Source organism: Haliscomenobacter sp. (genome assembly GCF_041740695.1).
GTDB lineage: Bacteria > Bacteroidota > Bacteroidia > Chitinophagales > Saprospiraceae > Haliscomenobacter.
In genome coordinates, this window is record NZ_JBGSLK010000135.1 from 1 (window position 1) to 112,055 (window position 112,055).

Annotated in this window: 84 protein-coding genes; 42 read left to right on the plus strand and 42 right to left on the minus strand. The window is 47.4% G+C overall.

All coding sequences use genetic code 11. The annotated features are described in order from the left end of the window. Positions 1–233: 233 nt before the first annotated feature. On the minus strand, positions 234–1,475 hold the full coding sequence (locus tag ACEW9O_RS27350) for a dipeptidase (RefSeq protein ID WP_373553413.1): 1,242 nt from the start codon (positions 1,473–1,475) through the stop codon (positions 234–236). Positions 1,476–1,643: 168 nt separating this feature from the next. On the opposite strand from ACEW9O_RS27350, the gene ACEW9O_RS27355 reads away from it, so the two are divergent. Then, positions 1,644–2,033, plus strand: a complete 390-nt coding sequence (locus ACEW9O_RS27355) for a hypothetical protein (protein ID WP_373553414.1) — start codon at positions 1,644–1,646, stop codon at positions 2,031–2,033. A 398-nt stretch (positions 2,034–2,431) separates the two neighbouring features. Here ACEW9O_RS27355 and ACEW9O_RS27360 read toward each other — a convergent pair whose 3' ends face one another. The 3 genes from ACEW9O_RS27360 to paaZ form a co-directional block, all read right to left on the minus strand. After that, complete coding sequence (locus tag ACEW9O_RS27360) at positions 2,432–4,501, minus strand: thiamine pyrophosphate-dependent enzyme (RefSeq protein WP_373553415.1); 2,070 nt, start codon at positions 4,499–4,501, stop codon at positions 2,432–2,434. A 124-nt stretch (positions 4,502–4,625) separates the two neighbouring features. Continuing rightward, complete coding sequence (locus ACEW9O_RS27365; protein ID WP_373553416.1) at positions 4,626–5,384, minus strand: enoyl-CoA hydratase/isomerase family protein; 759 nt, start codon at positions 5,382–5,384, stop codon at positions 4,626–4,628. A gap of 106 nt (positions 5,385–5,490) precedes the next feature. After that, positions 5,491–7,545 carry a phenylacetic acid degradation bifunctional protein PaaZ gene (gene paaZ / locus ACEW9O_RS27370; protein ID WP_373553417.1) on the minus strand — a complete coding sequence of 685 codons (2,055 nt, stop codon included), beginning with the start codon at positions 7,543–7,545 and terminating at the stop codon, positions 5,491–5,493. Positions 7,546–7,720: 175 nt separating this feature from the next. On the opposite strand from paaZ, the gene ACEW9O_RS27375 reads away from it, so the two are divergent. The 3 genes from ACEW9O_RS27375 (at position 7,721) to ACEW9O_RS27385 (ending at position 12,045) form a co-directional block, all read left to right on the plus strand. Beyond that, the gene (locus ACEW9O_RS27375) at positions 7,721–8,629 is read left to right on the plus strand and encodes an alpha/beta hydrolase (RefSeq protein WP_373553418.1); all 909 of its coding nucleotides are present in this window, start codon (positions 7,721–7,723) and stop codon (positions 8,627–8,629) included. 81 nt (positions 8,630–8,710) lie between these two features. Next, positions 8,711–10,777 (plus strand): prolyl oligopeptidase family serine peptidase, encoded by a 2,067-nt coding sequence (locus ACEW9O_RS27380; RefSeq protein ID WP_373553419.1) that lies wholly within the window; start codon positions 8,711–8,713, stop codon positions 10,775–10,777. Positions 10,778–11,001: 224 nt separating this feature from the next. After that, the gene (locus ACEW9O_RS27385; protein WP_373553420.1) at positions 11,002–12,045 is read left to right on the plus strand and encodes a PmoA family protein; all 1,044 of its coding nucleotides are present in this window, start codon (positions 11,002–11,004) and stop codon (positions 12,043–12,045) included. A 125-nt stretch (positions 12,046–12,170) separates the two neighbouring features. On the opposite strand, the gene ACEW9O_RS27390 is transcribed toward ACEW9O_RS27385, so the two are convergent. Continuing rightward, entirely contained in the window at positions 12,171–13,247 is a 1,077-nt protein-coding gene (locus tag ACEW9O_RS27390) for a trypsin-like peptidase domain-containing protein (RefSeq protein WP_373553421.1), read from the minus strand. 135 nt (positions 13,248–13,382) lie between these two features. Between ACEW9O_RS27390 and ACEW9O_RS27395 the strand changes: the two genes are divergently transcribed. The 3 genes from ACEW9O_RS27395 to ACEW9O_RS27405 all read left to right on the plus strand — a co-directional run bounded on the left by ACEW9O_RS27395 (position 13,383) and on the right by ACEW9O_RS27405 (position 19,286). After that, on the plus strand, positions 13,383–14,153 hold the full coding sequence (locus ACEW9O_RS27395; protein ID WP_373553422.1) for a TerC family protein: 771 nt from the start codon (positions 13,383–13,385) through the stop codon (positions 14,151–14,153). Between the two features lie 255 nt (positions 14,154–14,408). Continuing rightward, complete coding sequence (locus ACEW9O_RS27400; RefSeq protein WP_373553423.1) at positions 14,409–18,932, plus strand: T9SS type A sorting domain-containing protein; 4,524 nt, start codon at positions 14,409–14,411, stop codon at positions 18,930–18,932. Between the two features lie 228 nt (positions 18,933–19,160). Next, a complete protein-coding gene (locus ACEW9O_RS27405) occupies positions 19,161–19,286 on the plus strand; it encodes a hypothetical protein (protein WP_373553424.1) in 126 nt (41 codons plus the stop codon). 62 nt (positions 19,287–19,348) lie between these two features. Here the strand turns inward: ACEW9O_RS27405 and ACEW9O_RS27410 are convergent, their stop codons facing one another. Further along, a complete protein-coding gene (locus ACEW9O_RS27410) occupies positions 19,349–20,848 on the minus strand; it encodes a GH3 auxin-responsive promoter family protein (protein WP_373553425.1) in 1,500 nt (499 codons plus the stop codon). Positions 20,849–21,226: 378 nt separating this feature from the next. Here ACEW9O_RS27410 and ACEW9O_RS27415 point away from each other — a divergent pair, with 378 nt between their 5' ends. The 5 genes from ACEW9O_RS27415 to ACEW9O_RS27435 all read left to right on the plus strand — a co-directional run bounded on the left by ACEW9O_RS27415 (position 21,227) and on the right by ACEW9O_RS27435 (position 30,614). Beyond that, positions 21,227–25,555, plus strand: a complete 4,329-nt coding sequence (locus ACEW9O_RS27415; protein WP_373553426.1) for a PKD domain-containing protein — start codon at positions 21,227–21,229, stop codon at positions 25,553–25,555. 169 nt (positions 25,556–25,724) lie between these two features. Next, entirely contained in the window at positions 25,725–26,765 is a 1,041-nt protein-coding gene (locus tag ACEW9O_RS27420; RefSeq protein WP_373553427.1) for a hypothetical protein, read from the plus strand. 63 nt (positions 26,766–26,828) lie between these two features. Then, positions 26,829–27,383, plus strand: a complete 555-nt coding sequence (locus ACEW9O_RS27425; protein WP_373553428.1) for an outer membrane beta-barrel protein — start codon at positions 26,829–26,831, stop codon at positions 27,381–27,383. 41 nt (positions 27,384–27,424) lie between these two features. After that, entirely contained in the window at positions 27,425–28,255 is an 831-nt protein-coding gene (locus tag ACEW9O_RS27430) for a DUF4249 family protein (protein WP_373553494.1), read from the plus strand. 1 nt (position 28,256) lies between these two features. Continuing rightward, the gene (locus tag ACEW9O_RS27435; protein WP_373553429.1) at positions 28,257–30,614 is read left to right on the plus strand and encodes a TonB-dependent receptor domain-containing protein; all 2,358 of its coding nucleotides are present in this window, start codon (positions 28,257–28,259) and stop codon (positions 30,612–30,614) included. On the opposite strand, the gene ACEW9O_RS27440 is transcribed toward ACEW9O_RS27435, so the two are convergent. Continuing rightward, the gene (locus tag ACEW9O_RS27440; RefSeq protein ID WP_373553430.1) at positions 30,588–30,908 is read right to left on the minus strand and encodes a hypothetical protein; all 321 of its coding nucleotides are present in this window, start codon (positions 30,906–30,908) and stop codon (positions 30,588–30,590) included. The two genes, ACEW9O_RS27435 and ACEW9O_RS27440, sit on opposite strands and share 27 nt — an antisense overlap. 209 nt (positions 30,909–31,117) lie before the next feature. On the opposite strand from ACEW9O_RS27440, the gene ACEW9O_RS27445 reads away from it, so the two are divergent. Beyond that, on the plus strand, positions 31,118–32,659 hold the full coding sequence (locus ACEW9O_RS27445) for a GH3 auxin-responsive promoter family protein (protein WP_373553431.1): 1,542 nt from the start codon (positions 31,118–31,120) through the stop codon (positions 32,657–32,659). Positions 32,660–33,049: 390 nt separating this feature from the next. Here the strand turns inward: ACEW9O_RS27445 and ACEW9O_RS27450 are convergent, their stop codons facing one another. The 8 genes from ACEW9O_RS27450 to ACEW9O_RS27485 form a co-directional block, all read right to left on the minus strand. Continuing rightward, positions 33,050–33,349 carry a HigA family addiction module antitoxin gene (locus ACEW9O_RS27450; RefSeq protein WP_373553432.1) on the minus strand — a complete coding sequence of 100 codons (300 nt, stop codon included), beginning with the start codon at positions 33,347–33,349 and terminating at the stop codon, positions 33,050–33,052. A 9-nt stretch (positions 33,350–33,358) separates the two neighbouring features. Continuing rightward, entirely contained in the window at positions 33,359–33,640 is a 282-nt protein-coding gene (locus ACEW9O_RS27455; protein ID WP_353481149.1) for a type II toxin-antitoxin system RelE/ParE family toxin, read from the minus strand. Between the two features lie 166 nt (positions 33,641–33,806). Next, complete coding sequence (locus tag ACEW9O_RS27460) at positions 33,807–34,751, minus strand: hypothetical protein (RefSeq protein ID WP_373553433.1); 945 nt, start codon at positions 34,749–34,751, stop codon at positions 33,807–33,809. After that, a complete protein-coding gene (locus tag ACEW9O_RS27465; protein ID WP_373553434.1) occupies positions 34,748–35,893 on the minus strand; it encodes a hypothetical protein in 1,146 nt (381 codons plus the stop codon). Before ACEW9O_RS27465 ends, ACEW9O_RS27460 begins: the two co-directional genes overlap by 4 nt. After that, positions 35,803–36,672 (minus strand): hypothetical protein, encoded by an 870-nt coding sequence (locus ACEW9O_RS27470; protein ID WP_373553435.1) that lies wholly within the window; start codon positions 36,670–36,672, stop codon positions 35,803–35,805. The genes ACEW9O_RS27465 and ACEW9O_RS27470 overlap by 91 nt, the downstream gene beginning before the upstream one ends. 521 nt (positions 36,673–37,193) lie before the next feature. Further along, complete coding sequence (locus tag ACEW9O_RS27475) at positions 37,194–38,264, minus strand: endo-1,4-beta-xylanase (RefSeq protein WP_373553436.1); 1,071 nt, start codon at positions 38,262–38,264, stop codon at positions 37,194–37,196. A 223-nt stretch (positions 38,265–38,487) separates the two neighbouring features. After that, positions 38,488–40,443, minus strand: a complete 1,956-nt coding sequence (locus ACEW9O_RS27480) for a sialate O-acetylesterase (protein WP_373553437.1) — start codon at positions 40,441–40,443, stop codon at positions 38,488–38,490. Then, positions 40,409–41,458 carry a glycoside hydrolase family 43 protein gene (locus ACEW9O_RS27485; RefSeq protein WP_373553438.1) on the minus strand — a complete coding sequence of 350 codons (1,050 nt, stop codon included), beginning with the start codon at positions 41,456–41,458 and terminating at the stop codon, positions 40,409–40,411. Before ACEW9O_RS27485 ends, ACEW9O_RS27480 begins: the two co-directional genes overlap by 35 nt. Before the next feature lie 104 nt (positions 41,459–41,562). Between ACEW9O_RS27485 and ACEW9O_RS27490 the strand changes: the two genes are divergently transcribed. Then, positions 41,563–42,780, plus strand: a complete 1,218-nt coding sequence (locus ACEW9O_RS27490; RefSeq protein ID WP_373553439.1) for a VWA domain-containing protein — start codon at positions 41,563–41,565, stop codon at positions 42,778–42,780. A gap of 2 nt (positions 42,781–42,782) precedes the next feature. Here ACEW9O_RS27490 and ACEW9O_RS27495 read toward each other — a convergent pair whose 3' ends face one another. Then, positions 42,783–43,916: an adenylate/guanylate cyclase domain-containing protein gene (locus ACEW9O_RS27495; RefSeq protein ID WP_373553440.1), complete on the minus strand. Its 1,134-nt coding sequence runs from the start codon at positions 43,914–43,916 to the stop codon at positions 42,783–42,785. A gap of 280 nt (positions 43,917–44,196) precedes the next feature. Between ACEW9O_RS27495 and ACEW9O_RS27500 the strand changes: the two genes are divergently transcribed. Both ACEW9O_RS27500 and ACEW9O_RS27505 read left to right on the plus strand, forming a co-directional pair. Continuing rightward, a complete protein-coding gene (locus ACEW9O_RS27500) occupies positions 44,197–44,757 on the plus strand; it encodes a GNAT family N-acetyltransferase (RefSeq protein ID WP_373553441.1) in 561 nt (186 codons plus the stop codon). 179 nt (positions 44,758–44,936) lie between these two features. After that, a complete protein-coding gene (locus tag ACEW9O_RS27505) occupies positions 44,937–48,287 on the plus strand; it encodes a hypothetical protein (protein WP_373553442.1) in 3,351 nt (1,116 codons plus the stop codon). Positions 48,288–48,378: 91 nt separating this feature from the next. Here ACEW9O_RS27505 and ACEW9O_RS27510 read toward each other — a convergent pair whose 3' ends face one another. The 4 genes from ACEW9O_RS27510 to ACEW9O_RS27525 form a co-directional block, all read right to left on the minus strand. After that, a complete protein-coding gene (locus ACEW9O_RS27510; RefSeq protein WP_373553443.1) occupies positions 48,379–49,236 on the minus strand; it encodes a fumarylacetoacetate hydrolase family protein in 858 nt (285 codons plus the stop codon). A gap of 171 nt (positions 49,237–49,407) precedes the next feature. Then, positions 49,408–50,175 (minus strand): SDR family NAD(P)-dependent oxidoreductase, encoded by a 768-nt coding sequence (locus ACEW9O_RS27515; protein WP_373553444.1) that lies wholly within the window; start codon positions 50,173–50,175, stop codon positions 49,408–49,410. 128 nt (positions 50,176–50,303) lie between these two features. Then, positions 50,304–51,419, minus strand: a complete 1,116-nt coding sequence (locus ACEW9O_RS27520) for an AI-2E family transporter (protein ID WP_373553445.1) — start codon at positions 51,417–51,419, stop codon at positions 50,304–50,306. A gap of 95 nt (positions 51,420–51,514) precedes the next feature. Beyond that, a complete protein-coding gene (locus ACEW9O_RS27525; protein ID WP_373553446.1) occupies positions 51,515–51,844 on the minus strand; it encodes a hypothetical protein in 330 nt (109 codons plus the stop codon). A gap of 255 nt (positions 51,845–52,099) precedes the next feature. Between ACEW9O_RS27525 and ACEW9O_RS27530 the strand changes: the two genes are divergently transcribed. Beyond that, a complete protein-coding gene (locus ACEW9O_RS27530; protein ID WP_373553447.1) occupies positions 52,100–53,815 on the plus strand; it encodes a hypothetical protein in 1,716 nt (571 codons plus the stop codon). Then, positions 53,812–55,305: a malate dehydrogenase (quinone) gene (mqo, locus tag ACEW9O_RS27535; RefSeq protein WP_373553448.1), complete on the plus strand. Its 1,494-nt coding sequence runs from the start codon at positions 53,812–53,814 to the stop codon at positions 55,303–55,305. Before ACEW9O_RS27530 ends, mqo begins: the two co-directional genes overlap by 4 nt. Here the strand turns inward: mqo and ACEW9O_RS27540 are convergent. The 8 genes from ACEW9O_RS27540 to queG all read right to left on the minus strand — a co-directional run bounded on the left by ACEW9O_RS27540 (position 55,302) and on the right by queG (position 63,524). Continuing rightward, on the minus strand, positions 55,302–56,663 hold the full coding sequence (locus tag ACEW9O_RS27540; protein WP_373553495.1) for an APC family permease: 1,362 nt from the start codon (positions 56,661–56,663) through the stop codon (positions 55,302–55,304). The genes mqo and ACEW9O_RS27540 overlap by 4 nt on opposite strands. 286 nt (positions 56,664–56,949) lie before the next feature. Beyond that, positions 56,950–57,894 (minus strand): sodium:calcium antiporter, encoded by a 945-nt coding sequence (locus ACEW9O_RS27545; RefSeq protein WP_373553449.1) that lies wholly within the window; start codon positions 57,892–57,894, stop codon positions 56,950–56,952. Between the two features lie 154 nt (positions 57,895–58,048). Beyond that, a complete protein-coding gene (locus ACEW9O_RS27550) occupies positions 58,049–58,387 on the minus strand; it encodes an L-rhamnose mutarotase (RefSeq protein ID WP_373553450.1) in 339 nt (112 codons plus the stop codon). 106 nt (positions 58,388–58,493) lie between these two features. Next, positions 58,494–59,741, minus strand: coding sequence for an L-fucose:H+ symporter permease (gene fucP / locus ACEW9O_RS27555; RefSeq protein WP_373553451.1), 1,248 nt, complete (start codon positions 59,739–59,741; stop codon positions 58,494–58,496). A 113-nt stretch (positions 59,742–59,854) separates the two neighbouring features. Next, positions 59,855–60,628 carry an SDR family oxidoreductase gene (locus tag ACEW9O_RS27560; protein ID WP_373553452.1) on the minus strand — a complete coding sequence of 258 codons (774 nt, stop codon included), beginning with the start codon at positions 60,626–60,628 and terminating at the stop codon, positions 59,855–59,857. Between the two features lie 93 nt (positions 60,629–60,721). Then, complete coding sequence (locus tag ACEW9O_RS27565) at positions 60,722–61,549, minus strand: amidohydrolase (protein ID WP_373553453.1); 828 nt, start codon at positions 61,547–61,549, stop codon at positions 60,722–60,724. Between the two features lie 214 nt (positions 61,550–61,763). Beyond that, positions 61,764–62,495 carry an esterase family protein gene (locus ACEW9O_RS27570; RefSeq protein ID WP_373553454.1) on the minus strand — a complete coding sequence of 244 codons (732 nt, stop codon included), beginning with the start codon at positions 62,493–62,495 and terminating at the stop codon, positions 61,764–61,766. 81 nt (positions 62,496–62,576) lie between these two features. After that, complete coding sequence (gene queG / locus ACEW9O_RS27575) at positions 62,577–63,524, minus strand: tRNA epoxyqueuosine(34) reductase QueG (protein WP_373553455.1); 948 nt, start codon at positions 63,522–63,524, stop codon at positions 62,577–62,579. A gap of 241 nt (positions 63,525–63,765) precedes the next feature. On the opposite strand from queG, the gene ACEW9O_RS27580 reads away from it, so the two are divergent. From ACEW9O_RS27580 to ACEW9O_RS27600, 5 genes are all read left to right on the plus strand, one after another. Beyond that, on the plus strand, positions 63,766–63,867 hold the full coding sequence (locus ACEW9O_RS27580) for a 30S ribosomal protein THX (protein ID WP_373553456.1): 102 nt from the start codon (positions 63,766–63,768) through the stop codon (positions 63,865–63,867). Between the two features lie 265 nt (positions 63,868–64,132). Further along, positions 64,133–65,560, plus strand: coding sequence for a glycogen synthase (locus ACEW9O_RS27585; RefSeq protein WP_373553457.1), 1,428 nt, complete (start codon positions 64,133–64,135; stop codon positions 65,558–65,560). A 64-nt stretch (positions 65,561–65,624) separates the two neighbouring features. Then, positions 65,625–66,896: a glucose-1-phosphate adenylyltransferase gene (locus ACEW9O_RS27590; RefSeq protein ID WP_373553458.1), complete on the plus strand. Its 1,272-nt coding sequence runs from the start codon at positions 65,625–65,627 to the stop codon at positions 66,894–66,896. 157 nt (positions 66,897–67,053) lie between these two features. Continuing rightward, positions 67,054–68,169, plus strand: coding sequence for a Gfo/Idh/MocA family protein (locus tag ACEW9O_RS27595; protein ID WP_373553459.1), 1,116 nt, complete (start codon positions 67,054–67,056; stop codon positions 68,167–68,169). Positions 68,170–68,270: 101 nt separating this feature from the next. Beyond that, on the plus strand, positions 68,271–69,065 hold the full coding sequence (locus ACEW9O_RS27600; RefSeq protein WP_373553460.1) for a hypothetical protein: 795 nt from the start codon (positions 68,271–68,273) through the stop codon (positions 69,063–69,065). 28 nt (positions 69,066–69,093) lie between these two features. Here the strand turns inward: ACEW9O_RS27600 and ACEW9O_RS27605 are convergent, their stop codons facing one another. After that, complete coding sequence (locus ACEW9O_RS27605) at positions 69,094–69,597, minus strand: hypothetical protein (protein WP_373553461.1); 504 nt, start codon at positions 69,595–69,597, stop codon at positions 69,094–69,096. A 232-nt stretch (positions 69,598–69,829) separates the two neighbouring features. Here ACEW9O_RS27605 and ACEW9O_RS27610 point away from each other — a divergent pair, with 232 nt between their 5' ends. Then, positions 69,830–69,988: a hypothetical protein gene (locus ACEW9O_RS27610; RefSeq protein ID WP_373553462.1), complete on the plus strand. Its 159-nt coding sequence runs from the start codon at positions 69,830–69,832 to the stop codon at positions 69,986–69,988. A gap of 82 nt (positions 69,989–70,070) precedes the next feature. Here ACEW9O_RS27610 and ACEW9O_RS27615 read toward each other — a convergent pair whose 3' ends face one another. Both ACEW9O_RS27615 and ACEW9O_RS27620 read right to left on the minus strand, forming a co-directional pair. Then, positions 70,071–71,891 (minus strand): RagB/SusD family nutrient uptake outer membrane protein, encoded by a 1,821-nt coding sequence (locus ACEW9O_RS27615; protein WP_373553463.1) that lies wholly within the window; start codon positions 71,889–71,891, stop codon positions 70,071–70,073. Positions 71,892–71,909: 18 nt separating this feature from the next. After that, on the minus strand, positions 71,910–75,026 hold the full coding sequence (locus ACEW9O_RS27620) for a SusC/RagA family TonB-linked outer membrane protein (protein ID WP_373553464.1): 3,117 nt from the start codon (positions 75,024–75,026) through the stop codon (positions 71,910–71,912). Positions 75,027–75,481: 455 nt separating this feature from the next. Between ACEW9O_RS27620 and ACEW9O_RS27625 the strand changes: the two genes are divergently transcribed. The 8 genes from ACEW9O_RS27625 (at position 75,482) to ACEW9O_RS27660 (ending at position 88,297) form a co-directional block, all read left to right on the plus strand. Further along, positions 75,482–76,066 carry an RNA polymerase sigma factor gene (locus ACEW9O_RS27625; protein WP_373553465.1) on the plus strand — a complete coding sequence of 195 codons (585 nt, stop codon included), beginning with the start codon at positions 75,482–75,484 and terminating at the stop codon, positions 76,064–76,066. A gap of 100 nt (positions 76,067–76,166) precedes the next feature. Continuing rightward, entirely contained in the window at positions 76,167–77,174 is a 1,008-nt protein-coding gene (locus ACEW9O_RS27630) for a FecR family protein (RefSeq protein ID WP_373553466.1), read from the plus strand. Positions 77,175–77,246: 72 nt separating this feature from the next. After that, positions 77,247–80,771, plus strand: coding sequence for a TonB-dependent receptor (locus tag ACEW9O_RS27635; protein WP_373553467.1), 3,525 nt, complete (start codon positions 77,247–77,249; stop codon positions 80,769–80,771). 34 nt (positions 80,772–80,805) lie between these two features. After that, a complete protein-coding gene (locus ACEW9O_RS27640; protein WP_373553468.1) occupies positions 80,806–82,425 on the plus strand; it encodes a RagB/SusD family nutrient uptake outer membrane protein in 1,620 nt (539 codons plus the stop codon). A gap of 226 nt (positions 82,426–82,651) precedes the next feature. Next, complete coding sequence (locus ACEW9O_RS27645) at positions 82,652–84,457, plus strand: heparinase II/III family protein (protein WP_373553469.1); 1,806 nt, start codon at positions 82,652–82,654, stop codon at positions 84,455–84,457. Between the two features lie 72 nt (positions 84,458–84,529). Next, positions 84,530–85,399, plus strand: a complete 870-nt coding sequence (locus tag ACEW9O_RS27650) for a LamG domain-containing protein (RefSeq protein WP_373553470.1) — start codon at positions 84,530–84,532, stop codon at positions 85,397–85,399. Positions 85,400–85,559: 160 nt separating this feature from the next. Then, positions 85,560–87,485, plus strand: coding sequence for a heparinase II/III family protein (locus ACEW9O_RS27655; protein WP_373553471.1), 1,926 nt, complete (start codon positions 85,560–85,562; stop codon positions 87,483–87,485). A gap of 41 nt (positions 87,486–87,526) precedes the next feature. Next, positions 87,527–88,297 carry a hypothetical protein gene (locus ACEW9O_RS27660; RefSeq protein ID WP_373553472.1) on the plus strand — a complete coding sequence of 257 codons (771 nt, stop codon included), beginning with the start codon at positions 87,527–87,529 and terminating at the stop codon, positions 88,295–88,297. 187 nt (positions 88,298–88,484) lie between these two features. On the opposite strand, the gene ACEW9O_RS27665 is transcribed toward ACEW9O_RS27660, so the two are convergent. Both ACEW9O_RS27665 and ACEW9O_RS27670 read right to left on the minus strand, forming a co-directional pair. After that, complete coding sequence (locus ACEW9O_RS27665; RefSeq protein ID WP_373553473.1) at positions 88,485–90,617, minus strand: molybdopterin cofactor-binding domain-containing protein; 2,133 nt, start codon at positions 90,615–90,617, stop codon at positions 88,485–88,487. Continuing rightward, positions 90,614–91,078, minus strand: a complete 465-nt coding sequence (locus ACEW9O_RS27670) for a (2Fe-2S)-binding protein (RefSeq protein WP_373553474.1) — start codon at positions 91,076–91,078, stop codon at positions 90,614–90,616. Before ACEW9O_RS27670 ends, ACEW9O_RS27665 begins: the two co-directional genes overlap by 4 nt. Positions 91,079–91,330: 252 nt before the next feature. On the opposite strand from ACEW9O_RS27670, the gene ACEW9O_RS27675 reads away from it, so the two are divergent. Further along, positions 91,331–92,095, plus strand: a complete 765-nt coding sequence (locus ACEW9O_RS27675; RefSeq protein ID WP_373553475.1) for a glycosyltransferase family 2 protein — start codon at positions 91,331–91,333, stop codon at positions 92,093–92,095. 202 nt (positions 92,096–92,297) lie between these two features. On the opposite strand, the gene ACEW9O_RS27680 is transcribed toward ACEW9O_RS27675, so the two are convergent. Then, positions 92,298–92,645 (minus strand): hypothetical protein, encoded by a 348-nt coding sequence (locus tag ACEW9O_RS27680; RefSeq protein ID WP_373553476.1) that lies wholly within the window; start codon positions 92,643–92,645, stop codon positions 92,298–92,300. A gap of 295 nt (positions 92,646–92,940) precedes the next feature. On the opposite strand from ACEW9O_RS27680, the gene kynU reads away from it, so the two are divergent. The 7 genes from kynU to ACEW9O_RS27715 all read left to right on the plus strand — a co-directional run bounded on the left by kynU (position 92,941) and on the right by ACEW9O_RS27715 (position 101,351). Further along, positions 92,941–94,239: a kynureninase gene (gene kynU / locus ACEW9O_RS27685; protein ID WP_373553477.1), complete on the plus strand. Its 1,299-nt coding sequence runs from the start codon at positions 92,941–92,943 to the stop codon at positions 94,237–94,239. Positions 94,240–94,521: 282 nt separating this feature from the next. Then, complete coding sequence (locus ACEW9O_RS27690; protein ID WP_373553478.1) at positions 94,522–95,268, plus strand: DUF481 domain-containing protein; 747 nt, start codon at positions 94,522–94,524, stop codon at positions 95,266–95,268. Positions 95,269–95,283: 15 nt separating this feature from the next. Then, positions 95,284–95,718, plus strand: a complete 435-nt coding sequence (locus ACEW9O_RS27695; protein WP_373553479.1) for a DUF4440 domain-containing protein — start codon at positions 95,284–95,286, stop codon at positions 95,716–95,718. A gap of 239 nt (positions 95,719–95,957) precedes the next feature. Continuing rightward, on the plus strand, positions 95,958–96,890 hold the full coding sequence (locus tag ACEW9O_RS27700; protein ID WP_373553480.1) for an RraA family protein: 933 nt from the start codon (positions 95,958–95,960) through the stop codon (positions 96,888–96,890). Between the two features lie 156 nt (positions 96,891–97,046). Next, entirely contained in the window at positions 97,047–98,516 is a 1,470-nt protein-coding gene (locus tag ACEW9O_RS27705) for a mandelate racemase/muconate lactonizing enzyme family protein (protein ID WP_373553481.1), read from the plus strand. A 153-nt stretch (positions 98,517–98,669) separates the two neighbouring features. Further along, positions 98,670–99,749 (plus strand): bile acid:sodium symporter family protein, encoded by a 1,080-nt coding sequence (locus ACEW9O_RS27710; protein ID WP_373553482.1) that lies wholly within the window; start codon positions 98,670–98,672, stop codon positions 99,747–99,749. Positions 99,750–100,010: 261 nt separating this feature from the next. After that, positions 100,011–101,351, plus strand: coding sequence for an amidohydrolase family protein (locus tag ACEW9O_RS27715; protein ID WP_373553483.1), 1,341 nt, complete (start codon positions 100,011–100,013; stop codon positions 101,349–101,351). 122 nt (positions 101,352–101,473) lie between these two features. Here ACEW9O_RS27715 and ACEW9O_RS27720 read toward each other — a convergent pair whose 3' ends face one another. Both ACEW9O_RS27720 and ACEW9O_RS27725 read right to left on the minus strand, forming a co-directional pair. Continuing rightward, positions 101,474–102,772 carry a M16 family metallopeptidase gene (locus ACEW9O_RS27720; protein ID WP_373553484.1) on the minus strand — a complete coding sequence of 433 codons (1,299 nt, stop codon included), beginning with the start codon at positions 102,770–102,772 and terminating at the stop codon, positions 101,474–101,476. Between the two features lie 135 nt (positions 102,773–102,907). Beyond that, positions 102,908–103,174 carry a hypothetical protein gene (locus ACEW9O_RS27725; protein WP_373553485.1) on the minus strand — a complete coding sequence of 89 codons (267 nt, stop codon included), beginning with the start codon at positions 103,172–103,174 and terminating at the stop codon, positions 102,908–102,910. A gap of 189 nt (positions 103,175–103,363) precedes the next feature. Here ACEW9O_RS27725 and ACEW9O_RS27730 point away from each other — a divergent pair, with 189 nt between their 5' ends. Continuing rightward, on the plus strand, positions 103,364–104,728 hold the full coding sequence (locus ACEW9O_RS27730; protein ID WP_373553486.1) for a TrpB-like pyridoxal phosphate-dependent enzyme: 1,365 nt from the start codon (positions 103,364–103,366) through the stop codon (positions 104,726–104,728). Positions 104,729–104,931: 203 nt separating this feature from the next. Here the strand turns inward: ACEW9O_RS27730 and ACEW9O_RS27735 are convergent, their stop codons facing one another. Continuing rightward, positions 104,932–105,537 carry a chemotaxis protein CheB gene (locus ACEW9O_RS27735; RefSeq protein ID WP_373553487.1) on the minus strand — a complete coding sequence of 202 codons (606 nt, stop codon included), beginning with the start codon at positions 105,535–105,537 and terminating at the stop codon, positions 104,932–104,934. Then, positions 105,537–107,078 carry a circadian clock protein KaiC gene (gene kaiC / locus ACEW9O_RS27740; RefSeq protein WP_373553488.1) on the minus strand — a complete coding sequence of 514 codons (1,542 nt, stop codon included), beginning with the start codon at positions 107,076–107,078 and terminating at the stop codon, positions 105,537–105,539. The genes ACEW9O_RS27735 and kaiC overlap by 1 nt, the downstream gene beginning before the upstream one ends. Positions 107,079–107,343: 265 nt before the next feature. On the opposite strand from kaiC, the gene ACEW9O_RS27745 reads away from it, so the two are divergent. Beyond that, on the plus strand, positions 107,344–108,516 hold the full coding sequence (locus ACEW9O_RS27745; RefSeq protein WP_373553489.1) for an MFS transporter: 1,173 nt from the start codon (positions 107,344–107,346) through the stop codon (positions 108,514–108,516). A 32-nt stretch (positions 108,517–108,548) separates the two neighbouring features. Here the strand turns inward: ACEW9O_RS27745 and ACEW9O_RS27750 are convergent, their stop codons facing one another. The 4 genes from ACEW9O_RS27750 to ACEW9O_RS27765 all read right to left on the minus strand — a co-directional run bounded on the left by ACEW9O_RS27750 (position 108,549) and on the right by ACEW9O_RS27765 (position 111,813). Beyond that, positions 108,549–108,932 (minus strand): response regulator transcription factor, encoded by a 384-nt coding sequence (locus tag ACEW9O_RS27750; RefSeq protein WP_373553490.1) that lies wholly within the window; start codon positions 108,930–108,932, stop codon positions 108,549–108,551. 230 nt (positions 108,933–109,162) lie between these two features. Continuing rightward, positions 109,163–109,744: a dihydrofolate reductase family protein gene (locus ACEW9O_RS27755; RefSeq protein WP_373553491.1), complete on the minus strand. Its 582-nt coding sequence runs from the start codon at positions 109,742–109,744 to the stop codon at positions 109,163–109,165. Further along, positions 109,741–110,067 (minus strand): ArsR/SmtB family transcription factor, encoded by a 327-nt coding sequence (locus ACEW9O_RS27760; protein ID WP_373553492.1) that lies wholly within the window; start codon positions 110,065–110,067, stop codon positions 109,741–109,743. The genes ACEW9O_RS27755 and ACEW9O_RS27760 overlap by 4 nt, the downstream gene beginning before the upstream one ends. Positions 110,068–110,163: 96 nt before the next feature. Further along, complete coding sequence (locus ACEW9O_RS27765; RefSeq protein ID WP_373553493.1) at positions 110,164–111,813, minus strand: hypothetical protein; 1,650 nt, start codon at positions 111,811–111,813, stop codon at positions 110,164–110,166. Between the last annotated feature and the right edge of the window lie 242 nt (positions 111,814–112,055).

Below are 112,055 nucleotides of genomic sequence, written 5' to 3' on the forward strand. Positions count from 1 at the left end.
AAGGTTTAGGCTACCGCGAGCGACTTAGAGAAGAACATTGTCAAAATCGCTCGCGGTAGCCTAAACCTTCCTCAACCTCCCTAAACCTTAATTTCAATAACCCAAATTTGGGCTGGTCATTCCAAAGACAAAGTGCCTTGATTCGCGTCAAGGCACTTTGCATTTTTGCACTATGGAAATTGTAATAAAGGTCAAGCAATCTTTGGAACCCGGTTTCGGCCGGGTCTTTTTTATTAACTTTTACTCGCTGCTTTCTCCACGGCCTTCCATACGCGAAGCACGTTTTTGGAACAAATTTTAGCGATGTCTTCTTCGTTGTAGCCGCGTTTCAATAATTCAAAAATCAGATTGGGGTATTGTGATACGTCTTTGAGTCCGGTAGGTAGGGAGTCGCCTACGCCGTCAAAGTCAGAGCCGATACCAACATGGTCAATTCCGATCAGTTTCACCACGTGATCAATGTGATCGGCTACCGTTTTTACGTCAGCGTACAACTTGGGGTTCTTTTTACCAAACTCCTCAATGAGTGGTTTGGCAGCTGCGTCAGAATCCTTAAGGCCTGCTTTTTTCAGGATATCGTTGAGTTCATCGCGTTTTTTGTTGTTGTATTCCGGGATTTTGGAATCCAGAAAGGTGGAGCCAAAATTGATTTGGATGACGCCACCGTTTTTGGCCAAAGCCTTTAATTGATCATCACTCATGTTGCGCTGCCAGCCTGGAGTGAACTTGCGGCAGGAAGAGTGGGAGGCGATGACGGGGATCTTGCTCAGTTTGACCACGTCAAAAAAGGAACTATCCGAAATATGCGACACATCCACCATGATGCCTACCCGGTTCATTTCCTGTACCACTTTTTCGCCAAAAGGGCTTAGGCCGTTCCAGGTACCCGTCGTATCGTAAGAGGAATCACAAATCTGGTTGTCCTTGCCGTGGGTGAGGGTGATGTAGCGAATACCCCGGCGGTGGAAATAGGCCACATTGGCGAGGTCGTCCATCATGGGGGCGCCGTTCTCCATACCCATTGGCATTGAAATTAGACCCTGTTTAAAATTGGCTTCCACTTCAGCAGGTGAGAGGGCGATCTTAAACTTGTCGGGAATCTCGCGGGCAATGCCAGTGACCATATCGATCAGGGAGTCAGCGAGGAGCTTCGCCTTGCCATTGAGCTGGTAGGACGAAGGGATGTAAATCGACATGAAGGGGCAACTCAGGCCACCTTTTTTGGCGCGCACATAATCGAAGTCACCTTCCTTGGTTTCCACCGGAATCCCGATGTATTGGCGGGTCAACTGAAAATTGGTCACTTTGAGGCGGTAAGGCAAATCTACGTGTCCATCAATGATGATGTACTTGTGGGCCAATTGGTCGGCTAAAGCACGTGTGGCTTCATCCGATTGGTTTTTAAGGGCTACCTTGGGTGAACAACTCCAGCTCAGCACCAGTAGCAGGCATAGGTAGGGCAATTTTTTGAGCATGACTAAAAATTTTGAAAACAAAGTAGTTTGTGTGAAAATGACTTATTCAGTCTGTTTGAGTTGGAAATGTAGCTACTTTTTGGCGTTTTTACGTCAAAATCGCTGTGAGTTCTTTTATTTTACATGCAAGAAAATGCAACTGTTTAATCATAATCTAAAGTGTGAACCATGTTTGGAAAATTCCTACTCCCAATCCTATGTATTTTGGTTTTTGGTCTAAAAGGTTTTGCGCAAAGTCCGGTCAAAGCGAAACCGGTTTACTGTGACAACTTACCTAGCGCTTACGATGCCAAAGCCAAACCCAAGGCCCTTCCTGTGTTTAATACCAAAACCGGACTAGAATACCGAGTGCAGGTGGCTGTACTCAAAGATACCGACCCCCGCAATTACCATTTTCACAATAGTCTGGCCGCTCGTTATCAGCCCTGTGAGCAAGTGTGGATTGTAGAGTCTAAAAAGACCTTTAAGAGCAGAGCAGAGGCGGAGCGCCTGAAGGCAGAGTTGGAAAGGTTGGGGTACCCCGGGAGTTACATTACGACGATTGTGTCGTATGAGTAGGTAAAGCAGGTTCCAGGGTTCCTGAGTCCCAATCACCCAAAACATTTTTTACCGCAGAGTTTCGCTGAGTAAGCACGGAGTTTCGCAGAGTTTAGGACACCTTCGGTGGCTAAGATTACTCAGAGACGCCTTGAATAAACACTAATGCCAAACAATCAAATTCTAATCGTACTCGACCTCCGGCCACCGGAGGTGGCGAAACTTTTAAAAACTAATAAAACTCTGCGAAACTCCGTGCTTACTCTGCGAAACTCTGCGGTAAAAAAATCAATTAAGTCAAATTTCATGTTAACTTATTGAATAAGTGTGGGCCACTATTGTCGACTCAGGTCAATGATTGCTGCAAATACAATCAGCCCCAATTGCCAATAAAATGCTGGTTTGATCCTGCAAAATACTCAATACCCCAACACCTTCTCCATCTCCACAGCCACCTTCTCCGCCGATAACAACATCTCCCTTTCCAACACCTCACTCAGCGGGATCGCTGGAACGTTCGCAGCGCCAATCGTAACCACGGGCGCATCCAGGAACTTGAAGCAGTGCTGTTGAATCCGCGCAGCAATACTTTGAGCAAAGCTGCAATTCACTGGCTCTTCGGTAATCACCAACACTCGTCCATGTTTTTTAGCCCCAGTATAAATCGCTTCCTCATCCAGTGGAGCGATGCTCCGCAGGTCGAGGATTTCGATGCGGCCAGGGTAGCTTTTGGCGGCGTTCAAGGCCCAGTGTACCCCCATACCGTAGGTAACCACAAAGAGGGTATTGCTTGAGGCGCTGGCTTCCAGAGCCAGTCGGGCTTTGCCCAGAGGAACTATGTACTCAACATCCGGCTCAATGACCTTGGCCGCTTCGGTGCCTTTTACTTTGGACCAATACAAGCCCTTGTGTTCCAGTACGATTACCGGGTTGGGATCGTGGTAGGCCGCTTTCATCAGGCCCTTCATGTCGGCACCATTGCTGGGGTAGGCAATTTTGATGCCCCGGATGTTGCTCAGTACCGATTCGACACTGGAGCTGTGGTAGGGGCCACCGCTACCATATGCACCAACTGGAATTCGAATCACACAACTCACTGGCCATTTGCCATTAGAGAGGTAACAAGAGCGGCTGACTTCGGTGAACAATTGATTGAGCCCCGGCCAGATGTAATCGGCGAATTGCACTTCCACGATGGGTTTGAGCCCCAATGCCGACATCCCTACCGTACTACCTACAATGAAAGCTTCCTGAATGGGCGTATTGAACACGCGTTCTTTGCCAAATTTTTGGGCCAAGGTGGCCGCTTCGCGGAACACGCCACCCAAGCGCATGCCCACGTCCTGCCCGTACAGGAGGCACTCGGGGTATTTTTGCAGCAGTTCCTCTACGGCGTGCAGGGCGCAGTCCACCATGAGGCTTTCTTCGCCCTGGGCCGGTTGGCGTTGGCCTTTTTCAGCAGTAACGGGAGTGGGGGCAAAATCGTGCAAATACAATTCACCAGGTGCGGGATCTTCCGCTTCCTGGGCCGCTGCAAAATCAGCCCTGACTTGGGCCTGAGCTTGTTGATGGATGCTTTCCAGTTCATCCGCACTCGCCACACCCTCTTCGAGCAGGTGCTTCCAAAACAAGGGGAAAGGATCACGAGTAAGGTGGTAATCCATATCGTCGCGGTACCATTCCTTGCGCACGCCGGAGGTATGGTGACTCAAGAGCGGTACTTCCGCATGCACCAAAAAAGGCCGCCGTTCCTTGCGGATCGTATTGATGACCTCCCGTAGGGTTTCGTAACATTCAAAAAAATCGTTGCCGCCAATGCTGCGGGTTTCCAGGCCTTTAAATCCGGCCGCGTATTCAGCCGCACTTTGGGCTCGAACCTCGGCAGCGCTGGCGGAAATGTCCCAGCCATTGTCTTGCACCAGGTAGAGGATGGGCAGTTTTTTTAACACCGCCATTTGCATGGCTTCCGACACCTCGCCCTCGGTCATGGAGGCATCGCCGAGCGAGCACACGACGATGGGTTTATCAATGGGGTAATCCTTGGTCAAGGCGCGGGATTCCTTGTACCAAAAACCCAGTGCAACACCAGTAGCAGGAATGGCTTGCATCCCCGTGGCGGAGGATTGGTGTGGGATTTTGGGTTTGTCGGCGTCTCTCAAACTGGGGTGAGCATAATAGGTGCGCCCACCGGAAAAAGGGTCGTCGCGTTTGGCCAACAATTGCAACATCAGTTCATAAGGCCGCATCCCGATGCTCAACAACATGGCATCATCCCGATAATAAGGAAACAAATAATCTTGGGGCAACATTTGCATGCCCAGCGCCAATTGCACGGCTTCGTGCCCGCGTGAGGTAGCGTGGACGTATTTGGACACTAGCTTGAAGTTTTCTTCGTACAGGTCCGACATACTTTTGGCGGTAGCCATCAGTCGAAAGGCTTCAAGCAGGGTTTTGGACGGTATGGATAATTTGGTTTTAATAATGGTCATGGTTTAAGGGTATGGTTTAGAGAGGTTGAGGAAGGTTTAGGGAGGTTTAGGCTGCCGTAAGTGTCATTGTCAACATTGCTGCGGCAGCCTAAACCTCCCTAAACCTTCTCAACCTCCTCAACCATTATTTTTTAATTGCTCGTTTAGCATATTCAGTCAGCACCAATCTGCCACTAATGGCGGCCCGTTCTTCCAAAAATTGATCCCAATGACTGGTTCCTTCCCAAAAAATGGCTTTCAACTCGCGCATGGCTTCGGGGCTGGATTGGGCCAGGTTGAGCGCCAGGGCATGTACCCCTTGATCCAGTTCTGCGATGCTGGGGTAAACGTTGGCGAACAACCCACGTTCCATCGCCCAGTGGGCGGAGTACCATTCGGTGGCGTTGATGGCCATTTGGGAAAAAGCCGAGGTACCTATTTTGCGTTCTACCGCAGGCCCGACCACAAAAGGGCCAATGCCTACCGCCAGTTCGCTTAGTTTGACTGCCGCATCCTGAGTAGCCAGACAGTAGTCACAAGCTGCGGCAAGACCTACGCCACCGCCAACCGCTTTGCCCTGGATGCGACCAATCACCAGTTTGGGACTTTTGCGCAGGGCATTGATGACTTTGGCAAAGCCCGTGAAAAAGCGTTTCCCAGTGGCAAAATCTTCAATGGCAGCCAATTCATCAAAACTGGCTCCTGCACAAAAAGTACGGTCACCCGCACTTTTCAGGATGATGACTGTTGTAGCGGGATCCTGACTGGCTTGCTCAATGGTTTCACCCAGTATTTGCAGCAGGGGGCTGGGCATGGAATTATGAGCTGGGTGATGAAAACTGATGACCCCAATTCCGTTTTCGACATGATAGCCCACCTGGCCGGATTGAATCGTTGTTGACATACGTTTTTATGGTTGAGGAGGTTTAGGGAAGTTTAGAAGGTTGAGTGGGTGTGAAAGTGTCAGTGAGAAGTGTGAGCTTGCGGTAGCCTAAACCTTCTCAACTTTCTCAACCTTCCTCAACTTTTTTCCTGACCATGGTGAGAATGGTGGCAATGGCCACCGTCTCATTGGTTTGGTCAAATACTTCTACCAACCATTTAACGATTCCTTTGGGCACATCGTTCTCATCGCGCTGCTCCTGAGCGATTTTTTCTTTCACGGTCAAGCGCACCCCGATGGTCATGCCGGGGTAAACGGGCTTGGTGAAACGGCATTCTTCTAAGCCGTAGTTGAGCAAAACTGGCCCTTTACGCGGCTCCACAAACATCCCCGCTGCTTTGGAAAGAATCCAATAACCGTGGGCGACCCGGCGCTCAAAGGGAGTTCCCTCCAGGGCAGTTTCGTCCACATGGGCATAAAAATGATCCCCAGTCAGGTTGGCAAAATTGATGATGTCGCTCTCCGTGACGGTGTGTTTGTGGGTACTCAAGGTTTCGCCGATCAGTAGGTCTTCGAAGTATTTGCGGAAGGGGTGAATTTCGGCCTCGGGTTGAGCCCCGCCTACCTGGTATACTTCGGTGATTTGGCCCAGCATGGTTGGATGCCCCTGGATGGCAGTGCGTTGCAGGTAGTGTTTGATGCCCCGTAAACCGCCCAGTTCTTCGCCGCCACCCGCCCGACCCGGGCCACCGTGCGCCAACAAGGGCATTGGTGATCCATGCCCCGTGCTCTCTTTCGCGCTAGCCTCATTGAGGATCAGGATGCGCCCGTGATACGGTGCAGCCTCCATGACGTACTCTTGTGCAAAACGAGGATCGGCCGTGGCAATGGTACTGACCAATGAACCTTTTCCCAGATTGACCAATTCAATGGCCTCCGCCAAATCGTGGTAAGGCATTAAGGTACTCACGGGGCCAAAAGCTTCAATTTGGTGGGTATTGGTGTATTTCGAGGGTTGATCGTTGCGCAAGAGGATGGGGGCAAAAAAGGCCCCTTTGGCTTTATCTGCGCCGAGTACTTCAAACTGATCCAGGTTGCCGAAGGCTAAGGTGGAGTTTTGGAGCAGTTTTTCTACCTGCTGGCGGACTTCCTGCTGTTGGGTTTTGCTGACCAAGGCGCCCATACGTACCCCTTCCGTGCGTGGATCACCCAGGGTGGTTTGGGCCAGCATTTTGGACAAGGCATTTTGGACCGCTTCAATCCGGTCCCCAGGGACAAAAATGCGGCGAATGGCGGTACATTTTTGACCGGTTTTGGCCGTCATTTCGCGGCGAATTTCTTTGAGGAACAGGTCGAAATCGGGGCTGCCGGGTTCAACATCTGGCCCCAATACAATGGCATTGAGGCTATCGGACTCCATATTGAAAGGAACACTGTGCTGGATGATACTGGGTAAGGCCCGCAATTGTTGGCCAGTTGACGCCGAACCGGTGAAAGTGACAACGTCCTGTTCACACAAGTCATCAAGAATACCTACCCCGCTGCCACATACCAATTGCACTGCGCCTGCGGGTAAAATGCCAGAAGTAACGATGTCGCGCACCATAATTTCGCTGAGGTACGAAGTAACTTCAGAGGGTTTGACTACGGCGGGCATTCCTGCCAATAGATTAGCCGAGAGTTTTTCCAATAGGCCCCAGATGGGAAAATTGAAGGCGTTGATGTGGATGGCTACCCCATGTTTGGGCACCATGAGGTGGTGGCCGATAAAACTACCTTCTTTTGATAATTTAGCGGCTTCGCCATCCAGGTACCAGCGGGTATCGGGCAACTTGCGCCGCAGGCTGGCATAGGCAAACAGGGTGCTGATGCCCCCATCAATGTCAATCCAACTATCCGCCCGGGTGGCCCCGCTACGGTAACTTAGTGTATAGTACTTTTCTTTGTGTTCATTGAGGAATAAGGCCAGGGCTTTGAGCATCCGCCCGCGCTCCTGGAAGCTCATTTTGCGCAAGGCAGGTCCACCCACTTTGCGGGCGTAGTGGAGGATGGCACTGTAGTCCAATCCTTCACTCCCGCAAGTACTAATGAGTGTACCATCGATGGCATCGAATTGAGGGATACCCACTCCATCATGGGGCACCCAGGCTCCCTGTAAGTAATTGTGGAGCTTGGTAGACATGTTTTGGTTCTATTTGGTCAAGGACTGAGTAATACGAATGAATGTTCGTTTGCAAAGGTAGGAGATTTTTGGGATTCAGTACAATTAATTTATGTTTTGTCGTAAGCTTTCAGGCTGGAGGTTGTATTTTACCTTTAATTTCAGACAAACAATAAGCATTTAAACCACCTGCATCATGCTAAAGATCTTTCAAATTGGAATTTTGCTCAACTTAATCAGTGTTATGTCAAGCGCACAAACACCTACTGAAATTCCACTTTATCCCGGTCCGATTCCCAATTCCAAGCCCACTGCGGCGAAGGAACGTGTAGACAAGCGGCCCAATGGCACCCGTTTTATAATTGGCACTACTGAACCTACTCTGACAGTGTATATCCCCCAAAAGCCCAATGGGAAAGGGGTCGTGATTTGTCCCGGTGGTGGCTATTCGGGTACCGCTATTGATCATGAAGGTTTTGATGTTGCCAAAGCTTTTAATGCCATTGGCGTGGCTGCATTTGTGCTCAAATACCGCATGCCACTGGACACCTCCTGTATTGACAAAAGCATTGCGCCATTGCAGGATGCCCAGCAAGCCATTCGTTTGGTGCGCAAAAATGCCGCTAAATGGAAGGTGAATCCCCGTAAAGTGGGAATCATGGGTTTTTCGGCAGGCGGGCACCTCGCTGCAACGGCAGCGACCCATTTTTACGAAAATGCCGACCCTGCTGAAAAAGATACTACCAGTGTACGACCCGATTTTGCCGTTTTGATTTATCCGGTCATTAGTCTCAGTTACGAGTTGGCGCACGGGGGCTCGCGGGATAAATTATTGGGGGTAAAACATACCACTGCACAGCAATTTAAATTTTCCAATGAACTACAAGTAACTGCCCTCACGCCACCAAGCTTTTTGGTACATTCTGCGGATGATGGCGCAGTGAAAGTGGACAACAGCATCGCTTTTTACCAGGCGCTGAACAAATTCAAAATTCCGGTGGAAATGCACTTGTACCCCAAGGGCGGACATGGCTATGGCATGAACAATCCGACGACGACGGACAAATGGTTTGATCGACTGGGGAATTGGCTGAAGAGTTTGTAATTTGTTAATGAGTTGATGTGCTGATTGGCTAATGATGGCGCATCAACTCATTTTTTCCATTCAATATAAATCCGACTGACAATGAAAAAGAGCACCTTACCCATATTCATGTTGGCACTTAGTGCTGTTCTTTTCAATCAAACTTTTGCCCAAAAAGGTGCCAGTACCAGCTTCGAACAAGTGATTGCCCTGCGCAATGTGGGCACTCCGATTCTCTCTCCAGACGGTCAGCACATTCTCTACACCGTGACTAGTACAGATTGGAAAGAAAATGGCTACGACACCGAAATCTGGCTGGCGCGCAATGGGGAAGAGCCTTTTCAATTGACCCGCAGCGGCAAAAGCAGCAGCACTTCGGCCAAGTGGTCGCCCGATGGGAAATGGATTGCATTCAGCAGCAGCCGGAACGACAAAAACCAAATCTTCGTGATCCGCCCCAATGGTGGTGAAGCCCAACAAGTGAGTTTTGAAGAGGATGGGGTAGGCACTTTTGAATGGTCGCCGGATGGTAAACAATTTGCCCTGTTTAAACAAGACCCGGAAAGTAAGGAAGAAAAAAAACGCAAAGAGCGCTATGGCGGTTGGGCCGCCGATGATGCGGAATACCGCCTTTCGCACCTGTGGCTACTGGAATTTAAGCCAGATTTGCTCCCCGCACCCAACGAAATGCCTTGCTACGAGGAGAAAAAAGATTCTGGCCAAAAAAGTGATTGCATCAATTACCCCAAAGCAGTGCGCCTGACCGAAGGCCAGTTTACCATCAGCAATTTTGATTGGTCGCCAGATGGGAAAATGATCGCCTACACCCGGCAACCGAATCCCTTGATCAATTTTTCAATGTATTCCGACATTGAAGTGATGGAGGTGGCGAGTAAAAAGATTGTATTCAGTGTGAAAAATCCATCCGTGGACAATTTTGCCGCCTGGTCGCCAGATTCCAAAAAGATTCTGTACACCACTAATTTAGAGGATACTACGGCCTTTTATTACAAAAATGACCAAGTGCTGGTGGCCGATTTGCAAGGGGGGAAACCCAATCGGGTAGCCCAGTATTTTGATGAAGACATCAGTGCTTTGAGCTGGAATGCTGCGGGGGTATTTTTTACTGCTTATCAAGGCACCCAACGCTGGCTTTTTCGGCTTGATCCCCTCAGTGGGCAATACAAGGCCTTGATCAGTGGCAACGAGGTGTTGGGCGGCTACAGTTTTTCCAAAGATGGCAAAATGCTGGCTTATAGCACTTCCAGTGCTACCACCCTCAGTGAAATTTTCAAAACGCCTGTTTCCATCCTCAAGCCTGTACAAATTACCCAGATGAGCAAACAAATTGCGGGCTGGAAAACGGCGCTGAGTGAAGTGATCCGTTGGAAAAGTAAAGATGGGGCAGGGATAGAAGGGGTGCTCCACAAACCTCAAAACTACGATCCTGCTAAAAAATACCCCTTGCTGGTGATGATCCACGGTGGGCCAACTGGCATTGACCTGCCTCAGCCTGTACCGGGCAGTGTTTATCCGGTGCTGCAATGGCTGGAAAAAGGGGCCTTAGTACTGCGGGTAAACTACCGGGGTTCGGCGGGCTACGGCGAAAAATTCCGCTCGCTCAACGTGCGCAACCTGGGTGTGGGCGATATGTGGGACGTGATGTCGGGGGTAGATCACCTCATTGCCAAGGGTGTGGTGGACGAAAACCGCATGGGCTGTATGGGCTGGAGCCAGGGTGGCTACATTTCGGCATTCCTCACCACCAATACGGACCGCTTTAAGGCCATTTCAGTAGGGGCAGGTATTTCCAACTGGATGACTTACTACGTCAACACCGATATCCACCCCTTTACGCGCCAATACCTGCAAGCTACGCCCTGGAGCGACCCGGAAATTTACCAAAAAACCTCACCGATGACGAGCATCAAAAACGCCAAAACGCCAACGCTGATTCAGCACGGGGAGTTTGATCGGCGGGTGCCGATTGCGAATGCATATGAGTTATTGCAAGGTTTGCAGGACAATCAGGTGCCGGCAAAATTGGTAGTGTACAAAGGTTTCGGACATGGCATCAACAAGCCAAAGGAAAGGTTGGCGGCCATGTGGCACAATTGGGAGTGGTTCAATAAATATTTGTGGGGGGAGGATGTGGTGATGGGGGAGTAAAAGTGAAAAGTAAAAGTGAAAAGTGAAAAGTGTGCTACCGCAGCGACTTATGGAGCGTTGTAACTCAACGGCACTGCGGTGGCCCATTTTTTATTCTCTCTTCTGGCATTTATTTAAAAACTCCAACATACAGCACATCTACCTTTAGAACTTGCAAAGGCCTAAAATCTTTACCTTGCCGTACAGGTTTTAGCCATTACATACGTCTTTTTCAAAAACAAAACATGAAAAATAGTCTTGCCAAGTTGCTTTTTATCCTCTGCTGTCTAACGCCCATGACTCAAATCTCTGCTCAAAAAGTAAACGTCGTGTCCAAACCGGGCGAACGTAAAGTAGACATTTTGGTAGATGGAAAACCCTTTACTTCTTACATCTATCCCAGTGATTCGGTGCTCAAAAAGCCGGTGCTTTTCCCAGTATACACCCCTCAAGGTACGATGGTAACCCGTGGCTACCCCATGATGCCGCGCGCTGGTGAACGGGTGGATCACCCCCACCATGTTGGTATTTGGCTCAATTATGAAGCAGTCAATGGCAACGACTTTTGGAACAATTCCACGGCCATCAAAGACCGCTCAAAATACGGCACCATCAAACACAAGGAAATCCTCAAGACCAAAAGTGGCAAAGGTAAAGGCTCCCTGGCGGTGAGTGCCGACTGGTATTTGTCGGACGGCAAAGGTAAACATGTGTTGGTGGAAAAAACTGATTTCGTCTTTTACGCCCGCCAAAACCTGCGCATCATCGACCGCAGCACTACCCTCACTGCTCAGGGCGACACTGTTCATTTTAAAGATGTAAAAGATGGTTTTTTTGCCATCCGACTGGCCCGCGAGCTGGAGCATCCTTCCAATGCAGCCGATAATTTTGTGGATGCCAACGGGATTGTAACCCGAGTAGAAAAAATGGACAACACCAACATCACCGGAAATTACCGCAGCAGCGAAGGCATAGAAGGGGAAAAAGTGTGGAGTACCCGGGGCAAATGGGTGAATCTGAGTGGACGCATCGGCAACGAAGACATTGCCGTTTGTATCATCGACCATCCGCAAAACCTGAAATACCCGACCTATTGGCATGCCCGGGGCTATGGCTTGTTTGCGGCAAATCCGCTGGGTGCCAAGGTGTTTTCCAATGGTAAGGATGAACTCAACCTCAAATTGGCGCCTGGTCAGTCGGTGACCTTTAAATACAGGGTAGTGGTGGCTACCGGGAAATTGAGTGATGAGGAGATCAATGGGTTGGCGAAAGAATTTGGAGAAAAGTGATCACTAAGAGAACCAAAGCGACATTTTTTTATCACAAAGGAAAAACAAAGAGGACACAAAGGGCACAAAGTTAGACGTTGACGAGCTTTGTGCCCTTTGTAATAATATGTCGATTTAGTAACCCTTCATTCTGTTCTCCATACTGCACCATATTCCTCCACCAAAACATTGTCATAGTGGTCCGCTTGATCAAACAGGTTTTGGAACATCTTCAAACCCGTTTCAACATTCAAATACCGATCGTGGATGATCAGTGAAAGGATGATGGCCTGGTCTTTGATGCTGAGCGCAAGCCCTTCGAGCGTATAGTTTTGGCGCAATAAAAATTCGTAGAGCGGTTTAATATTGGCTTTGGGCAGCGAACAAAGGTAGGCATCGCCCGTAATGATGCCATTGCCCTCGTGGTAATGGATGTTGATTTTGGCACTGCCTTGGGTGATCGTCCAACAATTGGGGCCAGAGCGGGAAAGTGGTGCCTGGTGCCCAGCTTGTTCAATCATTTCTTCTAAGGTAGCCGCTACCCCCATGGGTTCAAATTCTTCTACACCATCGGGCAAGCTCAACTTGGCACCACAATGTGGGCAATATTGCCCTTCGATGTTGGACTTGAATACCCCATTGCTGCAGGAATGACAACGTACCCCCAATTGGCCATTCCCTTTTTGAAACTCGGTCAAAGCCTCGGCCAGGTGCTGCACGGGCAAACTGATGCCAATGCTGTTGCCATCTTTTACCTTGAACGTATTGACCCCCACTACTTCCCCCTTTTCATTGATCAATGGCCCTCCACTATTTCCTGGATTGAGTGCGGCATCGTGCTGGATGTACAAAATCTGTTCAATCTCATGCCGCGTATTAGATACAATTCCCTGACTTGCCGAATATTTAAATCCAAAGGGATGCCCAACCGCCACTACTGGATCGCCCTGCCGAACGGGGCTGTCCACACCCAGTTTGATACTCGGGGCATCTACAGCTGGAGCTGCAACAAATGCCAAATCATGCCGCTCATCAATGAACAAAACCTTGGCCAATTGTTTGGGAAAATGCTCGCCATTAATGACTACTTCCCGGTTGTCGCGTACGATGTGCTCATTGGTGACGATGATGCCGGAGTCACGCAGGTAAAAGCCAGTACCGATGAAGTAGGGTGTAGCGATTTCGATGACGACGGAGTGGTATAGGTCAATGGCGTTTTGCATGGTGAGGCTTGATGGAATTTGCGGCTGAAAGATAGTGAATCGCAAATTTAAAATCAAACTACTGTGGATTGAAGGCAATTAACAGTTTGTTTTTTAGGTCAACAGGCTATCTTTGCGCTTTTAAAATTGTACTGCATGACCGATTTTTTACACTACATCTTTGGCTCCGACATCCAAGCTGGGCTCCTAGTAGTCCTCAATCTCATCATCATCGAGAGCCTGCTTTCGGTGGACAATGCCGCCGTGTTGGCCACCATGGTCATGGATTTGCCAGCCCAGCAGCGCAGCCGCGCCTTGCGTTATGGCATCATTGGCGCTTACGTATTCAGAGGTTTGTGCTTGATTTTTGCAGCCTGGTTGGTTCAAATTTGGTGGTTGAAACCAGTGGGAGGTTTGTATCTTTTGTTTCTGGCCTACAGTTATTTCAAAGGAAAATCGACGCCAGATGACCCCACTGATGACTACGTCGATAAAAAAGCCAATTGGTTGTATCGTGCCACCCTGGGGTCGCTAGGCCAATTTTGGGCTACGGTCGCTTTGGTGGAATTGATGGATTTGGCCTTTTCGATCGACAACGTTTTTGCAGCAGTAGCTTTTACCGATCGGATTCAATTGATTGTCATAGGCGTTTTTATCGGCATTTTGGCGATGCGCTTTGTAGCACAGGGTTTTGTTGGCTTGATGGAGCGTTTCCCTTTTTTGGAAACCATTGCCTTTGTTGTAATTGGTATTTTGGGCTTGAAATTGACTTTATCTGGCGTTAGTCATTATTTCCCGGAGTCGCCCCTGGCCATCCTTACTGAAGGAGAAACCGCCGACTTGTACACTTCAATTTTGACGGTGGCCTTATTTGTCCTGCCCTTGGCCGGCGCCTATTTCTTCAATTGGCCTGAGCGGAGAAAATAATTTTCAGAATTGTAGGGAATTGACTACTCTAATTTGGGTATTTACACAGACTTACGTTTGTTTTTGTCAAATTGTGATTATCTTTAAGTGTTTTTTTGGCAAATCATTGATCTCATGAAAAAGTGGTTACCGAAGCTGTCAAGTGCAGCTCCAGCAACAATGTATGGAATCACATTCCTACTTCTCCTTCCCTTCTTTATACAGCATGCCTGGGTGAAAAACCCAAGAGTTGCTAGTGCTGTAGCACCAAATTCCGTGCCAAAAATTAGTGTAAAGAAAAAAACTTCATCCAATAGTATTGCTTGCCTGGATGAAGTTAGAATTACCTTAGGAGCAGATTGTGCTTTTAAGGTAACGCCTAATATTGTCGCAGAATACAATGCGATAGATTGCAATCCCGATGGGATGGAATTATTGATCACTGATAAAAGTGGTAAGGCCGTCGCCAATAACCGCCTAACTGGTGAACACGCCGGGCAACGCCTGAAATATTTTTTAAGCCACCCCATTTGTAATCCTGAAGGCTGTTGGGGGATCATTGCGGTTGAAGACAAAAACATGCCCCGAGTAGACCTCGCGCAATTTGATACAACACCAGTTATTTGCAGCAAAATAGAATACCTTCTCAACAACCCCAAAACCATTGGCCACACTACCCGTACCAGTAGCCCTCGCCAATTGATTCCGGGTACTCTTTTGAATTACGCTGAAGTAGAAGACAATGTGCCAAACCTGGGCATCGTAAAATTTGCCAACTGTGACCCGGATTGCCCACTTACCATCAAATGGAGCGATCGGCTTATCGTTTACGGGTGCGACTCTTTGGCCAATAATGGCCTCTATGCCCGCATTTTCCGTACCTGGGTAGCTACCAACTGTTTGGGTAAGTTTATCGATACCGTTCAAACCATTAATGTGTGTCGGCCAGCAGTTTCTGATTTCTATTTCAATGGCCCCGACACATTGGGTTACGATCGGGTAGTGACCTACGCTTCTTGCACACCCAACAAAGCCTTGATTCGACGCATTGATGTTACACCATTTGCCATAAAAAAGCGAGGCTTGTCAGGCACCGTTACCGATACCATGTTTTTGGACAAGCAGCCCTGCAACTACTCTATGCAGATCAAAGATCAGGAGTTTCCCATCTGTGAAGAAAAGGGCTTGAAAATTGACCGCCAGATTTACGTTTTTGATTGGTGTAATGGAGGCGTAGTAGATACTTTCCACGTTTTGATCAAAATTGGAGATTTTGAAGCGCCTAAAATCAGTATGCCCCATCACCCTATTGAGTTGTCAACTGGGCCAATCAATTGTGAGGCCTCAATACCCGTAACGGTCAAAGGGCTAAAAGACGCGCTTGGTATTGATGTAATAGACAACTGCTTCTTATCCAACCTGAGTGTTAAAGTCAAGAGTGAAGACCTGTACACCAAAGGATTTTTGGTAGCCACCAAAGGCCCTGGAGAACCATGGTTTGAGCATATTTATCCCACCACCAATGGAGTGCTGAGTGGCCTTAACCCTGGCCGCCATTGGGTAATCATTGATGCTTTTGATGCTTGTTACAACAGTGTGAAAGATTCAGTCATCATTACAGTCGCAGACCGGATTTCACCCATCATGGTGATCAATGATCAGTTAAACGTATCCCTCAGCAATGGCCTCAACAGCATCCGAGGTTATGCCAAAGCTTGTGTGGGCGACATAAACGAAGGCTCCTCTGATAACTGTATCCTGAAGTGGATGAAAGTACGTCGGAGCGTACCTGAAGCCTGTGTGCTGAGTTTTATTGGCAAAGGTTACGATAGCAACAACAATGGCAAATTAGACCCACTTCCTGCCGATGGGGATTGGACCGAAGCTGATGGTGTTGATTACGATGGAGATGGAAAACTAGCCAGTTTTGGAGAAACTTTTGTACTCACTGAAGATGGGAAACTGCTCACACCCTTATTGCCTTGTGCAGAATTTTTCTGCTGTGACCTCGCGGCAAAAGTAACCGTTGAATTGTGGGGCGAAGACAACAGCGGCAACCGAAATTTTGCTTGGGCTGAAATTTTGCTTGAAGATAAAATTGCGCCACGCTGTGCTGCACCGTACGATGCGACGATTTATTGCACCGATAAATGTATAGGTTCAATCGATGATCCGATTGCGATGAACAGTTGTTTTGGCGACGTCATCGTCTTGAGTGGCAATGATTGTGAAAACAACATTGATACTACCTACAAAGTTATCAAAAAACTAAAATGTGGCGTTGGCACCATTGAGCGCATTTGGACCATTACCAAACAATCTTCCAAAGGGCCAATGTCGACTACCTGTACGCAAATCATCAAGGTTTTGCCCGTACATGAATACAACATCTGTTTCCCCAAGGACGCGGATCAAAAAACCTGTGCCAAACCACTGGTCGATAGTTTGATCAGAAATGAGTTGGCTTGCGATTTGCTTACAGTCAATGTGATTGACAAGCGCTACGATGCTTCAGATGATGAATGTTACAAAATTTTCCGTACGTATACCGTCTTGAACTGGTGCGCTTACGACGACCGTTGTGGCGATCCAATGAGTGTGGACCATGTATATTTGGTGGACCGCGCTGCCTTTAACAATTATGGCAAAGCCCCCATTTATGTTTTGGTGCGCGACAAAGACCGCGACGGTGATGAGGAGTTTTGGTTGTCTCAAAACTTAACTCCAGCGGAAAATACTGACATACGTTTCACCCCTGCTTATTGCCCCGATGCCTACTTAGGCAGTGAATTCGGCAGACCCGTAGGTGAATATTTCCACTCCTTTATGTATACCCAAATCATCAAAGTGTACGATGAAGAAAGACCTTTGGTGACGATCCCCAAACTAGATAAAATACCTACTCGGACTACGGATTGTAAAGCGGATGCCATCATCAATTTTACCGCCAAGGACAATTGTACGGATAAAGTAGAACTGGAGCGGGCGCAACTTATGGTGGCTCCTTTCCAAACCCTCGATCCAGGTTTGATGATTCCTTTCTCCTCCCCACGCTGGGTTATCCGCGAGAGCGCTGGCAATGCTTATCAAGTCACCATCCGTGACCTGCCTGAAGGCAAACACGATCTGATTGTGGTCGTGCGTGATGAGTGCGGCAACTTGAGCCTGCCCACGCGGATTCCATTCGAAATTCGCGACTTGAAAGGACCGGCACCGATTTGTATCAATGGCTTGAGCACCGACCTGATGTCGGATGGCAATGGTGGTGGGATGATTTCGGTATGGGCTACAGATTTTGTCGCTTCCAAAATTTACGATTGCAACGGACAAGGTCCTGAAACCCAAAACGGGCTTAAATTGGTGACCAAATACTCCATCAACCGGGTAGGAGAAACGCCAAACGTTAAACAAACCGGGCTGAATTTTACCTGTGCTGACGCAGGTGTGACCATCAACGTAGAAATTCACGCCTGGGATGAGGTGGGGAACCACGATTTTTGTGTCACGTACCTCCTCTTACAAGACAACCGCAAAGTGTGCCCAACAGGGGCCAGTTACACTGGCGAAATCAGTGGTTTGGTCACTACACTTGATGCCGAGCCACTAGCTGGGGTCAATGTACAAATCAGCGGACAACAGGCCAATCAAACTCAAAACTCAGGTGCTACTGGCAAATTCAACTTTGCTAAACTGCAATTAGGGGCTGATTTCACCATTACACCTCAATACGACAAAGCCCATTTGAATGGGGTGTCGACTTTTGACTTGGTGCAGATCCAAAAACACATCCTGGGAACTAAACTGCTGACGGATCCTTATCAAATCATTGCTGCGGATGTGAACAATTCCCGTACCATTACCACCATCGACCTCATTCAGGTGCGGAAGTTGGTGCTGGGATTGGACGATCGATTCGCTTCGGTGCCTAGCTGGAAGTTCATCCCCGTTGCTTACAAGTTCCCCAACCCGAGCAACCCTTGGCAAGAAGAGTTTCCACAAGTGATCAACGTGAATGACCTGAAGGATAAAGCCAGCAGCGATTTTGTTGGCGTTAAAATGGGAGATGTGAACGGCAGTGCCACAAGCAGCTCCGCCACGGCTGGTACATTGCGCAGCAATCAGGCACTACACATCAAGGCTGAACGCCTCAATCAAACGGAACCCAACTTCAAAGCAGGAGAAAGTTTGACTGTGGCCCTGACCTCCGCAGAGCTGGCGGCTGTGCAAGGGTATCAATTTACCCTCAACTTTGATCCAAAACAGCTGCAACTGGAGAACCTGGAGTACCGCAGCATCAAAGCCGAGAACCTGGGCGTTTTTGCCCCAGAAGGCAACATTACTTTAAGTTGGTACGAAAATGGAGTGCAGTTTGCGCCTGAACAAACCCTGTTGATCTTGCACTTTAAAGCAAAAACAGCGGGTAGTCTTTCCGAAGTTTTGCGCCTCAACAGCCGACGCACTCCTGCCGAAGCATATACCCATAGTGATGAAATCATCGGCGTACAGTTGGATTTGGGCAGCCCCCAAATTATTCCACTCGAAACATTGCTCCAACAAAATACGCCAAACCCATTCAAGGATGAAACGATGATCGAGTTTAGTTTACCCGAGGCAACCCAAGCCACTTTGAGCATTCGGGATGTAGCGGGGCGCTTGTTGTGGTCGAACAGCAGTTTGTTTGCAAAAGGAAACAATCGGATCAACATCAAAGCAGAAGCCCTGCAAGGCAATGGGGTACTTTATTATACCCTGGACGCAGCTGGCTTCACTGCAACACGTAAGATGATTATACTGGATTGATTGCTTTTTAGAGCTTGTTTAGATAAAAAGAGGAAGTGGGGAGAAAAATGTACGTTTTTCTCCCCACTTTGTATTATACTTGTTGAATTACTTGTATTTTTCTTTGTGAGGTATGTTTCTGCCCCTAATCTGGTCATCCCAAGCGGGGTATAAATTCCAAAAAAATAGTATGGACCAAGCAACGATAGAAGAGTACATCTCCTTACTCTGCGACAATTACTAGATTCCTTGTACCGCATTGAAACTTTTTTACTGCTCGATGCTGCCGAACGTTTGGATCATTTCCTGGAAGCCCAACCTGAGCTGGCTCAGTGGAACCACTCAATGTACTGGCTTCGTTTATTGGGATTTTAGAGGTGCACGTGAGCAGAATACGGAAGAAGAAGGGGAAGAAAAATTTGAATCCTTAGAGGATATTACAATTGCCAATGAATCAGCTCTGTTGCAATCGCCCGATCGTTCGCCAATCTGGGCACTTTATTCTGCCCGCCCAACTTGCCCTGACTTTTCATGTACTCCCGGAAGGCATCCCTGCGCAGAGGAGTAATTACCAAAGGCTTGAGGATATTTCCTACGATCAAATCCTCGTAATAGATATTTTGCTGGATCATCAGTTCGTCCAAACGGGCAGCAAAAGCGGGTAAATTTTCAGGGATTTGGTCAAATTCTACTAGCCATTCGTGATAAGGAAACCCACCACTGGGAGGGTTTACTTGTGGTGCTACGGTAAATTCAACTACTTTAACCCCTTGTTCTTTGCACACTTGCAGCATGGCCTCTTCTACCTCTTTGCCAATCACGTGTTCGCCAAAGGCCGAGATGAAGTGTTTGATGCGCCCACTGACGACCAAACGATGTGGATTGGTGGAAACAAACTGTACCGTATCTCCGAGATTATAACCCCAAAGCCCAGCATTGTTGTTGATGATGAGGGCATAATTCACCCCTGGTTGCACATCTTTGAGCCAAAGCCGGGTTGGATTTTCGCTGAAAATTTCGTCGGCTGGCACAAATTCAAAAAAGATGCCTGATGCTGAGTTGAGCAAGAGCCCCGGCTCGCTTTGGTTATCCTGAAAAGCAATGAAGCCCTCCGAGGCCGGGTAAGTTTCCACACTAGGAATACTTGCACCTACCAGTTCTTCCAATTTGGCGCGATAAGGTTCATAATTGACTCCACCATACACAAAGACCGAAAAATTGGGGAAAATATCCAACACCCTTTTTTTGCCCGAACGTTCAAGCAAACGCTCGTAATACATTTGCACCCAGGGCGGGATACCACTGATGAGGGTCATGTTTTGACTGAGGGTTTCCGTAACAATTTTGTCCAGTTTGGTTTCCCAGTCTTCGATGCAGTTGGTTTCGTAACTCGGTAGTTGGCTACTACGCAGCCACGCGGGGATCATGTGATTGGAGATACCCGACAAACGCCCTGTGGGAATGCCCGCTGTTTCGCTCAACTCTGGACTACCGGAAAGAAAAATCACTTTACCATCCAGCCAGGTACCATTTCCGGTTTGAGCAAAATAATTAAACAAGGCATTGCGCGCCGAGCCAAAATGATTGGGAATGCTGTCTTTGGAAATCGGAATGTACTTGACGCCAGAGGTAGTGCCCGAGGTTTTGGCAAAATAAGCTGGCTTGCCTCGCCACAAGACATCACTTTCTCCCGCTTTGATGCGTTCTATGTAGGGTTTGATGCCTTCGTAGTCGCGAATGGGTACCCGTTCAATGTAATTCTGGTAACTGCGAATCTGTTCAAACCCATGGGCTTTGCCAAAAGCAGTAGTTTTGCCTACTTCGATCAAATGTTTAAAAATTTGTTCTTGCTCCTGCACAGCATGAGCGGACCAACGCTGGATGTCGCGGGCAATTTTGTTGGCAAAAGGTCTGATAATCCTGGAACGAAACCCCATTTTGATGCAAGTCTATTATAGGTAGTGGGGCAAAAATAAGTGCTCATTTTTCTTGAGCCAAAGGATCAGATAAGGCACTTGAAATGAACCGTTTACTTATTTGATCCTTTGGCAAAATGAGCACTTATTTTTTTATCGCCCCTAAGTCGAGCAAAAATAAGTTTTTACAGGGTTTTCGATGGAATCATTTTTTTGCTTTGCTTTTTGGCAGAAAAATTAACATAAAATGATCCAAAAATCCGTCAAACAATATATACGCCACTTATATGAAATAAAAAAATGTGCTTTCTTTGCGTTACTCTTAAGGACTACTGAAAAATATTGGCCTAGCTTATCCTGTTCAATCTTTGCACCATTACGCAATAAAACCCATGAATCATGTCACTGAAACTTGTTTCAAGCATCTTAGTCTTGATGGCTGCCTCGTTTGTTGTTAAAGCTCAAACTGTACAAATTACAGTACTCAATGGGGCAGAGGTCCGATGTGTTGCCGACAGTGTAGTAGAAGTTCAAATCACGCCCAACCCAAGTCTGGATTTGCGCAACATCACCCTCAACTGGGGTGACGGCACTGCTCCAGTCACCATCGCCAAGGGCGACTCCTTGATTTTGCGCCACAAATACAACACCAGCCAATACCTCGATGAATGTGCCTACGCCTGTCCATTGGGCGATGTAGGTGGTTTTTGTGTACAGGTCACCGTTCTGGCTACCTATTCCAACAGCGTACCCGAAAACGTGAGTAAGTTTTTAACCTACAAAATGCCCCCCCGACCCCAGATCTTGATCAACTCCAATAATGTCGTTTGTACCGGCAATGAAGTTCAGTTCAACAACCAAAGCTGCCCCAGCAATGACATGGAGATGCAGTTTACCTGGGATTTTGGGGATGGGAATACCAGTACAGAAAAAAGTCCCAAACATACCTATGCGGATCTGGGGAATCGTACCGTAAAACTCACGGCTAAAAATACCTGCGGCACCGAAAGCATCGAGCAACCCATTCGGGTTCTGGGCGAACCGATGGCTGTAGCCGAAGCCGACTCTGGGGTAATCGAAGTGGCTGCCGACCGCTATGTATTGTGTTTGTCGCAAGGAAGTATTGTACGACTGAATGGTATGGGGACCACAAATGCCAGCTTGTACACCTGGTCTATCTCCGGTGCTGGGCGGACTCAATGGGTCAATGGCAACAACCGCAGCGAAATCGTTCGCTTGGACATCATCGACCCCGGCACCTATACGATTACTTTGACGGCTAACAATGCCTGTGACCGTCCCAGCCGTAAAGTATTGACCATTGAAGCTAAAGCTGCGGAAGCGCTGCTGCCGCTAAGATTACAAGAGGATGGCTGTATTTCGCTGAACTACCGCCCCGATCCGTTCAACATGAATGCCTCTTACAAAATCAATGGCATTGATGTGGCCGTCGCCAATTTTCCAACTACTCTACCCGCCACTACCTTGCCCTACATCGTCGAAGTGCGCCTCAACAACGAATGTGGCAACCAAATGCGTGTGGATACCTTTTTTGTGCTTCAACCCGAAAATGTCAGCATTTCTGCCCCTAGCAAAGACACCACCGTATGTGAACGGACCTCCGCTATAACGCTCAGTGCTGGCCCTTTTGGCGGGCGTTGGGTCGGGAGCAACATCAGTCGGCAGGGCAATCGGGATGTATTCAACACCAATCAAGCTGGCGTTTTTCCCCTGATTTATGTGCGAGGCACCGGAGCTTGTGAGCGTCGGGACACTGTGCAGATAACCGTAGAAGAAAACGTGCGACTGAACATTCGCCCCCAAACGGATGAGTGCCTCGATTTTGATTACACCACCATCCCTCAAATCAATAAAGCACTGTATAGCCTCAATGGAGCTCCCATCACCACTTTCCCAGTCCCCATTACGGTTAGCACCAATCGAGATGTGTATACTGTTGTGGCTACTTTGGAAAATACTTGTGGTCGCCAGGAATCCCGTGATACCTTCGTGGTCACGGGCGCATTGCCAGTGGGGATCACCCAACCACTGCTGCCGCTGAATCAGGTGTGTCAAGGCGATACGGCGCGTAGCCTGGCAGCACTACCTGCTGGAGGGGAATTCCGGGGAGATCAAGTCATTCAGGTTGGTTCCGGGTTCGCTTTTAATCCGGTCAATACTGGTACTTTTCCGGTAATCTATGTGCGTGGAGTGGGCAGTTGTGAGCGCCGCGACACCACTACTTTTGAGGTGCAGGCCAAAGTTGTCCTGCGCCTGACACCCCAACAGGACGAGTGCAACCAGATCAGCTATACGCCCAACCCCATCATTCCCAATGCGGTGTACACTGTGAATGGGGTAAGAGCACCCACTTTTCCGCTGGATTTGGGGGCGACCAGTGCGCCTTATGTGGTTGAAGCTACCTTGACAGATGTCTGTGGCACCCAAGTGATAACGGATACCTTTTTTGTACGCACGCCGGACCCTTTGCAGATTACCAGCCCTGCCCGGGATACTTCGGTGTGTGAAAGTTCTGGTTCCTTCAACCTGGAAGTATCTGCTGCGGGAGGTACCTGGCAAGATACCCGCTTCATAAGCAGCAATGCCGGGCGATTTAGTTTTGACCCTCAGGAAGCAGGTTCGTTTAAAATCATTTACAACAATGGCACCGGAACTTGTGCACAACAAGATTCCGTGATCATTGATGTACAAAGGGTTACCCTGGAAGCCCGTGCTAGTGATGTTTGTTTCAATTCAGCAACGCCCCTGCAAGGTCTACCCTTGGGTGGAAGCTGGAGCTCAACAACTTGCCCGGGATGTATTGTGGGTGATAATTTTGACGCCCGCCAATTGAGTGCCCCGACCGATTCGGTAGCGGTGTTTTATACCGTGGTCAATCCCATTGGCTGTCGCAATACCGACACGGCTTATGTAAGCGTTACGCGACCACAGGCGGGGTTTCAGCCCCAGGGCGATTTGTGCTCGAATCTATTGATTCAAATTGACCTGAGTGGCACCACAGCGGAACGCTCCCGTTGGTTGTTGGGAAATATTCCCTTGGATCCACCGCCCTTTCAGTTTATCCCAGCTGGCGACCAGCAGATCACCCAAATTGCCATCATTGGCACTTGTGCAGACACTTTGACCCAAACACTGACCGTCATTGCACCACCACCTTCGGCTGCTTTTACGCCCAGTGAGGATGAAGGTTGCTCGCCTTTCAGCGTGAGCTTCCGACCCAATGAGCCACAACGCGATGGGCTGACTTATACCTGGAATTTTGGCCGCTCGACAACTGACTCCCTGGCGATTTATTTGCCCGATTCCAGTTATGTGTACACCAACGACAGCAGCCGGATCATCAATTATACGGTTGCGCTCAATATTGTGAACCAATGTGGTTCGAGCAAGGAGGAACGTACCGTAAGTGTATTTCCTTTCCCAACCGCGCTGATTGGCCTGGACTCGCTGAGCAATCAGTGTTCTCCGGTTACTGCTACCATCACTAATCGTTCTACGGGTGCCCCTGAAGCTTGCTTTTGGGATTTTGGCAATGGTATTCGCGATAGTACTTGCCGCAATGTATTTGTTCAGAAGTACGTGGCAGACACCACCACGCTCCAGTATTTGATCAAACTGGAAGTAAGCAACCTTTGTGGGGTCTCGATGGATACTTTCCAACTCACGGTTACTTCTCCCGGGGTGCAGGCCTTTTTTAGCTTGGATGATTACAACATTTGCCCCAACAAACCCATCCAGTTTCGGGACGCCTCTGCGCCATTGCCCAGTAGAGTATTCTGGAAGTTTGGAGATGGTGGCGTTTCACAAGACCCCAACCCAACCTATGTTTACCGAGATTCAGATACCACCCTTACCGTAACCCTGATTGCCCGAACGGGCTGTGGTTATGATTCACTCAGTCGGGTTGTCAATGTCCAGTCTCTGCCCGAGGTCAATTTTGCTACCGAGCGCTACGCCTGTGAAGGCCAGCCAACCCAATTTCTCAACCGATCGGATGAACGGGCGGCTTTTCGCTGGAACTTTGGTGATGGACAAATTGATTCAGTGTCCTATTCTCCACAACACAGTTACCAATCGGGGGGCGATATGGTCAATGTCAGCCTGACCATCAAAGATTTTCCAAATGGTTGTGAAAATACCATCAGCAAACCCATCCTGGTCCGCACCAAACCTACCGCGGAGTTTGTGGTCAATGGGGATACTACCGGTTGTGCACCCTTTACTGTCATCCTGCAAAACCTCTCCCGTGGTGCCAACCGTTGGGAATGGGATTTGGGCAACAACGAACGCTCGGAACTGGAAAACCCGGGGACGGTTTTCAGCGCAGGCTCCTACGATATTACCCTGATTGCCAGTTATGAAAATACCTGTCGGGACACCTTCCGCCTCGACGACGCCATCAATGCCGACGACTGCGGCGTGTTTATCCCCAATGTATTTTCACCCAATGGCGACGGCAAAAACGACTTTTTTACCCTTTACGGTGGCCCATTTAGCGCCACCAAAATTCGCATGATGCGCATTTACACCCGCTGGGGGGAGATGATTTTTGAAAGAAAAGACTTTGACATGGACAACTTGAGTGGTTGGGATGGCCGCATCAAGGGCGATGTGCCAATTCCTGGAGTGTATGTCTATTGGATTGAAATTGAGCAGTTGGGCGGACAAACGAAAATGTATAAGGGGGATGTGGTGTTGATGAGGTGATGGGATTGGAATTCCGAATTTTGCCGAATTTTGCCGATTTCTGAATTTCTTTTTGGTATACTTTTGCAATGTATTAGTTGATTGACAAATTATGGAATCAAAAAGGCTCCAGCTGGTTATGAGACAACCAACCAGAGCCAATTATTTAACTTAATAAATCATTGCAAAGATGAAACTAATTGCAACCATTTGCAAGAGTAGCTGCTTGTTTTTCATGCTACTTGTGTTTTTCACCGCCTGTAACAAAGACAGCTTGAGTGTAGACTCCACGAATTTCCCTACCGCAAGTGACGTACTGGTAAAAAATGGTGAATTGTTTTTTCCTGACATAGAAGCTTTTCGAAGTGTTCGTGATTTCGTTAAAACCGCTACTGAAAATGAGATTATGCGCTGGCAGCATCAACTTGGTTTCGAATCAGTGAATTTTCACTACGTTAACGCAAAGAAATCCTTAGGTGTTGAAGAAACTCAGGAGGATTGGGAAAAGCTAAAGGCCAATTTCACGGACTTAATTAAGATTGATGGTCATAAAATCAGGCCAAGACTTGAGATTGGCTCCTTTGGTTGGCTTATTGGAAGAAACAATCAACTTCATGTTGGGAAATCAATTATTTACTATACTGTGGATGAATATTTAATCTCAGTTCCTGATGGTGACTTAGATAAATTGGAAAGAGCAAAGTTGACTAAGCAATCAGATGTAGGAAATGGGGTTTATGTACACCCTGTACGCTCAACAACAAGACTACGAACTTGTCCTTCTTACTTAGGATTATATGACGTTCGGAGCCCAAGTGATACCAGAAAAATTGATATGGAAGTAGCTGTGGTCGAAAGTATTTTTACTGTTACAGGTGGCCTTTCCATTGAAGTTGCGGGTACTGTTTATTTCGATCATGAAAAAAGAGCTGCATTTGGCATTTGGAACGGAGATCAAACTCAATGTACTTATGATGCAGCCATAGTGGGGAATATTCTTGTAACTTCTACAGGGGGAGGTAGTAGTAATATCCCTTTCAATTTTAGTGAGAACAACTTCACCACGGGAAATGAAAGCAGATATACTAGGATTATTCCCATCTTTGACGATGATATTCTAAACGGCAATGGTGCGACCGTTACTATAAGTTCTATAGGACTGCACTTGGATCAAACTTCTGAAACAGGAAATAGTAAAATATCGAACCTCCATATTGGATGTAATTGGTAGAAAACTAATTTTTGAATCAAACCCGAACCAGATGTCTTCTGGTTCGGGTTCATAAGGTCAAATATGAAAAAGGTTATTCTCTCTTTAGTACTAATTTTTAGTTTGCTAAAATCTTTCTCTCAAGTAACCTCCAATGCCATCTTAGTTGGAGGTAATTTAAATTTTGAGAAACAGAATAGTTTGAGTATTCTCAATTTCACGTCCTTTAGCGTCAATCCATATGCTGGATTTTTTATTTCTAATCATTTTATGCTTGGGGCACGTTCAATCTTTTCATCTACAAGGTATAACAATAACTCAACCGCTAGGGAAATAGGATTTGGGATTCTAAGTAGGTATTATCCTATCCACAAAGCAAAAATTCTTCCTTATTTACAAATTGGATTACAAAGAATAAATTACCGTTATAAAACCGATGACTCGAACAATCCTTTTTCTAAAGACTACTCTAATATAGCGGCTGTAGCAAGTGGAGTAAATTTATTTATTGATCGACATATTGCATTAGAGAGCTCTTTTGAATATAATATTATTGCTAGTGACCGCGCATTAGATGAAAAAAAGAGTTTTGCAATAAAGTTTGGATTTCAAATTTTCCTAAACAACAACAATAAGTAAAATTTATGCGCACCTCTCTTTCTTTGATTGCCTTTTTGGTTATGTTAAGCGTAGGATGTACCGAAGAACAATCCATTATACAGCCCAATAAACCAAATATTGTTGTTTGGGGTTTTTTTCATCCGCAACAAATTTTTTTAGTAAAATTAGCCAGCAGCATGGCCATTGAAAACGTAAATACTATAGATACCACCGGAATTCAGGACGCCATTGTCCTGCTGTATGAAGACGGAAAACTGATCGATACGCTGAAGCACCAGCAAAAAGGCACTTATCGATCCTCGCACAACATTAAGCCTCAAGTGGGCCACGTCTATTTTATTACCGCCCAAAAAACTGGATACCCCAGCATTGAGACCCAGCCTGATACGATGCCTGACTTGTTAAAACTCCAATCAGTCAAAGCTACTTGGGCCAAAATTCAAAACTACTACGTTGGTTTATTAGAGGCAGAATTCGAAGCTTATCCTAAAGTTGCTCACTTGGGTTTAAACTGCGAAGCGCTTGATCAAAGTGGAACCTGGCGCATCAAAACTGAAGCTACATGCATGGACGAAATTTTCTTCTTGCAGCATTTCAACTACCACGATTTTTCTTGCTTCCCTGGGCTTAATATTATCCAGCTCTATGGTAGCTCTTTTACAACGAGTTATCCAAAAGAAAAAGAATTAAGTTTACGATTTTCCTTTGCAGTACCTTCTCGAAACCTCTCTACCTACTTTCAAAAATTCATTGAGCATGATCGCTCAGTATCTGACCTCAGCTCGGTAGACATTTTTGCACAGCCCATCTTTTTGCCCGACATGGTCAAAAATGGTTATGGCTTTGTTGGTTGTTTCAATTCCCAATCCCAAATCCTGAAAGTTGAATAAAATGAGACTCGTCCTCTTCATCCCAATGCTATTTTTACTGCCCCATTGTATTCAAGGACAAAACATCAACATCAGCGGACAAATTTTCGACTCACGAGGCGAACCCTTGCTACAGGCCAGTGTAGTAGATTCGCTACGAGGGCAAGCAAATTTGAGCAATACTTATGGGTTTTATAGCTTAAGCGCTCGGGTCAATCAGCCCATAATTCTGAAATTTTCCTACGTAGGCCATGTCCCCCAGGTCTTCCGTTTCTTTGCCCACCGCGACACGATAATCAATGTCTTTTTAGCACCTCAAACGCTTGACGAAGTGAAAATAGTAGCCTCCAAAGCAGCCTTACTGGATGTTCAACAAATCAGTAGTGTTGTACTGAATGGGCAAACCGTCAAAATGCTTCCCTCATTGATGGGTGAAGCGGACATCATCAAAGCTTTTGCACTCACCCCTGGAGTGAGCAATGGCAACGAAGGTTCGGCAGGGCTTTATGTTCGGGGTGGTAGTACCGATCAAAACCTGATTCTGTTGGACGGTGCCCCGGTTTATAATCCCAATCACCTCTTCGGCTTTTTGTCCGTTTTTAACCCCGATATTATCAAAAAAGCTGAGCTGATCAAAGGGGGAATCCCGGCACGTTATGGCGGTCGCTTGTCTGCTGTTTTGGACATCGTGAGCAAAGAAGGTTCCACCAATCAATTGAATGGAGAAGCCAGTATTGGATTGGTTTCTTCCAAATTTTCCATCAATGGCCCTATTGTAAAGGACAAAATCGGTTTTTTGCTCTCAGCGCGCACTTCTTACCTCGATTTAATTCTACTGCCCACGCGCTGGGATTACAACAGCGGCAAATCATCCCAGTTTTTTGGCTATGGGATGAGCGATTTAAACGGAAAATTGAGTTGGAAACTTTCCAGTAAAGATCAATTGTACTGGAGTTTTTACACAGGCAGCGATCAATTTCGGATCAACAATCAATCTTATCCCAATCTCCAACAAGGCACCCGACTCAATTGGGGCAACCTTACCACTTCGCTGCGCTACAACCGCATCCTCAATGCCAAAATGTTTTGGAATACGACCGTATATGCCACCAAATTCAATTACACCAATCAATTCAATAGCCGGGAAGAATCCAGCGATAGCCTGATCGGACGCAACCTGTTTCGTTATAGCTCCGGGTTAAACGAGTTGGCCTTCCGGTCGCAACTCGACTTTTTGGCTGCCCCACAACATTACCTGCGTTTGGGAGTGGACATCAACCGGCAACGCTTTTTTCCTCGCTCCATTTTTAAAGAAACAGCGAGTCTGGATTCCCTTTTTCTTGAAGAAACGCAAGAAAGAATCCGTGCCCACAACTTGAGTCTTTTTGCCGAAGATGAATTCAAATTATCTTCCCGTCTGACGCTCAATGCTGGGCTGCGCCTGGCAATGTACCGCCAAGAGACCAGCTTTTGGCGGTTTGAGCCGCGCTTCAACATTAGCTATCGTTTGCTCCACAACCTACAATTGCGAGCTGGCTACAACCGCATGAACCAGTTTATTCACTTAATTAGCCAAGCGGGGCTGCGCTTTCAAAACGATCTTTGGATTCCGAGTACGAGCGATGTGCCGCCCCAATCAGCCAGCCAGATTGTGGGAGGTTTATTGTTCAAAACCCAACACAACTTAACGGTGTCATTGGAATTTTACCACAAAAAGACCCGTGGCATTATCGATTTTTCGGAAGGAAGTTCCTTCTTGTTGGATTATGCCAAAACTTACCGTGAGCTGTTCACTACGGATGGTACCTCTACTTCGAAGGGCATTGAGCTTTTTTTGCAAAAAAGAAGCGACAAGCTGGATTTTTCCCTGGCTTATACTTTGTCTAAAACGACCAACCTGTTCACGAATCTGAACAATGGTAAGGCTTACCCCTTTGCCTTCGATGCTCTACACAATTTATCCCTTAGTGCCATTTTTACTGCTTCAAAAGGCTGGAGTTTTGCCTTAAATGCCTATTTGCGCTCCGGTTTTCCCGTCACCTTGCCCACTGCAGCCATTCCTTATCCTGAGGAAGCTGGTTTTGAGGGCAATCGTTATGTTTTTATTTATACTGCTAAGAATAATGCTCGTCTGGCAGTTTATCACCGGGGGGATTTGGCCATCCACCACACCAAACTAAAGCTCAACAACAAAAGTCGAACCTGGACGATCAGCATTTTTAATTTTTACAATCGCCAAAATCCATACCATGCTCAATATGAAAATGTTGAACAGGTTCGTGTAGTGAATGGAGTAGCAGAAGTGTCTACTACCCAGCAGTATGTTGTGAGGAGTTTTTTACCAATTATTCCTTCAGTGGCTTATGCTTTTACGTTCTAAGTGCTTGGGCTCCGGTACTTCCCATATCCCAGCAGGCTTACCGTATTTCTCAAAAATCAATTCACAATCAATGATAGATAGGCGACGATTTGCGGTGATTTGTAGTTCTTTTGACCAATTGTAAAATGTTCGGATACTAATGCCATAGGCACGAGCAAGCTCATAACGGGTTAACGGAGTTTTTGACATGGCATAAAGGTTTTGGGAACGCCAAATTGGCTTGGTAAAATAAGAAGTCTGATAATTTTCTCTTGTACGCCATCGATTTTGTTGATACAAAAATAACTTATTCAAGCTAATTAAACAATTTACATGCTTTATTTTTAAGTAAAAAAAAAGACACTTTGTTCGTTAAATCTCAGCATTACAGAATGGTGCTCAAAGCCAATTTTCAATCCATTAGTCATCCAAATCCCAAATCGCCGATCCGAATTCCCAAATAACTATGTACCTTTGTGAGTCCCATAGTGGGGTAATCGCTTGCGATCTAAAACCAAATCAGTATGTCAATATTTGGGGCCCTAATCAAGAGAGGAGCAAGTTTGGGACAAATTCTGTCCAAGCGCCGGGGGCAAAGCATTAAACCCATCCAACATCAAATCAGAACCTTGCGCTGGCTACTGCGTAAAGCCCAACATACTGCCTTCGGGCAATATTACCAGTTCAACGATATCCTCAACAGCAGCAACCCGATTGAGGCATTTAAACAAAGTGTGCCAACCTTTGATTACAATACCCTCTACGACCGTTGGTGGCACATGACGCTCAATCAGGTAGAAGACGTGACCTGGCCAGGGCGGGTCAAATATTTTGCACTGAGTTCGGGTACTTCTGGGGCTCCCAGCAAACACATTCCGATCACCAAAGACCTGTTTAGGGCCAACAGTCGCGCGGGCTTGCGCATGTTTTTTGCCCTTTCCCGCTTCAACCTCGATCCCGATATTTTCACCAAAGACATGATGATGCTGGGCGGTTCTACCGACCTCGAACAAGGCAATGGCTATTTTGCTGGCGACTTGAGCGGCATCAATGCCAGTCGGCCACCCTTTTGGCTGCGCTCCTACTACAAGCCAGGCAACCGCATTGCCAGCATCCGCAGTTGGGACGAACGGATCGCCGAGATTGCCAAAAATGCACCCAATTGGGACGTAGGTTTTATCGTGGGCATCCCTTCCTGGTTGCAATTGATGATGGAAAAAATCATCGAATACCACGGCGTCAAAACCATCCACGACATCTGGCCCAACCTCTCGGTTTGTGTACACGGTGGCATCCATTTTGAACCCTACCGCAAGGGGTTTGAACGACTGATGGCGCGCCCGCTGGTTTACATGGATTCGTACCTGGCCTCGGAGGGCTTTATGGCCATTCAGGATCGCCCCGAAACCAACGCCATGCACCTCATGATCGACAATGGTATCTTTTATGAGTTTGTACCTTTTAACGAAAACAACTTTGACACCGAAGGTAACCTCCGCGCCAATATCGAAACCCTCAGCATCGAAGAAGTGAAAGAGGGCGAGGATTACGCCATGCTCATCAGTACTTGTGGGGGCGCCTGGCGCTACCTCATCGGCGACACGGTGCGCTTTATGGACAAACGCCGTTCCGAAGTGATCATCACTGGCCGCACCAAACACTACCTCAGCATCTGCGGCGAACACCTTTCGGTCGACAACATGAACCACGGCGTCCAGCACGTGGAAGAGGAACTGGACGTGGTCATTCCAGAATACACGGTTTCGGCGGTAGAAGTGGGCAGTTTTTATGCCCACAAATGGTACATCGGTTGTGATGCTCCCTGTGATGCGACTGAAGTCAAAAACCTGATTGACGCCAAACTCAAAGAAATCAACGATGACTACCGGGTAGAACGGGCCTCCGTGCTGCGCGATATGGAGGTGGAAATCATCCCCGTGCACATTTTTTACAAGTGGCACGAGCACCAGGGTAAAATGGGTGGGCAGCACAAGTTTCCAAGGGTGATGAAGAAGGAACGGTTTCGGGATTGGGAGGAGTTTGTGAGAAGGAGTTTGGTGAGTTAATTCCCTACATCAATGTAATTGAACTAGCCCTGAAGGGGCGACATACTTTCAAGAATGGGTAACGCCCATTCTGAGTGGCGAACCATGCATTAAGCCAGGAAGCCCTGAAGGGGCGGCATCATTCCAGAGGGATTATGCCGCCCCTTCAGGGCTAGTAGTTAATACGTAGGCTATCCGATCCGGTACGAAACCGAAAGGGCGCTGCCCCTCCTTGGAGGTATGGCGCCCTTTCAGGGCTGATCTGTCGACTGTGGAAGCGCGTTGAAGCATGGCTATAGTCAGAAATAAAGCCTGTTTTTCTTCCAAAATCGACATTTTGAAGCTATTTTGGAAAAGAATGATGCTCATTTTCTTCCAAAACTGGATTTTTTTCGTGGTTTTGGGGGAAAATCAGGCTACTGATTGAACCGCAGCAGGTATGATTGACAACTCTTTTGCCAATAAATTTCCCGACTCTTCCAGGTCGTAATCATCTTGTAAGCCCAGCCAGAACTTGGCCGAAGTGCCAAAATATTTGCTCAAGCGCAGCGCAGTATCCGCAGTAACCCGCCGTTTTCTTTTTACAATTTCACTGACCCTGGTTTGGGGAATCATCAGGTCTTTGGCCAGCTTGTATTGGCTGATGGCCATCGGGATGAGGAATTCTTCGAGGAGGACTTCGCCCGGGTGGATGTTGGGTAATTTTTCCATGATGACGGGTTAATGATAGTCAATGATTTGGACTTCCAGCGCGTTGTTCTCTTCCCATTTGAAGATGATTCGCCATTGGTTGTTGATTCGAATGCTCCAGAAATCTTTCATGTCACCTTTCAGTTTTTCCAACCTATTTCCTGGAGGTATGCGCAAATCTTCAATGTCTTGGGCGCTATTGATCATTCTGAGCTTTCTTCTTGCCACAGGTTGAATGTCATGAGGAAATTTCTTGGAGTATGATCCATTCCAAATTTTCTCGGTTTCCTTGTCAGCAAAGCTTTTAATCATAGTAACGCACTAAGTTAGTAACGTTAAAAGTAAGTAATTGGTTCGGGAGTTCAAAGTTTTTCTTTTGTTTGGATTGCTTGAAATGAATTGGCTTTGTCCATGGTTCGAAATGAGTTGAAGATGGATGATTTGTTTGAAGGCTGAGTTAGTGGATAAATCGTCAACCCTAAATCATTCCCAACTCCTTCAAAATATCCTTTTTTAATTTGCTAAATGGGCGTTTATGGAAATTGACTTCCTCTCTATATGTGCCGAAAGCCAATCGGTATAGTTCATCTTCTGTAAGTTGTAAATGTCGATAAGTATGGGTTCTTAATATTTCAAGATAGTTGTCAGTCATAACGTTACGAATTTTGAGTATGTCGCTTATTTCCTCTGCATGGCCACTATAAATTTCTGAAATCTTAAAAATCTCAAAAGTGTTTTCTATTTTAATCTTTAATTTAGGGTCAGTACAGCTATCAGTTTTTAAGACTACTTTAAGCTGTTTTTGGGCTCCAAGTAAACTTTGAGTACCTGATGGGGTGAAAGAATACCTAAAACTTTGCCAGCAATCGTCAAGGTAAGGATGCAGGTTTTCGCCTATTGAAAATTCTTTTGTGTGTTTTAGAGTACTGTTGCAAATTTTGCAACTTGGGATTAAGTTAAAAAAAGAGAGTGCTAATAGTGGGTATTTCCCTTGAGAAAAAAAATGGTCAAATTCCGGTCTGGTGATTTTCCCACCACTTTGCACCGTCAACGTGTACATTCTATTACAATAAACACAAACTCGGACATCAAGGTTTTCAGCTAAATCATAGGCATCGTATTGTTTACTTTTTGCAGTAAAAATCTTGTAGTTAAAAGCTCTTTTAATTTCTTTAAAAAAAGCTTTTTTCTTTCTTGCTCCTGTTGTTAGGTGCAATGCTGCTGCTTTTTCGTTGAATTTTCGCTCAACATCTATTAGTTTGAGAGGATCTCCTTTTAGGATATTTTCCAAATTATCAGAAAGGAAAGTTTTCATCTCCTTTTTGAGATTAGAATTGTTTAATTTCGATATAATCGAATCTTTCAAGCCTGCGTAGTGTTTTTCTGCGGCTCCTTCGAAATTGGTTATATTCAAATAAGTCATAGATTTTTTTGAATTTTATTTTTACGTTGTTCTAAAATCTTTATTTGTTCGTCAATAACTTTTCTTTCCAAAGAATTTCGCCCTGTTTTTTCCGCAAACATTTCAGCAAGCTTCTTTTTGAGGAGTAGTTCATCAATGATTTCAATGACTTTTTCATGGTAGTCGACATTCGACATGTCTTCGGGGTCATTTATCCATTCAATGGTTTTGTCAATTTTTTGAATAGCAAATTCACCTACCAAACCGTCATCAACAAAAAAAGAATCCGAAAGCAGTGTACTGATATTTGCCCCAAAAGAACTTTTGGGACGCATCGAGTCGTCAAATTGTAACACTTTGCAAAAGTCCTTCTCTTTCTTCATATAAACAACATTCTTATTAGGCATATCAGACAATGTCAACGGATCATGAGTAGTAAATATGATTTGAACGGTACTATTTTGAAATTGCTCAAAAAACTTTGGCAAAACATCAACTATTGTTTTGACATACTTTTTTTTCCAGACTGGGTGGAATCCCATGTCTCCTTCATCCAAAAGCAGGCAAAAATGTGTAGGGAAATTCTTGGTATCACCTCCAATCGCATTTGATTCTCTTTTTTTTATCTCCTGAATGGAAAAATGAAACCTAGAAAGGAGATCAAGCACAGCTTTTTCACCAGAACTCAATTCAATTAGATTTCTAGGTGAGACATCTATAAACCCTACTGGGGTATCAGTAAAAGCTGCCATTCCATAAAGAAAATCTTTGTGTGCCTGCATTATCTTTTGGGCACTCATGAAATCCAATTCTATTTTTTGAGTATCAAGTAGTTGATGCTTTGATAAAGATTCGATGATACTAAAACTCACATACAATAATTTCTTTATTGCAACAACAGGCAGCAATGAAACATCTTGTGGTTCATAAAAATAGTGATTGTCCAAAAAGCATATAAGGGCATCGTAAAATGAAAGATTATCTAAGTCCGTTACATTTATACTCATTTTGCCTTCATCCAAAAAACTATTGTTGGATTCCAAAGGATGACTAATGCTACTTAATAATTCTCTCAAAAACCAAAGCTTAATGATCTTTTTATCTTCGTCAATATCGGTTGTCGAGTGGATTTGTCTTCCAGTGGAATAAATTTCTTTTGCCATAACTCATACAATCTTTTCAAAAACGGGCGAAAATCAAACGGGGTATTATGAAACGTACTAATATCGATTGGATTCCATGCTGCTCCCCTCATGGATAATTCAACTGAGTCGTAAAATGGCATTTCAAACCCTCTAGCAAGGACTTCTGCAAGTGGAGTTCCTAAGAAATCAAACTGCCTGAAAATATTTTGATATCGATGTTCCAAAATAGGGGAAAAATTACTCTTATTTTTATTTTGGTCATCATCATGATGTAAAAGCCTGTCTGCAGAAATGTCAATATCAGGAGTTGCCCAAGAATTAAAGTACAATTGTTTGTTTTCAAAAAATGGGCAATAGTACACAGTTTGGGCAGTAAGATATTCTTGGTTTGTCAAAAAATCAACGGTCTGAATTTTTAAATTGAATGCATCCCTTTTGGGATATTCAGGAATACGTACCTTTACAAAAACTGAGTTACTTTTATCATCTTCAAATATAAGAACTGCGGCCTTAAACATAACGTATCCTCCCCAAATACCTACGCCTTGCAATGAACTTCTCAAAAGAGTTAATAATGTCGATTTACCGCTTCCATTTTGCCCCACAATTGCTGAAACAAGGGATAAATTAGGGCTGGTTTCAGAAAAAAAATGAGGTATAAAAGCCTCGTTTTCTTCACGATTTATCGTTAGGATGTTACCATCCAATTTAAATTCATACAAGAATTTACCCCCAAGATTGATTGAGGTAGTTTCGAAGAGATAATGGTCTTTAACCCAAAAAGCAGCAAGTTGCATGGTAAACTGTATTATTAACGGATGATAAAAACACTTAGAGAAGTGAATGGAATATTGATACTTTAACTGTAAAAAATTTAATTACAAGGGTTTATAGACAGAAGGTCAGTTTGGATAATTGGATTTAACCTTTTGCTATTGGGATCAAGTGAATGGCTACCAATAAATGCTCGTCCAAACGATCAATCATTTGATGTACCTCAGATCTAATTTGTGTTGGATTCATCTAGCCACAATTTTTCTAACAAAAATAATGATTTTACTGCATGCATGCTACCATATTTTTTGATTTAACACCACCCACATCTACCATCTTGAAACCCGCTGTTTCAACGGCGGGATTACGGCCACCCCCAACACTCACATCTATCATCTTTGCCAGATCATACATCAAAACAATACTAATGTAGATGTGTGATCTGGCAAAGATGATAGATGTGCAGGGGAGGAAATGCTTACCCTGCCGTTGAAACAGCAGGTTACAATATGATAGATGCAAGCTCAGTTTCAAACTCAAGCACTCACCACTTGGTCACCGCAAAAAACGCCTTCTTCGGCTGATATTTTTCGTCAAAAAGCAGGGGAAAATCTTTGCGGCCACGCACCGGGAAATTGTCCAACCAGGACGATTTATCGGACAAATTCCAAAAAGTTACACTGGTCACTGCTTTGCGGTGTTTGCGCAATACTTCAAAAAGCATTTTATACTGCGCAATCTGTTTAGCTTCCATCTCCGCTGTATATTCCACCTTGCCGGTGAAAGCTTCTGTTCTGCGCTCGTGCTCTTTAGGGTGGACCGATACATCCAATTCCGTAACCTGCACCTGCAAACCCAAACTGGCAAATTTTTTGATCGAAGTTTCCAATTCGGCTGCGGTTGGTTCCGTCAGCGCCCAATGCCCTTGCAATCCCACTCCGTGAATGGGTACTCCTTTGTCTTTCAGTCCTTTCACCAATTGGTAAATGCGATCGCGTTTGGAGGCGTTTTCGGTGTTGTAGTCGTTGTAAAACAGCAGTGCCTTGGGGTCGGCCTCGTGGGCGTATTGGAACGCCTTTTCGATGTATTCCGGGCCGATGATCTCGTAAAAAGGCGACTTGCGGTAAATGTCGGTGCCACCATCTGGCACGGCTTCATTGACCACGTCCCAAACGTAAATTTTGCCCTTGTAACGGCCCACTACGTCGAAAATGTGCTGTTTGAGGCGAGCCAGGAGTACTTCCTTGCTGATGGTTGCCCCCGTGGAATCCTTGAACAACCAGTTTGGCGTTTGGCTATGCCAGCACAGGGTGTGTCCGCGTAGTTTAAGGCCATGTTGCACCGCAAAATCGGCGATTTTATCCGCAGGTGCCCAGTTGTAGCGCTTTTCTTCAGGGTGAATGGGCCCCATTTTCATGGCGTTCTCAGGCGTCATGCTGCTGAATTGCGCCAGGATGAGGGCGGATTCCTCCGGGACGTCAAACATGCGTGGATTGACGGCTACACCGATGGGAAAGAATTTTTTGTAATAATCCTTGAGTCCTTTGGTGGTTTGCGCAAAGGAGGTATGACCACTTAAGGTCAAAAGGAGTATATAAAAAGAAATGTTTTTCATTGTGGTCTTGATTTGAAGAAATGATGGCAGAATGACGATGATCACGAAGACCAGAGCGGCATATTTTTTCACAAAGAAAACACAGAGGTACACAAAGGGCACAAAGTTAGACGTTGACGTGTCTTTGTGCTCTCTGTGTTTCTTTGTGCTTCCTTTGTGAAAAAAAATGTTGCTTTTGCCAATTTACTCGCTTCAGCTGATTCTACTTAGTGAAAAAAGTGACTCACTCATCCGTACGGAAAGGAGACGCAGGTAAACCTTCCTGATTGTACAAGTTCGCATCGGCGGGATTATCCGCCCAAGCATATCTGACATACATGGGTTGTGATACCTGCGCATTGGACACCAGGATCGTCTGATCCGCCTGTATTTCCGCCTTAGCCCACACGAAACGTTTGTCCGCCCCTGCAATCGCAAAACAAGCCAGTGGCTCGCCATCTTTGCTGATCATGCCCGTTCCGGTGTGTTTGAAATACAAGCGGATTTTATCCCCCTCAATCTGGAAACGTTCGTATTGTGGCCCGGAGTGGACGACGTTTTGATCCCCATAGGCGATTCTTTGCGCTGCCAGGGCCAGTCGTACCCCCACATCCTTTTTGTTCAGCGGGTGAATGTCGTTCCACTCGCCCAGGTCGATCGCCACTGCCAAACCCGTATTGGGCACCGCCAGCGATTTGAACTGCGCATCACGCAAGACCGCCCAACTGCTTTCCGAAGGCAAGTAATTGACCTCCATAAAGTTGGCCAGTTGCACCGTTATGAAGGGCAAATCGCCTTGTTTCCACTGTTTGCGCCAATCCTGGATCAGGGCGGGCAAAAGTTGATAGTACGGCTTTGGATTGCCTGCATTGGTTTCTCCTTGGTACCACAAAAAACCCTTGGCCGCGTAGTTGACTAGTGGCGCAGTCATGGCGTTGAACAAAGCGCTGGGTTGGTTCTGTAAGGTGATGCCCCCTGGAGGAGCACCAGCAAATGGTGGAAATACATCCCCCACTTTGTACGACCAATCCCCCTTGAGGTCAATATCCTGGCCATTGGCGCTGAGGAAGTAAGGTTTGTCGGGCACAAAGCCACCTTTCCCCCCTTGATTGATTACCCGTACAACCAGCAGGTTTTTGCCAGGTTTGAGCACCCCGGTGGGGATAGTGTAGCGCCGTGGCGGGTACTGGTAAGTGATGTTGCCCACTGCTTGCCCGTTGACGTAGGCAAAATCTGCATCGACAATCCGCCCCAGAAACAACTTGGCGGGCACCCCACACATGGAAGCAGGTACTTCAATTTCCTTGCGGTACCAAACCACACCGTTCAGGTCTTTGATGCCCTGATCCTCCCAATAGCCGGGCACATTGATGTTGCGCCAGTTTTTGGGCATGTATGCGGGGTCGAACCATTTTGTGGGTTCCAACATGCCCTTGTCCGCACTGGGTCGAGGCACATTCCCCTGCCGCGCCTTGCGATTGAGGCCATTGACGTAGCTGGTATCCTTGTTCTGTTGGATGGTCGCCAACAAATCGGGAAAGGTCATCAAACCTGCCTCGCTGATCCATGCTTCGATGGGTGTTCCGCCCACACTCGCGTTGATCAGACCAATGGGAATCTTGTACCGATCGTAGATGGTTTTGGCAAAAAAGTAAGACGCCGCCCCAAAACTCATCACGTTTTGTGGGGTAGCTACCTCCCATTTTCCACTCGGCAAATCAGCTTGGGGCCCTTGTACATTGGTCAGGGTCGGGATAAAAAAATTGCGGATGGCTGGATAATTGGCTTGTTCAATCTCCGCCATGTAGCGCTCTTTCACCCGCTCCATGGGCAAAACCATGTTCGATTGCCCGGCACAAATCCACACGTCGCCAAAGTAAACATCCCGAACAGTCAGTTCATTGCTACCCTTGAGAGTGAGGTCAAAAGGGCCACCTGCTGCCTGCGGTGGTAGCGCAATGCTCCAGTTCCCATGCTGATCTGCTTTGCTCCGGTAATTTTTGTCCTTGATGCGGAGACTGATGTTTTCCTGCGGAGCAGCCCAACCCCAGATTTTCAGGTTTTGCTCCCTTTGCAGCACCATGCCATCGCTGATGAGGCGCGGCAGGCGGATTTGGGCAAAACCAAATAGGCTACAACCCAGCAAAAACACCGACAGCGTCCACCTACTTGTAGGCATCGAGCGTCTGAATGGTTCCATCTGGATTGTATTTCAGCTCAGTTACCTTGACGTTCCGCAAGTGGGTTTTGCCCGAAATTTGTACATCGTGGTAGAACAGGTACCATTTACCCTTAAATTCTACAATCGAGTGGTGGTTGGTCCAGCCTTGCACGGGGTTGAGTACGATGCCCTGGTAGGTGAAGGGGCCATAGGGATTGTCGCCGATGGCGTAGCACAAATTGTGGGTATCTCCGGTGGAGTAGGAGAAGTAGTACTTGCCGTTGTATTTGTGCATCCAGGCCGCTTCGAAGAAACGTTTGTCGTTGTTGCTTTCCAGGAAAAGTTTGCCGTCTTTGTCCAGAATTTTCACCTCTTTTACTTCTTCGGTAAAGCTCTTTAGGTCGGCGCTGAGTTTGGCTACCCGTGGCAACACAGCCGTTTCGCTGCCTTTGCGCAATGCCCCTTTGGGGTCGTACTGGTTGTTGTTCCAACGTTGCAGTTGACCGCCCCAAATGCCGCCAAAGTAGAGGTAAAAACTGCCATCGTCATCCTTGAATACGGTAGGGTCAATGCTATAAGCACCTTTGATCGGCTCTGGTTCGGCCTTAAAGGGGCCTTGGGGCTTTTTGCTGGTGGCTACCCCAATGTGGAACACATCCTGCTTGTCCTTGACCGGAAAGTAGAGGTAATACATTCCATCCTTGAAGGTGGCATCGGGTGCCCAAAGTTGGCGGCCTGCCCAGGGAATGTCCTGAATGTCGAGCGCAACCCCGTGGTCGGTCACTTTACCCCCCATTTTTTTCATGGATAAAATGTGGTAGTCGCGCATGGCAAAATGCCCACCGTCATCGTCTTCTTTTACCGCCGCATCGATGTCGTGCGAAGGGTAAATGAAAATGCGTCCCTTGAACACATGTGCAGATGGATCCGCTGTGAAAATGTGGGACACCAAGGGCTGAGAGATGGGTTGTTTACCATTGCCAGATTGGCCATGAATGCTCACTGCGAAGCACAAGGCCGCCAGGAGCGTGAATGTTCTTTGTTTGTTTGTCATAGTTTACTAAAATTAAAACAGAAAAATACGGGTTGAAATTAAGTTCTTTTTTGGGTTCTTGAAAAAGAATCTGTAGTTTGATCTGGTTTTTTAAAATTACTGTTATGTTCCTAAGTTTCTTTTATGCACTGCGCAAACACGGCATTCCGGTCAGCTTACACGAGTACTTGGCCCTGCTGGAGGCATTGCAAAAAGAAATCGGCACCTATTCCATCGAGGATTTTTATGCCCTGAGCAAAGCCATTTTGGTCAAGCAGGAGGCGCACCTCGACCGCTTCGACCTGCTGTTTAGCCAGTTTTTCCGGGGCATCGACAATCTGGCTCAAGCCTTATTGGCCACCGAAATCCCGGCTGATTGGCTCGAAAAACAATGGCTGCGCAACCTGAGTGAGGAAGAAAAAGCCGCCATCGAAAAACTGGGCGGCCTCGATGCCTTGATGGATCGCCTCAAAGAATTACTAGAACAACAAAAAGAGCGCCACCAAAATGGCAATCGCTGGATTGGCACCGGAGGCACTTCTCCCTTTGGCAATCAAGGCTACAACCCTGAAGGAGTGCGCATCGGCAAAGAATCGGGCGGCAACCGCACTGCCATCAAGGTATGGGATGAACGGGCTTTTAAAGGCCTCGACGATCGGGTAGAACTCAATACCCGCAACATCAAACTCATCCTCAAACGCCTGCGCATCCTCACTCGCCAAGGGATTCCAACCGAACTGGACCTGGACGGTACCATCCGCAAAACTTCCGAAAATGCGGGCATGCTGGACATTGCCCTGCATCCTTCCAAACAAAACCGGGTCAAGGTGCTGCTGCTCATGGACGTGGGTGGCTCCATGGACGACCACATTGAATTGTGTGAACAATTATTTTCGGCGGCCAGATGGGAGTTCAAACACCTGGAGTTTTATTACTTCCACAATTGTGTATACGAATCAGTGTGGAAGGACAACAAGCGACGTTTTAGGGAAAAAATTCCTACGCTGGAATTGATCCACAAATTCAACAGCGACTACAAATTGGTGTTGGTGGGCGACGCGGCCATGTCGACTTACGAGATTTTTTACCGGGGTGGGAGTGTGGAGCATTCCAACGACGAACCGGGCATCAACTGGCTCAAACGCCTGAGCGACCACTTCAAACACCTGGTTTGGATCAACCCCATCCCGGATTACGAGTGGGATTTTTACGAGTCGGTGAATGTGATTCGGGAATGGTCAGGCAAGCGTATGTTCCCCATGACGGTGCAGGGGCTAACCCAGGCCATGAAGTGTTTGAAGAACCGGAAGTATGTGCATGAGAATAAGGCTTGGGAGGAGTAAAATTACGTCGCAGAAATTCCCCCATCCCCCACATACCTCGGCTCCATCGCCTCCTCAAACGTATACAACTCCACCAACTGCTTTTTCCCCTTCAATTCAAATACTCCCACCCGCTTGGGATGGTATTGCAGCGGCGGCAAATCCAGTTTTTCCAGCAAATTTTTACTCAGCAGCATCCGCACCCGAAACTTGTTACACACCGCCTGGATGCGCGCCGTGGTGTTCATGGTATCGCCCGAAAAAACGATGTCCTTTTTGATGACGCCAATTTCACCCGTGGTGACTACACCGCAGTGCAGCCCCGCTTTAAATTCTGGCGCAACCCCGTATTTGTCCCGATAAAACCCCGATCGCCGTAGCATCAATTCCTGCATGCGAAAAAAACAACGAATACATTGGGCGTTTTCCAGTCCATCCTGCATGTTCCAGGAAACAACGATCTCATCGCCGACGTACTGGTAAATCTCCCCGGCTGTATCCACAATCGGATTGGTGACGTCACGAAAAAAGTCGTTCAAAAAATTAAAAAACTGCACGTGCCCCAATTGCTCGGCAATGGCCGTGGAGCCTTTGATGTCGACAAACATAAAAATGCGCTCCTCCTCCCGGGGGCGATGGTAATGCCCCAGCAACATTTTGATCAGGACGCCCTGACCGTATTTTTCGTTAACGTGTAACGCAATCGTGGTGATGAAGGCCACAATCGACCAAAAGATGAGAATTTTGACGTAAAAAGGGCGGTCAAACAAACTGGTGCTGCGTGCCAAAACCTCGGGGTCAAGTCCATTTTGACCATAACGAATGCTCAACAAAATTCCATGCGTCAATAAAAAAATCCCAAAATTGAGCAGCGAAATCACAAAACTGGAAATCAAGAGCGCGAAGCCAAAGGACTTCATCGTAAACCGATCGCGCAGGAAAAACACCAAAAAACCACCGGAAATAATGCTGGAAAAAAACGCGGAAAGGGTATTGAACAATACAAAGCGAACCACACCCGCATCATGCACCGACCAGCCCGCCGAGAGCGAGTAGGCCCCCAGCGCGTCCAATGCTCCCAATAGGGTCCACCAGATGATGATCCAGAATAACTGGTTAAGTTTGAGACGAAACCTTCTGGTGTATTGCTCTCTCATAAGACTTTTGCGGCGTGGGTGCAAAAATACATAATTTGCGATGCAAGAAATCTTTATTTTTACACCCGCGTAGGAACGGAAACAAAATAAAGTAAGCTAGTTGACTTCGCTATTTTTTGATTTGGCAAGGCGCGAGGAAGGCGCATAGTACACTACGCAACTGACGAGTAACACAGCAAAATCAAAAAAGAGCCAGTCAAAAGTTTACTTTATTTTGTTTCCGTTCCGCATCCACCTGCTCACTCATTTTACACACGAGCAGGTTGTTAAAAATAAACCTATGCTTCAGCATTTACTTACGGTTGAAACTGCATTGATTACTCATCGTACTGTTGTCCGGCGTTTTCGTGAAAACGATGGACAGAATTACTTCAAACTCTTTCAAGACAATATAGACCAACTCGAAAGTCGTTATCCGCCAGTGGTGAGCCACATTCCCAATCAGGATAATGTTGAATTTTTTGTACGGCAAAAACTGGCGGATTGGCTCAATCAAAGCGAATATTGCCTGGGAGTTTGGGACAAAGATTCAGCAGTACCTGTTGGATTGGTGCGTATTGCGGAGATCGATTGGACTTTGTCCAAAGCCGAATTGTACCTTTTTTTGGATAAATCGCTCCACCAAAAAGGCATCATGACTGAAGTGATGCAAAAGGTAATTCATTTTGTATTTTACCAATTGCAACTCAATAAATTGACCCTGCGTACCGAAAGCGACAACTTTGCCATGCAACGCCTGGCCCGTAAAGTTGGTTTCCTACGCGAAGGGGATTTGCGGGCAGAATACCGCCGCGTAAGTGGTGAATGGGTCGATCTAATGATTTTCGGCCTGCTTAAATAACCCCGAACTCTGGAACCTAGTAGTGGGGCAAAAATAAGTGTTCATTTTTTCTGAGTCAAAAAATTAGATAAGACACTTAAAGTGAACCGTTTACTTATCTAATTCTTTGACAAAATGAAGCACTTATTTTTTTATCGCCCAGGAACTTTGGAACCTAGGAACCTTACAAAAAACGAACCATGAATCTGCCATCCGAAGCCATTGTCTTTACCATAAATTCTGCCATTCGCCTGGGGCGAAACATCCAAAAGGCTTATGCGAATAGCATTCGCGCGAAAAGCTTGGTTTTGCCGTTGCCCAAATTTGATGGTGCCTTGAACATCCTTTCCGCCGATCGTTTTTTTCAGGCCGAAGGTGATGAAAATGGTGCTCAATTTTTGAAGCAACTGGATTACCTCGATCTCCTGCATCAAAAGAGTTTAACTCAGGGATTGCTCGACACCGAAAAGGAAGAATACCTTGAGTACTACAAGACCTTTTTTCGCATGGTGCGCAACGGCAATGATGAGTCCAAAATCCTAGATGGAGGCATCAATACCGCTGATGTAGTGGCCTTGCTCAAAATCCGGCAATGGGAAAAAGGCAAGTCCCCCCAACCAAGCGCCTTGCAATTGGTGGCGGGGAGCTTGGTCGAACTTGGCATCGATTACTTCAACAATGTGCCCGGTGCGCTCAATCTGGAGTCGGCTTATGGGCGGGCTTTGAAGCAGTTTTTAGACGGGTTTGACGACATCAGCTTTGCCGAAAGTGATGACCTGAAAAAAACACTGGCCAAAGATATATTGCCCAAACTCTTCATCGGCGCAGCCGAAAGCCTGAGCGAACTGAGCAGTACTGTAGCCAACGACGAACAATTTCAACTGTTCATCAAAGCTACGGCCAACGGCATGGCCAAAGATTTGATTGCCCGCACTGCCAATAGTGATGCCACAGACTATCAGGCTACCGTCCGCTGGGGGCAGCTGTTGTTGAGTAGTTTGATCAAAAACGCGGGGCATTACGTCTTTTCGGCTCCATCAACAGTACTGGGTACCACCGAGGCCAGTTCTGCGCTGATTAAACAGACAGGTTTGACCCTGTTGAACATCATTTTGGACAAAGATTCCGACAACATCAACCTGCGGAGCGTACTGACCGTGGAGGCCTTGGATCAAATTGTCCGCGCTTCGCTCAGCGTACTGGCCGAATACCCCGAACTCTTGAGCCACCAACGTGGGGTGCAGGAAATTGTAAGCGGGGTGAGTTCTGCCGTAGCGCGTTCGGGCATCCATCGTCCCGATCTTTTGCCAGAAATCTTGCGCTTAGTACTGGAACACACGGCGGGCAATTTGTATTTGGTTTGGGAAATTGAGGAAGACGATGCACAACATTTGTTGGTCAATGCCGTGCAACATATCCTCGGAGTACTGGCTCAGCCATCGAACAACGGTGCCTGGCGGCCCCGCCTGTCCAAAACCCAGATGATCAATTTGGTGTCCGATTTGCTGGACGACGTGGTGCAACACCCTACGCTGGTCACTGAAAAAATACGGCAAAACTCTCTACTTGCCGAGGTGCTGGCCATCACTTTCCAAGCGCTGGATAAGGTACCCAAGGAGCAACGCCTGCGTTGGGAAGTTGTCGAAATGCTGCTGCAACTCAACATCCGCGCAGTACTCAAGAGCAAGTCCGTGATGGAAACCATCAACTGGGGCTCGGACGACCAAACGACCACCATCCTCAATAAAATCCTCGACCTCATCTTTGCCTCTGTTTTTGATGGCAAAACCACCCTGGGGGTTGAACGAGTCAAGCTGCTACAAGAGATTTTTGAATACGTTATGGACGTGGTGGTTGCAGAATACCCCAACCGATTGGGCCTGGTGGTGGTCAAAATTCTGGTTTCCCCTGAAACGGGCATCGATTTCAGCGAAGGTTTCAACCGACCACTGGCCGATGACATTGTCGAAGCAGCACTGATTCTTTTTACCCAACACCCCAATTTGATTGTGGATGATGTGGCGCTTGAACGCATCATCGGTGGGGTCGCAGAAGCAGTGAGCAAGGCGGGCATTCATCAACCGGGGCTACTCTCGGAAATTGTACGGTTGGTCTTGATCAAAACGGCGGACAACATCGAGCTCTTGGTCGAAACCAACCCCGATGATTTGGAATACCTGCTGGTGATTGCCCTGCGTGAAATTTTGCAATCCTTTGGTGCAGAACCGCCACATGGGCGCTGGAAACCACGTTTTACGCCAGAGCAACTGATCGACCTGACCGAATTCCTATTGGATGAAGTAGTGCAAAACCCCGCCTGGATTACCGATAAGGTACACCAAAACAGCCTCTTACGCGAAGTATTGGATATGTCCATGCGTGCGATGCAAAAAGTGCCGCCGGGCCAACGCCTCAATGCACAAACCTTTGAGTATGTGCTGGATATTGTGCTGCGCGGGGTGTCGCGTAGCCGTAAGTTGTTGGAGAAAATTCGCATCGGAGATGAACAAACCGAGGGTGCGATCTTGGAAAAGGTACTTGATTTGGTACTCAACTGCGTTTTCCCTCCCTCCGAAGGTGCAGCGGTGGACAAACCACAATTGCTCATCGACCTGTTGGAATTTGTTTTTGACGTGATTTTGGCTGAAAACCCCGATGCCAAAGGCCTCGCCCTACTGGAATTGATCTTGTCCAATGCCGCCGGGATCGATTTCACCAAAGGATTTGATCGGGATCAGGTAGAAGAATTGCTGGAAGCTGCCCAATATGCGATTGGACAACACCCGGAGTTGGTTACAGGCAAACCCAGTCTGGCCGACATCATCGCCGATTGCTCTGCGGCCATTCACTTGCTGAGCATGGATCACCCTAACATTGGTGCAAAGATCCTGAGCATGCTCCTGGAAAACAGCGCCGATAACCTGGAAGCAGTGCTGGATACCCGCAGTCCCAACCCCAAACACTTGCTGGTGGAGGGTTTGCAGCAAATTGTACTCAGCATTTCCGCCGAACGCAGCAATGGCCGTTGGTCGAGGTTGATTTCGGAGGAGCAGATGTTGGAGTTGATCGAATTTGTGCAAGAACAGTCAATTGCAATACCAGATTTGCTCAAGGACGATTTTGTGTTCCGGGTACTCGATTCTATTTTGGGGGCCATGGATCACAAGTCCCCGCAATGGCGTCCGCCTTTTGCCGTCTTGCAAATTTTGATGGAAAACCTGCTCATCGTCGCCAATGAGCACCGCGAATTGTTGCGCAAAACCAATTTGCCCGAGCGCAGCGAACAGCCGTTGGTGTTGATGTATCTGGTTGAAAAACTGCTGGAGTTGCTTTTCCGTCAGGATAAAAATACCCACCGCACCATCACCCAACTACCTACTTTGGATGTGGTGATCGACTTTTTCCTGACCACCCTCGAAGAATGGGACATCAACGAGCACGCGGTGGACAAGGCAGCAAGCAAGCTGCAATTTCACCTCGATCGCTATACCGTTGGAGACATTTCACTGGAAGATTTGTTGGACGAATTGAGTCCTGATGAAGACTTTTAGTTGGAGCTATCTCTAAATTAAAATTCACTCCCCGAAAGTTCCAAACTTTCGGGGAGTTCCAAGCAAAGACTGCATCATATATTCAACACATCTATTTCTTCCAATCTACCGCCACCTGCTTCTGTACACCCAAACCATCAATGCCCAACTCTACCACATCCCCAGCTTTGAGGTAACGCGGTGGCTTAAGGCCCAAACCTACGCCAAATGGCGTCCCGGTAGAAATCACATCTCCCGGCAATAAGGTCATGAACTGGCTCAGGTAGTGGATCAAAAAGGGGATTTTGAAAACCAGATCATCCGTATTGGAATCCTGCAACATTTCACCATTGACCGAAAGCCAGAGCCGAAGATTGTGTGGGTCGCCCAATTCATCCGGCGTGACCAGGTACGGCCCCAATGGGGCAAAAGTATCTGCACTTTTTCCCTTGACCCATTGGCCCGAGCGCTCCAATTGGAACTCCCGCTCCGAGTAGTCGTTGTGCAGCACATACCCCGCTACATGATCCATGGCTTCGGCCTCTTCTACATAGCTGGCTTTTTTGCCAATCACCACCGCCAGTTCCACTTCCCAGTCGGTTTTTTCAGAGTTTTTGGGGATGATCAGGTTATCGTATGGCCCACAAATGGCGGAGCTTGCTTTGAAAAATACCACTGGCTCGGTGGGTACGGCCATGCCGGATTCGGCGGCGTGTTTGGCGTAGTTCAAGCCAATACAAATGAGTTTGGAGGGGCGACCAACACAGGGCCCGAGGCGTTCGGTGTCGGGGATAGTGGGGCAGCTGGCTGCATTGGCGGCTACCCAGGTGCCTAGTTCAGCGATTTTACCACTGGCAAAAAAGCGCTCGTCAAAGTCTGAGGTGAACGCGGAGACGTCGATGCGTCGACCATCCGGGAGTTGGACACCCGGTTTTTCGGATTCAGGGGCGCCGTAGCGGAGTAACTTCATGTTTTTTGTTCTAGGCCACGACTGAGGTCGCGGGTTGGTTCTCCCACGGCTAAAGCCGCAGGTTGTTTCCCACGGCTAAAGCCATGGGTTAGATCAGTTTATCATAGCCTCCCACGGATGAATTCGTGGGTTGGCTGCTTTGGTTTTGACGACAAAAATGGGGGGTGACCCTTAGTTGTTGAGGCGGGTAAATCCACCGTCCAGGGGGTAATCACAACCGGTGATGAAACCTGCCTCTTCGGAGCAAAGGTATAGCGCTAAATACGCCACTTCGCTAGGTTTGGCCATGCGCCCGATGGGCTGGGTTTTGGACAATTTATCGTACATCTCAGCTTCTTGGCCGGGGTAATTTTTGCTCAAAAAGCCATCCACAAACGGCGTATGTACCCGGGCGGGCGAGATGCAGTTGCAGCGGATGTTGTGCTTGAGGTAATCTTTGGCGGTCGCTAAGGTCATGCTGAGTACTGCGCCTTTGGCTGTGGAGTAAGCCAGTCGGTCGGGGATACCGATCGTGGCTGCAATGGACGCCATGTTGAGAATCACACCGCCCCCTTTGGCTTTCATCAGGGGAATGGCCGCATGCAGGCAATTGTAAACCCCCTTTACGTTGATGTTCATCACGCGGTCAAAATCGGCTTCACTGGTGTTTTCGGCATTGCCAATGTGGGCAATGCCTGCGTTATTGACCAGGATATCCAAGGCACCAATTTCTTGAAAGATGGCTTTCATCTGCGTTTGATTGCTGATGTCACAGGCATAAGCACTGGCTTTTCCACCTTGGTCGATAATGCTTTGCACTGCAACTTGCGCGGTAGCTTCGTTTACGTCCAGAATGTATACCTCAGCGCCCTGTTGGGCAAATACCTGGGCAATCGCCAGTCCGATGCCGCTGCCAGCACCGGTGATGGCCGCTTTTTTGTTGTGTAGGGAAAAAAGCATTGCTTAGAGTTGAAAAGTTGAAATGTTTAAAGTTGAAATGTTGTCGGCAACCCTATACATAGAGATTGCTCCAGCGGGAATGAAAAGCCAAACTCTTCAACTTTTCAACCCTAAACAGTTCAACTAGTTTAAAATCCTTCCTCCTCCATCCGCCCCGTTAATTGCCGCACAATCTTGAATTGATTTAAAAATTCTTTCGCGATCACCCGAATGATGGTGTAGGCGGGAATGGCCAGGACGATGCCCAAAATGCCACCCACTTGGGCGCCAATCAAGATCATGATGAAAATTTCCAGAGGATGTGCTAAGACACTTTTGGAGAAGATATAGGGTTGTATAAGGTTGTTGTCTAGAATTTGTACGACCTGGAATACCACAACTACTTTGATGAGCATGGGCCCCAGTTCATTATAAAAATCCATGCCTAAATTAGAAGAAATGGTGATAAAAACGCCAAAAGCTGCGCCAATGATTGGTCCAATGTAGGGAATCACGTTCATCAAAGCCCCGAATAAAGCAATGAGTAGCGCGTTTTTGATGCCCAAGATCGTCAGCAAGATCCACAAGGCGAAGCCGAAAATGAGCAGTTGAATGATCAAACCGCCAAAATAACGGGTCAACAAAGCCACCGTGTCTTTGATGGTTTCACGGGTAGGCTCTTCGTATTTTTCGGGTACCAGGGCCAGGATGAAATTAATGAACAACTTACGTTCCTGCAAAAAGAAAAAGGTGATGAACACCACTGCGGCAATATTGACGATGATGCTGCCAATAGCCCCAATTATTGAACTTACGATATTGCCAATTTTACTGGGGTCAAACCAGCCCGCCAGCCCTTTTTTGACCAATTCTTCCAGGGTGTTTTCGGGCAATTGGATGCCGTATTCACCCAACCAAAGCCCTACTTTGTGATAAGGTTCTTCCAGCGCTTGTGCAATCGCTTTGTAGTCTACACTGGCCAGGTTGCTGGCTTGTTTGAGGATGGAAGGCACAAAGACGGCCACCAAGCCGCCAAAAAACAGGAAAAAGGTGAGCAGGGTTAGGATCGATGCCACGCTGGGACCAGGCCTTAGTGGGCCAATCTTGCGGGTTCGAAACCACTTGTAAATGGGTTGCCCAACCAAAGAAAGAACCCAGGCCGAAATGACGTAAGAAATGATCGTACTAAAATAATAAACGATCACTCCAACGACGATTGCCGATAGGCCAATGATGATGTAACGACTCCAGGTTTGGGCGGTCATGTGTGCAAGGTTGAGTACAGGAAACAGGTGTTGGGGTAAATTTAGGGGATTTTTGGGAAAAGTTGTTTCCTGCGACCTTTTTGCTTACTACATTATTATTGCCGCAACAACCTCACCTCCCGCTTCAATGCCTCAAGTTCCTGCTCTTGCTCACTCAGCCGCTCTTTCAAGTCCTCATTTTCCGCTCTGAGTTCTTCTATTTGTCTGCTCAGGTTGCTACTTCCCCCGAATAAACCGCCGCCGCCAGTATTCTCTTTTGTCCCTTCGGCGCTTTCAGTGGTTTCACCACGCTTAAACAAACCTTTGATTTTTTCGATACCATCCTCACCATTGTAATAAGAAGCCCCGATATAAGCCAAAGGGCCCACAATGATCATAATCAGAAAAAACCTCGCAAATCCTGTCGTTTTAACTTTCCCAGCCATGATGATTCAATTTTCCACAAAAATAACGCTTCTCAAGTCCAATGCACATTCCAATCTACTGACGTAGGAAAATTCTGGATGAAAGTTAAAAAGGTTGAGAAGGTTGAGGGAGGTTGAGAAGGTTTAGGCTACCGCGAGCGGCTTAGACAAGGAGACATTGTCAAAATCGCTCGCGGTAGCCTAAACCTCCCTCAACCATCTCAACCTCCTCAACCTTTTTTAATATCTTTGCAAAAGCCAAACCACAAAGCAACAATGGAGCCATTATCCCACCGTACCCGCGCCCAGGAATCCCGCGCCGCCGTTCAACGTTTGTACATCGCCATGCGCCATTTGTTTATTCGCGGCAGTTACAAGCCACTCGGATTATCGGGCGATGCCATGATTGAAGCCCTCAAAACCCTGGAACCTGAGATTTACGGTGCGATCAATGACCCGGAACGGGTCGAGCTCAGTGGATTACTTTACGTGTTTCAGCGCCTGCCCCGAGGCATCGAAGAATGCCGCTACGTGCGCCTGATCACGCGCGAAGGCTACGAAGATTCCGGCTTTTCTCCATTGATCCCTCCCCGCCGCAAACGCAATTGTTACCGCATTGACGCTGAACAGATGTTTGTGGAAATGACCCGCGGCCGCAGCGACATCTACGATATCATGACCCACCTGACCTTCATGTACATCGAAGCGGAAAAAATTCGGCGCAACAGCGAGGATCACAAAGACCGCAAGCGCCGGGAATGGGCCATGCTGGAAGCCTTAGTGGAAAAAGAAATCAACGGCGAAGCCCTCGACGAAGAAGTGGCTTATACCTACCTTAGTGTGCTCCTGGGGCGCACTTACCAGGAGACCCACGAAGCTGCCCGCAAGTTTGCTGCTGACTCGAATGCCAATAGCCTTTTTCACGTCACTTATTGGTTGGGTCGCTTAGCTTCGGAAGAACAATGGGAGAATGAAGATCGCGAGATCAGTTTTTCGGCAGCATTGCGGGAAAAAATTGGTCACCATGTACTCGGCGAAATTTGGGCAGCCAACATCAAGAATTTTCTTCACGACAACGACCTCGAAAATCGCCCCCTCCACATCATCAGCGCCAATATGCATAGCGTGATGAACTGCCTGTACGCCCCCGCCGCCCTGAAAGGCATGAGCAACGCCACCAAGATTGAAGACATGGCGCGGGAGCTCAGCGTGGAAAGCAACGCCGACTTGCGCAAAAAGGTGCGCAAGCTGGCCCTGCAAAATGGCATGTACGAACTGGACGACCACAGTGGGACCAACATTCCAGCGCAAATTTTTGACCTTTGCAAAATTGACCCCAGCACATTGTCCTCCGAAATTACCTGGGACAATGACTACGTGCAGCAGGAAAAACCTATTCTCTTTGTGATGGATTACGCCTTTGGCGAACAAGCTTTTGAGACTTTTGACGAGCTATTCAAACCTTACGAAAATGAAGGTGGACGACTCGTTTTGCCGGTAAAATCTATTGGCATCATGGGCAAAGCTGGCATTTTAGAGGGTGGAAAAGGGGACCTGATGGTACCTACTGCCCATGTATTTGAAGGAACCGCAGACAATTATCCGATCGATAACGATTTGAACCCTGCGGACTTTGCAGGCCAGGGACTACAAGTATTTGCTGGGCCGATGATCACTGTATTGGGCACCAGTTTGCAAAACAAAGACATCCTACATTATTTCCTGAAATCTTCCTGGAAGGCCATTGGTCTGGAAATGGAAGGCGCACATTACCAAAAAGCCATTCAGGCGCATGCTCGAATCCGCAACAACATTCCAACCGGGGTGGTGCTTCGTTATGCCTATTACGCTTCGGATAACCCACTGGAAACAGGTAGTACGCTAGCATCAGGCAGTCTGGGCCTGGATGGCGTAAAACCCACTTATTTGATTTCGATTAAGTTATTGAATAAAATTGTGGGGGGAGTAAAAAAATCAAAAGACAAAAAATGATCAATCCCGAAAATCAACCCAAACACATCATACTCATCGGCGCAGGCATCATGAGCGCCACCCTGGGCGTACTGCTGAAAGAACTCAACCCCCACTACCGCATCAGCATCTACGAACGCCTGGATCAAATTGCCGCTGAAAGTTCCGACGCCTGGAACAACGCGGGTACTGGGCACTCCGCTTTTTGTGAACTCAATTATACACCCGAAACCGAAACCGGAGGAGTCGACATCAAAAAAGCCGTCAAAATTGCCAGCTCTTTTGAAATTTCTAAAGCCTTTTGGGCCTATCTCGTCAAAGCCGGATACTTCGCCAATCCCGAAGCGTTCATCAACAATATTCCCCACATCAGTTTTGTATGGGGTGAAAAAAATGTAGCTTTTTTGAAAGCCCGTTTTGAAGCGCTGGTTGCTCACCCCCTGTTTAGAGGAATGGAATACAGCGAAGATCGGGAGGCCTTGAATACCTGGATGCCCCTGGTCATGCATGGCCGAGACCCCCAGGAAAAAGTGGCAGCTACCAAAGTGGACATTGGGACTGACATCAATTTTGGCAACCTGGCTCGGGTCTTGTTCCAACACCTCTGCTCCTTGCCCCGCGTGGAAATGCACTTGATGCACGAAGTGCGTGACTTGAAAAAACAGGAAGATGGCCAATGGAAGCTGAATGTCAAAAATTTGCTCAGTAAAGAGAACAACAAAGTCACCGCTGACTTTGTGTTCATCGGTGCAGGCGGCGGTGCTTTGCCCCTCCTGGAAAAATCCGACATTGAAGAAGGGCGTGGCTATGGGGGATTCCCGGTCAGTGGCCAATGGTTGGTTTGCAACAATGAGGAGGTTATTCAACAGCACAACGTCAAGGTATATGGCAAAGCCTCGGTGGGTGCGCCGCCCATGTCGGTGCCCCATTTGGACACCCGCTTGATTGATGGGAAAAAAGCGCTGTTGTTTGGCCCTTTTGCGGGTTTTTCCACCAAATTTCTCAAAAACGGCTCATTTTTTGATCTTCCTTTATCGATCGAGCTCGACAACATCATTCCCATGCTGAGTGCAGGTTGGCACAATTTATCGCTGACGCGTTACTTGATTCAGCAGGCCACTTTGTCGCACGAGGATAGGGTAGAGGCGCTGCGGGAGTATTTCCCTGCGGCCCAGTCAGAAGATTGGGAATTGGCCATTGCAGGCCAGCGGGTGCAAGTCATCAAAAAAGATGAAGAGGAGGGAGGTGTTCTCGAATTTGGCACTGAAATCATCCATGCTGCCGATGGCAGTATTGCAGCTTTGTTGGGCGCTTCACCGGGCGCTTCTACTTCGGTTGCCATCATGCTGGAGCTGTTGGAAAAGTGTTTCCCCGCAGAAATGCAATCCAAGGGCTGGAAGAAAAAGCTGAAGCAGATAATTCCCCTTTACACCAAACCCTTTAAAGGCAAGGAAAAAGAGTGGTTGGATTGGCGACGCTACAACAATGGTGTACTGCATTTGAGCGACTAAGGCCGAACTTCCTGTTTTTTGACCTCCACGGCCGTTTTGGGGTAAAACCACTGGCTCATTTTTTTACCCCAAAAAAAGGTCAAAGCCCCGACGGCTAAATTGGCAACGCCGAGCAAGCTTTCCAGGGGTTTGTCGATCAGCAAAAACACTAGCATCCAGAGGCTGATGGCCAAAAAAATCAGTTGCAACCAGGGAAAAACCGGACTGCGATAGCCCTTCAAATGAGGATATTTATAGCGCAAAATGAATACCCCGGCAATGGTCAAAGTATTGAACAACTGCAAAATAAAACCACTGTACAACAACAGCTGCTCAAAAGTACCCGTCATGATCAAGCCCAGGCTGATGATGGCCTGAAACCAGATGGCACGCACGGGAATGCCATTCTTATTTTGGGTCCGAAAAAATTTCCAGTTGTCGTGATCCTGCGCCATTGAGCTGGTGATCCGTGGCCCTACCCACACCATGGCACTTAAGCTGGAAGCCAGGAGCAGCGCAATGATGACACTGAACCAGTTGCCAATGGTTGGCCCAAACATCGACTCAGCGGCCAAATGCCCAACCTCTACTCTTTGCATCAAAACCTCCAGCGGTACTTGCCTCAAAAACGACAATTGCAACAGCACATACAACACACTCACTACCGCTGCCCCGCCAATCAAGGCACGGGGTAAATTTTTAACCGGATTGCGGATTTCCTCGACAATGTATGCAGCAGCATTCCAGCCTGAATAGGAATAGTTGATAAAAACCAGGGCTACAGCAAAAGCAGTAGAACTCCATTTCCAGGGCTCGGCGGATACCGATTGCCAGGAATCCTTAGCAGCCGGGGGCAAATACCAACCCGCTACAATCAGTAAAACGATAAGGAGCACTTTGAGAATGGTCAAGCCATTTTGGATCAAGCTACTCTGTCGAATGCTGAACGAATGCACCAGGGTTAAAACCAGAATGGAAGCAAAGGCGATTAGTGTAGGATCTTGATTGATAAACGGAGTCATGTAAAACCCCATGGCCATGGCCGTGAGGGCAATGGAGGCCCCAAAACCCACCGTTACTGAAATCCAACCGGAGAGATAACCCAAAAAGGGGTGATAAAGGGTGCTAAGGTAATGATACTCGCCACCAGAACGTCGCAGATGGGTACCCAATTCAGCGTAAGCAAAGGCCCCCAACAATGCATTCAATCCACCCACTGCCCATAGGGCCAGAATCGCGTAGCGATTTTGTACAATCTCCACCTGAAAACCCAAGCTGGTGAACACACCCGTTCCCACCATATTGGCTACAACCACAGCAGCGGCACTGCCCCAGCCAATTTTTTGCGGTTTCGTCATTGTATTGATGCTCACGTTCATGGGTTTTCCAATAGTATGCATTGCTTAAGTGGAGGAACAGTGCTAATCGACATTTTCAACTTGATCTTTTGCATTTCATCTTCCTTATTTTTTCATTACAATGCGCTGCATTGCGCTTCAAAAATAAGTCGCTGAAATGCAAAATCTCTGCGTTGAACTCTGTCGATTAACACTGTTCCTCCACTTACCCCAACTGGGGCTAGGTATAAAATAACAAAACTAGTCCTTTTGGTGAGGATCAAAAGAAGAATAACATTTTCTTAAGATATGGAGGTCGTGAAGCTTACTAACCAAGGTTAGCAATCTTGATTAAAAATAGCACATAAATAAAAAGAAACAGGACTCCTTCCCGGGGAGAGATACGTTTGTCTTGAGTAAGCAAGTAAAAAAACAGGCCACTGCCAAGCATTACGGGAAGTGAAAATGCCAATAGCTCGGTAGGAACATGAATGGGGCCTACCCAGGAAGCCACTGCAGGAATGATCAAGGTATTAAAAATACAGGAACCCAACACATTGCCAATGGCCATTTCGGCATTGCCGCGGCGGATCGCCGAAATATTGACCGCTAACTCGGGTAGGGTAGTCCCAATCGACAAAACCGTGAGCGCAATTACAGAAGGTGGTATTTGTAGCCCTTCGGCAATGGCACTGATGGAGGAAACGGTATAATTGGCGCCAATATAGATTCCCACGCCCGACCCGAGCAGAATCAAAATGGCTTTGGTTGGAAAAACAGTCTTGAGCTCTGCTTGTCGAATTTCCTCGCTCGCATTGATTTTTTCCTCCGGTTTTATCAGATAGATACTGTATGAAATAAACGCAAAAAGCCCAATCAAAGCTTCCAACCATTTGATTTCACCATCGTAAACGATCATTGTAAGGAGAAAAAATGATCCCAGCAAATAATGCAAATGCACAAAGATGTAACCGTGGGAGAGCAAAATATCCTTGCGGTTGAGGTAAGCTACAATGCCCGTGATGAGCAAAATATTGGAAATATTGGCCCCCATGATGTTGCCAGGCAGGATTTCTGAAACGCCCTTGGCTACTGAAATGGTGCCAGAAACCAACTCAGGCAGAGAAGTGCCGATGCCTACAATAAAAACGCCAATGATAAAAGCAGGCAATTCAAAATACAACCCAATCTCTTCGGCAGCAGTTGTGAAATAACGGGCCGCCAACAAGAGTCCGCTCAGGGCGGCGGCAAAAATCAAAAATTGCAGAAGCATAGTCAGTCAAATTTTGCCAAATATATACAGCTATGGGGCGAAAAAAAAATAAGTGCTCATTTTGCTAAAGGATTAGATAATTAAACGGTTCATTTCCAGTGTCTTGTCTAATCCTTTGGCTCAAGAAAAATGAGCATTTATTTTTGCCCCACTACTATTGCTGCTTCAAATCAAAAATTTTATCCATCACCAGCCACTTCTCCCCCGGTTTTGCCGTGGGTAGCGCCTGCTGGTACTTCCACATCAAGGTCTCCCATTCCTGAACTTTGGAAATGGCGGCATCTATTGCGGCTTTTTGTGCAAAGGTGAAGGCATCCGTTGCTTCCAAAATCATGAAGAGCCGATTCTCGATCCGATATATTTCCAGATCGGTCACTCCGGCATCCACGATGCTGGCTTTGATCTCTGGCCAAATCTTTTCGTGGTATTTTTCGTATTCGGCGATGAGCGCTGGATCGTCTATGAGATCCAGCGCCAAGCAAAATCTTTGCACGTTTATAAAGTTATGAGTGATGAATTATGAATGATGAATTGGCTGCCGCAGCGACACGGAGAATGCCACTGCGACAGCCAATTCATCATTTATCATTCATAATTCATCATTGGTTTACAATTTTATAGCCTCTGGCTCCATACCAGGCCACCACCAACAAGCAAAGCAAGGGAACAATATAGGCCAGTTTAATGGTAGATTGATCAGAGATCCAACCCATGAGTAAAGGCGCAAAGGCACCACCAACGATGGACATCACCACCAAGGATGACCCCAATTCGGTATCTTCCTTCAAGTCTTGAATGGCCAATGAAAAGATGGTTGGAAACATGATCGACTCAAAAAATGGCACCAAAATAATCGCCCACACGGCAATGGTTGAACCACTGAACATGGCTACTCCCAACAATCCAGCCGCAGCCAATGAATAAATGAACAACAAACGATTGGGAGCAATAAAACGCGTCAGTACGGTACCAAAAAAGCGCCCCACCATAAAACCCAGCATGGCCATACTCAGCCAAAAAGCCGCTTCCTTCTCCGGAATATCGCTGGAAAACTTGGCAAACCGGATGAAAAAACTGGTTACACAAACCTGCGCGGCTACGCAGAAAAACTGGGCAATCACCCCATTGCGCAAGTGAGGATGGCGCAAGGCGTGGAGCAAATTGCGCTTTTCCTGGGTACCCGATTCTTTTATCCCTGGTTCTGGTGTACGAATGAAGACAAACAAGACGGCTACCAACAGAACCACCAAGCCAATGATCAGATAGGGAATCCGCACGGTATTGGCCTCACTTTGCATGTAAGCATTGAGTTGCTCGACCGACATGGCGCTTTGTTCACTTTGAGAGAGTTCAATCCCACTCAAAATGAACTGCCCACCCAGAATGGGCGCTACAAAAGCACCCAAACCATTGAAAGATTGGCTGAGGTTCAAGCGGGTTGTTGCACCTTCGGGTTTGCCCAGTAGGGTGACGTAAGGATTGGCTACCGTTTCCAAAAAGGTACACCCCGACGCGATGATGAACAGCGCGCCCAAAAAGAAGATGTACATCCGGGAATTGGCCGCTGGGATAAATAAAAAGGCGCCAATCGCGTACAGCACCAAACCAATGATGATGCCACGTCGGAAGCCATATTTTTTCATCACGATCCCGGCCGGAATGGCCATGATGAAATACCCCAAATAAACGGCTGAGTCAATCAATGCCGACTGCATATCGGTCAGCTGACAAGCTTTTTTCAGGTGGGGAATCAGAATGGGCTCCAGGTTGTGCACGAAGGCCCACAAAAAGAAGAGGCTGGTTACCAGCACAAAGGATAGGGTGTAAGAGGCGATTTTGTTTGTCATAGCAGAGGAAAGAGTGAAAAGTGAAAAGTGAAAAACTAAAAGTGAAAAATGAAAGGCAGTGCTAGCAAACAAAAGGTGTACCTGCTTTTCACTTTTCACTTTTCGCTTTTCACTCAAAGAAGTGCCCGATCCAAATGTACATACCCCCCATCCACATGGATCAACTGTCCGGTGGTGTGGCTGGAGCGGGAAGACAAGAGGAATGTGGCCATATCGGCAATTTCTTCCTGGGTTGTCATCCGTTTGCCCAGGGGAATTTTGTCTTTGATTTTTTCGAGCATGGTTTCGGGATCTTTAAGGGTTTGCAGCCATGACTCGTACAAAGGGGTCATACATTCTGCCACTACAATCGCGTTGACCCGGATGCCGTATGGGAGTAATTCCACCGCCCATTCGCGGGTGAGGGCATTGCGGCCACCGTTGGAGGCGGCGTAGGCGGAGGTGTTGCCTTGTCCGGTTTCCGCAGTTTTGGAGGTGATGTTCAGGATGGGACCTTGCGAGGCTTTGAGGGCGGGCAGGGCGTAATGCGCCATCAGGTAATAATGCACCAGATTTTTGTGCAGGGAAGCGATGAATGCTTCGTAATTGCCACTTTCCAACCCCACACCATCGTTCACTCCGGCATTGTTGACCAGGCCGTCGATGCGGCCCGTAAGGCGGAGGGTTTCGGTGACTGCTGCCTGACAAGCAGTGGGATTGGTCAAATCCAGGGCAATTTGGTGGCCTTTGCCGCCTACGGCTTCGAGTGTGGCCAAATTGTGCTCAGCGCTGCGGCTCACAATGACGGGGATGGCACCCTCGCGCGCGAGGGCATGTACGATGCCCGCACCTATCCCGCGCCCACCGCCGGTGACGATGATGACTTTGTCTTGCAGATGTAAGTCCATTCAGAATCTTGCTTTACGGGTAAAAATAGAATTGATTTGCTGAGAAAGCTAAGGTATTTTTGAAAAAAATGGAAATAAAAGCAAGAGAATACTTCACAACCCATACACCCTTTCCGCATTCCGCCCCATCACATCGGCCTGCTCATCTGCACTGAAACTCCCAAAATAAGCCTCACAAATGCCAATCACATTGGAATAACTCCCGGCCACCAAACAAACCGGCCAATCCGAACCATATAACAAACGTTCGGTGCCAAAAGCTTCGGTCAATTGATCCAGAAATGGCCGAAAATGGCGGAATTCCCAGTTTTGCCAGTTCGCCTCGGTCACCAAACCCGACACCTTGCAATGTACATTGGGCATTTCACCCAAGTGTTGGATAAAGGAAGCCCATTGGTCAATTTGGCCCGCTTTGATGTAGGGTTTGGCGAGGTGATCCAGCACAAAGATTTGATCCGGAAAAGCTTTTACCAATTCAATTGCCGCGGGCAACTGATGCGGATAAATCAGGATATCGTAGGTATAACCCCGCTTGCCCAGGGCTGCAATGCCCCGCCGGAAATCAGGATTTTGGAAAAAATATGGATCGGATTCCCCTTGCACGATGTGCCGGAATCCCTTCAAAATAGGATACTGTTTGTAAAAATCCAGGCGTTCTTCCACGTTTTCAGCGCGCAAATCTACCCAGCCCACTGTTCCTTTGATGAACGGATTTTGCTGCGCCAATTCCAAAAAGAAAAGATTTTCTTCCTCGTTTTGATCTACTTGAACCAGGATGGTGCCGTCGATTTTATGCTGTTGCAAAGCAGGTGCCAGGTCTGTAGGCAAAAAATTGCGCTGAATCAGATGCATTTCGTCATTGATCCAGGCGTGAGTTTCGGGGCTGTAGTTCCAGAAGTGTTGATGGGAATCGATGCGCATAAGTTGTCGTAAAGTCTTACTGTTTCCTCAAGAATACAGTGTTGGTTTGGATGAATAGTTATTAGCGGGTTAGTCCGGTTGTTCGTGTATTAGTAGTGGGGCAAAAAAAAGTGTTCATTTTTCCTAAGCCAAAGGATTAGATAAGAAACTTAAAATGAACCGTTTACTTATCTAATCCTTTGGCAAAATGAAGCACTTATTTTTTTGTCGCCCCTTAAAAACGGGTCTCCAAATAAGTAGGCAACATCTGCCTCCAGGTTGGCCAATCGTGTTTGATGTCTGGACCCCAAATGTCCAATTCGTGGGGGATAGCTTTATTGCTCAGGATGTACGAAAGATTCCGGCTAGCCTGTGGGTCTTCATAGTCTCCCGAGCCCGATACCAAATGAATATGCCCGGAAGAACGCAACAAGTGTAAAGTATGTTCATCCGTTGTATTGGGCAAATAATGACAAGGCGAATTGAAATACACATTGTCGTCATAATGCCCCTTACTATAAGCCGTGAGGTCGTAAACCCCCGACATGGCAATCACGCCCTTGAACAAATCGGGTCTGCGGAAAAACAAATTGGCCGAATGTAAGGCCCCCAGCGAAGCCCCGGAAATGATGATCTGGACATCCTGGCTGGTTTTGTCTTTGATAAACGGCACTACTTCCTGCTCCACATAAGCATTGAACTGCTGGTGGCGAATCCCCTTGTGTACGGGGTTCATGTGGTCGTTGAGCCAAGCTTCGGAATTAATGCTGTTGATCGAAAACACCTTTACCTTACCACTCTCAATAAAGGGCGCAATGGCATCAATCAGCTGAAAACGCTCGTATTCCAAATAGTCGGCAGCAGCAGTCGGCAGCAAAAGTAAGGCAAAGCCATAATGCCCATACATGGCAATCTCCATGTCCTTGTTCAAGTTCGGGCTGTACCAGTGGTGTATTTCGCGGTGCATGCAGCTTGTAGTTTATTGTTTTTCCATTTGAAGAAGGAAACATACGGTTTTTTAGCCTTATTTCCCCTTCGCTGGCCAATATTATTCTTGATCACCCTTTGATTGAGTCAAAAATGCAATATTGCGTTGTAAGCCCTCCAGTTTGGTGCGTTTGACTGCAGATTGTTTAAAGACTTGATTAAAAACCTCTTGGGTGATCTCTTCCCAATCACTTTTGCGTAGCGTCAACAAATCGGGGTGGGGCTCAAAAGCAGGTTCCTGATGGGGCTGGGAAAAACGATTCCAGGGGCAAACCTCCTGACAAACATCACAGCCAAACATCCAGTTGTCCATTTTGCCTTTGAATTCATCCGGGATGGCCTCGCGCAATTCAATGGTCAAATAAGAAATACACTTACTCCCATCCAACAAATAACCTTCCTGGGAAATCGCCTCGGTGGGACAGGCATCGATGCAACGGCGACAAGTGCCGCAATAATCCCGCATGGGGGCGTCGTATTCCAACTCCAAATCAAGAATGAGCTCGGCCAAAAAGAAATAAGACCCCGCTTTGGGGTGAATCAATAGGGTATGCCGCCCCGTCCAGCCCAAGCCAGCGCGTTTGGCCCAATCGCGCTCCAATACAGGTGCCGAATCCACAAAACAACGCCCGGCAACTTGCCCGATGTTTTGTTCAATGTACTGCAGCAACGCTTTGAGTTTGTCTTTGATTACAAAATGGTAGTCTTTGCCGTAGGCATATTGCGAAATTTGAGGGGCATTGGGGTCTTCTTGTTTGTCGGGATTGTGGTAATTGTAGAGCAAACTGACGACCGATTTTGCGCCGGGCACCAGTTGGGTCGGGTCGACCCGTTTGTCAAAATGATTGGCCATGTAGTGCATCTGGCCATGCAAGCCCCGGTTGAGCCATTCCTCCAAACGCCGCGCCTCTTCATCCATAAATTCAGCCTTGGCAAAACCCATCATACTGAAGCCCAAACGTTGGGCTTCGCTGCGGATTAAAGCGGTACGGGTTTCTGTGGATGCCATGAATAACGGTTAATGTGGTTGAGGGAGGGTTGAGGAAGGTTTAGAAAGTTGAGGCTACCGCAGCAATTTTGACAATGTCCTTGTCTAAGCCGCTGCGGTAGCCTCAACTTTCTAAACCTTCCTCAACTTTCTAAACTGTGCCCAACAAAGATACAAAAGCAATTCTTACCCTTCATTTGACTTTTCCTTAGCCAAAAAAGTGTACCTTTGCAGCCTTTAAAACCACAAAATTTAATCAACCATGGGAAAAGGTGACAAAAGATCCTTGCGCGGTAAGATCTTTATGGGCTCGTATGGCAATGCTCGCCCCAAGAAAGGCAAAAAAGTCAAAAAGCAGGAATAAACCTGCTAGCTGCTAAGGTTCCAAGGTTCCAGGGTTTCAAAGTTGCAGGGTTCAAAGTGCATTCAATGCTCCAGACTCTTTTACGGTTAAACCCTGGAACCCAAGAACCTTGGAATCCATAAACTTAGGACCTTCTGCAATCTCGCCAAATTTTATTTTTCCTTTCCTGCTTTTTTTCTCCAATAATATCTATTTTTAGCACTGACGATTGTTTGGCGCAATACCAATTGTTTTGCCCCAACAAAACACGAACTCGTACTCTGCCATGAAAATATTACACGTCAGTGCAGAATGTTACCCAGCCGCCAAAGCAGGTGGTTTGGGTGATGTGGTCGGTGCACTACCGAAATACCTGAGTCAGCGCGGATGGTCATCTGCTGCTGTAATTCCGAAGTACCAGCTCCCCTGGTTCCAGGCTCGACAATTTGAGCTGGTTTACGCTGGGGCATTCCGCTTGCACAACGTTTATTATCCCTTCGCCATTGAAAAAGAACTAGGCGATAGCCTCGGATTCCCGCTTTACGTGGTGAATCTACCAGGCAAGTTTGATCGCCCGGGGATTTATGGAGATGCGACTGGATGGTACAACGACAATGCCGAGCGTTGGGTATTTTTTCAGCAAGCCATTTTAAACTGGGTGCTGAACATGCCTGAAAAACCAGCAATCTTGCATTGCCATGACCACCATTCGGGTTTGATTCCCTTCATGGTGCAACACAGCCTGGAATACCGCGCCATCAGCCATATCCCCACCGTTTTTACCATCCACAATGGGGAATACCATGGGGCTTTTGGCTGGGAAAAACACGTTTTACTGCCCGCTTTTGAAGCCAGTGCTTCGGGGCTGATCGATTGGGAAGGGGCCATTAATCCCCTCGCTTCCGCCATTAAGTGCGCCTGGCGCGTAACTACGGTGTCGAAGACCTATCTGAATGAATTGATGGAATATTCCAACGGCTTGGAAGGGCTCCTGCGCACCGAAGCCGCCAAATGTTCGGGTATTCTCAATGGCATCGACGCCGACGTATGGGATCCGGCTACTGATCCGTACTTGCCGCACCATTTTGAGGGGAACATTGACAGCTACAAATTAGCCAACAAATTGGCGTTACAACAACATTTTAACGCTGATTTAGATTTGCCTGTCTTCACCTTTATTGGTCGACTGGTGCGAGAAAAAGGGGCAGATCTGATCCCCGATTTGATTGCCAGGGTATTATCGGAAGGTTTAGGGGTTTCATTTCTGATACTGGGTACAGGTGAGCCCCATTTGCACGAGGCATTGGCCGACTTGCAATGGCGTTTTCCACGCCGTTGTGCGGTGGTTTTAGCCTACAATGAAGGGGTAGCCCATCAATTGTACGCTGGTTCTGACTTTTTATTGATGCCTTCGCGGGTGGAACCCTGTGGTTTGAATCAAATGTACTCCATGCGTTACGGTACCGTGCCAATTGTGCGCTCGGTGGGCGGATTAAAGGATACCGTAATTGACATTGGTGAACCTAATTTGCCAGGCCGTGGCATTCGCTTCGATAACTTTACCCTGAATGATGCCGCTTTGGCGATTTACCGAGCCCACGAGTTGTACCACAATCCAAGTTCCCTATCTGAAGTAAGAGAACGCATCATGGCCGTAGATTTTTCCTGGGAAAGCGCAGCGGAGAACTACATCGATGTGTACGACAACCTATAAACAGCATTTTTTATAAAAAAAACACGGGTTTATCACAAACCTGAATACGCCAACCTAAATTTGTATGGAAGTGAAAATGATCGCACTTATTCTCGGCGGTGGCGCTGGCTCCCGGCTTTATCCACTCACCGAGCAACGCTCTAAACCAGCGGTGCCTATTGCTGGAAAGTACCGCCTCATCGACATTCCGATTTCAAACTGTTTGAACTCCGGGGTGCGCAGGATGTTTGTGGTAACCCAATTCAACTCGGCTTCGCTCAACCAGCACATCAAGAATACCTACACCTTTGACATGTTTACGCATGGCTTCGTAGATATCCTGGCGGCAGAGCAAACCCCCAATTCGCCCAACTGGTTTCAGGGTACAGCCGATGCAGTGCGCCAATCGATGCACCACTTGATCAACCACGACTTTGACTACATCCTGATCCTTTCCGGGGACCAGTTGTATCAGATGGACTTCAAAGAGTTTGCTTTTTACCACATTGACAAAGAAGCAGACCTCACCATCGCCACCATCCCCGTCGTAGCCAAAGATGCTTCGGAATTTGGGATTCTCAAAGTGAATGAGGACCAATACATCCAGGACTTCACCGAAAAACCCAAAAAGGATATACTGCCCGCCTGGCGCTCGCCGCTGGAAGAGAAATATACCTCTCAAGGCAAAGAGTACCTTGCTTCCATGGGTATTTATGTGTTCAAACGGGACGTGTTGGAGCGCTTGTTTGCCGAAAAACCCGATGCGACGGACTTTGGCAAAGAGATCATTCCTTATGCCATCAACAACAATTTCAAAGTAGCCAGCTACGCTTTTGATAGTTATTGGACGGACATTGGTACCATCGCTTCTTTCTTTGAGGCGAATATTGCCTTGACCGATCCAATTCCAGATTTCAACCTGTTTGACAAAAGTGCTACGGTCTTTACCCGGCCCCGGCCTTTGGCACCATCTAAGATTTACGGGACTTTTTTCAACCGAACCCTGGTGGCAGAAGGTTGTATCATCCACGCCAAAAAGATCGATAAAGCCATCGTGGGGATTCGTTCCCGGATTGGTGATGGCACCGAAATCAACAATGCCATCCTGATGGGGGCGGACTATTACGAGTCGCTGGAGCAAATCGAATCAGCCGACATCCCCATGGGTATCGGCAAGGATTGTTACATCGAGAATGCCATTATCGATAAAAATTGCAGCATTGGCAACAATGTGGTGATCAAGGGCCACCACTCGTTAGAAGATATGGAAACGGCCACCTACGTGATCCGGGATGGAATTGTCGTGCTGAAAAAGACAGCGAAGATTCCGAGTGGGACGAAGATTGGGCTGGTGTAGGGGAGCAATTGTATAAGCCCTAAGAGTCTAGTAGGGATGCGGGGAGGCTATTTGGATGGCTCTCGCGTCCCTACACATTACAACTTACACAGCCTTTAGCTAGACATTAGACTCGACTAGTTCATTTTCTTTCACCCCTTTCCAATTCAACTTTTTTATGAACTCACGCCGCAACTTTTTACAAAAAATCACTGCAACAGCAATCGCCTTTCAATTGCCAGACTTCGTTTTGGCAAGCACCGGTGAAGTCGATAACGAACCGTATGAAGGCCCCATTTTGCGGGTAGCGATTATGGGCCTGGGTAGTTATGGCAGCCGAGTTGCTGATGCCATGCAAGCCTCCCAAAAAGCCAAATTGGTGGCGGCGATCAGCGGTACCCCTTCCAAACTAAAAGACTGGCAGAGCAAATACAACATCCCGGAAAAAAATTGTTATAACTACGAGACGTTTGATGCGATCAAGGACAACCCCGACATTGATGCAGTGTACATCATCACGCCGAATGCGCTGCACAAAGACCAGGCGATCCGGGTCGCCAATGCCGGCAAACATGTCATCTGCGAAAAACCCATGTCGATCAATGCCAAAGATGGGCAGGCCATGATCGATGCCTGCAAAAAAAACAATGTCAAACTGTTGGTAGGCTACCGGATGCACTTTGAGCCCAAAACCCTGGAAATCATCCGAATGAGGAAAGACGGGGAACTGGGTAAAGTTTTATTTTTCCAGGGGCTCTGCGGCTTTACGATTGGCAATCCCACTCAATGGCGGCTAAACAAAGCACTGGCTGGTGGCGGCGCGATGATGGACATTGGCATTTACGCGATCAATGGCGCTCGGTACATGATCGGTGAAGAACCCATCTGGGTGACGGCCCAGGAAACCAAAACCAATCCCGAAAAATTCAAAAAAGGGGTAGATGAAACCATTCAGTTTCAACTTGGTTTTCCCAGCGGAGCAGTGGCTTCCTGCCTGTCGACCTACACGATGAACAACCTCGACCGCTTTTTCCTGAATGCCGAAAAAGGTTTTGCGGAGTTGTTGCCTTCTACCGGTTATGGCCCCATCAAAGGGCGCACCAATAAAGGCGAATTGAACTACCCCCATGTCACCCACCAAACCGTACAAATGGATGAAATGGCTGGGATTATTTTAGAGGGCAAACAACCCATCGTACCCGTTGACGGGGAAGAAGGTTTGAAAGACCTGAAAATTATTGATGCGATCTTTTTGGCAGTCAAAACGGGAAAAAAAGTAGCGTTGAAATTGTAAAAATGTGTGAATCCTACAACTTATTTACAAGGTTGTGTAACGTTTATTGTGGCTAAATGACAAACCTTTGCGTCGTAAAATCATTGTCAAAACCATTGAAGATGGACGCATTCGAAGATCAAATTATCCTGACACCAAAGGATAATGAAACAATAGCCAACAGTAGCCACCAAATCGATACTCCCGAACTGAAGGTGCTCCTAGCTGTAAAAAAATTTACAGCCCAACTCGAAGAAGAGTATACCGAATTGCTGAAAATCGAAAGTGAACTGGATGAATTGCACAAAGATGGCTTGTTGATCATTGAAGCCACCGCTCCGCCAGAAGCAGCAGCCCAGTGGAACGCAATTTTACTGGAAATGAATAAAGCAATAAGCGGCATCAATGATATCCTTATTAAGGCAAAAGAAAATACAGCACAAAATGAGAAAAGCAATTCCCTGGGGCTATGGGAATCAATGACCATACACATCACTTCATTAGAAGACAATGCTACAAATGCTAGAAATACTGCATTGACCTTATTGCCAGAAGCGGTCCATCCGCAGTGGGAAAAGGAATTTGTACAGCTTGAAACGCCACTTGTGGAATCCGTCGTTGCACGGGTGGAGTCATGCAGGGTATTGCTGCAATTGATTGAACGGTACACCCCCGAAGAATTGAATGAAATTACCCAAATGATTGTGGACCATATTCCAGTGAATTTTACTTATGAAGAAGCGCTGAAGTATCAGCATGATTATTACAAAGCACTGGTAGACTATAAAAAAGAATTTAAAGAAGATAAAAATCTTTGGGATAAATTCCTGGATGTTTTGGCAGGTGGTACACACCAGTCACCGTCGGAAAGAGTAATGTTGGATAGATGGATTGATGGCGAAAAAGGAGCCCTCTAAAACAAACTGGAGAGAGCAGTAATCCTCTTCACGCATACAAAAAAGCCTCGTCCCCCTCCGCCATTTTTCTTATATTCTCCAATACCCTTTGCATATAAACCCGCCAAAAAACTTTGGTAAACAACCAGTTCAGTGGATACAGCCAAACCACGTCGGCGTGCATCGTATAGGTGTATTCTATCAAAATACGATTGGGTTCCAGCTCTGTCGTCCGCCATTCCCCCACAAATTTTGAAAAGCCCAGCATCCAGGATTTGAACTCGCACACCTCAATTTTCCAGTATTGATTTTCGATGCGTTCAATGACCCGATCCATTGAGGCTTCGCCGCCAGCCTGGCTGAGCGATGGCGCTACAAATACCTTTTTGCTGCTGCCAGGTTGGCCCCAATCTTCATCTTCAGTACAATGGGTCACTTTGGGCATGATGACAAAGCCGGTATGCACTTTGGATACATCGCAAAGCATGGGGGCTTTAAAGGCTCTTTCAAGGGAGCAATGGTAGATGGTTTTGACGGTTACGCTGGTGGTCATGTGGAGGCGTTTTGAGGTGGATTTTGTGCCTAAATTCGTGAAAATTCGTGTAATTCGTGGCTAATCTTTTCAATCACGCTACAGGCGCTAAATAATCCGCGTTGATCCGCCTTCTCGCGTTCCTTTTCTTCCTTGCCCTACAAAGCTTTGCTTTTGCGCAAAAAAATAAACCAACAACTACACCAAGCATGGGTTTGGATTTTACCATTTTTCCAAAAAAGATAAAACCTTGATGGCTAAAGCTGCTGGCAATGATGAATTTGCCACGCAGGCCATGGGCAATCACACCTTCAGGCTGGATCAGTTTGGAGTGGTGATCAAGTTTAAAACAGGGGAGAAGAAGTTGTTGTTGAAGCAAGGGGGAGAGGTGAAGGAATTTGTGCAGGAGTGATAAAATATGGCACCCCAAAAGACAATACCTTCTGAAGTGCCATACCTTAAAAATCAAAAATATAACTATTCAACACTTTACATCAATACCCAGGATTCTGCGGGAACTTAGGCCCTTCAACAACCCTGTCTATCTGTGCTTGAGGAATTGGACGCAACATGTGGAAGTCCTTGATGTTGGCCGCAGCATCAGGATTCCAATCTTTCACCCTGCGCACCAAAGAACGGGTACGCACCAAGTCGTGCCATCTTTGCCATTCGCCATAAAACTCACGGGTACGTTCATCCAGGATGAAATCAAGCGTAACATCCGCCTCGGTGATTTCCATGGCCGTCGCAGCAGCCGCATTTTGATCCGCAGTGTTGCTTGGGCGGAAAGCCGCTCTTCTTCTGATGGCATTGAGCAAGTCCTTGGCAGCCGTAGCTTGACCAGCTTTGAAAGCTGCTTCCGCCCCAGTCAGGTACACATCCGCAAAGCGGTAAATCACCACCGGTCTGGAGGATGGGTCGTTGAAGTTTGCGCCCCGGCTGGGATCCATAAACTTCTTCACCGCAGGGAAATAGGTGTTGTTCCAAAGGCTGGGAGGGATAACCGTGCCCTTGAAAGGTCTGGTTCCGACAAACTGTGGTGCCCCCGCCACTTCGTAATCCGGCATCCAAATGGCCGTATCTATGTTTGCGCGCAGGGTATACGTAGGAATGCCCCGGCTGTTGTTGGCAGCAGTTTGAGCATTGCTTGTCTCCTTGTTCGCAATCCAAACTGTATAAAAGGTATTCTCAAAACGAGAGTCAACGTTGCGGTTGACAAAGGCCTGATCCATAAAATAACTTTTCCCAGCATTGGGGCCAGAAGGCCACTTGTAGCTATTCGGGCGAATCCGAATGTATGGACGACCGTAATAGGAATCCCGAATCATCGTGGAAGTACCATTATTGGTCAAGTTACCCGCTGCGTTTTTGAACGAGTTGATGCCAAGATTGGGGTAGTTCCAATTCGTAAACCAGGGCGTAAGATTTTGCGCTCCACCACCTGAGGCACCACCACCCACGGTATAGTAGCCATATTTGGGGTCTTTGGAGTGATCACTTACAAACATGGTTTCTTTGCCATAGTCATTGGCAGGAACAAAAACATCGCCATAGTTTGCCCAAAGGTCAAGTCCGTAAGCTGCTTTTTTGGCAATGATATCCGCGCAGATGGTAGATGCTTGGGTGAAATCTGCCTGGCTGTTGGTCAACCAACCCCTGGTCAAATATGCTTTAGCCAATACCAACTGTGCCACTGGCTTGCAAGCAGCTTTGTCGATAAAAGGAGCGGTGGGTTTGTCGGGTAAATCCGTCGAAGCCTCGGTCAAATCTTTGATGATTTGTGCGTACACCTCTGCTGCGGGCTGCCGGGAAGCGGCCTGTGAAGGCACTGTAATGAATTTGGTATTCAAAGGCACGTCTCCAAAGGTTTGCACCAGGTAAAAATACCAGAAGCCGCGCAAAAACTTGGCTTGAGCCAGGTACTGCTTGCGGGTCGCATCTGGAAGGTCGATGGTTTGGCCATATTCCAAGACCCCGTTCAGGGTATTGATGTCGGTATACGCGATATTCCAGGCGGCGCCAAAATTGGTTCCGTTGAGCCCATTGTAGTTGTGCAGTTGAATCCCACTGGCACTGGCGCCGGCCAAATGTTCATCTGTACCCGCCATCATTTCATTGGTAAACCCCTCTGTTCCCCATGCATTGCGGATGTCGTTGTACACCCCGGCAATGCCACCCAATACACCGGAAGGGCTATTGAAAAAGGAGGGTACGATGGCTGCCTGAGGGTTCTCTTCCAGGATTCCCTGGCAACCATTGTTTATGAATGCACACAGTACCAGCACCGCTGGTAAAAGTTTATATTTTAGTTTCATGTCAATTCGTTTTTGAGTTTAAAATTTCAAGTTCAAGCCAAATGTAAACTGTCTGAACGCTGGGTTATTCAGGTTCACACTAATTTGGCGTCCCGGAGCACCTACGTCACCCGCACCAGTTGGAGCTACACCGCCACCATATCCATTGCCTTCAGGATCAGGACCAAATCCCGCATCTACAAATGGGGAATAAATCACAAATGGGTTGGTTGCGTTCAGGTAAATTCTTGCCGAAGCTAGGCCCATTTTACTCATCAAACTGCTTGGCAATTGGTACCCAAAGTTGATGCTGCGGCACTTGATGAAGGACCCATCCTGGTAGCCCAGGGTAGAACCAAACAACAAGCGGTCGGTACCCGCATCTGGCGCAGGGAAGGCATTGGTAGGATTAGTGCGCGTCCAGTAGTCTACTTTGAGCTGGTTGACCCGGCTTTGGTTGAAGAAAGGGAACCCGTTGCCACCACCATCAGCAGTGAGGTGGGGTGCCAATACTTGCATGCCCATTCTGGCGTAGATCACGATAGAAAGGTCAAAACCCTTGTAGCTGAAGCGGTTGGTGAGGCCACCTTCCCATTGCGGTTGGAAGTTGCCCAGGATTTGGCGGTCGTTGGCGTCAATCTTGCCATCTCCGTTGGCGTCCTCAATCCGAATTTGGCCAGGATATTGTACTGGAGCAGTTTGTTTCTTGATCTGCTCGTTGATGGAGTCTTGCAACTGCCAGATGCCGACCTTTTTGTAGTCGTAAATCACGGTCAGGGGGTGACCCACAAACCAGCCAGCTCCTTTGTTTTCCAATTCAGTGGGCTTAGTCAGTTGAGTGATCTTCTCGCGGTTGAAGAAGAAAATCCAATCGGTACTCCAGTTGAATCCATTGGTTTTTTGAATATTCTGGGTCGTGATCATCACCTCTAAACCTTTGCCTTCGGTTCTACCCAGGTTTTGTAGTGTGGAAGAGGCACCATTACTGGCTGGGAGCGGTACTGACAGTAGGATGTCTTTCGTTTTCTGATGGTAATAATCTACAGTACCCGTGATGCGGTCATTGAACAAGCCAAATTCCAAGCCCAAATCAATCTGGTCGGTGGATTGCCAGCTCAACGTTGAACTAGGCAAGCTGGTCACCAGGTAAGCGAGTTGTTGTCCGGCAGTGCTTTGTCCAAAATTGTAATACCCTGCGCTCAAACCGCCCAAAGTGGCGTATGCCCCTACGTTGCGGTTGCCGGAGATACCCCAGCCCCCTCTGATTTTGAGGTTGGAGATCGCTTTTATATTTTTCATAAAACCTTCTTCCGTTACAGTCCAGCCCAAGCCCACGGCTGGGTAGTTGAAGTACTGAAAGCCTGGAGACAGTGTAGAAGAACCATCGCGGCGGAATGTAAGGGTCGCCAGGTACTTACTGGCAAAACTATAGTTCACGCGGCCCATGAATGACAACAAGCCCGTTTCGGAGAATGAACCCGTAGCAGTTGGTTGCCCAGCCGCCAAGGCGAAGTTGGCATTGGCAATGTAATCTGCAGGAATACCCGTTACGTTAAACTGACTCCTCTGGTTGTGGTCTTTGGTTACCTCAAACAAGCCCGTAATGCCTAGTTTGTGTTTTTTGGCAAACACTTTATCGTAGTACAACAGGTGCTGGAAGTTGTACGACCAGGCTTCGCTGTTGTTCACTTCGGCATTCGAAGAAGACTGTACCACCGACGAATTGACATAGGTCAAAGGCCCAGAATAACCATTGCCATTGTCCTGCCGGAAATCCAGACCCGCATTGAAGCGATAACGCAAACCTTCTACAATTTTCAGTTCGGCGTACAGACTGTTAAAGGTTCTGAGTCTGCGGTTGTTGGCCAACAAGGAATTGGCCTTGGTAATCAGTGTAAGTGGGCTGACTGCTGCGGCATCAATCGAACCAATGGCCGGATTGAGGTTGACTGTGCCATCGGCATTGTAAGGTGAAGCCAGTGGAGTCAAACGCACCAGGCCACTTGGCACCCCACCACCACCTACTGTATTCGAGTAGGTAAGGGTATTCATGGTGTTGAGGCCGATTTTTAAGCTCTTGCTGATTTTATGGTCAATGGTCGTACGCAGCGAGAAACGTTCGAAATTCTGATTGGGAATCACGCCCTCTTCCACGTAATAACCGCCACTTAAGCCGTATTGGGTGCTTTCACTACCACCACTAACGCTCAACGCGTGGCTGGAGTTGGAGCCCGTGCGGTAAATCAAATCTTGCCAATCGGTAGATACGCCCGCCGCCAAGGCATCCTTTTCTTGCTGGGTGAGCAGGTAGGATGAAGTTCCGTTGCTGCTAGGCCAGCTGGACCGGTTGTAATTGGCCGCATCGGTTTTGAATTGGGCATATTCCGCCCCGTTCATGACGTTGTACTTGGACATGATATTGGTCAAACCATGGAACCCATCATAGGTGATCACGGCTTTGCCACTTTTGCCCCGGCGGGTAGTCACCAAGATGACCCCACCTGCACCACGTGAACCATAAATAGCGGTCGCAGAAGCGTCTTTCAAGATATCGAGACTGGTGATGTCTTCAGGATTCAAATCGTTGATGCTGCCACCGTAAGGAATTCCGTCTACTACGATTAATGGGCCATCCAAGGCATCGCTGGAGCCACTATTGGTGGTCAAGGTGCGGTTGCCGCGAATCCGGATTTGACCGGCAGCACCTGGAGTAGAACTGTTGTTCACAATCGAAACCCCGGCAGTGCGGCCCTTAAGCTGGGCAATTAAGTTGGGAGCAGGGACTTCTTTGAGTACTTCCGACTTGATTTTGGTCACTGCACCCGTAACATCTTTCGCTTCCTGGGTACCATAACCCACCACGACTACTTCATTCAATACGGATGTGTTGACTTCTAGTACTAAGTTCAAAGTCGTCTGACCATTGATGGCAATGGTTTGTTCAGTGTATCCTGTGTAACTAAATTTTAGGGTGCCATTGGTGGGCGCAGTGATGGAATACTTCCCATCAATGTCCGTTACCGCGCCCCGGCTGCTACCTACTAGTAGAATACTTACGCCAGTGAGTGGCTCATTCCCATCTTTTGCTGTAACCGTTCCACTAACTGTCACATCTTGAGCGTGAGCGTAACCAACGAAGCCTAAGAAAACCAGCATTAGCATGCTAAATCTTCTCAGGCCAGTTAGCACTGAAAATGTTCTTTGTTTGTTTCGCATTGTTTGTTTGTTTAAATAAAAAATCACAAAATATTCGTCGGCCATACAAAGATATGAGATCATTATTTATTTGTGAAATCGGTTGCATTATTTTTTTGTACAAAATACAATTATATTTCTCTTTTGCATAAAACTGGGTAATAGTTGGCGTTTTGAGGCATTACGCCTAGAGATCTAAGCATCAGCACAACCTGAATCGTGTTAATTGAGGAAAGATTGATACCGGAGCATTTGTAACTGAAATCGGTTGCATTATTTTAGGTGGCCATCGCAAATACCACATAAGTCATTTGTTGCCTTTTTCGTCAGGGTCTTTGCTGTTTCCAACGTCTTCCTTTTTGGAGATTTTTTCAAAAGATCAACGACAAAAAACCACATCAAATAAATCGCCAGCGATGAGTCTAAAGACACATTCCGATGCAGATTTGTTGAGCTTGTTGAAAGCAGATGACACGCTGGCTTTCAAAGAATTGTACGATCGCTACTGGTACAAGATGTACAGCATCGCCCTGCGCAAACTGAATCGGAAAGAAGTAGCCGAGGAACTCGCCCAAGAGCTGTTTGTAATGCTTTGGCAAAAACGCGCCACCCTGCGCATCATCAATTTGAATGCTTTTTTGCAGGTTTCGCTCAAAAACCTGGCCATTGATTACATCCGGCACCACATTCAGGAAGAACACTACCTGGACTCCCTCAAGCAGTATTTCCCGCTTGAAATCATGACCACTTCAGACATGGTCTATTTCAATGATTTGACCGAAGCCTTGCAAAAAGCCCTGGCCGAATTGCCCGAAAAAACCCGACAAATATTTATGCTCAACCGCTTTGAGCGCCTGACCATTCGGGAGATTGCTGCACAACTCAATCTTTCTGAAAAGTCCATTGAGTATCATCTCTCCCGCTCTACGACCTATCTGCGACAACACCTGCGCGATTACAACGCGTATGGACTTACCTTTCTCACATTCCTTCTTTATTAAATGTATTTTTAATTTTAAAAAAAAATTAAAAATACGGCCAATCCGATTTAGGGAAAAAAATCACTTGCCCGTCTACCAGTATATAATTCGGTAAACAGGCATGGGTAACGAGAAATATCAGGCATTATTGACAAAATACTTAAATGGAGAGTGCTCTGACGAAGAAAGAGCATTACTCGATCAATGGTATGAAGCCTTACATGCAAGCGCTGAAAGCACTAAAGACATCGATCCAGATCGCAAAACCAGCTTTTTAGAACGGAACTGGGAAGCCCTGCTCGCCAAAACCCACCCCGAAGAAGAAACGCAGAAGCCTCTATTCAGGTGGTGGCGTTGGATGGCGGCAGCCTCATTCTTATTGGCCATTAGTGCCACTTACTTTTGGAGCAATGAGCGGTGGTCATCCTCTACCCAACCCATTGCTGAAACTAAATCGGGTATCAAAAAAACCAACCTCACTCGCCAAACACAAACCATCATTTTGCCCGATGGTAGCACAGTCGTATTGGAAAAAAATGCCAGCCTAATTACCGCCCGCGATTTTGGAGCGCAGCAACGTACGGTTTACCTGGAAGGTGGAGCCTTTTTTAGTGTCAAACCCAATGCTAAAATTCCTTTTTTGGTACATACTGGCGATGTTGTTACCGAAGTACTGGGTACCAGTTTCAGGATTCAGCCACTGGCCAATAAGCGAGACATTGAAGTATCAGTCAATACTGGACGCGTCTCGGTGTACACCCTGGAAAAGAACACAGTGAAAAAACGAAATGGGGTGATCCTCACTCCGAACCAAAAGGCCATCATCAGTACCGAACTCAAAACCATCCAGCAGGGTATCGTTGAGCACCCCACTTTGGTGGATAGAGGCATTTCGGAAGCCAGTTTCATTTTTGAGGAAGCCACCGTTGAGGACGTGCTCAAATCCATCCAAAACGCTTACGGAATAGAGGTTGTAGTCCTCAATCCCGCAGTAAAAGTATGTGCATTTACTGGGGATTTGAATGGATTGGAGCTGTTCCAGCAACTTGAATTGATTTGTGGGGCCATCAATGCAAAATTTGAAACCCGTGGCACGGCCATTTTTATTCTTGGAAAAGGCTGCGATTGACCAGGTTTCGCTGCAATCGTGGAACGCAATATTTACTGGAGCCTACATTTGCCAAATCGAATTAAGGAATGAATGTTGTCGAAAAACAGGAGATTTCTTTACGGAACCGTTTGGTATTCACTCAAATCCAAAACATTACAGTTTATGAAAACATCGCTACAAATTTTGCCGATGCTTTGTAAAATGCTCAAACTGCCTTTGTTTCATGTGTTGACCCTCATGCTTTTTTGTGGGTTTGTTTATGCCCACAAAGGCTTTGGTCAAGACATTCTCAACACGCCTGTAACCCTTACCTTTAAAGACGTTGAAGTCAAAAAAGCACTCCAACTCATTGAAAAAAAGGTGGAAGTAAAGTTTGTCTACAGTTCGAGTACCATCAATGCCACCCAAAAAGTATCGCTCAATGCCAACAGCAAAAAACTGGAGTTGATCCTGAATGAATTGTTCACTCCCTTGGAAGTGAATTACGTGATCGCCAGGAATCGAATCCTGCTCAAAAAAGTGAGCATGGGGATGATTCCCAAAATCGAGAAAACACAGCTGGAGGAATCTGTACAGATGATTGCGCAGACTGTGAAAGGTAAAATAACCGATGAAAAAGGAGAAGTGCTCATTGGCGCAAATATCCTTTTGAAAGGTACCACAACGGGTACGGTAACCAACATCGATGGCCGCTACGAGCTCCAGGTTCCTGATGCAAACGCTGTTTTAGTCATTTCTTATACCGGATTTGTCTCCCAGGAAGTAATAGTTGGCAACCGCACCGAAGTAGACATCGTTCTGGTTTCAGATGCAAGTGCCCTGGATGAAGTGGTGGTCATCGGATATGGTACCCAGAAAAAAGAAAACCTGACTGGCGCCGTTTCTACCATCGATTCCAAAGTCATCGAAAACCGCCCGGTCAGCAACCTGGCTAACGCCCTTCAGGGAGTAGCCTCCGGGCTCATCATCACCCGAGGTACTGGCCAACCAGGCAACGAAGGGATTGGCATCCAGATCAGAGGTGCTACTTCCGCCAATGGCAACGTGGATCCACTGGTGATCTTGGACGGGGTAACCGTGTCCAGCTTTACACTGCAAACCCTTAATCCCAATGACGTTGAGAACATCAGCGTGCTCAAGGATGCAGCTGCTGCTGCAATTTACGGTGCACAAGCTGCCGGAGGGGTGATCTTGATTACGACCAAAAAAGGGAAATCGGGCAAAACCGTTTTTGATTATTCCAACCAGGTTGGAGTAGATTGGGCACTGAATGTACCCCAAAGACTCCCACTGTTGGAAGAAGCGGAATATGCCAACCTGGCCCGCAAAAACGCGGGTTCCGGTCCGGAATACAACGATCAGGAAATGCAACGGATCCGCGACAACATTCCGTACGTGGTCAATCCGAGTGATACGACGCGCTACATTTTTTACAACCAGGAAGACCTCATCAGCCAGGTTGTTCGCGATTATACACCCATGCAAACCCACAATCTCTCGGCCAGAGGTGGGAACGACAAGACGAATTTCCTGATTTCACTAGGTTATTATGGTAAACAAGGCGCTTTCAAAGTGGGATCCGATCGTTTGGATCGCTACAACTTGCGCATCAACCTGGGCACGCAGTTGACCAAACATTTGTCGCTGGATTCGCGCATTGCCTATACTTTACAACAACAACAGGCACCTTCAGCCGCAACTGATGGTAGCGGCCTGCTGTATCAAGTGTACCGCTTGCGCACCCGTTACCCCATCTTCACACCCGAAGGTCGACTGAATGGAGGTGCGGGCTCTTCAGCGAACAATACTTACGCCCTGTTGCGTGAAGGAGGCTACAACAACATCGACCGCAATTTCTTCGATGGGGTATTTACGTTCACTGCGGCCAACTTTGTCAAAGGTCTCAAACTAAAGGCAGTACTTGGACAGCAATACCGAGTTGGAGATCGTGAACGATTTGCACGCACTGTTGAATTATGGGGGCGTTTTTCTCCAATATTCTATTTGAATAACCCCAACTCACTTACTGCTACGAATGAAATCACCAAAAATACCAATCTACAATACCTGGCCGATTACGACTTGGCTTTAGGCAAAAACAAATTTCACATTTTGGCCGGATACCAGTGGGAAGACAATCGTTTTGAAGGAACGACCACAACCTCCAACTCTCTGGTGAGCAATGACCGCCCTACCCTTAACCTGGGCAATGACTTGACCAAGTCCAATAGTGAAACCATCAATACTTATGCCTTCCAGTCCGTTTTTGGCCGCTTCAACTATTCATTCAACGACAAATACCTTTTGGAGGCAACCGTACGGGTAGATGAAAGTTCACGTTTGGCTCCAGGCTTGCGCACCAAAACCTTCCCTTCTGCTTCGGTCGGTTGGAACCTGCACCGTGAGCCTTGGTTCAACAAAACGCTGCCCTTTGTTTCGGGCTTCAAACTCCGGGCCTCCTGGGGGCGTTTGGGCAACGCTTTGGGTATAGGTTTGTACGACTATTTGAGTCTGCTTACTCGTGGTTCTGCGCTGGTGCTTGGAGGTACCGAAGCCCGTACTTCTTACTTTTTTGAAAACACGGTTCCTTCTTCTGAGCTATCCTGGGAAACCATCGAAACCAGCAACGGCGGGGTAGACATTGCCTTGATGAAAAATCGCCTGCAAATCAGCGCGGATTATTACGTTAAGTTCAACAAGAACATGCTCACTCCATTGCAGTTGCCAGCAACCTTTGGGGTGGGAACTCCGCGCATCAACAATGGTGAACTCAAATCCTGGGGATGGGAAACCGAATTGAATTACCGCAGCAAAGCGGGCACCAAGTTTACGTACTCGGTGGGCATCAATGTATCTGACAACCAAAACGAGCTCATTAGCTATGCCGGACGCCGGGTATTGAACGCGGGTTCAGTAAGTTTACTCGAAGGATACCCCCTCAATACTTTCTGGGGTTACCTCACCGATGGGTATTTTCAGAATGCGGATGACGTGAAAGCACACGCCTTCCAGGATAGCCGTACTGGTGCCGGCGATGTCAAATTCATTGACCAGAATGGTGATGGAAAACTGACCGTAGGCAAGGGCTCTCCTGAAGACCCCGGCGATTTAGTCTTGCTGGGTACCGATCAGCCCCGTTTTACCTTCGGCTTGAACCTGAGTTTTCAGTGGAAAGGAATTGATTTTTCGGCATTCATTCAAGGCGTAGGCAGACGCAATTTCCTGCCCAACGGCGAAGCACTGCAACCACTTTCGCAGTCCTGGAAGCAGCCCCTGGCCATCCACCGCGACTACTGGACACCGGAAAACCCCAATGCGGCATTCCCTCGGCCTTTCCTGCAGGGTGCTTTCCGCTACCTGCCTTCCGACAAGTGGATCATGAATGGCCAATATGCCCGTTTGAAAAACATTCAAATCGGTTACACGCTGCCTGCCAACTTGTTGAAAAAGGTTAAACTTTCCCGGGCCAGAATTTTTGTGACCGGTCAGGATTTGTTCACCGTATCACAATTGGGCATTTTTGACGACTACTTCAATCCCGAACAGCGCAGTGGGGTAGAAAACGACTATCCATTTTTTGGAACTGCCGCAGTGGGCCTGAATTTGTCCTTTTAATCCCCATTTTTTGACGTTCTAAAGCTATTTCATTATGAAAAATACCTTAAAATTTTTCTTCACCGTGCTGATTCTGGGGCTTTTTAATGCCTGCGATGTAGACCGTTTGCCCGAAACTCAGCTCAGTGACCCGGCTTTTTGGAAAACCGAAGCCGACTTGCAAACAGCAGCCAACTACCTTTACACCTTTTTTCCAGGTTTGCCCAATACTGACGACAACTGGTCGGATGAAACCTACGCCCGTGCCCCAAATGGCATCAGCGATGGATCGCGGATTGCCCCGGCTACCGATGGCGGTTACAACACGCCCTATCGCCTGATTCGTGCGGCCAACAACATCATCACCAAAGGGCCGCAGGCTTCTGCAACAGGCGTTTCTGCTGCTACGATTGACCGTTACATTGGTGAGGCGCAATTTTTCAGGGCCTGGGCCTATTTTTCCTTGTTGCAACGTTACGGAGGTGTACCGCTGATTTTGACTACGCTGAAGGAAAATTCCCCCGAATTAGAAGCTCCAGCCGCTACCCGGGAGGCAGTGGTAGAAGCCATTTACAAGGATTTGGATTTTGCTGCGTCTAAGTTGCCTACCCCCAAAACCTTGGGTACAACCGGGTATGGCCGCATTTCCAATACCGCCGCCTTGGCCTTCAAAGCCAGAGTAGCCTTATTTGAAGGTACCCGTGCCAAATTTCATGCTTATGGCGAACCCAATAAGCATTTGGCGCTGGCAGTTGCTGCGTCCAAAGCAGTCATCGATAGCAAAGAGCACAGCCTGTTTGGCAACTATTACAACTTGTTCCAATTAGCGGGCGAAGGACCTTCAAACAAAGAGAATATCCTGGTACGCAAATATGGTGTAAGCCTTGCCGACAACGTATCGACCCACAACGCTGCACGTAACCTCGAAAACGGTTTTGCTAGTCCCACCAAAAGTCTGGTCGATGAATACCTGATGACCGATGGTTTGCCGACCACCAAGTCTCCTTTGTACACAGCCCCTGTGGCTTCCATTGATGTATTTGCCAAAAGGGACGAGCGCCTTTCTGCAACGATTATGAAAAGAGGTGATGCTTATATCGGTTCAAACCCTGTGTTTTCAATTGCACCATTGGTTTTCAATTTTACAGGTTTTTGCTCGCGCAAATACTTCAATCTCGACGACTGGACCAACCAGCGTTCCTACATTGATGGCATTTTGATCCGTTATGCGGAAGTGCTGCTCATTTATGCCGAAGCCAAATTTGAATTGGAAGGAAGCATCAGCGATGCAGATCTGGATTTGAGTGTAAATCTCTTGCGCACCCGGGGCAAAATTGCCAAGCTGAACAATGCCTTTGTAACGACCAATGGCCTGGATATGCGCACTGAACTTCGCCGCGAGCGCCGGGTAGAACTGGCCGTGGAAGGCTTCCGCTATTGGGACCTCAACCGCTGGAAAACGGCAGAAATCGAATTGGTTAAGCCAATTCTGGGGAACTTCTTCTTCAAAACCGAGTTTGGGACTGCCACTACGGTGAAGCTCACGCCAGATAACTTTATTTTGGTACAGGATGCCAACTTCCGCAAGTTTAATCCAACCAAAGATTACCTCTGGCCCTTGCCCATCAACGAAATTAGTTTAAATCCTTCCTTAAAGCAGAATCAAGGTTGGTAAGGGGCAACAAAAAAATAAGTGCTCATTTTGCCAGAGGATTAGATAAGTAAACGTTTCATTTTAAGTGTCTTATCTAGTCCTCTGGCTTAGGAAAAATGAGCACTTATTTTTGCCCCACTACTAAGTACTGTTTAAACATTTTTTTTGAAGCCCCTCAAAATACCATTGAGGGGCTTTTTAAATTAAACAGATTATGAAAAATTATCCCTTGAGTAAAAGGTGGTTCATGATAGCCATCCTGGCCTTGCTGAGTTTTTTTTCCTGTAAAAAAAATCCAGAGTCTAGCATTGCCCCGGTAGAATTTACGGGCTGGTTAGCCGATGTTAAAAAAGAGCATCCACGTTTGATTTTACAAGAAAATCGCCTGGAAGAACTCAAACAACTCCGCAAAACTGACGCCCTCCTCGATCAATACATCAGTGCTTGCCTCAGCCGGGCCAATTCTTACTTGACCAAGCCCGTTTTGGAAAGGGTGCTGACTGGGCCACGCTTATTATCAGTAAGCCGGGAGTTGTTGATCCGCTCGTACTGCCTGTCCTTCGCCTACCGTTTCACGGGTGATAGAAAGTACTTCGACACCGCACTCAACAATCTCAAAGCCGTTTGTGCTTTTTCCGATTGGAACCCTTCCCATTTTTTGGACGTAGCGGAAATGCTCCACGGTGTTGCCATAGGTTACGATTGGCTGTATGCCGACCTGAGTAAAGCTGACCGCGAAATCCTGCGCGAAGGCATGAAAAAACACGGCCTGAATGAATACCAAAAGCGTGGTGGCGAGTGGTGGAACAAAGCGGAAAACAATTGGAATCAGGTCTGTAATACGGGCTTGATCGTCGGTGCATTGGCCTTGGCTGAAACCGACCCTACTTATGCCCAGGAACTGGCCCCCAAAGCCATCAGCAATCTTTCAGTTGCCCTCAAAAACTATGCACCAGACGGTTTGTGGTACGAAGGCCCCGCCTACTGGAGTTACGCCACCGAATACCTGAGTTATGGCATGGCTGCCCTGGAATCAGCACTGGGCAATATGCAAGGCTTGGAGCAGTATCCCGGACTACGCGAAACTGGCTTGGTGCCGATGGTTTGCGCTTCACCCAACTACAACTTTCTCAATTTTGCGGATGCCGGAGAAAACAGCCGCTCGGATGCCTCTCCCGCGTTTATGTTTTTGGCCAAAATTTACCAAAATGCCAATATTTCCAACTATTACCACGAAGTGATCAAAGCGCGCAACTTGCTGCCGCACCCGCTAGGCGTGGTTTGGTATCAAGCCCCTAGCAGTACCGCCGCCCCCCGCACGCTGGATCAGTTTTTCAAGGGAAAAGTAGAAGCTGTCATTTTTCGTTCGGCCTGGAACGACCCCAAAGCGCTGTGGTTGGGCATCAAAGGGGGGGTAAACGGCTCAGAACACTCACACCTCGATTTGGGTAATTTTGAATTGGAAGCAGGCGGCGTACGTTGGGCCAAAGACTTGGGGTCGGATGATTACAACCTGCCCGGCTACTGGACGATGGGGGTGAATGGACAACGCTGGAGCTACTACCGCCTCAATTCCTTCAGTCACAACGTGCCCTTGCTGGGCAACCAAAACCAGCACCCATTGGCCAAGGCACAGTTTAGCCAAGTTGAACTCAATGCCGCAACACCTTTTGCCATCCTCGACTTGACTGAAGCCTACCGTGATTTTGCCAGCAAAAGCACCCGGAAAGTGAGTTTGATCAACCAACGCAGCGCTTTTTTGATCGAAGATGAGTTTGTTTTGACAAAAAATACTGAAGTGGCCTGGGGAATGATGACCGCCAACAGCGTTGAAGTCCAGAAAGGAGGAAAGGCCATTTTGCGCAATGCCACGATTACCACGCGTACGCTGGAAGCAGAGGTTGTTGCACCTCAGGGCGCAGAATTCAGCGTTGAATCCGCCGTACAAAAGGCCCCCGAAAAATTGAACACTGGTCATTCCCGCTTGATGCTTCGTTTGCCCAATCAAACGGGAAATGTCAAAGTCATCGTGAAACTTACGCCGAAAGGTTAAATTTGTCTTGGTAGTGCGTCGAAGTCAAATGGAATGACCAAGGGCCTTACCTCAAAAAGCAGCGTTGAATTGATGAAAACAACTCGAAACCTATTCATCTTTGTACTTATTTGGAGTGGGATTTTGTTGGGCCAAATTCAAAAGTTAGGTGCCCAAAACAAAACGAAGCAACTCAAATCCTCCAAAGGTTTGGTTGCGCTTTGGGACTTCAAGGAAGAGTCGGGCCAAGCCCGCCAAGCCTGGGGCAAAGGGACGTTTCCACTCGCCGAAATGGATGGTACCCTTCCACGCATCAACGAAGGGCCATTATCTGGTTATTCTGCCCAGTTCGGTAGCGGCGCTTACCTGTCGCTATCCAGTTCACTTACCGGCGCACTAAACATTTATGGACCCAAACAAGGTGTCACAGTCCTTGCCTGGGTAAAATGGACAGGTGAACAAACGGGCTTCGTAGGTGGATTATGGAACGAATACCAGGACGGTGGCAAACGCCAGTATGGTTTATTTGTCTCCCTTCCGCATTACAATGGCAAAAATCAGGTTTGTGGGCACATTTCACTCAGGGGCAAACCAACTCCTCCATTCCCATACTCCATCGACTACTCCGCGAGCAAACAGGAAGTCCCTGCCAATCAATGGGTTTGTATCGCCTTTACTTATGATGGGCGCTACATGAAGTCGTATGTAAACGGCGTTTTTGAAGCCCGCAAGCCCGAGCTGATTGAGCACACCAAAGGATTCGAAGGTTATCCCAACGGCCTGATCCAAAGCAAAAATCCTTATTATTTTCCCGATGGCATGGGCAATAATGGCTCAGATTTTACAGTTGGAGCCGTATTATTAAAAAGGGGAATGGGTAATTTTTTTAAAGGTCAAATTGGCGGCTTAGCCATCTTTAATCGAGCCTTGCGCAAAAAAGAATTACAACGATTGGCCCGCTAGTGTATTAGTAGCGGGGCAAAAATAAGTGTTCATTTTTTCTGAGCCAAAGGATCAGATAAGACACTTAAAATGAACCGTTTACTTATCTAATCCTTTGGCAAAATGAACACTTATTTTTTTATCGCCCCTTATCCTCAAAACGTTTAAACCGACATCTGCAATGAGAACCTACTTTGTGCTCTTCCTTTCGCTGGTTTTTATCCACCTGTCTTTTGCACAGGTCGTCCAGCGCAACATCCTGGCCAACAAATACAACCTGTTGGCCGTCCAACAATCCTTGGTCCCCAAAAATCAATGGAAGCCTTATCCTTTAACGCCTGAAGAATGGCGCAAAAAACTCCCCGATTCCACCTTCAACAAATTGATCAAAACGGGCGAAACCGCGCTCAAATACAAGTTTGAACCCATTTCTGCAAGCACCTCCCTCGACTTCGTGCGCTCGGGCGACCGCCAGCAACACAGCAACGTCTCCATGGGTAAACGCAATGCCCTGATGAACCTGGTCCTGGCCGAAAGCCTCGAAAACCAGGGGCGTTTCACCGAAGCCATCATGAATGGGGTTTGGTCGATCTGTGAAGAAAGTTATTGGGGGGTTCCGGCCCACATTAGCAGTACTGGTCTGCCGGATGTGGAGAATCCAGTAGTCGACCTGTTCGCCGCTGAAACTGCTGCAGTGTTGGCCTTCACCGATTATTTTGTGGGTGAAAAATTAGACAAAATCAATCGCCTGCTGCGCAGCCGGATCTATTACGAAACCAAGCAACGCATCTTCACCCCAATGGCCAAAAATGGCGACAAATATGGCTGGATGAGCCAAACCCGCCCCGTCAACAACTGGAATCCCTGGATCATGTCCAACTGGATCACGGCCATTTTACTCCTGGAAAAAGACGAAAAACAACGTGCTGAAATGTTGCACCATTCCATGCGTGGCCTCGATCGTTACCTCAATAGCCTGGGAGATGACGGTGGTTGTGATGAAGGGCCGAGTTATTGGTTTGCTGCGGGGGCTTCGGCTTACGATTGTTTGGAGCTCTACACCAGTGCTACCAATGGGAAAATTGACATTTACGGCGACCCTTTAATTAAAAAAATGGCCTCGTATGTGTACAAAACGCACATTGCCGACAATTACTTCGTCAACTTTGCCGATGCGGATCCCAAGTTGACCCCCGATGGCTTGATGTTGTACCGTTTTGGCAAGGCCATTAAAGATGAAACCATGGTACAATTTGGGCAATGGGCTTTCAAAACCTTTCCGGCAGCTTCAACTGCCGTTTCCGGTTACCATCGGCCCCGCAAACTCAACAACATCCTGAGTATTGTACAACTAGCCAACAACAATTTTAGCTACACGCCTGCGCCAGATGCCTGGTTTGCCGACATTCAAGTGATGACCACCCGCAATGCCAGCGGCATGTACCTCGCCGCACACGGTGGGCACAATGCCGAAAGCCACAACCACAACGATGTAGGGGACTTCATCATCTACCTCAACGGCAAACCCATGATTGTCGACGCCGGGCGAGGGAATTACACTGCTCGTACCTTTTCGAGCAAGCGGTACGAGTTGTGGTTTACCCAGTCCGAGCACCACAATCTACCGATCATCAATGGTCTGGGGCAAAAAAGCGGCCAGGAATTTGCGGCAAAAAATGTCAGCCGGATTATGACTCCCAAAGAAAGTGGCATGAGTATGGACATTGCCAGCGCGTACCCCGCCGAAGCTGGCATCCAAAGCTGGAACCGCACTGTACTGCTCAAGCGCAATCAGGACGAGGTAGAACTTACCGACGAGTACCTGCTCAAACAAAAGCCCAAATCGCTGCAACAGGTTTTTATGACCGTGGGTGATGTGAACCTCGTTGAAGCAGGGAAAATCATCATTTCGGATGGGTTTCTGAGCATGACCCTGCGTTACGATGCCAAAAAATGGACCGCTACAACCGAATTGCCTTCCACCGAAGGAATGGAATACAGCAGCTTCAAAACCAAATGGGACAGCAAACCCGTACGGCGGATTATTCTGACGAATACGGCACCGGAGGCGAAGGGGAAGTTGGTGTATAGCTTTAAGCGGGATTAAGTCAATAAATTTAATAAATATTTGAAAATCAATTTATTGTCATGAGAATAACTAAAATTTTGTGCTTGTTATGTTTAGCTGTAACCCTCGGTCAGGCATGTCAAAATGTAGCGCCTAAAAAGGCTGAAACTCCTGCCTTCACGGCTACTCCGTATTGGGTGACGAGTTCCTTCATCCAGGCGCTTAATGCCGATAGTGACTCTTTGGTGACTTCCAACTGTATGGAATTGCAATTTACAAGTGCTGATTCAGTGATCATCATCAGTTGTGATTTTGAAGCGGCTTATTGCGTGTACCATGCCATTGACGACAAAACCATCGAAATTAGTGGCGAGATGCTAGGGGATGCGGTGTTTAAAGTCAAGCAGGTAGCTGATAACGACATTGCGCTTGTCGGATGGCTCGAAGAAGGGCAGGAAATCCATTTTGAGCCTGCTGAAAATCACGAACATGATACGCGTGGATCGGCTACACGGCTGGTGGGCAAACACCTGGCCGGTACGTACACGCGAGAAAATCCTTTTGGTCGCGACGATGCTACGGCTCCGGTTACAATAAATGCCGATGGCAGCGTCAAAGGTTTTGGAGCGTATAAATATTACCAAACCGCGCTTGGAGGTGACCTTGCAGCTGCCGAAGATGGGAGCAATCTGATTTATTTCTCTGCTGAAGGGCAAGAAATGTTTCCGCTGGCCTGGAGCAAACGTGGCGATACCTTGAATTTGTGGACCCTGGAAAATATGAGCGCTGCCGATGAGAAGCCGTTTTATGCGGTGGGAAGGATGTATGATCGGTTGATTCGGAAGAAATAAGTTGTACAAAAAATGACTTTGAGCGGAATAGTGATGCGCTAATCCGCTCAAAGTATGTTTTTCAGACCACTTTGAGCAGCTTAACGCCAAAAAACGAACAATACTAGTGCATTAATTCAAAAAAGAAGGGACGGAAAATGACCAATTGGCTACTTCCGTCCCTTTTATTTTTCAACTCCTGAATCGCTTACACGTTCCGCAAACCATTCAAACTAAATGGCTGCTTGCGCAAACGAATACCCGTCGCTTTGAAAATCGCATTCCCCAAGGCCGCCGAAAGTGGGGGCAAAGCCGGCTCACCCAGGCCCGTTGGATCCAGTTCATTTTCTACGAAATAGACTTCCACTGGTGGCGTATCGCCCATCTTGATGGTGCGATAAGTATCGTAATTGGTCTGATCTGGCACACCATCCTTGAAGGTCATGTTGCTGAACATGGCATGGCCAAGCCCATCCACAAGGCCGCCTTCAATTTGATTGATGGCGTGTTCCGGGTTGATCACCACACCGCAGTCTACAGCACAAATCATCCGTTTGATTTTGGGTTGACCAGCTTCCAGCGTTACCTCCACCACCTGTGCTACGTAGGTATTGAAGGAGAAGTAAGCACTGAAGCCCTGGAATACCCCGGCTGGGGCCTTGCCCCAATTGGCTTTTTTCGCCGCCAACTCAATGGTATTGCGGAAACGATCAATTTTGTAAGGCACGTTGCCCACTGGTGATTTTTCAGCCTGTGCCAACCAATCCAGACGCAATTGTACGGGATCTTTACCCGTAGCCTCAGCGATCTCATCCAGGAAGCTTTGCTCTGCAAAGGCCAGAAAGTTGTGTACAGGCGCCCGCCAGGGGCCAGTAGTAATGTTGCTTTGTTGGTTGTGCCCTTCAGCCAGGAAGTGCTCCAGCGCACCTGCCGGGAAGTTGTTTTCCCGCAGTGGGTTGCCTACGTTCAGGCCAGCGCCACGCACGTGCATTGCCTTCACATTGCCTTGAGCATCCAGTGCCGCCCGGTAAAGGTAGTGGCAAGCCGGGCGGTAAATCCCTCCCGTCATGTCGTCTTCCCGGGTCCACATGATTCTGACCGGTGCTTTGGCCAATTTGGAAACCTCCGCAGCTTCAGCAGCAAAGTCGGCATTCAAGCGGCGACCAAAACCACCACCCATCCGCGTCATCATCACGCTGATTTTGGCTTCCGGTAGGCCTGTAGCTTGTGCGGCCGCCCGCAGCACCGAGCCTGGATTTTGAGTTGGCCCGATCAATTCAGCACGGTCTTCGCGGACATCGGCAAAAAAGTTCATGGGCTCCATGGGTGCATGGGGCAAAAATGGCGCTTCGAACTTGGATTCGATGACTTTGTGTGCTCCTTCAAACTGTGCCAGCGCGTCGCCATCCTTGCGTTGTGGCTTTTCTACAGGTTTCCCTAGCAGTTCGGCCATTTTTGCATCGTGATCGGCGGAGCTTTCCAGTTTGGTATCCACTTCCCATTCGATGCTAAGGCGTTCGCGGGCTTTGAGGACTTCCCAGGTGGATGTACCGAGTACAGCTACTTTATTGCCAAAACGAATGACTTGCTTGATGCCCGACATGGTTTTGGCGCGGCTGTCGTTCACCGATTTGATCTTCATGCCAAAGGCGGGTGGACGGGCCACTACGCCGTAAAGCATTCCTTCGCGTTTGAAGTCGAGACCAAACTCCTGCTTGCCCGTAAAGATTTTTTTGTTGTCAACCGCCTTGAGCGATTGGCCAATGATTTTAAAATCCTTCACTGCTTTCAGTGGCACGTCTTTGGGCACTTCCATTTTGGCGGCTTCAGCGGCCAGTTCGCCGTAAGTGGCTTTTTTGCCCGAAGCAGTGTGCAGGACCACGCCATTGCTGGTGCTGCATTCGCCAGGGCTGACACTCCAGCGTTTGGCAGCGGCATTGATCAACATTTGACGGGCGGTTGCTCCAGCGGTGCGCAATGGCTTCCAGGATGCAGGAGTGGAACCGCTACCCCCGGCAACCTGACGGGTATATTTGCTGGCGTCGAGCCCGGCTTGTTCAACCACTACTTTGCTCCAGTCGCAGTCCAGTTCTTCGGCTACCAACATGGGCATGGCCGTTTTGATGTTCTGGCCACATTCCGGGTTGGGTGACATAATGGTGATCACTCCTTCGGGACTGATTTTCACAAAAGCATTGAAGGTCATTGCCTCCATGAATGGTGACTCACTGATTTCTGCAGCGCTGGCAGCCCAGCTTAATCCCAGCATCATCCCGCCACCAGTGGTCGCGGTAACCTTGAGGAAGGAGCGGCGATCGAATTGAATAGAGGGTGTGCTCATGATTTAACTTTTTTAGCGGCTACGTGAATGGCTTCCCGAATGCGGTTGTACGTGCCACAGCGGCAAATGTTGCCCGCCATGGCCGAGTTGATGTCGGCATCAGAAGGCTTGGGATTTTTTTTGAGCAGTGCGGCGGCGCTCATGATTTGTCCCGCCTGGCAATAGCCACATTGGGGGACATCTACTTCTTGCCAGGCTTGCTGAACGGGGTGTTCGCCCGTTTTGGACAAACCTTCGATCGTGATGACCTGTGCTTTGCCTACCGCCGAAACGGGTAAGGCGCAAGAACGCATGGATTCGCCATTGATGTGTACGGTGCAAGCGCCACACTGGCCAATACCACAACCGTATTTTGAGCCAGTAAGGCCCAGGTGGTCGCGCAAAATCCAGAGCAAAGGCGTATCTGCAGCGGCCTCCACTTTGTATTTTGTCCCATTGACTTTAAGTGTAAATTCTGCCATGAGTGATAGGTTGGTTGTCTATTCGATATTAGGAAAAGTTGAGAAGGTTTAGGAGGTTGAGAAGGTTTAGGCTACCGCGAGCGATTTTGACAAAGTCCTTGTCTAAGTCGCTCGCGGTAGCCTAAACCTTCTCAACCTTCCTCAACCTCCTAAACCTTTACAAATTACAGCTTATAATGCACGAAATCAATTTATGTTTGGTAAAAAGTAAGTTCTACCTTTGAACGGCATTTTTTTGTAGACAAACGACACATGATCCAATTATCCGCAGTTGTCATTACTTTTAATGAAGAAAAAAACATTGAACGTTGCATTTTGTCTTTGCAAGATGTTGCGGATGAGATCGTTGTAGTTGATTCTTACTCCAGTGATCGGACCGAAGCCATTTGTGCACAATACGGTGTAAGGTTCATTCAGCACCCTTTTGCAGGGCATATTCAGCAGAAAAATTGGGCCATTACCCAAGCCAGCTCCCCCTACGTTTTGTCCCTGGATGCCGACGAAGCTTTATCCGAAGAACTAAGGCAGTCGATTTTGGCCGTCAAAAAAAACTGGACGGTGCAGGGCTATTCTTTCAATCGCCTCAACAACTACTGCGGCCAATGGATTCACCACAGTGGTTGGTATCCCGACCGCAAATTGCGCCTCTGGGATTCCCGCCTGGGGCAATGGTCGGGGGCCAATCCTCACGACCGTTATGAAATGCAAGCTGGGGTAAAAATGCAACACCTCAAGGGCGACTTGTTGCATTATACGGCCAACAGCATCAAGGAGCACTTTGACATGTTGTACAAGTACGCCGACATTGGGGCCAAAGAGTTGGTTCGACAAGGTCAAGGCAGTTCCTGGATCAAACTATGGATCAATCCCTGGTTCAAGTTTTTCAAAATGTATGTCCTGAAGCGGGGATATAAGGATGGATTGTATGGCTTGATTATTTGTTCGTCGACGGCTTGGTTTACGTTTTGGAAGTATGTTTTGGTGCGGTATTATCAGCGTGAGGGGAAGGAGGGGTAATGAGGGATGAACTCCTGCTACTTGAAGTCTTCCCATTATCCTAAGGCGCGACGCTGGTACAATGTCTCCAGACCTGTACCAGCGACAACTCGATGTGTTTGCTTGATTTTGAAAAACTTGCACCAGCGGGGAAAATATACTAAGTAGCAGATACCACCTGCTGCTGGTTGAAGTCTTCCCTATTAATTTCGAAAGACTTGGACTAGCGGAGTAAAGGTTTTATTTCTCTGTATTTATCCTCCCACTTTTTAGTATCTGAATAATAAAGCTTTGATTCACCCAAAGATGTTCCAAAAGAAACTGTGTAATATAAACTATCTCTTTTATCGTAATATAGCACATCCCTTCCGTCCAGTTCTTCAATCTCGATTTCTTCTAAAGAATTGGGCAATCTGTTATGCTCTGATCTAAAAACCTCTATCCTCTTTACAAGGGCATCCCCTCTTTTTATTAGCCTTTCTTCTCTAGCCGTTCTTAGATAAAAGAACCAAACAGAAAACAGTATTAACAAAACTCCAAGTGAACATAAAATGTATTTGTATTTTCTCATGATCATGTGTATTTTTTAATGTAAACCGGAGTTTTTCTATGATTTGTTCCAGAAGGTTTTTTCCTTGATAGTTGAAGTCTTCCCTTTTAACTTCTAGGGCGCAACGCTGATTCAATGTCTTCAGGTTTGTATCAGTGAGACGCTTTTACTAGTGGCACAGTATTTCCAGCCTCAAGAGAAGCAAGGGTAAGAAGATTCCTTCATTTTAATCTGGAAGAAACTCCTTCAACCAAGTTACAATTTTTATGTTTGTTCTTCGATGCAATGCCAGATTTTTCGCCTTAAACCAAACCAAATGTCCTTTCAACCCACCCTCGATTACGCCCGCCAAATGGATGCTCAAGATCCCCTGCGCTCCTTTCGTGACCAATACCTTTTCCCCCAACATCAAGGCCACAATTGCCTGTATTTCTGTGGCAATTCCCTGGGCTTACAACCCAAACAAGCCCGAGCCTGCATCGAAACCGAACTGCAACGCTGGCAAGAACTGGGGGTAGAAGGCCATTTCGAAGGCGAATTGCCCTGGACGCAGTACCACAAAGCGCTCGCCCCTGCCTCTGCCCACATCGTAGGTGCGCAGGAGGATGAAGTCATCGTGATGAATACCCTCTCGGTCAACTTGCACTTGTTGATGGTGAGTTTTTATCGGCCAAATGCCCAACGTTTCAAAATCATCATGGAAGCCGGGGCTTTCCCTTCCGACCAATACGCCATCGAAACCCAAGTGCGCTGGCATGGCTACGACCCCGCCGAAGCCATTGTGGAAGTGGCACCCCGCCCGGGAGAAATGCTGCTGCATACCGAAGACATCCTGGCCGCCATCAAGCAGCACGGCCCTCAAACGGCGCTGGTGCTTTTTGCCGGGCTCAACTACTACACTGGCCAAGTGTACGATATGCCCGCCATTACCAAAGCAGGGCATGATGCAGGCGCTTATGTGGGTTTTGACCTGGCACACGCTGCGGGCAATGTCCCCTTGCACTTGCACGATTGGGGTGTTGATTTTGCAGTGTGGTGTACCTACAAATACATCAATTCAGGACCGGGAGCGCTCGGTGGTGTTTTCATCCATGCCAATCATGCGTACAACAAAGAGCTGCCTCGCTTTGCTGGTTGGTGGGGGCACAACGAGGAGCGGCGTTTTTTGATGGAAAAAGGTTTTGATCCCATTCCTGGTGCGGCAGGCTGGCAACTGAGCAATGCGCCGATTCTGGCCTTTGCTCCCATGAAAGCCAGCCATGATTTGTTCATGCAGGCTACCATGCCAGCTTTGCGGGCCAAAAGTCAACACTTGACAGCGTATCTGGAATACCTGATTGATGTGCTCAATGCTGATCGCCCCAGGTTTAGCATCATTACCCCGCGAGACCCTGCGCAGCGGGGTGCTCAATTGTCCATTTTAACTGGCCCAGAAGGCAAGGCACTATTTGATTATTTGGCAAAAAACGGGGTGATCTGCGATTGGCGGGAGCACAATTTGCCGGGTGAAAAAGGGGAGAAAGCGGGAGTCATCCGGGTTGCACCTACTCCGATGTACAATTCCTATGAGGACGTATGGCAGTTGGTAGATTTGTTGAAAAAAGCGGAGGTTTAAAAAGGGGTAAACATTTGGGCACCCTACTAACATTTTGCTTGGAGGACATGAATTGCCTCCAGCTTTAGCTGGTGGATAAGAAGTGAATACTAGTTTTGGGCTTTAGCCCTAGCTTGAAAATTGAAACTTGGGCTAAAGCCCAATCAAGAGGGAATGCCCCTATCCACCAGCTAAAGCTGGAGGCAATTCATGTCCTTCGCTTTCAATAAGTAAAAATATCGAGTCGTATGGCATTTAGATTTAAATAACTAACTTCGTTAACGAACCTAAATGCCTATTGCCGTGAAAACACACCTTACCCTTTTGGCTTGTGTGGCCTTTGCTGTACTCAGCCATGCCCAAACCGATACTACAACCAAGGCTTCCAAATGGCAGTTCAGCGGTGAGCTGGGCCTCGACATGTCCTTTCAAAGTGGCAACCTGCAATCCAGCAGCATTGTTAGTCAATTCAGTCCCGCCCTGGAAAGTTCGAATGTAACAATCAGTTCTTTCGTACAGTACATGTATTCCCGCTACGACCAAACGGTGTATCAAAACGATGTGCTCTCGGAACTATCCGCAGACCTCTGGTACAAAAAACGCTTTTTTCCCAATGTCAGTGGGCGTTTTGAAGCAACGACATTGCGGGCCATCAAGGATCGGATCGGAATTGGCCCGGGCATAGCCTGGCGAGCCTTTAAAACCCCAAAGTCGGATTTGGTGGTATTGAACTCCGTTTATTACTACCGGACTACCTTTGACCTGGCTCGGGAATTGAGTTTTGAAAAATTCCTCTATGTGCTGACCTTGAAAGGAACCTATGCGACCTTGGGCGACAAACTGAATATCTCCCACGATTTGCAATACATTCCCTGGGTGCGGCAAGACAAAACCAACCACATCCTGCGGGCGATTGTAAGTTTTGCCCTGCCTATTTCAGACCAGTTTGCGGTCAATATTGATGTGGATTACATTTATGAAAGCCTGGTGGTAAGGAATCGGAAAAACGCCAATTTGACAACTGCGTTTGGGATTGCATTTGCGTTTTAAAATAAACAGCTGAACATGAAAACACTATTTACCTGCTTCTTTTTGATTTTCGGGTATAGCCTGACCGCTCAGGAAGACGCCGACTTTGCCCAAATCCGCGCCGCTCTAAAGCAGCAAGAAGTCGACTGGAACAAAGGCTACATTCCTGCCTTTATGGAAGTGTACTGGAAATCGGATCAACTCCAGTTCATCGGCGCTACGGGTGTCACCAAAGGCTGGCAACAAACCCTGGATGGCTACAAGCGCCGGTATCCTGACCGGGATGCCATGGGCCAACTTACTTTCGGGATCGTCAGTATGGAAAAACTGAGTAAAAAGTCGGTTTTTCTGGTGGGTACCTGGGATTTGAAGCGCAAAAACGACGCGCCAGGGGGGTATTTTATCTTGATTTGGAAAAAAATCCAGGGGAAATGGGTGATTACTGCGGATCATACGAGTGCGCGGACGTAGTCTTTGATTTTTAGTTCAAAATGCATGTTGCTGGGTTTTCAAAATAAAACAAAAGCATTTGCCTATAAAAAAAGTACAAAATTCGCCGCTAAGCATAAATAGAAGTTAGATAGTTTGGACTTTGCTACATTTGTATTCGATTACTTTGTTTTGTTATTTGGTTTCATCCAATGGCGTTGTTGTGAGTAAGTGATGTACATTCAAAAGCTTGCAACAACGCCGCCAATCTTTCAGATCGTATGATAAAGCGCAATCAACTGGTGCTATTGGCACTGGTTTTATTTTCCTGCCTTAGTATTCACGCCCAACAAATTACGCCCACTAAAGATCAAATCATCGCCCTCACCCCCGAATGGAAAGGGGAACGGATGGCGGATGGGCGCCCCAAAACCAGCGACAAATTCATGGAGCGGCTGAAAAAAGTCTCGCTGGAAGAAGCCTGGGGGTACCTGCGCAACAAAGGTTACCACAATCAATTTGAAGGAGACTGGATGCTGCTGCGGCCAGATCAGGTCTTGGTTGGTCGGGCAGTTACTGCACAATACATGCCTTTGCGCCCGGAATGGGACAAAATCATCAAAGCGGCTGGGGAGAAAGAAGGCCGCATTGGCGGCACCAACTCCTGGCCCATCGACGTGCTCAAACCCGGTGACGTATACATTGCCGACAGTTATGGCAAAATTGTGGATGGCACCCTGATTGGCGACAACCTGGGCAATTCCATCTACGCCAAATCCAAAAATGGGGTGATTTTTTATGGCTCCGTCCGTGATGTGGAAGGACTTGAAGCAATTGATGGATTCACGGCCTGGATGAAAGGTTACGACCCTTCCTACATCCAACAAATGATGCTGGCTTCCATCAACAACCCGATCCGCATTGGTCGCGCTACCGTGTTGCCGGGCGATGCAGTTTTGGCAAAAAAAGGAGGCATTGTATTTATTCCGCCACATTTGCTGGAAGATCTGGTGCTCAATGCCGAGTTTGTAGCGCTTCGCGATGCTTTTGGCCACCAGCGCCTGCGCGAAGGCAAATTCACCCCTGGGCAAATTGACCGCCAATGGACCGACGACATCAAAAAAGACTTCATCGGCTGGCTTGATACCCAAAAAGACAAACTCCCGATGACCCGCGCCGAACTCGACGCTTATATGAAAGATCGTACCTGGTAGTATTCTTGTAGTTGAGAAAGTTGAGGAGGTTGAGGAAGGTTGAGGCTACCGCGAGCGACGTTGACAATGGCGCTCGTGGTAACCTCAACCTTCTCAACCTCCCTCCACCTCCCTCAACTTTTTTCATACCCACATTCGCAATAAGCAAACAAGAACATGACAACACCTGCTCAACGTTACCTGCAAAAGTTCGGGCTGACCGATCCTATGCCCAATGCTGCTGATCAAGAAGAGGCGGCAGGCGGACCCAATCGCCGTGATTTTATCCGCAATGTTGGTTTTGGAGGTTTGGCCCTGGGCGCATTTATGAATGCACCCATTACCCAAACCATCGAATATTCCACCCAAAAAGTGAGCAGAGCCTCAGCACCGAGTGATTTGAAGATCACCGACATGCGTTATGCGGTGGTGATGAATGGTGGCGGGCGCTGTCCGGTTATTCGCATCGACACCAATCAGGGGATTTATGGTTTGGGTGAAGTACGTGATGGCGCAAACTGGCGTTATGCACTTTTCCTCAAAAGCCGCATCATGGGCATGAATCCCTGCAATGTGGAAATGATTTTTAAAAAGATCAAGCAGTTTGGTTTCCACGGACGGCAGGCCGGCGGGGTATGTGCAGTGGAAATGGCGCTCTGGGACCTGGCGGGTAAAGCCTACAATGTTCCTGCTTATCAACTATTGGGAGGTAAGTACCGCAGCAAAGTTCGCCTCTATGCCGATACGCCGCGGATGAACGATCCTGTTCAATTTGCGGCCAAAATGAAAGAACGAGTTGAAGGCAAGGGTTACACTTTTTTAAAAATGGACTTTGGGATTGAGTCCCTGGCGAAGGTGCCAGGTACCGTTGTGAATAGCAATTTTTGGGACATCAGCCGGCAATGGGAAAACACCCAAATGACTTATGGGGGTACGGAACACCCTTTTACTCAAGTACAAATCACCGACAAAGGGCTTGAATTGCTCGCGGACTATGTGGGCAAGGTGCGTGACGCAGTTGGCTATGAGGTTCCACTGGCGTCGGATCACTACGGGCATTTTGACAAAAACAACGCCATTCGTTTGGGTAGAGCAGTAGAAAAATACCGCCTCGCCTGGTTGGAAGACCTGATTCCCTGGAAATTCACGGAAGACTGGAAGGAAATTTCGCAAGCCATCGAAACGCCGACAATCACTGGTGAGGATATTTACCTCAAAGAAGAATTCATCAAGTTGATCGACCATCGTGCGGTGGATTTGGTGCATCCCGATTTGGCCAGTTCAGGCGGTTTGTTAGAAACCAAAAAAATCGGGGATTATGCCGAAGAACGCGGCGTAGCCATGGCCATGCACTTTGCGGGCACCCCCATTTCCTTCATGGCCAATGTGCATTGTGCGGCGGCTACTCAAAACTTTGTAGCGCTCGAACACCACTCGGTAGATCTGGCTTATTGGGATAATTTGGTCAAAAAGACCGATGTACCAATGATTGAAAACGGCTTTGCCAATGTACCCGAGCGGCCGGGACTTGGGGTCGACCTCAATGACGAGGAAGTGAAAAAACACCTCGATCCAGAAGACCAAAGTTACTTCAAACCAACTCCTGAGTGGGACCAATTCCGCTCCTGGGATCGTTTGTGGAGCTAGTTTGATCTTTAGCAACATCCAGAGAAACAGCATTCATTTATTCTCTGCATATTTAACCAAAATTTGATGCATCCACTTGGGGCATCAGCTGTAGAGACGTGATGTATCGCGTCTCTACCTTTATTTGATCACAACAATTACACCTAAATCGTTATGGGAGCGTTTTCACGGTATTTGCTTTATGCTGGTCTGGCGGGTTTGGCACTTGCATTACTGAGTTACTTGATTGGTCAATCTAGCTTTACTGGGCCACTTTTGATCATTGGTTTTCTGGTTGCAGCTTTGGGGATGCGTGATATTCCCTCGCTGAAGGGTTACGCTTACACCACGGTCATTTTTGCTGTAGTCAGCGCTGGAATGTTTTTTCCACAGTATTTCACAATGGTTGGCGATTACAAATTGTCCAGGCTCATCATGCCCCTGCTGCAAGTGATTATGTTTGGCATGGGTACAACAATGACTTTTGATGATTTTGTGGGCATCATTAAAACCCCCAAAGCAGTCATCATTGGGATTTGTTGCCAGTTTCTCATCATGCCTACCTTAGGGTTTACGATTGCCAGCCTGTTTAACTTTCCACCTGAAATTGCAGCTGGCGTCATCCTCATTGGTTCTTCTCCCAGCGGCCTGGCCTCCAATGTCATGGCACTCATCGCCAAAGCCAATGTAGCGCTTTCTATTACGATTACCACTTTCGCCACTCTGCTTGCACCCATAATGACTCCTTTGTTGATGAAATACCTGGCTGGCCAGTTTATTGAAATCAATTTTTGGAGCATGGTATGGGACATCACCAAAATCATCATCATCCCGCTGAGCATTGGGTTTATCATCAACCAATTTTTTAAAAAGTTCGCCGATTGGCTCAAGGACTACCTTCCGCTCATTTCGATGGCGGGTATTGCCTTCATTCTATTGATCATCATTGCGGCAGGGCAACAGTCACTGCTCAATGTAGGAGGACTGCTGATTGTAGCTGTATTGATCCACAATATTAGTGGTTTTATTTTGGGTTACTCGGCAGCCAAACTCTTCCGCATGCCCGAGCAAGATTGTCGTACGGTAGCCATTGAAGTGGGTTTACAAAATGGAGGGCTGGCCTCAGGATTGGCCAATCAAATGGGGAAATTGGCTACGGTGGGTTTAGCCGCTGCGCTGTTTGGGCCGATTATGAACATTACGGGGTCGATTTTGGCGAGTTGGTGGGGGCGGAAGCCGGTTAAAGAAAGCTGAATCACTGCGATACCTGCAAGCGCCTTTGGCGTATCATTTCTGAGGTGATTCCTTGAGTGTCTTAGGTTTCTTAGGTGGTGAAAAATACACTGCCTGCTACGCAGGCTTTTTTCTTCACCACCTAAGAAACCTAAGACACTCAAGGAATCACCTCAGATTCAGCATCAAAGATGCCTATTATTCAGATCAACTCTTGTTTCTTCAAACATCTCAACTTCCCTTTCCTTTTGTATTTTACAGGCTCAACAACCTGTGATTGGTATGAAAAACCGTTTACTCCTCACTGCCCTGCTGCTCCTGGGCGGTATTGGCGTTTTTGCCCAACAAAAAAACCTGAAAGCCCTCGTGGGCGGTACCCTCATTGATGGCTACGGAAGCCACCCTATCCGCAACAGCGTCATCATCATTGAAGGCGAAAAAATCCTCAAAATTGGTCAGGTCGGTCAGATTGAGATTCCGGCGGGTGCTGAAATCATTTCCACGGAGGGCATGAGCTTACTTCCGGGCCTATGGGACATGCACGTACACCTCATGATCAACGGGCACAGCAACTACACCCATTGGGACAAAAAGTACCCCAAGCTATTTGGCAGTGTGATCATGCCTTCTTCGGCCAAACAATTGCTCATGGCCGGGGTGACTTCGGCTCGGGACCTGGGGGCTCCACTCGAAGAATCCATTGCCGTACGCGACGCCATCAATGCGGGCAAACTGGATGGACCTACACTTTATGTTTCCGGCCCTTTTATCCAAAAAGAACCTTATCCCGGCACGGAGCTGTTCCGCTGGGGGGTAAATGGCGCGGAAGATGCCCGCAACAAGGTGCGTAAACTGGCTAAGGCAGGAGTGGATTGCATCAAACTCATCGACCACGACCAAATGACCATGGAAGAGCTGACCGCCGTGGTGGACGAGGCGCACAAAAACAAGTTGAAAGTGGTAGGGCATGCGCACCGCCCCGAAGAGATTCGCCGCGGGCTCAAGGTTGGAGTGGATTGTTTTGAACACACCGGCCTCTCTTCGGCCCCGGAATACCCCAACGACATTTTGAATCAAATCAAAGAGCGCACCGCTCAGATGAGCCTCGGCCCGCTCTTTTGGACGCCCACCATCGAGGGTTTGTACAATTACACCTACAACCGCGACAATCGGGAAAAACTGGACGATCCTTCCTGGCACCTGGGTTTACCCGATTCGATTATTGCTGACATCAAGGAATCGATAGAACACCCCGACCGCATGGCTTATTTCCAATTGACGCCCATGCGGCAGCCTACTTTGGCCAAAAAATTCCAACAATTGAAAGAGACAGGGGTAGTATTGCTGATTGGGACCGACAGTGGGATTCCGATGAAATTTCACAGCCAATCGACCTGGAACGAATTGGATGTGTGGGTGAATCACCTGGGCGTAGACCCGATGTACGCCATTCGGGCGGCGACGTATTGGCCCGCGCTGTTTCACGGGGTAGCCGATCAGGTCGGAACGGTAACGGAAGGCAAATACGCGGACATCATCGGCGTGCGGGGCGATGTGCTGCGCTACATCAACTTATTGCAGGATGTGGATATGGTGATTAAGCATGGGAAAAGGTATAAGTGAGTGATGAGTGAAAAGTGAAAAGTGAAAAGTGAAAAGTGAAAAATTGGCTGCCGCAGCGACATGGTTAAAGCCACTGCGGCAGCCAGCTTTTCACTTTTCACTTTTCGCTTTTCACTCATTATTTAATAGTCGTCATCATCGTCATCATCCATACCCCCGGAAAACCCAGCCATTGCTGCTGCTCCAGGAATCGCCTTGTAGTACAACTTGTTGCAATTTTCGGTGCGGAACAATTGTTGAGCCAGGCGGTGAATGTCTGCTGCGGTGATTTTTTCGTACAGTTCCGGTTCCTTATTGATCAGGTCAGCGTCGCCCAGCAGTTCGAAGAAGGCCAGGTTCATGGCTTTGCCCAGGGCGCTCAGTTCCGAAAAAATCAGGGCACTTTCGGCGCGATTTTTACATTTTTGCAATTCGTCTTCCGCAATGGGCTGATCGACGAGCAATTGTAATTCTTCCCAAATGGCCGCTTCGGCGTCTTCCAAACTTACTCCTTCGGAGGGTCGGCCCTCAATGAGGAACAAACCCGGATCAACCGTACCAGTGATGTAGGCGTCGATTTGAGAAAACAACTGTTTTTCCTTCAGCAAACGCCGATACAAGCGGGAAGAAGGCCCATTACTCAATACATCCGACAACAGATCGGTGATGTAATAATCCGGGTGCAAACGCTCGGGGCAATGAAAGGCCAGGTAAAGTGCGTCAACGGGTACGTTGGTTTCCTGGATTTTTTCCTGGAGTTTGCGTTGAGGTGCTTCGTAGTCAATTTTCCGCTCAGGGATATCCCCAGCAGGGATGTCGCCGAACCATTTTTGCGCCAGTTTTTTTACCTGCTTCAAACTTACATTGCCACAAACCGCCAAGATGGCGTTGTTGGGGCGGTAGTGTTTAAAGTAAAAATCCTGCACGTCTTCCATGGTAGCACTTTCCACATGCTCCGGCACTTGCCCGATCACCGGCCAACGGTAGGGATGGGTTTGATAGGCCATTTCGGAGAGGTGGTGCCACATGTCGCCATAGGGCTGGTTGAGGCAAGTCTCCTTAAATTCTTCGACAACGACCTTGCGCTGCACTTCCAGTACCTGGGGGTCGAAGTTGAGGCTCAACATCCGGTCTGACTCCAACCAAAAAGCCACTTCCAGGTTTTGAGCTGGCAGTACTTCGTAAAAATTGGTAAAATCGTTGTTGGTAAAAGCGTTGTTGTCGCCACCTGCTAATTGCAAGGGGTCGTCAAAATCGGGAATGTTGGCCGAGCCTCCAAACATGAGGTGTTCAAAGAGGTGCGCAAACCCCGTTTTATCGGCTTGCTCGTCGCGAGAGCCTACATTGTACAATACATTCACTGCCGCCATGGGTGTGCTTGGATCCTCATGCACCAATACCCGCAACCCATTGTCCAGCACAAATCGGTGGTATGTAATCACTTGAAAATAGTTGAAAAAGTTGAGGGAACTTGAGAAGGTTGAGGCTGACGCAATCCTTGCACTTCGGCTACGCTCAGTGACCGGATTGCGGCAGCCTCAACCTTCTCAACTTTCTCAACCTCCCTAAACCTTTAATTAGAACCAATCCTTAAACCGCTCCTTCAAAGCATTCATGGCGGTAACGGCTTTTACTTTGAGTTCCTGAAATTCTTCGCTGGTTTCTTCGCCCAGTTTCTCAAACTTTTCACTAAAGTCAATGCTTCTCAGGTACGCGATCTGTTCCTGAATTTCTTCTTTGGCTTCGGCAACACCCTCTTTGGCCAACTCGGTCAGCTGGGCGATTTTTTCTTGTACTTTGGCTTTGGTTTCGGCCAGTTGTTCTTTCAATTGTTCCTTGTCCATTTTGAGTGTTTTGAGGTGATTTTAGGAAATCGCCCCTAAGTTACTTTTTTTCAAAGTTTTGATAGAAACAGATTTTGACAGAAAAAGGTTGGCGCATTGATATTGTCAAAAAAGCAGGGCAGTTTTTTTCCAAAATGCACAATAAATACTTACTTTCAACAGCTTTTTCAACATTAAAACACCATGTACATGCAAAATCGCAAATTTTTATTGACCGAGCAGGAAATTCCCGATAAGTGGTACAACATTGTGGCGGACATGCCCAATAAGCCGCTACCACCCCTGCATCCGGGCACCAAAGAACCCATCGGGCCCGAAGCCCTTGCACCACTTTTTCCCATGGAGCTCATCAAACAAGAAGTAACTACAGAAAAATGGGTACAAATCCCGGATGAAGTGCGCGACATTTATACCATCTGGCGGCCAACTCCACTCTACCGCGCTTATGCGCTGGAAAAAGCGCTCGACACCCCCGCCAAGATCTACTACAAATACGAAGGGGTCAGCCCGGCTGGCTCACACAAACCCAATACCGCCGTGCCCCAGGCCTACTACAACAAAATGGAAGGGGTGAAACGCATCACCACCGAAACGGGTGCGGGACAGTGGGGGAGTGCCTTGTCTTTTGCCTGCCAACACTTTGGTATCGAGTGTGAGGTGTACATGGTGAAGGTGAGCTACGACGGCAAACCGTACCGCAAAATGATGATGAACACCTGGGGGGCCAAAGTGTATTCTTCACCCACTGATCATACTGCGGCTGGACGGCAAATTCTGGCACAGGATCCCAACTCTCCGGGCAGTTTGGGTATCGCCATTTCTGAAGCGGTGGAGCGCGCGGCCATGGACGAAAATACCAAATACGCCCTGGGCAGCGTGCTCAACCACGTACTGATGCACCAAACCATCATCGGGTTGGAAGCGGTGGAACAAATGAAAAAAGCGGGCGACATGCCGGATGTGGTGGTGGCACCTTTTGGGGGTGGTTCCAATTTTGCGGGCATCGCCTTTCCTTTTCTGCGCCTCAATTTTGATGAAGGGCGCAACATCCGCTTTGTAGCCAGCGAGCCCGCTTCTTGCCCAAAACTGACCCGTGGCGTTTTCCGCTACGACTTTGGTGATTCCATCGGCATGACGCCGCTGCTGCCGATGTATACGCTGGGCCACAACTTCGTGCCTGCGCCCATTCACGCGGGGGGCTTGCGCTACCACGGCGCCGGGGTAATTGTGAGCCAGTTGCTCAAAGATAAACTGATTGAGGCCCGGTCGCATCACCAGTTGGAGTGTTTCGAAGCCGGAGTATTGTTTGCCAAAACGGAAGGCATCATCCCTGCTCCGGAAGCAAGTCATGCACTGGCGACGGTATTCGCTGAGGCCCAGGCAGCAAAGGAGGAAGGCAAATCACGTACGATTTTGTTCAACCTGTGTGGTCACGGGCACTTTGATCTTCAGGCATATGATGACTATTTCAACAATCGACTGGTGAAGCACGAGGTGACGAATGAGGATATCGCGAATTCCTTGGCGACCTTGGATACGCCGGTGATTGGGTAGAGGGGGATTGTAACTCGCCAACTTGGGCCTTTTTTGGGGCAAGTTGGCGAGTTACAATCCCCCTGTTTGCGCCCGTGATGATCGCGACTTTCCCTTGTTGAGAAGGATATTGCGCTAGATTCCATTCATTCATTCCGATTTTTTTATGATGGTTTTAAAGTGATTTTAAATTAATTGGCTTTCGGATAGTTATTTCTTAGTTTCTAGGTTTTAAGTGCAGCTGCCAAACTTTTTAGTTTACCTGGAATTTTGTCGAGAGGGATAACAAAATCAACACAGCCTGAAGCCTGAGCGCTAAGCGGCATGGAGTCAACTTCGGCAGATATGTCCTGAGCAAATGTTTTTCCTCCATGTGCCCTGATGTGTTTGCAGCCCTCAGTACCGTCACCATCATACCCGGAAAGGACAATGCCGATTGCATGCACGCCCATTGCTTGTGCTAAAGAAATAAAAAATAAATCTACTTGCCTGCTCCTGCCAGAGCGGGGGGAGATGACTTTGAAGCTGTAATTTTCCATGAGCAGATCTGAGTCCGGAGGAATTACGTAAACGTGATTCGCAAGGATCGGCATCGCCATGGAAGCCACCATTACCGTCATTTTTGTATGACGAGACAGAATATTAGCTAAATGACTATGGGCGGTGGGGTTCATGTGAGAAATAATGACAAAAGCCATACCTGTTTTGGACGGCAGTGCATCCAGAAGTGCCTTATAAGCGTCCAGTGCACCGGCTGAGCCTCCAATGCCAACAATCAATTTAGGGTGCAATGCCTCCCCCGCGACGGGTCGTTTCATTTTTTTTTCCATTATTCACCTTTATCTTGTTTGGCTGATTTTTGACCCTCAGAAACATTTTTATCAATCTTCTTTTCCTCATTGGCAATCCCTGTAGATTCAACATCCATTGGCATCAATTCAATTCCATCATCACTTAAAATCAATTTATGGACATCACTGTCGTGGCCCGTGCCACGAGACTTAACAATGAAAAGTCCACGAATGCGTTTTTTGCTTACATCTTCTTCTAATTCTCTCACTACTATCCAGGTGTCGATTAAAGAGGATACTCCGATTTCTCCGCTTGTATCATTTTGTGCGGAAGAAGAAACAAGGCTGGTAAAAAAGCTAGTGATGCCATTTGATTTTAAAAGATCAATCATACGCGTAATCATTGATCGGATTTCACGTTGGTCACCCTCTCCAATGAGACTTGTCAGAGGATCTATGACAACTGCTTTTGGTTTAAATTCTGCAATGAGTTTATATAAATCGAGTAAATGCATCTCTAAACCAAAAAAAGAAGGCCTCGTAGACACGATCTTTAAGAGTCCTTTTTTTATCATTGGTTCAAAATGAATACCTATAGAACTCATATTTTGAATGAGTTGCCCCGCCGATTCTTCATAAGATAAGAAAAGACAGCGTTCTCCACGTTTACAACACGCTATTGCGAATGCAGAAGCTAAGCTTGTTTTTCCGGTGCCTGCGGTACCTGAAGCAAGTACCGTACTGCCTTTGGTATAACCTGGTTTACCTCCCCTGAACATTTTGTCTAAAGACGGAATTCCTGTCGAAACTTTTTGAGCTGTACCTGGTTGATCAAGCCCAGCCGAAGTGATGGGAATTACTGAAATTCCATCTTTATCAATTACGAAAGGATATTCATTTGTTCCATGTTTTGAACCACGGTATTTAACTACCCGGATTCTGCGGATGGCAATTTGTTCATCAACCCGGTTATCCAGTAAAATGATGCAATCGGAAATGTACTGCTCCAGACCATGACGGGTATAAGTTTCCTGTGCCGGTTCGCCGGTAACAATTGCAGTAACTTGTTTTTCTTTAAGCCACCTGAAAAGTCTTTTTATCTCTAAGCGAAGAATGCCGACATCTGTGATGCCTGCAAAAATAGATTCAATAGAATCTAAAACAACCCGTTTGGCACCAATGGAATCAATAGCAAGTTCCAAACGAACGAATAGCCCTTCAAGGTTAAAGTCGGTCTCCTGAATATCTTTTCGTTCCAAAATCACATGTTCTATCAAAATTTTTTTTCGTGAAACAAGCCCTTGTAAATCCAGGTTGAGAGAAGCCACGTCAGTATAAAGTTCATCTTCTGTCTCTTCAAAAGACATAAAGACGCCGGGCTCTTTGAATTGGATTGCACCATTGATTAAAAAATCAATCCCCAAAAGGGTTTTTCCAGAACCGGCACTTCCACTGACTAAAGTGGTTCTATTTTTCGGAAGTCCGCCCTCTGTAATTTCGTCAAAGCCTTTGATGCCCGTAGGGCACTTTTGTAGTTGATTATTAGGAGAAGCACTTTTTTTTGGAATAGTTTTAGGCATACCATGTCTATTTTACTGGATTATTTAGTGTGTATAGGGTAGATTGATGTTTCCTTTGCGTCACACACTATGACTACTAATGCCCTGCTGCCGCAGCGAGCCTTCTGTACAACACGGGGATGTGCGCACTTGTTGCTTCTACTTCGTAAACCTCGATCTAGACCTCTATGTCCACTCTAAATTTAGACTTTAAAAATTTTGAATAAATTCTTCTTTTTTAAGAACAATATGTTTAAATAGCAAGCTAAATTGCACACCTGCCCTTATGAAAAAACCTGAATTCATTACCTTTTCCGCCTGTGCCATGGTACTCACTGCGCTGGGCATTGACATCATGCTGCCCGCCCTTGGCCATGTTCGAGACCATTTCAAGCTCGGTGCCGAATCAACCGCAGCTTCGCTGATCATCACTTATTTTTTCATGGGGCAGATCGGGCAATTGTTGTTTGGTTTGCTTTCCGATCGCCTGGGGCGCCTGGCCATTTTGAAGATCGGCTTCCCTTTGTATATTCTGGGAGGGCTTTTGGCGGCATTTTCGCCAGGCTTGCAATGGATGCTGATCGGGCGTTTTTTTTCGGGCGTAGGCGCAGCGGCCATTTTTACGACCACCATCGCTGGGGTGCGTGACCGCTACGAGGGCGACCAAATGGCGGGCACCATGTCGCTCATTTTTACCATTTTTCTCTTTACGCCGATTTTTGCTCCTTTTTTGGGCACCTTTGTTTTGGCGTTTTTCGATTGGAGAACCTTGTTTTTTATCCCTCCAGCATTCGCGGTGCTGGTCTTCCTTTGGTCGTTTCGGCTGGATGAATCTCTGCCAAAAGCCTTGAGGGCCAACTTCGAGGGAAGAGAGCTGATCCGACAAATGCGCACAGTACTTGGCAACCGAACCTTTCTGCGGTACAGTAGCATTGCCACCTTGCTTTTTATTCCCTTCAGCGCTTACATCGCCAGCTCGGAACGGATTGTTGGCGAGATTTACCAGCAGCCTACACTCTTCAAATGGATTTTTGGGGGTATGGGCTTGGTGATGGCATTGTGTACTTCCTTGAATGCCCGCCTGGTGGCAAGATTTGGGGCGTTCCGAAGCATGCGGGGTTTGTTGGTTTTGTACGTGATCGTGGGTGCTGCACTGTTTACGAGTACCTGGTACCTGGGGAATCCACCTCCAATGGTGCTCTTTTTTGTGGGCATCACCTTGCTCATGGGCATAAATGTTGCCATTGAACCCAATAGCAGCGCCCTGGCATTGGCGCCATTGGGCGACGCAGCGGGCACGGCGGCTTCCCTGTATGGCACCTTTTTTTTCTTCATTGGCTCGGGCCTCGGTGCCCTGATCAGCAAACAATTGGTGGATGGAGTGTCGCCCCTGATTTTGGCTTATTTTTTGATGGGGGTGGTGGCAATGGGATTGATCGTTTTTACTCGGAGGACATGAGTTGCCTCCAGCAGTAGAGCACAAAATATTGTTTACTTGTGCCTAACACTTCCTGATTTTATCCATTTCTTTGCCATTGCAGAAAGTGTTTGAAGGGCAAAAGGTTTAACAATATAATCATCCGCACCAAGTCCTAGTGCTTTTATTCTATCAACTTTTTCGGAATTTGACGTGCTAAAAATAAATGGTATTTCATGAGTTTTGGCTAAATCTAAAATCAAATACAAAACTTCATAGCCATCCATTCCAGGCATTATAGTATCACAAATTATTAAATCGGGAATATGTTCTCTGGCAAGTTCAATTCCTTTTTTTCCGCTAGTAGCAATAAGAATTTTGTAGCCCTCCATTTCAAAATATTCGGTCAAATTCTCAAGAATGGGTATGTTATCTTCAATTAATAAGATGGTTGCCATTTCTCTGATTTTAAAAATCACATGATTTTTCCAAAATTGACTATTTCTAAACAAGCGAATGTTACACAATTCAATAAAAAGGTTACATCATTCACAGGTGTTAATTTTATATATTCAACTTCTTATCAACGAGCTTGGTCATTTTCCGTTTGAATTGATGAGTTAGCCTCATCGCCAATTGGTTGCCGATAACGGCTACGGCTTGGCGATGAGGCGGTATTTGAAAAACGTCAGCCCATAATACCCGTCTTAACTTCTCCAGCGCGCTGGTAATGGGCAGCGATCACTCCGCTTGGCGTTGCTGTACTCTCTACCAGGGTGAATGCTGCTGGAATTGTACCGTCGGCGAACAGTTTGTTTCCGCTGCCGAGCATCAAGGGATGAATGAGAAGCCATAGTTCATCGACCAGATCATGTTTGAGTAGTGTCTGGACCATGTTGCCGCTGCCGTGAACCTGAATATCAGAACCTTCCGATTCTTTGAGCTTTTTGATGTCCTCTACACTATTCAGGAAAACTGAATTTTTCCAATCTGCCTTTTCCAGCGTGCTGCTCATCACGTACTTTGTGACCTCGTTGACGCCAGGCCAAATGTCTTCATGGTCAGGAAAGAAGGAAGCAAAAACCTCAAAGGTTTTTCTGCCCAAAAGAAGGTCCTTCGCAGGCTGCTTTTGTTTTTCCGCGATCTCATCAAGCGCTTCATCGTAATAAGGAGCGCTCCAGCCGCCATAGTTGAAACCCTCCTCGGGTCCGCCAGCAGCTTGCATGACGCCATCTAGTGTAATGAATGATCCGACAATTATTTTTCTCATTTTTTTTGTTTTTTCATAGTTGACAATACTTCGTCTAATTGATTAAAGTTGGTTTCCCAAATTTTTCTGAATTGGTTCAACCATTGATCGATCTCTTTCATTTTTTCAATTTCAAGTGAGTAGTAAATCTCCCTGCCTTGTTGTTCCTGCTTGACGAGCTGGCATTCTGTGAGGATGCGAAGGTGTTTAGAAACAGATTGCCGGGTAGTGTTGAAGTTGTCGGCAATGGCGTTTGGGGTCATTGCTTGCAATGCAATTAAGGTAAGGATTGCTCGCCTTGTTGGGTCAGCTATTGCCTGAAAAATGTCTCGCCTTTCTATCATTTTTAGATTATTTGCAGCTATGTGGTTGCAAATATAAATGCAGTTATCTGGTTGCGCAAATTTTTCGTGAAATTTTTTTGCCTAATGCATCGGACTTTAATAGGTCGTTACTTTCACCTCCTTGAATAGGAACGGATTATCACTAATTTTCAAGGCCTTGCCGCTGGAAGTGGTCACATTCCTGAGCAAAACTTCCCTGGTTCTGACCAAGGGAAATTTCTCCTGGTAGGAAGCGTCGGTCATCTGTGGATTGAAATTTGAGAAAATTGCTGGCCCCTGGTAAGCCTCCGGATGATTGGTGTCGTCGATTTGAAGGTTTTCAATGCTGATCCGTTCTGGCATGTAACAGGTATAGCCGAAATCATGCTGCCCGGAATTGGAACCGCCGATCAGACTGGCACTAGTCACGCTACCTCCGGCAGGCACAAAAACACAGTTGCGGACAATAAATTCTCCTTGCCAGGTACTACCATAATCGCTGCGCAGATTGATGAGGTTTCTGCCGTAGATGGTGCAATTTTCCACGGTTAAGACCCCGCTGCCAATGGCATTGATCCCCATATGTCCCAGGGTAGAATTGCGGATGGTCGCATTGGCGACCCCCATGTGGGCGTCGAACCGGGAAAGGGTACATTTGTCGTAAAGCAGATTTTTGCAATAGTTGGAACCAAAGATTCCCCAGTATTTACTGTCCTTGATGTCATTGGTCTGGCTGCAGTTCACGAAGGATACATTGAGGGCACGGTTGGCTAAAAGGTCGTAAGTGCCCATGGAGACGGGCTTCCCGGCCGCGCCAATGGTGCTGTATGTTTTATGTCCGGTCAGGATGGTGTTCTGAACCGTTACGTAAGCGCAGTTATTGACGTTGAGGAAGCCGTTGTAGGGCGCGCCGTGGTCTCCTTCGCCAGTGACACGATGTTCAAGCCCATCCACAATCACGTTGGAACGTTTGATCGTGATGTTTCGGCTATAATAGGTGTACTTCGATTCGGCTTGGTTGGCGATGGTGGTGAAACGTCCTCCAGTGATGGTCAGCTTCTTTTCGTCAATGGGTAGCGCGCTGATTTCGGTGATCTGCTCAAAGTCCCAGATGATCGGAGCAGCCATATCCACATTGCCGTTTTTATCCACAACAAAGATGTCTGTTTGGGGAGATCCATTGTTTTGGTTCAACCCAAAGCGGATGTAGCGCTTTACGTTGGAATTGGTGACACTGATCAGACAGTTTGCTGGCAAAGAGGCAGTGATTTTTTCCTGATTCCTCTTGAGGGAACTGATCCCCTCCAGCTTGAATGCCTGTAGGCTGGAACCGACTACAAAAACAGCTGCCTGATGATTTTGCACTTCGGTATCGTCAATGATGAAGGCCGCCGTGCCGAAATCAGTGTCCGTTTGGATGACTGCGGTGCGCTCCTTTCCTCCAATGTAGTAGGTGGCCCCAGCGTCGGCTTTCACCATAAGGCCGTGCTGATTGGCGAAGGCATGGGCCGCAGCGATAGCGTCGATGTCATCGGTTTTGCTGTCGCCTCGGGCACCGAAGTCGCTATAACGAACGAATCCACGGGCTTTGAATTTTCGGACATCCACGGGGGAAACATTTACTTGTAATTCCGCATTTTCATTGGCGCGGACCTGGGTTTTCTTCTTTTGGTAGGTGATCACTACATTTTCAAGCGGGCCTTCGGTTTGCGCCTGTGTCAGGAATGCATAGGTTGAGAAGAGGAACAAGAAGAAGATATATTTCATTGCGAGCAGATTTTTAAAATAAGGGACGCCAATTATTGGGTAACCCCCTTACTTACAAACTCACATTACGCAGTGGAACAGCTTTGCTGCCTACTATTCACCACGACGGCCTTTAGGTTTGTAAAAAAGAAAAAGTTTATACATTAAGATAATAATCATGTATAGTTTTTCTTTTTTGGTTCTTTTTTCTTTTGTTAATTCCACAAAAAAATGTGGAAAACTTAAAGGTTAGTCTTGAAAGG

Excerpts from the sequence above, each read along its gene's own strand:
- ACEW9O_RS27350 (WP_373553413.1), bottom strand. The coding sequence starts at position 1,475 with ATGCTCAAAAAATTGCCCTACCTATGCCTGCTACTGGTGCTGAGCTGG.
- ACEW9O_RS27355 (WP_373553414.1), top strand. The coding sequence starts at position 1,644 with ATGTTTGGAAAATTCCTACTCCCAATCCTATGTATTTTGGTTTTTGGT.
- ACEW9O_RS27360 (WP_373553415.1), bottom strand. The coding sequence starts at position 4,501 with ATGACCATTATTAAAACCAAATTATCCATACCGTCCAAAACCCTGCTT.
- ACEW9O_RS27365 (WP_373553416.1), bottom strand. The coding sequence starts at position 5,384 with ATGTCAACAACGATTCAATCCGGCCAGGTGGGCTATCATGTCGAAAAC.
- paaZ (WP_373553417.1), bottom strand. The coding sequence starts at position 7,545 with ATGTCTACCAAGCTCCACAATTACTTACAGGGAGCCTGGGTGCCCCAT.
- ACEW9O_RS27375 (WP_373553418.1), top strand. The coding sequence starts at position 7,721 with ATGCTAAAGATCTTTCAAATTGGAATTTTGCTCAACTTAATCAGTGTT.
- ACEW9O_RS27380 (WP_373553419.1), top strand. The coding sequence starts at position 8,711 with ATGAAAAAGAGCACCTTACCCATATTCATGTTGGCACTTAGTGCTGTT.
- ACEW9O_RS27385 (WP_373553420.1), top strand. The coding sequence starts at position 11,002 with ATGAAAAATAGTCTTGCCAAGTTGCTTTTTATCCTCTGCTGTCTAACG.
- ACEW9O_RS27390 (WP_373553421.1), bottom strand. The coding sequence starts at position 13,247 with ATGCAAAACGCCATTGACCTATACCACTCCGTCGTCATCGAAATCGCT.
- ACEW9O_RS27395 (WP_373553422.1), top strand. The coding sequence starts at position 13,383 with ATGACCGATTTTTTACACTACATCTTTGGCTCCGACATCCAAGCTGGG.
- ACEW9O_RS27410 (WP_373553425.1), bottom strand. The coding sequence starts at position 20,848 with ATGGGGTTTCGTTCCAGGATTATCAGACCTTTTGCCAACAAAATTGCC.
- ACEW9O_RS27415 (WP_373553426.1), top strand. The coding sequence starts at position 21,227 with ATGTCACTGAAACTTGTTTCAAGCATCTTAGTCTTGATGGCTGCCTCG.
- ACEW9O_RS27420 (WP_373553427.1), top strand. The coding sequence starts at position 25,725 with ATGAAACTAATTGCAACCATTTGCAAGAGTAGCTGCTTGTTTTTCATG.
- ACEW9O_RS27425 (WP_373553428.1), top strand. The coding sequence starts at position 26,829 with ATGAAAAAGGTTATTCTCTCTTTAGTACTAATTTTTAGTTTGCTAAAA.
- ACEW9O_RS27430 (WP_373553494.1), top strand. The coding sequence starts at position 27,425 with ATGTTAAGCGTAGGATGTACCGAAGAACAATCCATTATACAGCCCAAT.
- ACEW9O_RS27435 (WP_373553429.1), top strand. The coding sequence starts at position 28,257 with ATGAGACTCGTCCTCTTCATCCCAATGCTATTTTTACTGCCCCATTGT.
- ACEW9O_RS27445 (WP_373553431.1), top strand. The coding sequence starts at position 31,118 with ATGTCAATATTTGGGGCCCTAATCAAGAGAGGAGCAAGTTTGGGACAA.
- ACEW9O_RS27450 (WP_373553432.1), bottom strand. The coding sequence starts at position 33,349 with ATGGAAAAATTACCCAACATCCACCCGGGCGAAGTCCTCCTCGAAGAA.
- ACEW9O_RS27455 (WP_353481149.1), bottom strand. The coding sequence starts at position 33,640 with ATGATTAAAAGCTTTGCTGACAAGGAAACCGAGAAAATTTGGAATGGA.
- ACEW9O_RS27460 (WP_373553433.1), bottom strand. The coding sequence starts at position 34,751 with ATGACTTATTTGAATATAACCAATTTCGAAGGAGCCGCAGAAAAACAC.
- ACEW9O_RS27465 (WP_373553434.1), bottom strand. The coding sequence starts at position 35,893 with ATGGCAAAAGAAATTTATTCCACTGGAAGACAAATCCACTCGACAACC.
- ACEW9O_RS27470 (WP_373553435.1), bottom strand. The coding sequence starts at position 36,672 with ATGCAACTTGCTGCTTTTTGGGTTAAAGACCATTATCTCTTCGAAACT.
- ACEW9O_RS27475 (WP_373553436.1), bottom strand. The coding sequence starts at position 38,264 with ATGAAAAACATTTCTTTTTATATACTCCTTTTGACCTTAAGTGGTCAT.
- ACEW9O_RS27480 (WP_373553437.1), bottom strand. The coding sequence starts at position 40,443 with ATGGAACCATTCAGACGCTCGATGCCTACAAGTAGGTGGACGCTGTCG.
- ACEW9O_RS27485 (WP_373553438.1), bottom strand. The coding sequence starts at position 41,458 with ATGACAAACAAACAAAGAACATTCACGCTCCTGGCGGCCTTGTGCTTC.
- ACEW9O_RS27490 (WP_373553439.1), top strand. The coding sequence starts at position 41,563 with ATGTTCCTAAGTTTCTTTTATGCACTGCGCAAACACGGCATTCCGGTC.
- ACEW9O_RS27495 (WP_373553440.1), bottom strand. The coding sequence starts at position 43,916 with ATGAGAGAGCAATACACCAGAAGGTTTCGTCTCAAACTTAACCAGTTA.
- ACEW9O_RS27500 (WP_373553441.1), top strand. The coding sequence starts at position 44,197 with ATGCTTCAGCATTTACTTACGGTTGAAACTGCATTGATTACTCATCGT.
- ACEW9O_RS27505 (WP_373553442.1), top strand. The coding sequence starts at position 44,937 with ATGAATCTGCCATCCGAAGCCATTGTCTTTACCATAAATTCTGCCATT.
- ACEW9O_RS27510 (WP_373553443.1), bottom strand. The coding sequence starts at position 49,236 with ATGAAGTTACTCCGCTACGGCGCCCCTGAATCCGAAAAACCGGGTGTC.
- ACEW9O_RS27515 (WP_373553444.1), bottom strand. The coding sequence starts at position 50,175 with ATGCTTTTTTCCCTACACAACAAAAAAGCGGCCATCACCGGTGCTGGC.
- ACEW9O_RS27520 (WP_373553445.1), bottom strand. The coding sequence starts at position 51,419 with ATGACCGCCCAAACCTGGAGTCGTTACATCATCATTGGCCTATCGGCA.
- ACEW9O_RS27525 (WP_373553446.1), bottom strand. The coding sequence starts at position 51,844 with ATGGCTGGGAAAGTTAAAACGACAGGATTTGCGAGGTTTTTTCTGATT.
- ACEW9O_RS27530 (WP_373553447.1), top strand. The coding sequence starts at position 52,100 with ATGGAGCCATTATCCCACCGTACCCGCGCCCAGGAATCCCGCGCCGCC.
- mqo (WP_373553448.1), top strand. The coding sequence starts at position 53,812 with ATGATCAATCCCGAAAATCAACCCAAACACATCATACTCATCGGCGCA.
- ACEW9O_RS27540 (WP_373553495.1), bottom strand. The coding sequence starts at position 56,663 with ATGAACGTGAGCATCAATACAATGACGAAACCGCAAAAAATTGGCTGG.
- ACEW9O_RS27545 (WP_373553449.1), bottom strand. The coding sequence starts at position 57,894 with ATGCTTCTGCAATTTTTGATTTTTGCCGCCGCCCTGAGCGGACTCTTG.
- fucP (WP_373553451.1), bottom strand. The coding sequence starts at position 59,741 with ATGACAAACAAAATCGCCTCTTACACCCTATCCTTTGTGCTGGTAACC.
- ACEW9O_RS27560 (WP_373553452.1), bottom strand. The coding sequence starts at position 60,628 with ATGGACTTACATCTGCAAGACAAAGTCATCATCGTCACCGGCGGTGGG.
- ACEW9O_RS27565 (WP_373553453.1), bottom strand. The coding sequence starts at position 61,549 with ATGCGCATCGATTCCCATCAACACTTCTGGAACTACAGCCCCGAAACT.
- ACEW9O_RS27570 (WP_373553454.1), bottom strand. The coding sequence starts at position 62,495 with ATGCACCGCGAAATACACCACTGGTACAGCCCGAACTTGAACAAGGAC.
- queG (WP_373553455.1), bottom strand. The coding sequence starts at position 63,524 with ATGGCATCCACAGAAACCCGTACCGCTTTAATCCGCAGCGAAGCCCAA.
- ACEW9O_RS27580 (WP_373553456.1), top strand. The coding sequence starts at position 63,766 with ATGGGAAAAGGTGACAAAAGATCCTTGCGCGGTAAGATCTTTATGGGC.
- ACEW9O_RS27585 (WP_373553457.1), top strand. The coding sequence starts at position 64,133 with ATGAAAATATTACACGTCAGTGCAGAATGTTACCCAGCCGCCAAAGCA.
- ACEW9O_RS27590 (WP_373553458.1), top strand. The coding sequence starts at position 65,625 with ATGGAAGTGAAAATGATCGCACTTATTCTCGGCGGTGGCGCTGGCTCC.
- ACEW9O_RS27595 (WP_373553459.1), top strand. The coding sequence starts at position 67,054 with ATGAACTCACGCCGCAACTTTTTACAAAAAATCACTGCAACAGCAATC.
- ACEW9O_RS27600 (WP_373553460.1), top strand. The coding sequence starts at position 68,271 with ATGGACGCATTCGAAGATCAAATTATCCTGACACCAAAGGATAATGAA.
- ACEW9O_RS27605 (WP_373553461.1), bottom strand. The coding sequence starts at position 69,597 with ATGACCACCAGCGTAACCGTCAAAACCATCTACCATTGCTCCCTTGAA.
- ACEW9O_RS27610 (WP_373553462.1), top strand. The coding sequence starts at position 69,830 with ATGGCTAAAGCTGCTGGCAATGATGAATTTGCCACGCAGGCCATGGGC.
- ACEW9O_RS27615 (WP_373553463.1), bottom strand. The coding sequence starts at position 71,891 with ATGAAACTAAAATATAAACTTTTACCAGCGGTGCTGGTACTGTGTGCA.
- ACEW9O_RS27620 (WP_373553464.1), bottom strand. The coding sequence starts at position 75,026 with ATGCTGGTTTTCTTAGGCTTCGTTGGTTACGCTCACGCTCAAGATGTG.
- ACEW9O_RS27625 (WP_373553465.1), top strand. The coding sequence starts at position 75,482 with ATGAGTCTAAAGACACATTCCGATGCAGATTTGTTGAGCTTGTTGAAA.
- ACEW9O_RS27630 (WP_373553466.1), top strand. The coding sequence starts at position 76,167 with ATGGGTAACGAGAAATATCAGGCATTATTGACAAAATACTTAAATGGA.
- ACEW9O_RS27635 (WP_373553467.1), top strand. The coding sequence starts at position 77,247 with ATGTTGTCGAAAAACAGGAGATTTCTTTACGGAACCGTTTGGTATTCA.
- ACEW9O_RS27640 (WP_373553468.1), top strand. The coding sequence starts at position 80,806 with ATGAAAAATACCTTAAAATTTTTCTTCACCGTGCTGATTCTGGGGCTT.
- ACEW9O_RS27645 (WP_373553469.1), top strand. The coding sequence starts at position 82,652 with ATGATAGCCATCCTGGCCTTGCTGAGTTTTTTTTCCTGTAAAAAAAAT.
- ACEW9O_RS27650 (WP_373553470.1), top strand. The coding sequence starts at position 84,530 with ATGAAAACAACTCGAAACCTATTCATCTTTGTACTTATTTGGAGTGGG.
- ACEW9O_RS27655 (WP_373553471.1), top strand. The coding sequence starts at position 85,560 with ATGAGAACCTACTTTGTGCTCTTCCTTTCGCTGGTTTTTATCCACCTG.
- ACEW9O_RS27660 (WP_373553472.1), top strand. The coding sequence starts at position 87,527 with ATGAGAATAACTAAAATTTTGTGCTTGTTATGTTTAGCTGTAACCCTC.
- ACEW9O_RS27665 (WP_373553473.1), bottom strand. The coding sequence starts at position 90,617 with ATGAGCACACCCTCTATTCAATTCGATCGCCGCTCCTTCCTCAAGGTT.
- ACEW9O_RS27670 (WP_373553474.1), bottom strand. The coding sequence starts at position 91,078 with ATGGCAGAATTTACACTTAAAGTCAATGGGACAAAATACAAAGTGGAG.
- ACEW9O_RS27675 (WP_373553475.1), top strand. The coding sequence starts at position 91,331 with ATGATCCAATTATCCGCAGTTGTCATTACTTTTAATGAAGAAAAAAAC.
- ACEW9O_RS27680 (WP_373553476.1), bottom strand. The coding sequence starts at position 92,645 with ATGAGAAAATACAAATACATTTTATGTTCACTTGGAGTTTTGTTAATA.
- kynU (WP_373553477.1), top strand. The coding sequence starts at position 92,941 with ATGTCCTTTCAACCCACCCTCGATTACGCCCGCCAAATGGATGCTCAA.
- ACEW9O_RS27695 (WP_373553479.1), top strand. The coding sequence starts at position 95,284 with ATGAAAACACTATTTACCTGCTTCTTTTTGATTTTCGGGTATAGCCTG.
- ACEW9O_RS27700 (WP_373553480.1), top strand. The coding sequence starts at position 95,958 with ATGATAAAGCGCAATCAACTGGTGCTATTGGCACTGGTTTTATTTTCC.
- ACEW9O_RS27705 (WP_373553481.1), top strand. The coding sequence starts at position 97,047 with ATGACAACACCTGCTCAACGTTACCTGCAAAAGTTCGGGCTGACCGAT.
- ACEW9O_RS27710 (WP_373553482.1), top strand. The coding sequence starts at position 98,670 with ATGGGAGCGTTTTCACGGTATTTGCTTTATGCTGGTCTGGCGGGTTTG.
- ACEW9O_RS27715 (WP_373553483.1), top strand. The coding sequence starts at position 100,011 with ATGAAAAACCGTTTACTCCTCACTGCCCTGCTGCTCCTGGGCGGTATT.
- ACEW9O_RS27725 (WP_373553485.1), bottom strand. The coding sequence starts at position 103,174 with ATGGACAAGGAACAATTGAAAGAACAACTGGCCGAAACCAAAGCCAAA.
- ACEW9O_RS27730 (WP_373553486.1), top strand. The coding sequence starts at position 103,364 with ATGCAAAATCGCAAATTTTTATTGACCGAGCAGGAAATTCCCGATAAG.
- ACEW9O_RS27735 (WP_373553487.1), bottom strand. The coding sequence starts at position 105,537 with ATGGAAAAAAAAATGAAACGACCCGTCGCGGGGGAGGCATTGCACCCT.
- kaiC (WP_373553488.1), bottom strand. The coding sequence starts at position 107,078 with ATGCCTAAAACTATTCCAAAAAAAAGTGCTTCTCCTAATAATCAACTA.
- ACEW9O_RS27745 (WP_373553489.1), top strand. The coding sequence starts at position 107,344 with ATGAAAAAACCTGAATTCATTACCTTTTCCGCCTGTGCCATGGTACTC.
- ACEW9O_RS27750 (WP_373553490.1), bottom strand. The coding sequence starts at position 108,932 with ATGGCAACCATCTTATTAATTGAAGATAACATACCCATTCTTGAGAAT.
- ACEW9O_RS27755 (WP_373553491.1), bottom strand. The coding sequence starts at position 109,744 with ATGAGAAAAATAATTGTCGGATCATTCATTACACTAGATGGCGTCATG.
- ACEW9O_RS27760 (WP_373553492.1), bottom strand. The coding sequence starts at position 110,067 with ATGATAGAAAGGCGAGACATTTTTCAGGCAATAGCTGACCCAACAAGG.
- ACEW9O_RS27765 (WP_373553493.1), bottom strand. The coding sequence starts at position 111,813 with ATGAAATATATCTTCTTCTTGTTCCTCTTCTCAACCTATGCATTCCTG.